This window comes from Novosphingobium sp. MBES04 (genome assembly GCF_000813185.1).
In the GTDB taxonomy this organism is placed as follows: Bacteria; Pseudomonadota; Alphaproteobacteria; order Sphingomonadales; family Sphingomonadaceae; genus Novosphingobium; species Novosphingobium decolorationis.
The window spans coordinates 1-110,122 of record NZ_DF850488.1 but is presented as its reverse complement, the minus strand read 5'-3'; the positions used below and the strand labels follow the sequence as shown (position 1 = coordinate 110,122).

Sequence of the window (110,122 nt, the reverse complement as noted above, 5' to 3'; positions counted from 1 at the left end):
TAGGTCTTGAAGTCTGCCCCGGTTCGACCGGGAAACTTGGTACGCGAGGGGACAAATGCCATGCGATGTGGGACGCGCCGAGGCTCGAATGCGGGTCAACCCCTATGGGCCGGGGCGGCTCGTCCTTCCATGATCGGACCCATGCTGACCTTGAGATATTGCCGCCACTCGGCCGGAGAGGTAAAATGAGCAGTCCTGTGCGCCGTATCGTACTGGCCGACGACCATGAGGCCATCCGCCTGGGAGTGCGCTCGGTCATCTCCTCGCATCCCGACTGGCGAGTGGTGGGCGAAGCGGGCGATGGCCGCGAGGCGCTCGAAGTGGTGCGCTCGGTGCGGCCCGATATTGCCATCATCGACTATTCGCTGCCGATGATGAATGGACTGGAGCTGACCCGTGCGATCAAGAAGGAACTGCCCCGGACCGAGGTGCTGGTCTTTACGATGCACGACCGCGAGGACGTGCTGGCCGAACTGCTGACGGCCGGGGCGAGGGGCTATCTCCTGAAATCGGAGGCCAGCAAGCACCTTCTTGCCGCGGTGGAAGCGCTCTCGCTGCGCCGGCCCTACTTCTCGGGGAATGTCTCGCAGACCCTGCTCGACCGCTTCGTGGAGATGGCCGCGCGCGAGGCTTCGGCCACCGCGCTCACCCCGCGTGAGCGCGAAATCGTTCAGCTGATTGCGGAAGGGCGCCTGAACAAGGAGATCGCGGCGATCCTGGAGCTTTCGATCAAGACGGTCGAAACGCACCGCGCCGCGGCCATGCGCAAACTCGACCTCAAAAGCACCGCGGACCTGGTACGGTACGCGGTGCGCAACAATATCATCGAGCCTTGAAGCGCCACCGGGCCGAAGGGCCCGGGCAGGACTTGGGGCAGGTCATCTCGTTGCAGATGCCCAGCGGACTGCGCACTACCGCCGTAACCGCGGTCCCACGCTCGAGGGGGGAACCCGGACTTCGCCGCCCACTTCGGACATGCGTGCGGCCATGCCGCGAAGGCCCACGCCCAGGCCCGAGACAATGGCCTTGCGGTTCTTGATGCCCACGCCGAAGTCGCGCACGCGCAGGCACAGCCAGTTGCAGGTGCAGTGAAGCCGGATCTCGGCACGATCCGAACGGCTGTGCTTGAACACGTTCATCAGGGCTTCCTGGGCGATGCGCAGGACGGCCAGTTCCATCTCCGGCGGGAAGCCGTCACGGTAGCCACGCACCTTGAAGCGGATGTCGATCCCGGTTCGGGCAGACATGCCCAGGGCCAGGGCCTCCAGCGCGCCGTCGAGGCCGTACTTTTCCAGTTCGGGCGGATGCAGCATGTAGGTCAGGCAGCGCATCTGGTCCTGCAGGCGTGCGACGATCTCGCGCGCACTTCCACCGGACCAGTTCCCGCCCTGTTGATCGGAACAGGCCAGTTCGAACTGGAGTTCGAGCAACAACTGGGCGGTGATGTCGTGCAATTCGCGCGCGATCTGGCGGCGCTCGTCGTTGCGGGCACGCAAGACGTCGAGATGGGCTCCTCTCTCCCCCTTCAGGTCTGAAGCACTCGCTTTCCGCTCGAAGCCGCCCAAGGCGGCTTTCCGGGAATGGACAGCTCTCGTCGCAACAGAATGCATAAGTCCCCTTTCATCCGAAGCGCGATCCAAAGGGTTTGCGGATGTGTGAATTCTTATTTTTGTAACATTTATATTGTTGTGTTTATTTTGTTTTCACATGGGGATCATTTATACAATCGAATTCTAGTGTTAATGGCAAATTAATCTCGGGTCTACCCCTATTCACCATCGCCTCCCGGCCCGCCGCGCACGATGCAGCGAAAGCCGACGTGGCTGGTGGAGGTGTCGATCGGCTGGGCGTGCCGGGCCGCAGGGCGGTAGCGCCGGCAGTAATTGGGGGCGCACAGGTGCGAGCCGCCCTTCAGGACCTTTCGCGCGATCCGGATGCCGGGCATGGCCGGATCGTAGCTCTCTTCCTGTGGTCCGCCGAGCGGGTTGCGCGGCGCGCAGCACCCTTCCTTGTCGGCGTGCCCCTGGTGGCTTTGCGAGTAGAAGTCGCTGGTCCACTCCCAGACATTTCCGATCAGGTCATGAATCCCGTAAGGGTTGGCGGGGTAGGTGCGTACGGGTGACGTGCGCAGATAGCCATCCAGCAGCGTATTCTCGTTGGGAAACGCGCCCTGCCAGGTATTGGCCTGCGGGACCCCGCCGGGGATGAGTTCGTCGCCCCAGGCGAATTCCGCGCGGTCGAGGCCGCCGCGGGCGGCGAACTCCCACTCGGCCTCGGTCGGCAGGTCCTTGCCAGCCCACCTGGCATAGGCACGGGCGTCCTTGTAGGCGATGTGTACGACCGGGTGATCCTCCAGACCTGCAAGATCGGAGCCTTCGCCTAGAGGCTGTCGCCAGTTTGCGTCGCGCCTGTAATCCCACCACTGCGAGATGTCGCGGAGCGAAACAGGCCGGCGTGGGGGCTCGAACACCAGCGAGGCGGGAGTGAGAAGTTCGGGCAGGGCTCCGGGATAGTCTGCGGGGTCGGGCGCAATTTCGGCGAACGTGACGTGTCCGGTTGCCTCGACGAAGCGGCGGAATTCACGGTTGGTGACCGGGGTCGCATCCATCCAGAACGCATCGACCTGAACCCGGTGGGCCGGCGCTTCCTCGGGATAGTGCTCGTCCGAGCCCATCCAGAACGTCCCACCTTCCAACCGAACCATGTCTCTCAGATCGGGGCTTGTGCTCTGATCCACCTGATCTCTCCTCGGACGCGTGCATTAGTCGGACAATGCACGGCCATCGATTCCGGGGATATCGGGAGGACTTGAAGGTCGGTATCGGTATAAACCCTGAGTGTGCATTTTTGCTCAGAACCGCACGCCGGTGGTCGCGAGCACGCGCGTCGAGGTGGCGCCTGCCTGGATTTCCGCCTGTAGCGAGAGGTGGCGATTGAGCTCGAAGTTGAAACCCGTCACCAGGGCGTACGGGTGGCTCGTCTCCATCCCGACCTCGTAGCGCAGGTAGAGCGCCTCGCCGTCCTCGAAGACCGGGCCGCTGGCCACGACGCCGCGGACAGTGGTGTCGAGGTCAAAGTAGTTTCCGCCCACATAAGGGGCGAAATAGGTGTCCTCGCCCAGGCGGAAGCGGGGACCCGCCCGCAGGCCGACATTGGTCGACTTTACGTCGGAGCGCTCCTTGGACGAGATGCTCACGGTCTTCGCGATCGAGCCGAGCGCGAACCAGTGTTCGTTGCCGTAGACGAGCAGCGTGCCCAGTGTGACGGTGGTGTTTTTGACCTTGGTCTCGACCGGGAGGTGGACCGTTCCGCACGGGCGCGCGGGGCGGCAGAAGGGAAAGGGGATGACCGCATCGGCGTCGATGTCGATGTCGATACGGTTGGTGCCGCGCACCTTGCCGATCGAGGCGAAGACGTTGACCCCGGGAAAGACCCATAGATCGGCCTTGAAGCCGAGCATGCGGTTGTCGCCCTCCAGCCGGCTCGTGGTGACCGAGGGCAGGGGGAGCATGTTTGCATCCGGCTCCGGGGCCGCTCCCTTCGCCACGGCGGCCGAGAGGTCGTGCGAATTGAAGTTGGTCGTGTTCCATACCATCAGCATGCCCAGGCCATAGGGCTCGGGGATGCGGTAGCCCCGGGCCCGCGCGGCGTTGCCTCCCAGGGGGAAGAGGCGGCGGCGTGGTTCCTGCGGTTGGTTCGCCTCCTCGACCTCGACCTCGACCTCGATCCCGGACACGGCCCGGGCTTCGGCTTCGAATTCGTTGGTGGGGGCGGCCGGGCCGACAGCGCCCTCGTCCAGGCCCTGCGCCAGGGCGGGAAGCGGTGCGCCGATCAGGCAGGCGGCGAGCGAGACGAGCGCTATGCGGTGCAACATGGCCCGAGCATGGCGGGCACGGACGTCTGCGGCCATCGGGGGAAATCCTGAGGCGGGGTGCATGCGCGCCCGAACCGGACCGGGATGTCATGTCCCGGCCATGGGGGAACACCCGATGGCCGCCCCGCTGGAGGCCGGGCTAGTCTGCTTGCGACCACTACGGTGCGGGGAGCGCGATGAGGACAGGGCGGCAGGTACGATTTCTGGGGGCGGGCATCGCGCTGGCCGGTGCGCTGGTTCTGTCGGCCCCGCTCCGGGCGCAATCCGCAGACCTCGCCAGGGAGATCGACGCGCAGGCGGATACGCTGCAGGCGATGGATGAGGAGGGGGAGCCACAAGAGCCCGAGGAGGGAGGAAAGGTTCGCTTTGTCAAGGACTTGCTGATCGCGCCGATCCCTGTTTCCAATCCGGCGCTCGGCACCGGCCTCGCCGTGACGGGCGTGCTCTATTACAACCCGAAGGACGAGCCGACGCCCTGGGTGACAGGTGTCGGGGCCGGGTATACCAGCACCGATACCTGGGGGGCGGGTTTCTACCACCAGATGTCCTTTGGCCAGGACCGGTTCCGGGTCGCGGCGATGGGCGGGTATGGCGATGCCCGGCTCAACTTCTACGGCATCGGCCCCAATGCCGGGGATGCGGGCGTTTCGGTCGACCTGCGCAACCGGGGAACTTCGGCCTATCTCGATGGCGAGGTCCGGCTCTTCGACAAGGGGCTGCTCTCCAACCTCCATGTCGGCGCGCGCGTGAGCTACCTGCGCATTCGCTCGAGCATCGGCATTCCGACACCGGAGCGCCCCGACCTGAACCTGCCCACCATCGAGCGGCGCAGTACGGTTTCGGCCATCGGGCCCTCCTTCACCTTCGATACCCGCAACCATCCCTTCAATCCCAGCAAGGGGGTCCTCGTCACGGGGACCTGGATGTTCGGGGCCGACTTTCTCGGCAGCGATTTTGAACATCGCAAGCTGGAGATCCTGTCGACGGGCTACTTCTCGCTTACCGACAGCACGGTGCTCGCCGTGCGCAAGACGGCCTGTGCGGTGAAGGGCAATGCGCCGTTCTACGACTTGTGCATGTTCGGCAAGAATGGGGACCTACGTGGCTACGAGGCGGGGCGTTACCGCGACGGGGCCACCTGGGCGTTCCAGCTGGAGGTGCGCCAGCGCCTCACCCCGAAGCTGGGCGTGGTCGGGTTCGCCGGTGTCGGCGGCATTGCCGCATCGAGCGGGGATATCTGGAAGCACAGCCATACGCTGGCCTCGGGCGGGGCAGGCCTGCGTTACCTCGCATCCAAGGCCAACAACGTGAACCTGCGCTTCGACGTGGCCTGGGGCAAGGACGGCGCGGCGTACTACTTCGGCATCGGTGAGGCGTTCTAGGCGCGCGCGTGGGGAACGATCCACGCCGTGCCTGCGGGTAAATCCGGATTCGCCGCCGGGCCTGGCATCCTAGGCTGTCCACGATCCCATAGGAGTGGAGAGATCGTATGATGAAGTGGGCATGTCACCGGCCTCTGGCCCTCGTCCTGGGGATGGCGGGCCTTGCGCTCGGGGCTCCGGGCGCCGAGGCGACCGAGAGCGGAGCCTCGCTCTACCTGCTGGGATCGGGTGGCCCCGGGACCGCGGTGATGCCCCCGCTCGAAGGGGTCTATTTCGACAAGATGGTCTGGGTCTATGACGGCTCGGCCGAGGCGAACCGGCGTATTCCGGTCAATGGCAATATCACGCTGGGCCTCGACACCACGATCGTTGCCGACTTTACCACTTTGCTTGCGGTGCCTTCGACCAATTTCCTGGGAGGGACGCTGGCGGTGGGCGTCACCATGCCGCTGGGCGCGCCGATCATCGATGCCGAGGGGATTTTGACAGGGCCAGCGGGCGGGACGACGCTGACAGGCTCGCTCCATGACAGCGCGCTCACCACCGGGGACCCGGTGGTCCTGACGCAACTGGGGTGGCAGGCGGACAAGCTGCACATCCAGGTCTCGACGATGACCAACGTGCCGATCGGCCACTACCGCGAGAGCGGCCTTGCCAACCTCTCGCTGCACCGCTGGGCCGTCGATGGCTCGCTCGCCCTGAGTTGGCACGACCCGGAGAGCGGCTGGGATATCAGCGCCAAGGCCGGGTACACGGCAAACGGCGACAACCGCGATTCCGGCTATGACAGCGGGGATGAGATCCACATCGAGGGCGCCATCGAGAAGGCGCTTTCGCCCAAGTTCTCGCTGGGCGTCCAGGGCTATTACCAGAAGCAGGTCAGCGATGACCGCGGAATGCTGGGGCCTTCCGGGGCGAGGTCGTCGCGGTGGGCGCGACAGCCGCGACAACCGTGATGATGGCTGGCGTTCCGGCCACCTTCCGGGGGCGCATCATGGAGGAACTCGACACGACCAACCGTCTCGAAGGGACCTCCTTCTGGCTCGACTTCACGGTGCCGATCCACATGAACATGCCTGCGGGCTGACCCAGCCCGGTATCGCGCCGTGCTGCGATGGCGCGTCCGCACGGCGCCCGGCGACTGCGGGTTAATCCCGATATCCGCACGCTCGCGCTTCCCGGAGGATGCGCGGAGCAAAGCCACTGCCAGAGGAAATTTCGACATGAAAAGAGCCCTATCCGTTGCGAGCGGTGCGCTTCTGATGCTGGCGGCGCCGCTCGCCCAGGCGCAGGAGGACGAGGCGGTCTCGGTGGCAGGCGATGCGCCGGCCGAACAAAGCTCGAGCGCGGGGCTCGCCGAACAGCTCGCCAATCCGGTCGCCAACCTCATCTCGGTGCCCATCCAGTTCAACTACGACTGCTGCTACGGTCCCGCCGACGGCGACCGGCTTACCGTGAACGTGCAGCCGGTCATCCCCTTCTCGGTCGGGGAGGACTGGAACCTCATCACCCGTACCATCGTACCCATCATCACCCAGGGCGAGACGGTGCAAGGCGCGGGCGGGATGAGCGGCCTTGGCGATGTGGTGCAGAGCTTCTTCCTCTCGCCCAAGGAGGCGAAGAACGGGCTGGTCTGAGGTGTCGGGCCGGCGATCCTCTATCCCACCGGGAAAACCGGGTTCTCGGCCGAGAAGTGGGGCGCGGGGCCGACCGCGGTCGTGCTCAAGCAGGGCGGGGGCATGACCTACGGCCTCCTTGCCAACCACATCTGGTCCTTTGCGGGCGATTCCATCGAGCCGGGCGTCAGTGCCACCTTCATCCAGCCCTTCGTGACCAAGACACTGCCCGATTCCACCGCCTTCACGATCAACACCGAGACCACGCGCGACTGGAAGCGCGACACCTGGACGGTGCCGATCAACTTCGTGGTGAGCCATGTCTACACGGTCGGCAAGCAGCCGATCAGTCTGGCGGTCGGCACGCGCTACTACGCCGAGCGGCCCGAAGGCGGCCCGAACTGGGGCGCTCGTTTCGTCGCCACCTTCCTGTTTCCGCAATGATCCCGATTGGCCGGGAGGTGACCGGCCGGGAAGGGATGGCGCGGCAAGGGTCAGACCTCCGGGCACTCAGGAGTTTCCCCGATGGGGAGAGGGCGCGGGCGCGGCGATAGTCGTTGGGCTGGAACACGATCCGGCAAAAGGGGCGGACCGCGCACGATCCCGGACCGGTCCGGGGCGTTCGCCCGGTATGAGGAAGGATGTACGTCTATGTTCAAAGCGAACTTGCGACACGCCGCGCTTGCGCTGGCCTGTCTGGCGGCCGGTGCCCCGCACATGGTCGGCGCGCAGGAGGACGCGGAGGCCGAAGTCCCCGAAGATCCCATCGATCCGGCCGCGATGGCCGCACTCGATGAAATGAGCGCCTCGCTCCAGCAGCTGGCCAGCTTCACCGTGACCTCCGAGGCGACGAGCGAAATCGTGCTCGAGGCCGGGCAGAAGATCCAGTTCGGCGCCGATGTCGAGGTCAAGGTGCACCGGCCCGATGCCTTCCGCGTCGTCAGCACGGCCGACACCCAGACCCGCGAGATGTTCTACGACGGCAAGAGCTTCAGTCTCTTCGCGCCCAAGCTGAACTACTACGCCACCTTCGATGCCCCGCCGACGATCGGCCAGACCATCGACAAGGCGCGTACCGAGTTCGGCCTGGAAGTGCCGCTTGCGGACCTGTTCATCTGGGGGACCGACCAGACCATGCGCAGCCGGATCCTGGGCGCGATGGTCATTCGCCCCGAGACCATCGGCTCGCGGACGTGCATGCACTATGCGTTTCGCCAGCAGCGCGTCGACTGGCAGGTCTGGATCGACTAGGGGCCCGTCCGCTTCCCTGCAAGCTGGTCATCACCAACCGCGACGATGCCGCGATGCCCCAGTACACGGCGGTCCTGACCTGGGATACGACCACCCCGGTCAGCGCGGCCGAACTGGCCTTCACGCCGCCCGCAGGCGCTACGCCCATCGCGATCAGCGAAGTTCCCGAAGTCGAGGAGACGGCGCAATGACCTCTCGTGATCCCATGCGCGTGCTGGCTTTCGGCACGCTGTCCATCGCCCTGGCCGCTTTGCCACTCCCCGCACTCGCGCTCGATGCCGCGACGCGCGCTGCGCACGTGGCCACCCCCCTTCCGGTGGCGGCCAGCGACGCGCCGGGCCAAGCCGCACTCATGGCGCCGCCGCGTGGACGGCCGAGCCACGGGGGCGGCAACCGGCCCAATCACAACCGGCCGAGCCACAATCGGCCAAGCCATGGGCACCGTCCCCCCGCGCGCGGCAGTTCGCACGTGACCATCAACCACTACGAGAACAACAGCCACCACGGCGGCTGTGGTGGGATCGATCGTGCGCAGCGTTCCGCCCAACTGCAGCACGGTGATCGTGAACGGCATCAGCTACTCGCAATGCGGGAACACCTGGTACCAGCCCCAATACGCGGGTTCTTCGGTGCAGTACGTCGTGGTCAATCCGCCGCGCTGATACGTTGAGGCGCGGGGCCGACAGGCGCAGTAGGGGAACGCGATGAGCTTCCTGTTCGTGCTCAAGCTGGCGCTGGCTTCCAGCATCATGCTGATGGTCTTCGCGCTGGCGCTGCGGGCCCGCGTCGCGGACCTGGGCTACATGGTGGCGCACTGGCGCGAGGGGCTGGGCGCGCTGGCCGCCATGTACCTTGTCGTCCCTGCCGTTGCCATCGTCCTGGCGGGGTGGCTCGACATTTCGCCGGACGTGAAGGTCGCGCTTGTCGCCATCGCCTTCTCGCCCCTCCCGCCGATCCTGCCCGCCAAGCAGCTCAAGATGGGGGCGAGTGCCGGCTATGCGACCGGGCTCCTCGTCATGGCGACCTTCGCCTCGATCCTGATTGCCCCCTGGGGCATGCCGGTCGCCGCCGCGCTGCTCAAGGCCCATGCGCATAGCCTGACCCCGATGAGCGTGGCTGCGCCCTTGCTCGTGACGGTCCTGATCCCGCTGGTGCTGGGCCTCATCGCGAGGCCCTTGCTGGGCCCCCATGTCGACAAGGTCGGGGGCAAGGCGAGCCGGGCAGGGACCATTCTGCTGCTGCTGGGCGTGGTGGGACTATCCGCGGGGCTGATCCCGGCGATTTCGCACGTTATCGGGCAGGGCACGCTGCTGGTTCTGGCGCTGGCGGTCGTGGCAGGCGTGCTCGCGGGCTACCTGCTGGGCGGCAAGGAGGTGGGCAACCGCAAGGCGCTGGCGTTGGCGGCCGCCTCGCGCCACCCGGGCGCGGCCATTGCCATCGCAACGCACAGCTTTCCGCACGCGGCCCAGGCACCTGCGGCGATTGCGCTGGCTGCGATCGTCTCGGGCGTGGTCTGCGTGCCGCTCCTCAAGCTCATGGAGCGGCCCTGAGCTTTCGTCCCGTTCGGTTCAGAACGAGGCCTGGAGGACGAGCGCGGGGCCGTTCATCTTGTAGCGCACGCGCCCGCTCCAGGCGTCCTTCTCGATACCCAGACGGTAGTCCACGTAGCGGTAGGCCACCCCCAGCGCGAGGTTGTCGAGAACGCGGTAGTTGAGCCCGGCCTGCACGTTGACGAGCTTGCCGTCGTAGTCCTTGATCTTGAGCGAGAGGTAATCCACCCGGCCGTTTGCCTCCAGGCGCGGGGCTACCTGCCAGGTGCCGAACAGGCCGACCGTGGGCAGAGGGGCGAAGACCTTCTTGACCCGGGTCGTCGCCTGCACGGCATCGTTTCCGATCGCCGCCTCGCCCGACAGCGAGATGCGAAAGTCCGTTGCGTGGAGGCCCAGGGCCGCGCCGATCTCCAGATCGGGCTTCTGGACGAAGGCATAGCCCACCGTGAAGCGGTAGACGTCGCTCTCGAAGCTGCTGCCGATGCTGGCCGACGCGGGGTAGGTGGTGCCGTCGAAGACGATGTCGCGCGCGATCCCGATCTCGCCGCTGCGTTCCAGGCGGAAGAAGTCGGCGCCCACGATCACCTTGCCCAGGCGCGAGCCGAGCGAGACGGCGGGAACGACCTCGTTACGGTCGAGCGCGAGGTCGCGCTCCATGTCGATGTCGGTGCCGATGGCGCTCTGCGTGTTGGCGGTGGCCCGCACCTTGGTGTCGACCTTGGGGTAATAGGCCTGGAGGTTGATCCAGTAATCGTCGGCCAGCGTCTGGGCCTGGGCTGGCACCTGCCACAGCGCCGAGGTCAGCACAGCGCCTGCGAGCGCTGTGGCACGTCGGGCGCGGCGGGCCCCTGGCTGCACGTTGTGATCCATCTCATCGTCCTCCCGGCGCCCGATTGCGCCCTTGCCGCACGCCCTGCGGTGAAGGGGCACTCTAGCGTCAGGGGACGGGATGGCTCATCGGGGTTTCTCCCAAGTCCAACTCGGGGTGATCCCGCAATTGGCAGGCTTTGGGCGCGATGCGCACGCACCAGACGGCGGCACCGCTTCATGGCAAGTCTTTGCAATACAGTCGCCTCTTGCCAAGACAAGGCGTCGCGCAGCGCGTTCCGTGCCGTGCGGGGAAGGCAGGAGGGGGGCGCGCGTCAGTCCGCCCTGCCTGCAAGAAAGGCGGCAAGCGCGGCGCCGGTGGCGTCGGGCTGGTCCTGCACGGGAAAGCCGCTGGCGTCGGGCAGGATGACCGAGCGCACGTCGCGAAGCTGGGCTTCGGCCTCTTCACGATAGATCAGGAAGAAGCTGTCGCGTTCGCCATAGAGAAGCAGCGTCGGGGCCTCGACCTGGCGCATGAGGGTGGGAAAATCCGTGAGGGCGACACCGCGCTCCTGGGGGCGGATCCAGCGTCCGGCGATGCGGCGGCTGGTGTTCTGTTCGGCGGCAATGCGCGGCGCATCGTCGAGGTGGAAAACCGCCCTCGACAGCGCGGCGGGGCAGGGGAGGGGATCGCCTTCGGGGGTGAACATTCCGGCCTGTCCGGCTTCCTTCTCCATGACCTCGTCCCAAGTGCGCGCGGCGCCCAGAACGCAGGAGGGAAGGGCAAGGCGCTCCACCATCTGCGGGCACAGCGCGGCGAGCGCAACAGCCACGCATCCGCCGAGCGAGGTTCCGGCAAGGTGGACCTTGGCAAACCCCATCGTGCGTCCCAGCTCCTCCAGTGCGCCGCGCACAAGCATCGCGGTTTCGTGTACGCTCTGGACCTCGGGCGGCGCTCCGTCCCAGGTCGAGGCGCCGTGTCCGGGCAGGTCGATGGCTATGACCATGCGGTCCCTGGCAAGCGCTGGCGCAACCCCGCGCCAGTCGGCGACCCAGCCCCCCAGCTTGTGGAGGAGTACGACCGGGGGCTGGTCATCGGGCGCGCCGAGCGTTGCATAGTGCAGCCGGCCACCGGCGCGGCGTACCCAGCCATGGCTGTCCCAGATGTCGGGCGGAGGCGGAGCGAAGGCGATGTCGGAAGCGGAATTGGCCATGGCGCGTGTGGTGAACCCTCCTGTCGAGGCCAGGGCACAGGCGCCGCCGATGAGACGGTTCAGTGTTCGACGCGTGACCATGGCGGGCATTTCCTCGTGCGGTGTGCGGGATGGACGGGCAGGCTCCCCACAGGTGGACGCCGGGTCGAGCCGCCGCATGGTGCCTATCCGCGTGCCGAGAAGTGGCAAGCGTCGGGCTTCGCTCCGGCGCATCTATCCTAGGCTGCGCGAACACGGCGCACGGCAGGCAGGGGAAGCAAAATGGCACGGACGGTGAGCAAAGCGATGCTGGGGGCTGGGTTCCTGGCCCTGGCTGGTGTCGCGATGGCGAATGCGGGCGCGCAGAAGGCCCCCTCGGGCGCGGCCGAGAAGCTCACCTATCACGTTTCGCCCGGACGCGAGGGCTGGACCGACCGCGAACCGGCTCTCGATCCCCAGAGCGTCACGGCAGCCGACTTTGGCCAGGTCTGGCAGTCGCCGCAGCTTGATGGTTTTGGCGAAAAGCCCGCGCGCCTCTTTGCCTCGCCACTCTACATCGGCGATCTGGATTTCACCGAGGGCGCGTTTGCCGGAAAGCGCCTCGCGCTCGCCTACGCAGTCACGAGCACGGGCTATGCCTATGCCATCCACGCCGGGAGCCAGGCGGACGTTGAGGCCGGAGCCATCCTGTGGAAGCGCCGTCTGACAGAGAGTCCATGCCAGGATGGCCAGATGGGCAACCTAGCCACCCCTGTCATCGATAGGGAGGCCGGGCGCCTCTACGTGACCAGCTGCCGTGGCGACTGGATATGGGACATCCACGCGCTCGATCTGCGTACCGGCGAGGAACTGCCCGGCTGGCCGCTGGAGGTCAGCGCGCAAACAGTGACCGATGATGTAAACCGCAATGGCACCTCGCATTTCGTGGCAGGGCAGATCTATTTTCAGCGCGGCGCGCTGGCGCTGAGCGCGGACGCAAGCAAGCTCTACGTCGCTTTCGGGCCGGATATGCAGGGATTCCTCGTCTCGGTAGATACGGCGCGCGAAAGCGGCGGCCGCGTGCAACCGGCGATTTCCAGTGCCTTCTCCTCGATGCCGAGTGAAACGATGGAGCAGGGCGGAATGTGGGGTGCCTCGGGACCGGCCATCGACCCGGAAGGGCGCATCTACATCGCCTCGGGGGCGAGCGTGCTCAACGCGCTCAACAAGGGCGGCATTGCCGGGGTCTACCCGGACGTCGAGCACGCCTGGGGCCAGTCGATCCTCCAGTTCCGTGATACGGCGGACAAGGGGCTGGTCCTTGCCGGAACCTTCTCGCCCTTCAACTACTGCCAGACGGCGGCCTCGGACATCGACATCGCCAGCAGTGGGGCGGTGGCCTTCGATCTGGAGCCCGGGCGTGCAACTTCGCACCGCCTGCTGGGGCTGGGCGCGGCCAAACAGGGGCTCGCCTTCCTTCTTGATCGCGACCATATGCCGGGGGGCACCACGCGCCGTCCGGCCTGCAGCGAGGACCCGGCCTCCGATCCTTCGCTGCTGGCGCCCGAAGACCAGCCCGCATTCGGATCGCGCGGGCCCACGCTGATCTTCGGCCCCTATTCGGACAGCATCGGCATGGGCAATTCGGCCAAGAGCCGCAGTGTTCTTGCCCACTTTCGCACTGCGCAAGGGGCGCATTATCTCTACTACGCCGGAAGCGCCAAGGAGGGGGCGGACTTTGGCACCAACGTACCGCCCAGCCTCGTGCGCGCCCGCGTTGTGGCCGAGGGGGGCAAGGCGCCGTTCCTGCGTGTCGATGCCAGCGAGATGACGGTGACCTTGCAGAACCCGGGCGCGCCCATCGTTTCGAGCTACGAGGGCAGGGGCGGCGTGGTCTGGGTGCTCGACACCAATGTCCCGCGCAGCGTCGACATCTACCAGCCCGATGCGCCCGGGGCCCGGCTTCACGCCTTCGATGCCTCGACACTGACGCCTCTGTGGAACAGTGGCAACGCGCTCTACACCTCGGGCAAGTACAACGAACCGGCCGTGGTCGATGGCATGGTGATCGTGGGGACCGACCGATTGCAGGCCTTCGGCCGGCGCACGGCCACGACACCCCGGTTCGCCGACGCCCCGGTGCGCGAGGTCAAGGCGGGATCGGATGCCAGCGTGGGCAAGGCCGTCTACGGCGCGCGCTGTGCAAGCTGCCACAGCGCGGCGAGTTCGGGCGCGCCTCAGTCAAGACGCTGGCGAGCTATCCGCTGGAGCGCATCGTCACGGCCATGACCACGGGCAAGATGCAGGAAATGGCCTCGGGCCTCAGTCGTGACCACATCCGCGCCGTCGCCGAGCATGTCCGCCGTCAGGGGGAAGAGCGCTAGGCCCGAACCGCTGCGTCAGGCTCGGCGCCGATAGAGCCAGTTTGCGGGCAGGCCGAGGCGCAGGCAGGCCTGTGCCGGGGGAGCCTTGCGCAAGGGGACCCTCTCGAACAGGGCGCCGAGCGCGCGGATCACCCGGCGCTCCCAACCGGCCAGTCGGAAGTGCCTGTCGGTGAGGCCCAATTGCCGCTGCGTCCATTCCGGCAGCGTCGCGATCGCGGCGCGGATCATCATGCGCTGGAACGGACGCAAGGGCGTGGGCACGGCGGGCGTGCGCTCCATGATCGAGAGGAATTCAAAGACGATCGAATGGGCGACGATCCGGGGACGCATGTCCTCGAAGCAGGCCTTCTGCGCGGTGAGGCTGAGCGGGGCGCCGGTCGCCCCGAACAGCCCTGCAATGGGCTTGCTCTCGGCGTAGAAGCGGTCACGCTGCGCGTCGCTGAGCGGGCGGCACCATTTCGCATAGGCCTCCATGAAGCCATAGCCGACGGTGGCCTGGACCCAGTCGAGCAGGACCGGGTCGTTGGCGTGGTAGGGCTCCCCGTCGGGCGTGGTGCCGCGCACCTTCTCGTGCATGCGCACGACCCCGCCGATCAGCTTGCTGGCGACCTCGCGCGGCGCATAGACGCTGACATGAGTGGCAAGCCCGGTGCGGCGAAGGCGCGTGATTGGGTCCTTGGGGAAGATCGAATGGCCCCAGACCCCTTCGCGCACCCTGGGCTCGCCCAGTTCCAGGAGGACCGCCGTGATCCCCCCGATGAACAGCGAGACCGGGTTCTTGTAGACCTGCCAGGCCACTGAGTCCGGTTCGTACCAGGCCGGTGCCCCCGCCGGCTTGGCAAAGTCGATGGCCGGACGGGACACGGGCTTCGCGCCGGGGGGCGCATCGGCAGTGGAAGCGGAAGCTGTCTGCGTGAGGGCCATCTGTGTCTCCTTCAGAAGCCGTAGGACAGGGTAAGGCCATACGTGCGCGGCATGCCTGCGAAGCGCACGTTGAGGTTCTGGTTGTCGACCACGCTGGTCCAGTAATAGGTGTTGGTAAGGTTGCGCGCCCAGAGCGAGAGCCCCCAGTTTCCGTCCGCGCTCTGCACGCCGATGCTGCCGTTCAGCAGGAAATAGTCCTTGATCGCGAAGAGCGGATCCTCGCCGAAGTCGGAATGGGTTTTCGACTGGTAGCTGGCGTTGAGGCTGGCGCGGAAATCGAAGTTGGTCGACACCGGCACGACCACGAGCGCGGTTCCGCTGGTCGAGAACTTGGGCGCAAAGGAAAAGTTCGCCCCGCTGAAGTCGGTCGGGATCCCGGCCGCGTTGGCGCCGGTGTAATTCTTGACCTTGGTGTCGAGGTAGGTCGCGTTCCAGGTCAGGGTCAGTTCGTTGATCGGCTGGAGCACGATCTCGCCGTCGATGCCCCAGGTGCGCGACTTGGGAATGTTCACCAGCCTCTGCAGCGCGCCGAAGGTGGGATCGGGCACGTAGGAGCTGAACTGCTTGTCGGTGTAGTCGTAGTAGAAGCCCGTCACATTGACCTGCGCGCGGTGGCCCCAGAAGCCCAGGCGTGCGCCGATCTCGTAAGCGGTGAGTTTCTCCTGCGTCGCCGGCGTGAACTGCACCGCACGGTTGGCCGGGACGATGGGGATGTTGCCCGACTTGATCCCGCGCGCGACCGAGGCGAAGAGCAGGGTGTCGGCATTGGGCTCGTACTGCAGCGCAAGGCGGCCGGAGAAATTGCTCTCGTTGAGACGTGAATAGACCTCGTGGTCGGTGTTGGTGGCCGGATCGTAGGTCGTGCAGCCGTTCTTGACGACCTCGGGGGCGATGACTCCATAGGTCTGGAAGATGATCGCGCGCGCGGCCGTGTTGACGATGGGCAGGTAGTTGCCGTTGACGTCGATGGAACACCCGTTGAGCTCGGTCTTGTCGATCCCCACGCGCATGCCCCCCGACATCGTGAGCTGCGAGGTCAGTTCGACTTCGCCGTTCATGAAGGCGCTCATCGTCTCTGCCTTCGAGCGCGCGCCGCCTCCGCCGGCCCGGAACGCATTGGCGACGTCCGCAGGCGTGTAGCCCGAGGTGTTGAAGATCGCATTGGCCACAGGGTCGGCCATGAGCCCAAGCGTGGCGAGGCGCAGGTAGCGCACCGAGGAGTTCTCCCCGATCAGGAAGACCGTGCTCTCGTGCATCTTGTCGTGCGCGTAGTACCCGCCGAGGGTGATGTCGAAGCCATCCCCGTCGATCTCGGCGCGAAACTCCTGCTGGAACGACTTGATCCCGGCGTCGTAGCGCGTGGCAATGATCTCGTAGGGGGCGCCCGAAAAATCGACCACGTCATTTCGCGAGAAGTCGTTGTAGCCCGAGATCGAGATGAAGCTGAGGCGGTCGTTGGGGCTCCAGGTCAGCCGCAGCTGGGCCGAGATGAAGTCGCTGTCGGCCCGGGGCGCACCGATGCCCGGCGCAAGGCCCAACGTCTGCGAAAGCTGCTGGTTGGTGTTGAACCCGGCCTGGCTGGCCTTCGTGGGCTGGTAGGTGTCGAGGTAGTCGAGCAGGCCCGGCACGTTGGCATCGCCCGGCCCGAACGAAGGGGCAGCCAGCGAAAGCCGGTTGGTGAGGTTGAGGCTGATCGCCTGACCGGCCTGCGTGTCCGAACGGTCGCGCCAGCCCGAGACGGAAAGAAAGGCCGAGAAGTCGTCCCCCGGCTCGATGAGCAGCGAGGCGCGGCCCGCCAGGCGGTCCTTCTCGCCAAGGCGATCTCTACGCAGCTGGTCCACCTGCCAGCCCTTGTCGCTGTTCTCCCAGCGACCTGAAACGCGCAGCGCCGCGATATCGCCGAGCGGCAGGTTGAGCATGCCCTCCAGATTGTAGGTCTGGTAGTTGCCGAACTCGGCCTGAACGCGGCCCGAGGTCGTGCCCAGGAGCGGCTTGGCGGTGATGAAGTCGATCAGGCCCGCGGTCGTGTTGCGTCCATACAGCGTGCCTTGGGGGCCCTTGAGCACCTCGACGCGTTCGAGGTCGAAGATCGGACCTCCGGCCATCGAGGGGTAGGGGTAGGCGAGTTCGTCCTGGTAGATGCCGACTGTCGAGGTCGCGGTGATATTGACCGTGTTGAAGCCGATGCCGCGCAGGGTGAAGATGGGGACGCCCGAATAGGCCGGTGCAACGCTCAGGCCCGGGACCGCCGTCGCCAGCGAAGTGACGTCGTCGATGCGCAGGTCTTCCAGCGTGTCCTGCCCTAGCGCCTGCACAGCCAGCGGGACCTCGTAGATGCTCTCGCTTTTGCGCTGGGCGGTGACGATGATTTCCGGCATGCTGGGCTCGGCCCTTGTCGGTCGTGCGGCTTCGTCCTGAGCCTGGGCGGCCTGAAGGGGCAGGAAGGCGGCTCCGATCGCCATCCACGCCGTGCTGCTGGCCAGTGCTGTTCTGCGCATCTCTCGTTCCCCTCTCCTGCCACCCCTTTTTTGGGCTTGGCCTTATTTTGTTTACTTGCATAATTACATTCTGTACTCCGAAGTGGAAGCTATCGGATCTGATAGGGGTATGGCGGGTAACAGCGAACTGGCACAACTGGCGCTTCAATTGCGCGAGGAAGGGCGCTCCCTCGGGCTGCCGCTCGTCGCAACTTGTGCCGATATCAGTTCGGCGCGGCCCACGCTGGACGAGCACGGCGAACCGGTTGCGCGCCTGTTCGATTTCACCCGCCCCGCGGCCGGATACTGGAAGAAGGGCGATCTGGCGCTGCGCAACGCCATGGTGGCGCTGATCCGCAACCTGGGGGAGCCCTTCTACTACATGGACGGTGCCGTGGGCAGCTGGCGCCCGGTCAAGGTGACGCCCCGTCTTGAAGAACTGGGGCGCAGTGTGAACTACGCCGTGCGCAGCGCGATCATCGCGCCGGTACGTCTGCCGCGCAGCACGCTGGGCGCGGTGGTCTGGGCGAGCGACGGGGAAGGGGTGGATGTGCGCCCCGTGTTCGAGGCGCATGCCCTTCATCTCCACGGGCTGGCCGCGCGCTTCATCTCGGCCTGCGACACCCTCGCGCATGGCGCGCCCGAGATCGACCTGTGCGCGCTCACCCGGCGCGAGGTGCAGTGCCTCAAGCTGGTGGCGGCGGGGAAGACCGACAGTGAAATTGCAACCATCCTCGGTCTCGCGACGCCCACCGTGCGGTTTCACATGAAGAAGGCCAGCGCGAAGCTGGAAGAGACCGGTCGGCTGCGTACGGCGCAGCGGGCCATTGAACTGGGCTACGTGTCCACGCGGCTATGACGCGAGGTAGCCCTGTCCGACATCGGCCTGCAGGGGCAGGCGCAAGGGAGGTATGAGTGGCAGTTGGTGAAGCAGGTGCGAGGAAGCGCTCGCCCGGACGGCGCAAGAAGGGCGCGAAGGCCTCGACGGCAGACATGTTGCTCGATGCCACGAGCAGCCTCATGGTCGAGCGCAATTCAGCCGACGTGACCTTTGCCGACATCGCCGAACATTCGGGGCTCAACGCGGCGCTGATCCGCTACCATTTCGGCAGCAAGGCGGGCCTATTCATGGCGCTGCTCGAACGCGATGCGGGCGGGACGTTCGGCAACCTGGAGGCGCTGGTGAGCGCGGACATGCCCGCCGACCAGAAGCTGCGCCACCATGTCTTTGGCGTCATCAAGACCTATTGGCGCTATCCTTACATGAACCGGCTCGTGGCCGCGCTCTCGCTCGAAAGCGATTCGGAGGCTGCGCGGTTCATTGCCGAGCGCTTTACCCTGACCCTGGCCGATGCGCAGCGCCGCATTCTCGAACAGGGCGAGCGCGAGGGGCTGTTCCGTCCGATCGACCCGATGATGTTCTATTTCTCGGTGATCGGCTCGTGCGACCACCTGTTCAATGCGCGCCATTCGCTCAAGTTCGCCTTTGGTGTCGAGGATATCGATGACGACCTGCGCTGCCGCTACAGCGAGCATGTCGCTGGTATCCTTCTGGAAAGCGTGATGGTCTGACATCGGCCTTGCATGACGTTTTTTTAATTGAGTAATTAATTTCATGGAGAGTCGATAGAAAAGAACGTCCAAAACGATAACGGGACAGGGGAACGACGATGGGAGACGTCCGAACTCACCGAGGCGGTGTACCTGCCGGAAAGGCGCAGGCCATCGACTTCGAGCGCATGCCGCGGCTGGGAGATATCCTATTTCGCGCAAGGCCGCCCCGACAAAGCGGCCATGCGCTTCGGCGCGCGGATGACGTCCTGGCGCGCGCTGGACCGACGCGCGAGCGAGGTTGCCCATGCGCTGTCCGCCGAGGGCGTGAACCCCGGGGACAGGGTGGCCTTCATCGGCAAGGGCAGCGACCGCTTCTTCGAGCTCCTGTTCGGAGCCGCGCGCCTTGGCGCTGTCCTGGTGCCGCTGCAGTGGCGTCTGGCCGTTCCCGAAGCCGAAGCGATCCTGGCGCATTGCGCGCCGCGGCTGCTGTTCCTCGAGGCGGACCAGTTTTCCCATCTCGACAGCTTCGCAGCCTATGGTGGGCCAGGCGGCTGCATCGCGATGGCACCAGGCAGTTCGTGCCGCCTGTTCGACGACTGGCGCAGGCAAGCACGACCCACAGGCGCCTTGCCCGAGGTGGATCCGGCGAGCGCGGCGCTCCAGCTCTACACCTCGGGCACGACCGGCGAGCCCAAGGGCGTGGTGCTCAGCCATGCCAATATCCTCTCCGGGCGGCGCGATGCGATGCGCGTGGGCATGCGCTGGAACGAATGGGATGAGGGGGACGTCAACCTTGTCGCGCTGCCGCTTGGCCACATCGGCGGGGTGGGCTGGGCAATCGTCGGCTTCTTCAATGGCGCGACGACCCTCATCCACGCCGAGTTCGTCCCCGATGCCTTCCTCGCGGCGCTGGCCGGGGAGGGAGTGAGCAAGACCTTCCTCGTGCCGACCGCGATCCAGATCCTGTTGACCCGTCCCGGCATCCGCGAGCGGACTTTCCCGCAGCTGCGTACGATGCTGTACGGCGCCAGTCCCATCGCACTCGATCTTCTGCGCGAGGCGACCGAGGTCTTTGCCTGCGAGTTCGTGCAGCAATATGGCATGACCGAGACCTGCGGGACCGTGGTCTACTTGCCGCCCGAGGACCATGACCGGCCGGGAACGAGCGTATGCGCGCGGCGGGCCTGCCGATGCCGGGCGTGGAACTGCGCATCGTCGATCCCTCCACGCGCAGCGCGCTCGGCGTGCGCGAGGTGGGCGAAGTGGAAACCCGCTCGGTCGCCAACATGCTGGGATACTGGCATGCGGCGGACAAGACGGCGCAGGTCCTCGACGGCGAGGGCTGGCTCAAGACCGGCGATGCGGGCTATCTCGACGAGGACGGCTATCTCTATATCTGCGACCGCTTCAAGGACATGATCTGTACCGGGGCCGAGAACGTCTATCCGGCCGAGGTCGAGAACGCGATCTACGGCCACCCGGCGATTGCCGAAGTCGCCGTCATCGGCGTTCCCGACGCGCGGTGGGGCGAGGCGGTCAAGGCGGTGGTGGTGCTGAAGCCGGGGGCAGAGGCGCAGGAAGCCGACGTTCTTGCCTTCGCGCGCACGCGGATCGGTGGGCACAAGGTTCCCAAATCGGTCGACTTCGTGGACAGCCTGCCGCGCACGCCTTCGGGCAAGGTCATGCGCCGCAAGCTGCGCGATCCTTACTGGGAAGGGCGCGAACGCGGCGTCAACTGACGCGGCGTTCGCGCCGTTTACCCACTTCAGCGCGGCGGCATGCGGATAGCGCCATCGAGCCGCACGGCCGCCGCGTTGAAGTAGGTCGTCTCCACCATGCACAGCGCGAGCGCGGCGAATTCAGCCGGATCGCCCAGGCGCCGGGGGAAGGGGACCGAGGCTGCGAGCGCGTCCAGAACCTGGGCGGGCGCAGCATTCATCAGTGGCGTATCGAACAGGCCGGGCAGGATCGTGTTGACGCGGATGCCTTCGCCCATGAGGTCGCGGGCAATCGGCAGGGTCATGCCCACGATCCCCGCCTTCGAGGCCGAATAGGCGGCCTGGCCGACCTGGCCATCCTCGGCGGCGACCGAGGCGGTGGTGATGATCACCCCGCGCTCACCTTCCTCCAGCGGATCGAGCGTGAGCATTCCCGAGGCGCTCATGGCGATGCAGGCAAAGGTGCCGACGAGGTTGATCGCGAGGGTCTTCTGGAAGACGTCGAGCGGGAAATGGCTGATCGACCCGTCCGTGCGCGAGCGGGAGGCGGTCTTGAAGGCGCTTCCCGTGCCCGCGCAGGTGATGAGGATCCGTTCCTGCCCGTGGGCGGTCCGCGCGGCGGCGAAGCCTGCGGCGATCTCGTCCTCGCGGGTCACGTCGACCCGGCAGAAGGTGCCGCCAAGTTCGCGGGCCAGCGCCTCGCCCTTGTCGTCCTGGAGGTCGAAGATGGCCACTTTCACGCCGCGAGCGGCGAGGGCCCGCGCGCTCGCTTCGCCAAGGCCCGAAGCGCCGCCGGTGATGACCGCGCTGGTTGACGTATCGATCTTCATGGGGATCTCCTCTTCAGAGGCGCTCGATGATGGTGACATTGGCAATGCCACCGCCCTCGCACATGGTCTGGAGGCCATAGCGCTTGCCATGGGTGCCCAGTGCGTGGACGAGCGTTGCCATGAGCTTCGTCCCGCTCGCCCCAAGGGGGTGGCCAAGCGCGATTGCCCCGCCATGGACATTGAGCTTTGCCGGATCGGCGCCGGTATGGCGCAGCCAGGCGAGCGGGACCGAGGCGAAGGCCTCGTTCACCTCAAAAAGGTCGATGTCCGCAAGTGTGAGCCCGGCCCTTTCGAGTGCGCGGTCGGTTGCAAACAGCGGCTCCTCGAGCATGATCACCGGGTCGCCGGCGGTGACCGTCAGGCTGTGGATGCGCGCAAGCGGGGTAAGGCCGAAGGTCTTGAGCGCGCGCTCCGAGACGATAAGCGCGGCCGAGGCGCCATCGCAGATCTGGCTGGCGTTGGCCGCGCTGATGACCCCGTCGGGGGCGAGCAGCTTGACCGATTGGATCGATTCCAGCGTGGCATCGAAGCGGATGCCTTCGTCATGCTGGTGGAGGTCGGGACCTTCGGGGGTGTCGATGGGAAGGGGCACGATCTCGGCCTCGAAGTGCCCGGCCTTGGTGGCGGCACTGGCCTTGCGGTGGCTTTCGAGCGCGAAGGCATCGAGGTCGTCCCTGGAGAACCCGTGCTTGCGGGCCATCGCTTCCGCGCCGCTGAACTGGCTGAAGACGATGCCGGGGTAGCGCTCCTCCTGGCGGAGCGACTTGGGAATGCCCAGGCCCGCTTGGGCAAAGAGCGACATCGTCGCGCCCATGGGGACGCGGGTCATCGATTCGACCCCAGCGGCGATGACCACGTCCTGCGTACCCGAAAGCACGGCCTGCGCGGCGAAGTGCAAGGCCTGCTGGCTGCTGCCGCACTGGCGGTCGATGGTGACGGCGGGCACTGTTTCGGGCAGCGCGGAGGCCAGCACCGCGTTGCGTCCGACATGCATGGACTGCTCTCCCCCTTGCGTCACGCAGCCCATGATGACGTCCTCGATCCCCTGAGGGTCCATGCCGGTTCGTGCGACCAGCGCATCGAGCGTGGCTCCGGCCATGTCGGCGGGATGCCAATCGGCGAGCTTTCCTTTGCGGCGTCCTCCGGCGGTGCGTACCGCGTCGACGATATAGGCGGTTTCGGCAGGCATTGTTCCCCTCTCCCGGATAGTCTTGGCCGGTCTCATTCCGACGCGGCGACATCGTACCATCGAATTTAATTAATTGAACAATGAATTTTGTGGAGGTAGCGTTGGCGGCAGACGCGATGGGAGGCGTTCCGGCCCTTTCCCTGGCCTGCCAGGGGGCACACGGAGTGGCCGCACTGACATGAGGAGAGGAGTGCCATGGCACGCACGGCAATGGCTTACGAGCAGATCGATCTTGCGGTTCACGCCCGGGTGGCGACGATCACCTTGAACCGCCCGGACAAACTCAACGCCTACACGATCCGAATGATGGAGGAGCTGATCCACGCCTTCGACCGGGTCGACCGCGATGACGAGATCGGCGCGGTGATCGTCACCGGCTCGGGCGAGCGCGCTTTCTGTGCGGGGGCGGACCTGGAAATGGGTACCAAGGCGTTCGAAGGGGCGGGCAGTGCCGATTCGCCGGTCCGCGCGGACCGTTCGATCGACTATGCCTGTGAGGCCGCGCGTGACTACGGCGGACGGCTGACGCTGCGCATGTTCGAATGCCTGAAGCCCGTGATCGGCGCGGTGAACGGCGCGGCCGTCGGGATCGGGGCGACAATGCTTCTGCCCATGGACGTGCGCCTCGCCTGCGAGGAGGCGCGTATCGGCTTCGTCTTTGCACGCCGGGGAATCGTGCCCGAGGCGGCCTCGTCCTGGTTTCTGCCGCGCATTGTCGGGATTTCGGCGGCGCTTGACTGGACGATGAGCGGGCGCCTGGTCCCGGCAGATGAAGCCCTGGCGGCCGGGCTGCTGAGCGAAGTCGTCCCGCGCGAAAACCTGCTGGAGCGCGCGCAGGCGCGCGCGCGATCCTATATCGAGGCGAGTGCGCCGGTCTCGGTGGCACTCACGCGGCAGATGATGTGGCGGGGACTGGGGATGGCGCACCCGATGGAGGCGCACCGCGTCGACAGCCGCGGGGTTCTTGCCCGGGGGCGCAGCGGCGATGCCCACGAGGGTGTCGGGGCCTTTCTGGAAAAGCGCCCCGCGCGGTTCCCGGATCGGGTGTCGCGGGACATGCCCGACTTCTTCCCTTGGTGGGAGGATCCGCGCTACACCTGAGCAGGTCATCGGCCGCTCAGAGTGCGCGGCCGATCACTTCCTTCATGATCTCGCTTGTACCCCCGTAGATGCGCGAGACCCGCGCGTCGCGCCAGAGGCGGGCGATCGCGTACTCGTTCATGTAGCCTGCCCCGCCATGGAGTTGCAGCGCACGGTCGCACACGCGGTTCTGGAGTTCGGAGTGGAAGAGCTTGGCCGCGGCGGCTTCCTCCACGGTCAGTTCGCCTGCCACGTGCCGGGCAATCGCCCAGTCGAGATGGGCCCAGCCCACCTGTAGCTCGCTCGCCATTTCGGCAAGGGCAAAGCGGGTGGCCTGAAAATCGAGGATGGCCTTGCCGAAGGCCTTGCGCTCACGGGTGAAGGAAAGTGCCTCGTCGAAGGCGCGCTGGGCGCTCGCTTGCGCGCCCACGGCAATGGTCAGGCGCTCCTGGGGAAGTTGCTGGACAAGGTAGGCAAAGCCGCGCCCTTCCTGGCCGATGACATTGCTGGCCGGAACCCGCACGCCCTCGAAGAACAGTTCGGATGTGTCGGCGGAATGCTGTCCGATCTTATCGAGATTGCGCCCGCGCGCAAACCCGGCCCGGTCCGCCTCGACCAGCAGCAGCGAGAGGCCCTTGGCGCCGAGCGTGGGGTCGGTCTTGGCGACCACGATCACAAGGTCGGCGTGCTGGCCGTTGGTGATGTAGGTCTTGGCGCCGTCGACAATGAATTCCTCGCCCTCGCGCCGGGCACTGGTGCGGATCGCCTGAAGGTCCGAGCCCGTGCTCGGCTCGGTCATGGCGATGGCGACCACCGCATCCCCCGAGATCATCCGGGGAAGCCATGTCGCCTTCTGCTCGGGCGAGCCATAGTGGGCGATGTAGTCCGCCGTGACGTCCGATTGCAGCACGATTCCGGCCGAGGAGCCTGCGTAGGCCAGCTCTTCCCCGATCACGGCATTGGCCCGGAAGTCGAGGCCAAGTCCGCCGTGCTCTTCGGGAATGCCCGGGCACAGCAGGCCCGCCTCGCCGCACTGCGTCCAGAAGGCGCGGTCGATGATGCCCTGTTCCTCCCACCGGTCGAGGTGGGGAAGAAGGTGGCTGGCGAAGAACTTGCGGACCTGATCGCGCAGGAGCTCGTGTTCGCTCTCGAAGATCGTGCGGCGGCTGGTGTCGAGCCGGGGTGCCTCTGCCATCTTGCCGATCTCCCTCAGGCCGCTTCGGGCCAGGTGTGGAGCGTGGCGTCTGCCTCGGCCAGACGGCGCAGAAGCGGGGCGGGTGTCTCGCCGATGGCCTCAAGCCCTGCGATGACGTTCCCGAGCCCCAAGGTGTCGGCCCAGAACACCGGTCCGCCGGTGGCAGGCGGCCAGCCGTAGCCCATGACCAGAGCCACATCGATGTCCGAGGCGCGCAGCGCGATGCCTTCCTCCAGGACGCGCGCGCCCTCGTTGACGACCGGCAGCAGCAGGCGCTCTATGAGCTCTTCGTCCGAGAACGGGCGCGGCGGCGTTTCGGCGCGGGACTGGAATTCGCGCACGAGCGCTTCGGTGACAGGCGAGGGGGTGGGGCGGCGCATCTCGTCATAGTCGTAGAACCCGGCCTGGCGTTTCTGGCCCCAGCGGCCGGTCTCGCACAGCACCTGCGTGACCGTGGAGGAGGTGCTGGTCGCCGGATCCCACCCGATCACGTCGAGCCCGACCAGGTCGAGCATGGCGAAAGGTCCCATCGCGAAGCCGTAATCGACAATGGCCTGATCGACCTCCCAGGGAAGCGGCCCTTCCAGGATCAGCGCCTGCGCGGCGTCCATGCGCGGCGTCATCATGCGATTTGCGATAAAGCCATCGCAAACACCCGAAAGTACGGGGATCTTGGCAATCGTGCGGGCGAGGCCCATCGCAGTTGCGACGACGTCGGGGCTCGTCGCCGAGGCGCGCACCACCTCCAGGAGGCGCATGACATTGGCGGGGGAGAAGAAGTGGAGGCCGATGACGTCACCGGGCCGCGAGGTCGCCGCGGCAATCGCGTTGATATCCAGAAAGCTGGTGTTGGTGGCAAGGATGGCGCCGGGCCGGGCAATGCCATCGAGCCGGGCGAAGATCTCCTGCTTGAGCGCGAGCTTCTCGAAAACCGCTTCGATGACGAGGTCGGCCTCGCCAAGATCGGCCATGTTGAGGGTGGACTGCAGCCGCTCCATGCAGGCGTCGAGCTTCGCTTGTGTGAGCTTGCCCTTCTTGAGCGATATCTCGTAGGTGCGCCGGATCGCGGCGACGCCCCGTTCGAGCGCGGCCTCATCCTGTTCGACCAGCGTGACAGGTATTCCAGCGCTGAGGAAGTTCATGGCGATGCCGCGTCCCATGGTGCCTGCGCCGATTACCCCGACCTGCGCAATCGGCCGTCTGGGCGTGTCGGCGGGGAGGTCGGGCACCCGCGCGGTCTGGCGCTCGGCGAAGAACAGGTAGCGCAGCGCGGCGGACTGGCGGCTGGTGAAAAGCTCCTGGAAGAGTTCGGCCTCGCGGCGCATGCCGGCCTCGAAGGGAAGTGTGACCGCCGCTTCTACAGCGCGCACGATGTTCTCCGGCGCCTGGTAGCCTTTGAAGGCGCGGGCGTTGTCGGCCCGGAAGCGGGCGAAGAGTTCGGCATCGTGCGGGAGCGACAGGCCTTCGCTGCGTTCGCGCACGGGGACTGGCGGTGGGCCGCTTTGCGCTGCGTTCTCGGCAAAGGCGATGGCGCCTTCGAGCAGGTCCCCCTCGATGATGGCGTCGATCAGGCCGATTTCGTGGGCCCGGGAGGCAATGACCGGCTTTCCAAAGACCATCATCTCCAGGGCCGTCTGCGCTCCCACGATGCGTGGAAGGCGCTGCGTGCCGCCTGCGCCCGGAAGCAGCCCGAGAGCGACCTCGGGCAGACCGACCTTCGCCGACGGCGTGGCAACGCGGGTGTGGCAGCACAGCGCCGTCTCGAGCCCACCGCCCAGCGCGGTGCCGTGGATCGCGGCCACGGTCGGCTTGGGACAGGCGTCGATCTGGGCGAGGACTTCGAGAAGGTCCGGTGCGTCGGGGTCGGGGGCATCGAACTCGCGGATGTCCGCGCCCGCAATGAAGGTGCGTCCGGCGCAGGCCAGCACAACGGCGTGCGCCTCTGGATCGGCCGCCGCTCTGGCAAAGGCCGCCATCAGTCCTTGCCGCACAGCACTGCCCAGGGCGTTCACCGGTGGCGAGTCGAGCGTGATGAGGGCAACGGTGCCGACACACGCGTACGTGGTGACATCGTTGATGGTTTGTGCGCTCTCGCGCACGGCGTCCAAGGTCTCACCGCTTGCCATCCTGCAACTCCCTCTTGAATTAATTGGTTGAATAAATAACAGTGGCGCGAGATTTGACAAGAGCCGATGGGAGGGCACTGGGCATGTTGCAGACACGCTTCACACGGGAATTCGGCATCGCGCATCCGATCGTGCAGGGTGGCATGATGTGGGTGGGAGTGGCCGAACTCGTTGCCGCCGTTGCCAATTCCGGGGCTCTGGGGTTCCTGACGGCGCTCACCCAGCCTACGCCCGAGGCTCTCGCGAAAGAGATTGCGCGGACGCGTTCGATGACCGACAGGCCCTTCGGCGTGAACCTCACGATCCTGCCCTCGATCACGCCGCCGCCTTATGCCGAGTACCGCGCGGCAATCATCGAGTCGGGCGTGCGCATCGTCGAGACCGCGGGCTACCGGCCCGAGGAGCACGTCGCGCATTTCAAGGCCAACGGGGTCAAGGTGATCCACAAGTGCACCGCGGTGCGACATGCGTTGTCCGCCGAACGCATGGGTGTGGATGCTGTCTCCATTGATGGCTTCGAATGCGCCGGGCATCCGGGGGAGGACGATATTCCGGGCCTGATCCTGATCCCGGCGGCCGCCGACCGGCTTTCGGTGCCGATCCTGGCCAGCGGGGGCTTTGGCGATGGGCGTGGGCTTGTCGCGGCCCTGGCGCTCGGTGCGGACGGGATCAACATGGGCACGCGCTTTTGCGCGACGCGCGAGGCGCCGATCCATGACAATTTCAAGCGGGCGCTTGTCGCCAACGACGAGCGTGCGACCAAGCTCATCTTCCGCAGCTACCGCAATACGGCCCGGGTCGCGCGCAATGCGATTTCGCAGGAGGTCGTGGAGGCAGAAGGCCAGGGCCGTCCCTTCGAGGACATCGCGCACCTGGTGAAGGGCGCGCGCGGACGCGAGGGGTTGGAGAGCGGGGACCTTGACCGGGGCATCTGGACCGCGGGGCTCGTTCAGGGGCTCATTAACGACGTGCCGAGCGTGGCCGAACTGGTGCAGCGTATCGTGGCCGACGCCGAGGATCTGATCGGGCAGCGCCTCGCCGCGATGGTCCAGAGCGAGCCTACACCCGTTGCGGGAGTGTCCTGAGCATGAACCTGGAATGGAGCGCAGACGAAGAGGCTTTCCGCGAGGAGGTGCGCAGCTTTCTGGCTGAAAATCTGGACGAGGACCTGATCGCCGCGGGGCGCCTGGCAACGAGCGTCTACCCCGATCACGACGCCAGTATGCGCTGGCAGAAGATCCTGAATGCAAAGGGTTGGGCAGCGCCGCACTGGCCGGTCGAGCACGGCGGGCAGGACTGGAGCGCGGCGCAGCGCTACATCTTCGAGAGCGAGCGCATCGCGGCCGGAGCCCCGTCGCTCTCGCCCATGGGCATCCACATGGTCGCCCACGTTCTGGTTCGGTTCGGGACGCAGGCGCAGAAAGCCTGGTTCCTGCCCCGCATCCTCTCGGGCGAGGTCTTCTTCTGCCAGGGGTACAGCGAGCCGGGAGCAGGCTCGGACCTCGCCTCGCTGCAGATGGCCGCACGGGCCGACGGGGATGTCTTTGTGCTCAATGGATCGAAGACTGGACGACTCATGCGCTCGAGGCCAACTGGATGTTCGCGCTCGTGCGCACCGCGCGCGAGGATCGTCCGCAGAAGGGGATCACCTTCCTCCTGCTGGAGATGGACAGTCCCGGCATCGAGGTGCACCCCATGCTCATGGCTTCGGGCGAGGAAGTGCAGTCGCAGGTCTTCTTCTCCGATGTGCGCGTTCCGGCCGACCAGGTGCTGGGCACGGTCGGGGAGGGGTGGTCGGTGGCCAAGTACCTTCTCGAATTCGAGCGTGGGGGAAGCGCCTATGCGCCCGATCTGGAGGCTCGTGCCGCCCAGCTTGCGCGGTTTGCAGCCAGGGAGGCGGGAGACGACGGGCGCGCCTTGATCGAAGATCCTCACTTCGCCGGGCGTCTTGCGGCCTTGCGCGCGCGCATACGGGTACTGGGCACGATGGAACTGCGCCTGCTGTCAGGCGCGCAAGAGGGGGCAAGCGTGGGGGCGTTATCCTCGATGATGAAGGTGCTGGGAACCGAGACCGCGCAGGCGCTCACGCAGTTGACGCTCGAGGCCGCGGGGCCCCGGGCGCTGGCCTATCAGCCCCATGCCGTGCGCCCGGGCGGGCCGACGCCGATCCATGAGGTGCCGGAGGACGGCTACGTGGGAGGCGAAACATGGCAGGCGCTGGCGCCGCTGCGCTATTTCAACGAGCGCGCGGCCTCGATCTACGCCGGGTCCAACGAGATCCAGCGCAACATCCTCGCGCGGGCCGTGGTCGGCTTGTAAGCGAGGAGGGGCGTTGGCCTAGGCGGCGGCCTAAGCGGCGGCCTTCAAGGTCCGGGCGTAGGCCGACACCGCGTGGTCGTGCGAGCCCAGCTGCTGGACGAGAGCCGTGGCGCGGCGAAAGTAGTGGCTGACAGCCAGTTCGTCGGTCAGGCCCATCGCACCGTGAAGCTGCACCGCGTTCTCACCGACGAAGCGCAGTGCCTCGTGGGTCACGATCGTCGCGGCCTCGATCGCGGCGCGGCGCTCTACGGGAGGCGCGGTCAGGCTCAGCGTGGCAAGATGGCTTGCCGATTGCGCCATTTCCACCTGCATCAGCATGTCGACTAGGCGGTGTTGCAGCGCCTGGAAGCGGGCGAGGGGCTGGCCGAACTGGTGGCGCTGGCGGGTATACGCCACGGTGTCCTCGTACATGCGGCGCACGATCCCGGCTCCCTGTGCGAGAAGACCGGCGCGCAGGTCCCCGTCCGCGAGATACAGGGCCGGAGCCGCCGCGTCGGGGGCGCCGAGAAGGGCTGTGTTCGGCACCAGGACTCCTGCAAGGGAGACATCGCACGCGGCGCGGTCGTCGATCATCCGCAGAGGCCGCAAGCCCAAGCCAGGCGTGTCGATGGAAATGCAGAAGAGTGATATCCCGGCTGCATCGCGCACGGCGCCCGACGTGCGCGCGGTGACGAGAAGGTGGGACGCATCCTGCGCGCCAATGGCGAGCGCCTTGCCTCCGTCGAGGCGCCAGCCCTGGTTATCGGGCCTGGCGGTCGTGGCAACATGGTGCAGGCCGTTGCGGGCCTGCGGTTCCCAGTGCGCGAGCGCCGGGCGCGCCTGTCCGGAAACGAGGTCTGCAAGAAGCTGGAGGCTGGCAGGTGTGGCGATGGCTTCGAGCAGGCGGCCGCACAGGATCACGGTTTCGCTCCAGGGGGCGCAGACGAGCGCTTCGCCCAGGGCCTCCTGCACGATCATCGCCTCGACGGGGCCTCCGCCAAAGCCCCCGACCTCTTCGGCAAAGGGGGCGCCCATGAGGCCCATTTGGGCAAGTCCGTCCCACAGCGGGCGGGCGCGCAGGGGATCGCGCAGGGCGTGGCCGCGCGCTTCGAAATCGTGCTGGTCCTGGAGGTAGCGCCGCAGCGTGTCCTTCAGGATGGACTGTTCCTCTGTCAGCTCGAAATCCATGTCGCTTCCTTCCTGTCGTATTGACAGTGCGCACCCTGCAGATGATTATTTAATCAAGCAAGTAATATTGTCGGGGCGGCAGGAGGGGAGAGTTGTGATGGCATCCGAACGCGGCATGGAAGGACGTACGTTTCTGGTCACGGGCGCCTCCTCCGGGCTCGGCGCGCATGTCGCGCGCATGGCCGCGCGGCGCGGGGCGAAGGTCGCGCTGCTGGCCCGGCGTAAGGAAGCGCTTGCGCGCGTGGTGGCCGAAATTGGTGAGAAGGGAGGCGTCGCCCTGGCGGTGGCCGGAGACGTCGCGCGCGAAGAGGATCTCATCGCGGCCTTCGATCGGATCGAGGCGCACTTCGGCTCTGTCAACTCGGTGCTCGTCAACGCGGGGATGAACCGGAGCGGAAAGGTGCTGGACCTGGGCGTCGAGGACTTCGATGCCGTCTTCGCGGTCAATGTGCGCGGGGCTTTCCTGACGGCGCGTGAGGCCGCCCGGCGCATGGTCGCGGCGGGCTGCGCGCAGGATGGCCGGATCGTCCTGGTCTCCTCCATCACCGCGCAGACGCAGGGGAGCGGTCTTGTCGCCTACAGCGCCTCGAAGGCGGCGGTGAGCCACCTCGGGCGGTTGCTGGCCAACGAATGGGTGCGCACCGGCCCCAACGTGAACGTGATCTCGCCGGGCTACTTCGCCTCGGAACTGGCCGGAGACTGGTTCGAGACCGAGGCGGGCCAGCGGCAGGTGACAGCGATGCCGCGCCGACGCCTGATGGACGAGGACGCTCTCGATACGACATTGCTCCACCTGCTCTCGGCCGAGAGCCGCTGCATCACCGGCGCCGACATCCGCATCGACGACGGCCAGACGCTGTGAGAAGTCAGGTCTGGATCACCTTGTTGGTGGGGGCGGTAAGGCCCTTGTAGGTGAAGTTGCGGAGGCGCACCGAGCCTTCGCCCGCCGCGTAGATGCCGATGCGTAGCGCGAGGAAGCCACCAAAGACATTGTGGTGCATGCCCGAGACTTCCATGCGCGTACCGTGGCGCTGCCAGTTCGCCCCGTCGTCGGTGGAATAGTGCCAGGTGATCACGTTCTCGACGTTGGTCAGGCGAAGCCGCAGCGTGCGCGTGGACAGGGGAATGGCCGCCCATTCCAACTCCTGCGAATACTCGAAGAGCTTGAGGGCTTCAGCGGTGAAGCCCAGGCCTGCGAAGGCCTTGTCGTTGTAGAACAGGATGAGGCCCGCCTCGGCGGCCGGATCGAGGAGGTCGAGCGAGATTTCGGCCTCGTAGCTGCGGTCCGGGACGGTGCAGGTGAGCGGGCTGGAATCGGCAGGCGACGACCCGCGCGCCGCGATCTCGAGGCTGGAGCCGCGATAGGCGGCGCGCTTCCCGTCCTCGGTCTTGGGGGCGTGGAAGGACCACTGCGTGCCCATGCGGTCCAAGGCGAAGTCATCCGAAAGTGCCGGGGCCGAAGCCGAACGCGTGCCACCGGCAGGGATCGGGAGTGGGAGCGAGAGATCGCCGCCAATCGCCTCGAACCAGCCATCCTGCGTCCAGCGGATAGGCTCAAGCAGGGTCTGGCGGCCCAGCGTGTACATCGCGTTCTCGTAGCCGTGGTAGACCATCCACCAGTCGCCCGAGGGGCCTTCGACGAGCGTGGCGTGGCCGCGCGACCACCACGGTTCGTTGACGCTGGTAGTGCGCACGATGGGGTTGTGCGGGCAGTGCTCCCAGGGGCCATGGACCGAGCGCGAGCGCGCGGTGATGACCATGTGGCCGGTTACGGGGCCCGCCGTACCGCCCACGGCGGTGACGATGTAGAACCACTCGCCCCGGCGCAGCAGCTTGGGGCCTTCGGGGGCGAAGTTCTCGGTGATCCAATCCTCGGGGAAGCGCCAGGGATCGTAGGCGGGCTCGACCTCGCCGTCGGTGGCGAGACCATCGTCAGTGAGGCGCACCTTGCGGATGCCGTTGACGAACAGATAGCGCTTGCCGTCCTCGCCCACGATGTGGCCAGGATCAATGCAGCCGGGGATCTGGAGGTCGACCGGCTCGCTCCACGGCCCTTCGATCTTGTCCGCCCAGATCGCGTAGATGCCCCAGGGCTTTCCTGCGGGCGCGGCGGGAATGTAGATGTAGTAGCGCCCGTCGTGCTTGCAGATGTCGACCGCCCAGACGGTGCCGATGTTGGTGTGGAGCGCCGGGCCGACAGGCGCCCAGTTGACGAGGTCGGTCGAGCGCCAGATGACGAGCCCGGGATAGGAATCGAAGGAGGAGAACGTCATGTAGTAGACGTCCCCGTCCTTCAGGATCGAGGGATCGGGGTGATCGCCCGCTACGATGGGGTTGCGGAAGTAGCCGTTGCCAAGATCGGCCTTGCGCTGGCCGTTCACGCCCGTGCTCCAGCCTTCGGGCATCTGCGCGAGGCTCTTTGCCGCGAGCGGCACGGCGGAGGCGGCCACGGCGCTGGCGGCGGTGCCCTTGAACAGACTGCGGCGGGAAAGGGTCACGAGAGGGTCTCCGAAAGAGGCAGGCGCACGCGGCGCATCAATTGGTGGCGGGCGCGAGCGTGACGAGGGTCACGTCGTTGCGGCGCATGGGAAGCAAAAGGTCAAGCGTGCCATCCTGCGCCACGCTGACGACGCGGTCGCTCTCGGGCCGGTCGGCGGTTTCGGCCTGCATCTGCGCCATCTGGTCGGCATCGAGGGCCTCGGGCATGCCCATGTCGATGTAGAGCGAGAGCGGGTCGTTGCGGCGATAGCCGGTGCGGTGGACCTGGAGGTGGTAGGTGCCGGGGCGCAGGTGTTCGAAATGCAGCTCGACCGGGCGGCTCTTCGCTGTCGGTACCAGGCGGGTGAAGAAGGGCTTGTTGCTGACCTTCTGTTCGGGCTGCTGCCAGTCCCAGATCACGGCGGACACATTCTGTCCATCGCGCGCAACGAAGCTCTGCGTGTCCGTGACCTCGATGGCGTCGCCGCGAAGGGCGTTCAGGTACTTGTAGGTGAACCAGGCAGGCTTGCGGATGCCGTCCTTGTTCATCAGGCCAAAGCCGCCGTGGAAGGGGGTGGGCGGCGGGCCCGGTTCCTCGAAGAGGTCGGTATAGGCCCAGTAGCTCATGCCCTGAACCGCGCCTTGCGTGCCCTTGAGGCGCGAGAGGATGTAGGGGGCCGAGATGTAGCTGTCGTGCACGAAGTCGCGCGGCGTGTAGCTCGTGCTCCATTCGGTGAAGAAGAGCGGGATTCCCGGAAAGGCGGAGGCCTCGATCTGTTCGCGCACGTTGAGGACATCGGAAATGACCGCGTCGGGCTTGTCCGAAAGCTTGGTGTCCTGCTTGCCCTCTTCGTCGAGGAAGCCGCCTTCCACGCCGTAGCTGTGGGTCGCGACGAAATCGACCGGGAGGCCGTTGGCCTGGGCATAGGACAGGAATTCGGGCACCCAGGCCGCGCCTGCCGTCGCCGGACCACCGACGCGCAGGGCCGGGTCGATCGCCTTGATGGTGCGCGCGGTGTCGGCGTAGAGGCCGAAGTAGGCGTCGCGGTCGGCGTTCTCCCAGAACCCGTCGAGGTTGGGCTCGTTCCACAGTTCGAAATACCAGCGGCGCACTTCGGCCGCGCCGTAGCGGTCACGCAGGTGTGTGACGAAGGCGTGGACCAGATCGTGCCACTTGTCGGGCTGGGGATGCGAGGTGTTGCCCTTCCAGTAGAACAGCTGGAGATCGGAGGTGCGCATCACCGCAGGGGTCCAGCCCAGTTCGACGAAGGGGCGGATGTTCTTGGCCAGCAGCGCATCGTAGAGCCGGTCGATCCCGGTCCAGTCGTAGACGATCTTCCCGTCGACCTCCTTCACCGTGCCCAGCGTATCGTGGAAGATGTCGTGGAAGCGAATGTAGCGAAAGCCCAGTTCGTCCGAGACGGTCTGGAGCTGGGCCTGGCTGTCGGGGCGGATGAGCGTTCCGGGAAAGTCCGAGCCGACCGATTGCGTGGCGAACCGGTTCATTGGTCCTGTCGTCCTGGCTGCGTCTATGCTGATGTGGCGCACGGCGCTGTCGGTCGCGGCGCTGGCCGCCAGCGATGTTCCGCCCAGAACAAGGGCCATGCCCGCTGATATCGCGCTTTTCACTACCCGCTCCCATGTCTTCTTGTCGGGCTACTGTTAGCGCAATCATTTTATGGCGCAAGCCTCTTCCCGCACAGAGTAGGCGCGCAGCGTTGATAGCGTTCTCGTCCGAAGGCCTGGTGCCGCGGGGGCGGGATGTCAGCCTGGCTCGGGCTCCTGGCGGCGCTGGCGCAGGGTGACAAGGCACAGGGCCGCGCCCAGGACCGAAAGTCCGGCCGAAACGATGGCGGCCTGGCGCCACCCGACAAGGATGTCACCGCCCGGCGCATTCGCAATCATCAGCGCGACAAGGGTAAGGCCGGTCGCCGAGCCGAGATAGCGCGCGGTGTTGTTCGCACCGCTGCCGATGGCCGCATCGCGCGGCGGGACGCTGGCGATGGCCTGCTGGCCAAGCGCGGCGTTGAGGTAGCCGTTGGCCGCACCCGCAAGCAGCATCCCGGGGATGAAGCCGATGACCCCGCCCATCTCGTCGGCAAAGCCGGTGGCGAACTGGCCGATCCCGCAAGCCAGAAGCCCGGCGACGATGACGCGGGGCGGGGAGGCGCTTTCGGGCAGGTAGCGCGCGCCCATGGCGGTCACCGAACTGGTTGCGGACCAGGCCATGAGGACCAGCGCGCCGATCACGGGCGAGAGGCCGTAGGCGCGCTCGAGCACGGTGGCGCTCACCGACATCAGGCCCAGCACGCCCGCGCCCGAGAAATAGGCTCCGAGGGTCGCTCCGGTGAAGTCGGGGCGGCGGAACAGGTCGAGATCGAGCATGGGCACGGACCGGCGCTTCTCGATCAGGACGAAGGCGGTGAGAAGGATCAGGCCCAAAGCAATCAGGCCCACGACGAGCGTGCCGGAATTGGCTCCGCGGGCCTGTGTCATCGCCGCGAGCAGGGAGGCGATGCCTCCGCCCAGCGTGACGGTGCCGCCAAGGTCGAGCGGGCGCGGCGTTCCGGCGTGGGATTCGCGCAGGATACGGTGCGCGGCAGCCGCGAGGGTGAGCGAGATAATGCCTTCGACGAGATAGACCACGGCCCAGCCACCCAGGACTTCGAGCGCGGCGGCGAGCAGGGGCCCTGCTGCGACGCCCGCGCCCAGCGCCATCGCCCAGATGCCGGTGGCGTGGCGGCGGCGGGTGGGGTCGGGAAAGCTCTGGGCCAGGAGGCCGAGCCCGGCGGCCATGATCCCTGAACCTCCCATGCCCTGGGCCACGCGCAGGAGGATGAGCGGGATGGGGCCAGTTGCCAGGCCTCCTGCGGCGAGCGTAGCCCCCATGATGGCCAGGCCCGCCACGAACACGCGCTTGCGCCCGTAATCGTCGGCGAGTGCGCCGCCGGGAAGGAGGCCGATGGCGCAGCCCAGCGGCATGGCGCTCAGGATCCAGGCCTGCGCGCCCGCGCCTGCGCCGAGCGCCTCGGAAGTTGCGGCGAGGGTTGTGAGGGGGAGTGTGAAAACGACCAGCACCAGAGCCGTTGCGAGCGAGACGATGGTGAGCGCCTGCGTGGCTTCACGCTGCGCGCCCGCGTCCCGGTGCGCTTCGGGGGAACTGGTGCTGGTCATTCAGGCGATCAGTTGCCGTTGCCAAGCTTGCCGAGCGCGGTCGCGCCCGAGAAGGCCTTGGGCCAACCCGCGTAGAAGGCCAGATGGCCCATGGCCGCACCAAGTTCCGCCTTGGTGAGACCGTTCTCGATCCCGCGCTGGAGGTGGAAGCCAAGCTGGTCGGCATCGCCGCTGGCGGTCAGTGCGACGATGGTCACGAGGCTGCGGTCACGCGGGGCCAGGTCCTGGCGCAGCCAGAGTTCGTCGAAGAGCACCTCGTTGGTCATCTCGCCGAGCGTCGGGGCGATCTGGCCCACGCCGTTGTTGACCGCGTTCTCGCGCTGGCCATCGTTGGCGGGCTTGTCGTTGAGCGGGGTTGTCGCGGGCTGGATGGCCGAGGCCTCGATACCGCGCTCCTGGAACACCTCGTCGGCGATCTGGACGGCCGAGACCGCATTGGGCCAGCCCGAGTAGAAGGCAAGCTGGGTAATGAGGCCGCCGATCTCGGCGGGCGTGACGCCATTGTCGAGCGCGCGTTCGAGGTGCGGGCGGATCTGCGCGCTCTTGCCGGTCGAGACGAGGACCGAGAGGGTCACCACGCTGCGGTCGCGCGGCGAGAGCTCTTCGCGCTTCCAGACATCGCCGAACAGGACGTTGTCGGTGTAGCGGGCAAGCGCGGGGGCGGCGCGCTGCATGTAGTCGGGCGCGACCGATTCGGCGGCCGAAGCGGCTCCGGGCATGGCGACGGCTGCGGCCGCGGCGAGGATGTGCTTGTTCATTGTCTTCTCCAATATCGTAATGGAATGACGACTGACACCCCTCAAGGCTCCCGCGTGCCAGCGTGAGGATAATGCGACGGGACGATGAGATGCGTTCATCGTCCCGTCGGCGCTCGTCCGGCTCAGGCCAGGGGGCCGTAACCGGGGCGCTTGAACAGCGTCTTTTCCTTCGCCTGGATTTCCGGCGCGTAGACACTGTTCATCCATTTCGAAGGGGACACGTCCTCGATCCCGACCGAGACCGAGTGCGCGCCATGACCGAGGGTTTCGGCGATGAGGGCGGTGATGCGGTCGGCCAGGTCCTGCTTTTCGGCATCGTTATGGCCCGGGTACATCTTGATCGCGACGTGGGGCATGGGACGTGTCCTCTTCTCGTCAGGTTGTCGTTGGCGCCAATCAGCGGGCGACGTAGCCGCCGTCGACGGCGATCACGTGGCCGACCACGAAGCTGGCGCCGGGGCTCGAGAGCCACATGACGGCGTTCGCAACTTCCTCGGCGGTGCCCAGACGGTCGATCGGGACGTCGCGCATCATGCCATCGACAGCGTTCTCGCGCTCCATCATCTCGGCGACCATCGGGGTGTTGATGATGCCCGGCGCAACCGCGTTCACGCGGATGCCCTGCGCGGCATATTCAAGCCCGGCCGTCTTGGTCAGGCCATGCACGCCATGCTTGGCCGCGTGGTAGGTCGAACGGCCCGGAACGCCGACGAAGCCGCCGAGCGAGGAGTTGTTCACGATGGCGCCCGAACCCTGCTTCTTCATCTGCGCCAGCTCGTACTTCATGGCGAGGAACACGCCGCGAAGGTTGATGCCGGTCATGTGGTCGAAGGCCTCGACCGAGGTTTCGGCCAGGTCGGCGACATCGCTCTGGATCCCGGCGTTGTTGAAGGCCATGTCGAGACGGCCGTAGGTTTCCACGGTCTTGGCTACAGCCGCCTCGACCTCTGTGGCCTCGAGAACATTGCAGGTGATGGGAAGGACGGTGAAGCCCTTGTCCGAAAGGCCCTTGGCCGCTTCGGCAAGGACGTCGGCGCGGTTGTCGAGCATGGCGACCGAGGCGCCCGCCTTGGCGTAGGCCTCGGCGGCGGCAAGGCCCATGCCGGAGGCCGCGCCGGTGACGAGGGCAACCTGGCCGGAGAAATCATAAGTGGGGTTCATGGCAGGTACTCCTGAAATGGAATGGGGAAGAGGACGGGCCGGTTGGGCTCAGGCGTCCATCGTCGCGATGTCGATCACGAAGCGGTACTTCACGTCCGAACGCTTCATGCGCTCGTAGGCCTCGTCGATGCCGTCGGCGCGGATCATCTCGATGTCCGCGGTGATCCCGTGCTCGGCACAGAAGTCGAGCATTTCCTGGGTCTCGGGAATGCCGCCGATGAGCGAGCCGGCAATCGAGCGGCGGCCCATGATGAGGTAGCCGATGTTGGGCGAGGGGTGCGGGCTGTCGGGCAGGCCGACGAGGGTCAGCGTGCCGTCGAGGGTCAGGAGGCCGGTGTAGTCGTCCAGCTTGTGCGGCGCGGCGACGGTGTCGAGGATGAAGTCGAAGCTGCCCCGGTGCGCGGCCATCTCACCGGCATTGCGCGAGACGACGACCTCGTCTGCGCCCAGCTTCAGCGCGTCCTCGCGCTTGCTTTCCGAGGTCGTGAAGGCGACGACGTGCGCGCCCATCGCCTTGGCGAGCTTGACCGCGACATGGCCAAGACCGCCGATACCGACGATGCCGACCTTCTTGCCCGGGCCCGCCTTCCAGTGGCGCAGCGGCGAATAGGTGGTGATACCGGCGCACAGCAGCGGCGCGACGGCGGCGAGCTGTTCGGTGGGATGGGTGATCTTGAGCACGAACTTGTCGTTGACGACGATGTCCTGCGAATAGCCGCCCAGCGTGTGCCCCGGAGCTTCCTCGCAGTCGCCGTTGTAGGTGGGCGTCATGCCGTTCTCGCAGAACTGCTCGAGGCCCTGTTCGCACGGATGGCAATGCTGGCAGCTGTCGACCATGCAGCCCACGCCCACCACGTCCCTTCCTTGAAGGCCGTGACGTCGGTACCCACGGCGGTGACGCGGCCGACGATCTCGTGGCCGGGCACGCAGGGGAACAGCGTGCCGCCCCATTCGCCGCGCACGGTGTGCAGGTCCGAGTGGCACACGCCGCAATAATCGATGGCGATGGCAACGTCGTTCGCGCCGGGCGTGCGGCGCGTGATGGTCATTTCCTCGAGCGGACGATCGGCAGCGGTAGCGCCGTAAGCCTTGGTCATATCGGTGTCCTATGCTGGATAGCGGTGGTTCGCTTCTCCAGATAGGACAGGGGAGGCTTTGCGATTAGCCGCCGCGTGTTCGATGGAGCGTTGAGCCATTTTCATCCATGGCCCGGGAACGCACTTGCAGCTCTCAGAGGCCGAGCGGGGCCATCTCGCGGACAAGTTCGATCAGCAGGCGCAGCCCTGTCGGCACCTGGCGGCGGCTGGGATAGTAGATCTGGAAGCCCGGACCGTTGGTCGCCCAGTCGTCGAGCACGGTCTGCAACTGGCCATTGGCGATGAAGGGGGCGACAACGGGTTCGGGCCCGTACATCAGGCCGCCTCCGCCAATGGCAATGGAGACCATCGAGCGGCTTTCATCGACGGTGATCTGGCCGGGGACGGCGATGTCGAATTCCTCGCCATCACGGCCCATGAACTCCCAGCGGTAGATACGGTCATCGCCCAGCCGTACGCCGAGGCAGCGGTGTTCCTTCAGTTCCTCCGGGTCCTGCGGGGTGCCGAAGCGCTCCAGATAGGCGGGCGCTGCGGCGACGATCCAGCGGATGTCGGGCGAGAGGCGCTGGGCGATCATGTCCTCGGGCACGGTCCCGCCGTAGCGGATCCCGGCATCGAAACCCGAAGCAACGACATCGACCATGCGGTTGGAGGCGACGATGTCGACCTCGACATCGGGGTAGCGCTCCATGAACACCGGGATCACCGGAGACAGGAGCAGGGCCGCGGCATCGGCCGCGACGTTGAGGCGGATGCGCCCGGTGGGCGTATCGCGAAAGCGGTTGAGCGCATCGCGCGCCTGGTCGATCCGGGCGAAGGGGTCGCTGATCGCCTCGCGCAGTTCCTCGCCGGCCGAGGTCAGGGTGACCGAACGGTTGGTGCGGTTGAGGAGCCGAACGCCGAGGCGTTCTTCAAGCCCGCGCAACGAATGGCTGAGCGCCGAAGGGCTGACGCCGATCTCGAGGGCGGCTTTCCGGAAACTGCCGTGGCGGGCAATCGCGAGGAAGTAGGAGAAATCGGCGATGTCGGTGCGACTTATGGACATGGGCCCCTAATGAGCCCTTGCGTGCGATACCGCAACCGGCGCGAGGGAGGAGAGAGCTTCCTTCCCCGCGCAACGGCTGCGGTGTGCTCTTGGCGAGGGGGTCAGTTGGCGGGGCCGGTGAACTGGGCGTCGGTGACCGGCTCCTGCCACTCCACGTTCTTGCCGTTGAGCGACTCGGTGATGGCGATATGCGACATGGCCTCGTTCGCGGTCGCGCCGTGCCAGTGGCGCACGCCCGGCTTCACGTAGGCCATGTCGCCCGCGCATACGCGCTGCGGCGCCTGGCCTTCGGCCTGGGTCCAGCCGCAGCCCTGGGTGACGTAGAAGGTCTGACCGGCCGGGTGCGAGTGCCAGTTGGTGCGCGCGCCGGGGGTGAAGGTGACGAGCGCCGTGCCCGCCTGGCCGGGCGCGGTCGGCTTGGTCAGCATGTAGAGGTACACCTTGCCAGTGAAGTAGTCGGCGGGCGGGGTGGTCCCTTCCACTTCGGACTGGCTGACCACGACCTGGTCGGCGTCCTGACCCTTGTCCTGTGCGCTGATCGCAGAGGCGCTGCAGGCAAGGCCCGCTCCGGCGAGGGCGGCGGCGAGGGCGAATTTCGACATGGGGCAGTCTCCTGAAGTGTGGTGCGTCAAGGGTGCGCGGTGGCCGGGTCTCCACCCGCGAAACGGGCGCGTCGGACCTTGCGCGATGCCCCTCTAACGCAGCAGTTCCCTCTCAGGTCCATGAGTTCAACTCAACACTGTGTGTAGGGACGAGGCCATTGTCGAGCGGCGGTGGAGGGCGCACATGGGAGCCATTCCGGGATGGCGGGCGTTTCGCCTGCTATTGAATGCAGGAGCATATATCATGAGCGACACGAACGACCTCACCAAGCAGGACGCCGTTATCCTTCGCAACGGCACGGCCGAAGCGATCAAGGGCCCCGAGCAGACCTTCACCGGCACCGTGCGCATCGACCGCATCTTCAATCCGCCCGCGCCCGCCCGCGCCGGTTTTGCAATCGTCAACTTCGAGCCGGGCGCACGCACCAACTGGCACACCCACCCGGCTGGCCAGACGCTGGTCGTCACGCAGGGCGTGGGCTGGCACAAGTGCGAAGGCGGTGAAAAGACCGAGATCCGCGCGGGCGACACCGTGTGGTGCAACTGCGGCAAGCGCCACTGGCACGGCGCCACCGACACCACCTACATGCAGCACATCGCCATCACCGAAGCCATCGACGGCACCCCGGTGACCTGGATGGAAGCGGTTTCGGACGAGGAATACCTGTCGGGTCCGGTCAAGAAGGACTGATCCGGCACGATCCCGTTTCTCGACAGCCCCTCGGGTCGCACCGGGGCTGAATGGCAGGGCGCGCACGAAGACCGCACAGGCCGGTGTGCGCCCGCCCCGACCAGCATAAGGAATTTCCCATGGCACTCGCCGACAACTATATTTTTGAACTCAGCGACAACGTCGTGCGCACGCCCGTCAGCTACCTGACGCGCTATGGCATCACGATCTCGGCCGATCTCTACACTGCCGTCGATTTCGACGAGACCGTGCCTGCCCCGGCGCTGGTCATCGGCGCGCCCTATGGCGGCGTGAAGGAGCAGGGCCCGGGCGTCTACGCGAACGAACTCGCCCAGCGCGGCTTCGTGGTGCTAACCTTCGATCCTTCGTACAACGGCTATAGCGGCGGTGAGACCCGCCACCTGTCCTCGCCCGACGTGTTCGTGGAAGATTTCCACGCGGCGGTCGACTTCCTGGGCACGCGTGAATTCGTGGACCGCGAGAAGATCGGCGCGCTCGGCATCTGTGGCAGCGGCGGTTTTGCACTGAGCGCCGCCTCGGTCGACCCGCGCATCAAGGCCATCGCGACGGCCAGCATGTATGACATCTCGCGCATGCACGCCGAGGGCTTCGGCGGTTCGCTGAGCGAAGAGGACCGCAAGGCCCAGCTCGCCCAGATCGCCGAGCACCGCTACGCCGAGTTCGAGGGCGAACCCGCCACGCTGACCCCGCGCGGCGCGCTGCTTGAACTCGATCCGGAGAACAACCCGGTCGGCACCGAGTTCGGGGAATTCTACTCGCGTCCGCGCGGTTATCACCCCAACTCGATCGCGCAGTTCACGATGACCAGCGGTCCCTCGTTCATGAACTTCCCGCTGCTCGACAAGATCGACTGGATCGCGCCGCGCAAGGCGCTCCTGGTCATCGGTGAAGTCGCGCACTCGGCTTACTTCAGCGAGGACGTGGCGAACGACGACAATATCAAACTTCATGTCGTCCCGGGCGCCAACCACGTCGACCTCTACGACAAGACCGACGTGATCCCCTTCGATGCGATCGAGAGCTTCTTCAACGACAACCTGAAGTAAGTCTCCCGCGCGCAGCGCATGGAAGAAAGGGCCGCTTCCCGATGAGGGAGCGGCCCTTTTCGTGTGTGAGACGGTAGGCGGATCAGGAGGCGGGCGGCGTCTGCCAGCCCCCGCCCAGCGCCTTGAACAGATCGACCCGGTCCGAGGCGAGCTGCGCGCGGGCCTCCACCACGGCGCGGCGCGCGGCGAGAAGATCGGCTTGCGCGGCCAGCACGTCCAGCGCCGAGGAGGATCCCGCCCGCTGACGTTGCTGCGTCAACTGCCAGGCACGTTCGGCACGGGTCTCGGCCTCGTCCAGATCCGCCATCTGGGCTTCGCCGCCAGCTACGCGCGAGAGGCCCTGCTCGACTTCCTTGAGCGCGGTCAGGACCTGCCCGTCAAACTGCGCGAGCGCGGCATCGGTCTGCGCTTCGGCCTGCCGGATCCGGGCATGGGCTGCGCCGAAGTCGGGGAAGGTCCAACTGATCAGAGGGCCAAGACCGAAGGAGAACGAGTCGCTTCCCTTGATCATGTCGTTGCGCAGGAAATTGCCCGAGCCGCCCAGCGAGATGCGCGGATAGAGATCGGCGGTGGCGACACCGATCCGCGCGGTCTCGGCCGCCAGGTTGCGTTCGGCTTCGCGCAAGTCGGGACGGCGCCGCAGAAGCGCGGCGCCGTCGCCGACCGGTAGCGCGGCCCCGGGGGATGGGGGGGCGGAACAGGACCGCGCTGCCTGAGGGACGGTATCCGGGGTCTGGCCCAGTAGGGCCGCCAGCTCGAACAGTGCGACGCGCCGCCCGGCCTCGATAGTGGGAAGCGCGGCGCGTGCAGACGCGTGGGCGCTCCCGGCGCGCTCCACGTCCGCCTTGCCCACCGAGCCCGCGCGCTCCAGCGCCTGCGTCAGTTCAAGCGTGCGCCGCGTGGTCTCGACCGACTGGCGAGCGACCTCCAGTCCCTGCCCTTGCGTGCAGGCCTGGAGATAGGCGCGGGTGGTTTCGGCCGCGACCAGCACGCGTACGCCGTCGCGCGCGGCCTCAATGGCGGCGGCATCCGCGCGCGCGGCCTCGATGGAGCGGGACACGCGGCCGAACAGGTCCGCCTCCCAGGCAAGGCTGGCGTTGGCGTTGGTGGTGACTTGCGTTTCGCCCAGGTTCGCAAAGCCGCCGCCGCCCTGGCCGCCTCCGCCCCCCTGGCCTCCACCACCGAACTGCACGGCATCGCCCCAGGAGAGGCCGCCATTGAGGTTGGTGGTGGGGAGCCGTGCGGCTCGGCTCTCGGAAAGGACGGCCTGCGCGCGGGCCAGGTTGGCGTTGGCCACGCGCAAGTCCGTATTGGCGGCCAGCGCCTGTTCGACCAGGGCGTCGAGGACAGGGTCCTTGTAAAGGTACCACCAGTCGTCGGGCAGCGGGGCTGCGGCATCGAAGCGGGCATCGGTGGTGACGAAATCCCCTTCAGCGCGGGGCGGCGTCACGGGAGCGGTATAGTCCGGTCCAACGGCGCAGGCACCAACCAGAAGGGGCGCGAGGAGAGCCGCGAGGCGTCTCCCGCTACGCCGGGGCGGGGTGGGGGTGTCAGGCATGGGAAAGGCTCCCTTCACGCGTGGCGGCGTCGGTTTCGGAGGCGTCCTCGTCCTCCGGCGCGTGGGCGCGGTGATCGCCCGCCAGCAGCGTGTAGATGGTGGGAAGAACGAAGAGCGTGAAGAGCGTGCCGATGAGCATGCCCATGACCACCACGATGCCGATGGCAAAGCGGCTGGCCGCACCTGCGCCCGAGGCGAAGAGCAGGGGCACGAGGCCCGCCACCATCGCCGCGGTCGTCATCAGCACCGGGCGCATACGCACTGCGGCGGCATGGGCGATAGCCTCGTGGCGGCTCCAGCCTTCATCGCGCTGCATCTGGTTGGCGAAGGACACCATCAGGATGCCGTGCTTGGTGATGAGCCCGATCAGGGTGACAAGGCCGATCTGCGTGTAGATGTTGAGCGTGGCAAAGCCCAGGAACAGCGGCAGAAGCGCCCCCGAGATCGCGAGCGGCACGGTGACGAGGATCACCAGCGGATCGCGGAAGCTCTCGAACTGGGCGGCGAGCACCAGGAAGATGACGACCAGTGCAAAGGCGAAGGAGACCGTCAGCTGGTTGCCCTCCTGGACGTACTGGCGGCTGTTCGAGAGCCAGTCGACGCTGGTGCCCTCGGGCAGGTCCTGCGCCTGGAGGAAGGCGACCGCCTGGCCCATCGTTACACCGGGCATGAGCACGGCCGACATCGTGGCCGAGTTCATCTGGTTGAACTGGGGCAGGAGGTTGGGCTGGGGCTCGATCTCGACCTTGGCGACGGTGGAGAGGGGGACAAGATCGCCTGACCCTGCGCGCACGTAGTAGCCGCCGAGATCGCCGGGGGTGGCGCGCTCGCCGCGCGGAACTTGCGTGATCACGTCGTAGGAGCGGTCGTGCCAGTTGAAGCGGTTGACGTAGTTCTCGCCCACCATCAGCGCCAGTGTGTCGGCGATTTCCGACATGGGGATGCCCATGTCGCCCGCCTTGTCGCGGTCCACGGTGATGTGCGCCTGCTGGCTGTCGAAGGCGAGGTCGGCATCGACGAAGGCGAACAGGCCGCTCTGCCAGGCCGCGCCCTTGAGCTGGTCAAGCGTGCGGTTGATCGCCGCGAAGTCATCGGGCGAGCGGATCACCATCTGCACCGGCAGGCCGCCGCTGCCCGCGGGCAAGGGGCTGTCCTGGAAGACGGTGGAGGTGACGCCGGTGACACCGGCGGTCTTGCCCGCCAGTTCCTGCTGCACGTCCTCGGCGGTGCGCGTGCGCTCGGCCCAGGGCGAGAGGATGATGCCGCCAAAGCCGATGTTGGCGCCTTGCGCGCCGCCCATGGCGTAGAAGCTCCCGTCGAACTCGGGCAGGTCGTGGAACAGGGCTTCGACCTCTTTGGAGAAGCGCACGGTGTAATCGACGCTGGCGTACTGCGGCGCCTTGGTCTGGACGAAGACGTAGCCCATGTCCTCGGGCGGCGCGAGTTCGCGCTTGGTGCCGAGGAAGAAGACGACGCTTGCGGCCAGGATCGCCCCGCCCGCGACAAGGACCGCCGCGCGGTTGACCAGCGTCTTGCCGAGCAGCCGCTCGTAGCGGTGGGTGAGGCCGTGCATCGAACGCTCGATGGTCTTTTCGAGGCGGCTCTCGCCCATCCTGTTGTGCAGGAGGCGGCTGCTCATAATCGGCGAGAGCGTCAGGGCCACGACGCCCGATACGATCACCGATCCGGCGAGGGTAAAGGCGAACTCGCGAAAGAGCGCGCCGGTAAGGCCGCCCATGAGCCCGATGGGCGCATAGACGGCGGCAAGGGTGATGGTCATGGCGATGACCGGGCCCACGATCTCGCGCGCGCCTTGCAGCGCCGCGTTGATGGGGGAGAGACCTTCCTCGATGTGGCGGTGGATGTTCTCGACCACGACGATGGCGTCATCGACCACAAGGCCGATGGCAAGGACCATCGCAAGAAGGGTGAGGAGGTTGAGCGAAAACCCGAAGAGCAGCATCAGCGCGGCTGTTCCCAGCAGCGAGAGCGGAATGGTGACGATGGGGATGATGACGGCCCGGAAGGTGCCGAGGAACAGGAAGATGACGACGATGACGATGATGACGGCTTCGACCAGAGTGTGCTCGACTTCCTCGATCGAGGCATCGACGAAGCGGGCGCGGTCGAACATCGATTTGATCTCCAGACCCGGAGGCGCCATGCGCTCGAGCTGGGGCAGGAGTTCGTTGACGGCATCGACGATCTCGAGCGGGTTGCCGTCGGGCGTGGGTGAGATCGGCAGCAGGATCGCATCCTTGCCCGCCCCCATCGCGGCATCGTCGTAGTTCTGGCCGCCCAGTTCGACCGTGGCGACGTCGCCCAGGCGCACGATGCCATCCGGCCCTGTCTTGACCACCATGTCGCGGAACGAGGCCGCGCTGCGCAGATCGGTCTCGGCGGTGATGTTGATGGCCGTTGCGCTGCCCTTGAGCTGGCCGGGGGCGGCCTGGACGTTGTTGGCGCGCAGGGCCGTCGCAATGTCGCCCGCCGTCATGCCGCGCCCGGCGAGCTTGTCGGGATCGACCCAGATGCGCATGGCCAGCGGCGCGCCGCCGTTGATCTCGACCGAGGCGACGCCCGGGACCGATGTCAGCAGCGGGCGTGCAACGCGGGTCACGAAGTCGTTGATCTGCGAAGGCGCCATCGTCGGGCTGGTGAAGCTGATGTACTGCACCGCGGAGGCGCCGTCGGTGATCTTGGAAATGACCGGGTCGAAGGCCCCTTCGGGCAGGCGGTACTTCACCTGCTGCACCTTGGAGAGGATCTCGGTCATCGAGCGGTCGGCGTCCGCGTTCAGCACCAGCTTGGCCGCGATATGACTCTTGCCCGAGGTCGAGGTGGAGGAGAGGTACTCGATCCCGCTGGCGGTTGCGATCTCCTGGGCGATGGGGGTGGTGACGAAGCCCTGCATGACGTCCTGCGTGGCGCCGGGAAGCTGGGTGTCGATGGTGATCGTGGCGCTTTCCATGCGCGGGTACTGACGGATCTGCAGCCCGAAAACGGCGGAGATGCCCACCAGCAGGATCAGCAGGCTGACCACGATGGCCGCGATGGGGCGGCGGATGAACAGGTCGGTAAAGCGCATCTTACCGCGCTCCTGCATCGGCGCTGTCGGCCTTGGCCGGGACCGCGGCCTTGGGGGCCTTGGCGGCCTCGCTGCCGATCAGCTGCGCGACGGTCACCTCGCTGCCCGGCTGCACGCGCAGCTGGCCTTGCGCAACAACGACGTCGCCGGGGGCAAGCTTGCCGGTCACGACCACCTCGTCGCCCATGCGGCGGCCGGTGGTGACAGGCACGATCTCGGCCTTGCCGCCCTTGCGTGCGTTCTTTCCGCGCACGACGATCACGCTGTCGCCCTGCGCCGAAGTCTGGATCGCGGTGACGGGAAGGACGAGCGCGTCGTCCTGTTCCCCCAGTTTCAACGCGACCGAGACGTACATGCCCGGGCGCAGCGCGCCATCGGGATTGGCGAGCACGGCCTGCGCGGTCACGTTGCGCGTGTCCTTGCTCACCTGCGGCTCGATGGTGGAGATGCGCGCGGTAAAGGTGCGGCCGGGCCAGGCATCGCTGGTCAGCGTCAGGCTGGCCCCGTCGCCAAGGCGCCCCATGTCCTGCTGGGGCAGGGTGAAGTCGACGTAGAGCCGGTCGAGCGCGGTCAGCGTGGCGACCGGATCGCCCGGGTTCATGTACTGGCCCGGGTTCACGCGGCGAATGCCGAGCTTGCCGGGAAAGGGCGCGCGCACCTGCTTCTGGCGCAGGCGCGCTTCGATCTGGCTGACCTCGGCGCGGGCCTGCGCCAGTTCGGCGCGGCGCTGCTGGAGCACTTCGCGCGGCTCTGCGCCTGTCGGTGCCAGTTCTTCCGAGCGTTTGAGCTGAAGCGCGGCAAAGTCCGCGCGGGCGCGGGCGGCGGCAAGATCGGCCTTTTCCGGGCCGTCATAGAGCTGGACGATCAGGGCATTGGTGCCCACGTGCTGCCCGGCACGGAAGTGAAGACCCGAGACGCGCCCGCTCGTTTCCGGCGCCAGCGTGACCTCGCGCACCGCGCTGAGCGAGCCGACGACGTCCATCGTATCGGGAACGGTGCGTGCGGCAAGGATGGTCGCGGTGACGGGCGTTGCCTGTTGCGGCCAGCCCGCGCCGCCGCCCATGCGCCAGGTCCGCCAGCCATAAAGTGCGGCCATGAGCACCACCAGCACGAGCACGGTGACGAGGATGGTCCGCGTGCGGCGCGGCGAGGTGCTCGCGGTGTGCGGGCCTTGCGCTTGCGTCTGCGTCTCGGGGCCGTTTTGCGATTCGCTCATGCCGGCCTCCCCATGTGGGCGGTCGGGACAGGGGCCGACCTTTCCCAGGTTTTCGGCAGGTTTGCAGGCGAAGAATTCATGTCGGCTCCGGACGCTTGAGTTGCGCTGACTGGTGCCCCTTGTGGGGCGATCCGACACTTCACGTACAACCTCAACAATGGTTGAGGTCAAGCACTATCTGTGGCACTTCGTGGATCGCACGGACCGCTGCCTCTTGCAGCGAATGCAAGTGGAGAGGTTGGGACGATGCCGGTCAATCGGGAAAAATCGCTAAGCGTCGGGGAGTTGGCCCGCCGCAGCGGTGTCGCGGTGTCCACGATCCATTTCTACGAAAAGAAGAACTTGATCGAGGGCTGGCGCACAGGCGGCAACCAGCGGCGCTATGCCCGAGCCACCTTGCGCCGGATCGCGATAATCCGGGTCGCACAGAAGGCCGGGGTCTCGCTCTCGATCATCAAGCAGCACCTCGACCGTTTTCCCGCAACGCCGATCACGGTGGACGAATGGGCGCGGATCAGTCAGGACTGGCACGCGATGTTGGACGAGCGGATCACGGCGCTGACCCAATTGCGTGACCAGCTTGGCTCCTGCATCGGATGTGGCTGTCTTTCCTTGAAAGATTGTCCGTTACGCAACCCCGACGACGTTCTGGGAGATGAAGGCGCAGGGCCACAATTGCTCACGACACCGCAATAGACGCGAGAGTGCCTTTGGGCACGACAGAAGGAAACGCGCGAGGCGGCCAGAGCGCCGCTGTGCGAAAGAAGGAACGGGACAGGATTGCATATGATGGGAGAGGGCGTTCGCGCGAAGACAACGGCGCGCCGCGGTGGGACGGGCGTAGGCCTGGCTGCTCTGGCCACGCTTCTGGCGGGCGCGCCTGCGGGCGGGGCGGATCTTCAGGTGCAGGCCGTGCAGGTCGATCCTTCGCGCCCCGACTGGGAGAATCCGGCGGTCTTCGCGCAAGGGACGCTTCCGGCCAGTTCTACGGGTTTTCCCTATGAAAGCCGCGCCAGAGCGCTCGAAGGCGATCCGCAAGGTTCGAACCGCTATCTCAGCCTGGATGGAACCTGGAAGTTCGCCTTCTCGCCCAGCGCCGATGCGCTCCCCGAAGGCTTCGAGCGCCCCGGCTTCGATGTGTCGAGCTGGAGCGACATTGCCGTGCCCGCGGACTGGCAGGCCGAAGGGTTTGGGCAGGCGCGCTACAACAACTGGATCTATCCCTTCCCGGCCAACCGTCCGCTGATCCCGCACGAGACCAACCCGGTGGGCTCCTACCGGCGTGACTTCACCCTCCCGCAAAGCTGGAGTGGGGACGAGCAGGTTATCCTGCACATCGGGGCGGCCGGCTCGGCCTACTACGTGTGGGTGAACGGGCAGAAGATGGGCTATGCGCAGGACAGCAAGCTGCCTTCCGAGTTTGACGTCACCTCCGCGCTGAAGCCGGGAGCCAACACCATCGCGATCCAGGTCTTCCGCTGGTCGGATGGCTCCTACCTGGAAGATCAGGACTTCTGGCGCGTCTCGGGGATCGAGCGGTCGGTCTACCTGAAGGCGGTGCCCACGCGCCGGGTGCGCGACGTCTTCGCGCATGCCGGGCTCGACGCTGCCTACCGCACCGGCGAACTGGCCGTGGACCTCGCCTTGACGCCGGGCGCCGCGGCGCGCGCGCGGATCACGCTGCTCGACGGCGAACAGACGGTGCTGACGCGCGAGGTGAAGCTCGCAAAAACGGATGCCGAGCAGCGGGTTACGCTGACGGGCGAGGTCCCGGACGTGCGCCGCTGGAGCGCGGAGACGCCTAACCTCTACACGCTGCTCGTTGAACTCTACGATGGTCGCGGCGCGATTCTCCAGGCCACGCCGACCCGCATCGGCTTCCGCACGGTCGAGGTGCGCAACGGCCAGGTTGCGGTCAACGGCAAGCCGATCACGATCAAGGGCGTGAACCGCCACGAGCACGATCCCGAAACGTTCCACGTCATCTCGCGCGCCTCGATGGAACGCGACGTCGAGCTGATGAAGGCGAACAACGTCAACGCCATCCGCGCCGCGCACTACCCCAACGATCCCTACATCTACGAGCTGGCGGACCGCTACGGCCTCTACGTCATGGACGAGGCCAACATCGAGAGCCACCAGTACATGGACTATGGCAACCGCCATCCCGAGGAGCGCGCCAAGTACCAGATCGGCTTCGACCCGGCCTGGAAGGCGGCGCACCTCGCGCGCGTCTCGAACATGGTCGAGCGTGACAAGAACCACCCCTCGATCCTGTTCTGGTCCTTGGGCAACGAGGCGGGTATCGGCCCGACCTTCGAGGAGGCGGCCAAGGCCACGCGAGAACGCGATCCGAGCCGTCTCATCAGCTATCTGGGCTGGGGGCCGCTGCCCTTCGGCGATCACCGCCCCAACTGGTATGCGGATATCTATGCGCCGATGTACGATCCGGCCGCGAAGATGGCCGACTACGCGACCAACTGGTCCTACGGCCAGCCCATGATCCAGTGCGAATACGCGCACATGATGGGCAATTCGGGGGGCAACCTGACCGAGTATTGGGACACGATCCACGCCCACCCCGAAACCTTGCAGGGGGGCTTTATCTGGGACTGGGTGGACCAGTCGATGTTCGGCACGACCAAGGATGGCACGCGCTATTGGGCCGATGGCAGCGAGTACGGCCCCAACCCGGGCGGCGACATCGAGTTCGGCGACGGGATCATCCAGTCCGACCGCACGCCCAACCCGGCCTTGTACGAACTGCGCAAGGTCTACGCGCCGGTGGCCTTCTCCGACATCGACCTGTCGGAGGGCACGCTGAGGGTCCACAACCGGCAGGACTTCGCCGGTCTCTCCGGCTACCGCTTCACCTGGACCTTGCAGGAGAACGGCGTGGCCGTCGCGACCGGCGATCTGACTGCGCCCGACGTTGCCGCGCGGGCGAGTGGGACAATGGCGCTCGATCTCGGCACGTACCCGCGCAAGGCGGACGCGGAATATTTCGTGACCGTGGAGGCGAAGGCGGGCGAGGGGCAGATCCCGCTGGTCGAGGCGGGGCAGGTCATGGCCTTCGAACAGTTTGCGCTGGACAGTGCGGTCCCGTCCTTGCCGCAGGAGGCTTCGGGCGCGGTGTCCCTGTCGGACGAAGGCGGAGAGGTTATCCTCTCGGCTGCGGGCAGTTCGCTCGCGATCAGCCGCAAGACCGGCCTTATCCGCAGCTTCGATGCGAAGGGCAAGGCGCTCGCCACAGGGGGCGAGCCCTATTTCTGGCGCGCGCTGACCGACAGCAATGTCGGTACGCGCACCGCAGATCAGCTCGCCGTCTGGAAGACCCTGAGCGAGTCGCGGACCGTCTCGGACCTGCGCATCGAACCGGCGAAGGACGGCGCACGAGAGGTGGCCGTCACGTTCACGCTGGGTGAGGGGCAGGCAACCTTTACCAACCGCTACCGTATGTCCGGGGACGGAAGCGTACGCCTGGCGGCCCATTTCGAGCCGGTCGCAAAGGACCTGCCGCCGCCCTTCCGCATCGGCGTGAAGTTCGCGCTGCCCGAGGAACTCGATACGGTGGAGTGGTACGGGCGCGGGCCGCACGAAAGCTATGTCGATCGCAAGAATTCGGCCCCGATCGGCCTGTGGCGCGGCGCGCTTGCCGACCAGGACCACGACTACATTCGCCCGCAGGAGACCGGCAACAAGACCGACGTGCGCTGGATGACGCTGAGCGGAGCCGGGCGGGCCCTGCGCGTCGCGGGCGACCGGCCGCTGATGATGAACGCGCTCGCATTCCCCTATTCCGATCTCTACCGCCGCGCGCCCGGCACCTGGAAGTCGAGCGATATCCGGCCCCACGATCACGGCACGTTACTGGTCGATGCGGCGCAGTGGGGGCTGGGCGGCGACACGCAGTGGAGTGAGGAGGGCAAGCCGCTCCCCCGCTACCGCCCGAAGGTGGAACCGACGACGTTCACCATCCGCCTTTCTCCCACCAAGGACGAGCCCTCTGTGGGGGCTCGTCCGGGCGGCGACAGGTGACCCCGAATGGAGCGGGCAGGGCCTTGGTGCTTTCCCTTGTCAGGGTTAGCGTCTAGCACATCAGGCGATGTGAACGAATGAACCGGGATGTCTGAGACCACGCCGCCATCGGGCCTAGAGGCCGCTTTCCTTGCGCACCGCGAGACCTTGCTGCGCTTCCTGCGCGCGCGTGGCGCGGGCGAGGCGGCCGAGGACCTCCTGCACGAGGTCTGGCTACGCGTGAGCGCGCGCGACAGCGGGCCGGTGGCGGCACCCTTGGCTTACCTGCATTCGGTCGCCAACTCGTTGATGATCGACCGCTATCGCTCGCAGCAGAAGGCCCAGGCGCGCGAGCGCGAATGGAGCGCGGCGCAGACGCTGACCGGGCAGGCCTCGCCGCAGCCCTCGGCCGAGCGCGAGGTCTTTGCCGCACGCGAAGCCGCGCGCGTGCTGGCGATGCTTGATGGCCTTGGCGCGCGGGTCGCCCGGGTGTTCCGCCTCCACCGGGTGGAGGGCATGGCGCAAAAGGACGTGGCCCGCGAAGTCGGTATCGGTCTCAGCACGGTCGAGGGCGATCTGCGCAAGGCCTACCGTGCGCTCGAGGAATGGAAACGGCACGGCGAAGGGGAGGAGCCATGAGGCTGCAGGCCGATGTCTCCGTCTGCGTCATGAAAGGAACGTGTGGTGCCCATTGACGAGACGATCCGCGCGCAGGCCCTCGACTGGGCCGTGCGGACACAGGACCCCGGTTTTGAAGACTGGGAGAGCTTCACCACTTGGCTGGAGCAGGATCCGGCGCATGGCGAGGCCTATGATGCGGCCTGCGCGGCGGCGCTGGACGGCGCCGACCTCCTGGCGCGGACCGCTCCTGCCAACGATACCGAGCCCGCGATTCCCTCGCCGGATGAGGCCGAGGGCAACGCGGCCTTTGTCGATGACACGCTGGAGAGCTACGCCCGCGTGCCGCGTCGGCGCTGGTTGGCAGGCGCGCTCGCGGCCAGCGTGGCGCTCGTGGCCGGGATCGGCATCTGGCACCAAAGCGGCCCGACTACCTACGAGGTGGCCACCGCAGTGGGAGAGACGCGCACCGTGCGTCTGGGCGGTGAGACGACCGTGACGTTGGGCGGGGATACCCGGCTTGCGATGGAGCAGGGTAATGCGCGCTTCGTCCGGCTGGAGCAGGGACAGGCCCTGTTCTCGGTGCGCCACGATCCCGATGCGCCCTTTGAAGTCGCTGTGGGCGAGGAGCGGCTGCGCGACATCGGCACTGTCTTCGACGTGCGGCACGTGGATGGGGCGTTGCGGGTTGCGGTGTCCGAGGGCGAAGTCGAGGTCAATCCCGAGCGCGAGAAGGTACGCGTGAAGCCCGCGCAGGTCCTGACCCGGGCGGCCGGGGAGGATCGTTTCGAACTGGCTGCGATTGCGCCCGAACAGGTCGGGGAATGGCGCGCGGGACGCCTGACCTTCGTCGATGCCCCGCTGGGCGATGTGGCTTCCGATCTCACGCGCGCGACGGGAATCGCGTTTTCGGTGCGCCCTGAGGCGCGCGGGCGCACGGTTTCAGGCTCCTTGCAGATCGAGCCGATCCGAAAGGATCCGCAATCGCTCGGTGCGCTGCTTGGCCTTGGTGTTGTGCGCGAAGGCGCTGGATGGAGCCTGGGTCCCCGCTAAGCCATGCGCCAGGTCCTGAGCCTTTCTCTGGGCGCTGCTCTGGTGCTGGGCAGCGCGTGGCCCGTGTCCGTAGCTGCGCGGGGGCAGGAAAGCCGTGTCCACACCCAAGCTGGTAGCGCCTCGCAGGCGGCCATCGCGATTGCGCGCCAGACGGGGGCGAGTGTCGTCATCGTGGACCCCGCACTCGCGCGCCGCGCGGTGCCCGCGCTCGACGCGCGCATTCCTGCGGCCGAGGCCGTGCGGCGGCTGGCGCGTGCGGCGGGGGGACGGGTCGTGGCGACCGGCCCGGCGGCCTGGCGTATCGAGCCGGTTTCCCGTCCGGCCCGCACGTCCCGCGCCGCGCCGCAGGTGCCCGAAGCCCCCCGCGAAATCACCGGCGCGCCGATCATCGTGCTTTCCAGCAAGCGCGAGCTGGCGCTTGGCGACCTTCCGGCCCAGGTCGCGATCCTGGAGCCCGAGGAACTGGAGGCGGGCGGCATCGGCGGGACCGAGAAGATCACCCGCCAGCTTCCGACGGTGGCCTCCACGCACCTGGGCAGCGGGCGCAACAAGCTGTTCATTCGCGGCATCGCGGATTCCAGCTTCACCGGCCCCACGCAGGCGACTGTTGGGCAGTATCTGGGCGACATGCGCCTCACCTACAACGCGCCCGATCCGGACCTGCGCCTCACCGACATGGCCCGCGTCGAGGTTCTGGAGGGGCCGCAGGGTACGCTCTATGGTGCTGGCTCGCTGGGCGGCATCATCCGGCTTGTCCCCCATGCGCCGGACCTGGACGACATCGCGGGTTCTGCCGTTCTGGGCGGCTCGCTCACGCGCCATGGCGAACCGGGCGTCGATGGCAGCGCCATGCTCAACCTGCCGCTGGTCGAGGGACGCGTGGGCCTGCGGGCCTCGTTCGATGCCCAGCGCACGGGTGGCTACATCGACAAGCCGCGTATCGATGGCCGCAACGTCAACGGCAGCGATATCCTGGGTGGGCGCGTGGCCTTGCGGCTTGAACCTGCACCTGACTGGTCGGTGACGCTGATGGCCCTTGGCCAGCGGACCGACAACGCCGACAGCCAGTACGCCGACCGGGAGGGATCCAGGCTGGAGAACGGCGCGCGCGTGGCCGAGCGGGCTGATGCGGACTACGCGATGGGGCAACTCGTCGTCGCGGGAAGGTTCGGGGCCGTCCGCCTGCGCTCGACGACGGGCCTCGTGCGCCAGACCTTGAGGGAGAATTTCGATGCGACCCCGCAAGGCGGGCCGCCGCGCCTCTTCACGCAGGCCAACCGCACGCGCATGGTGGCGCACGAAACCCGGCTCTGGCAGCCCGAGCGCGGGGGCGTGGGCTGGGTCGCAGGGGTGAGTTTTACCCACAACGAAACGCGCCTCAACCGCTCGCTGACGTCATTTGCACTGCGCGCGATCCCGGCTGGCGTGCGCAATGTCGTGGACGAAGGCACGCTCTATGGTGAGGCCAGCCTTCGCCTTGCCGCGCCGCTCGTCGCGACCGCGGGCGCGCGCATCACCCATTCGCGGCTGGGCGGCGGGGGTGAGGACATCCGGCCCGAGATCCAACTCGCCCATGCCGCGATGGACATCGCCGCGCGCCGCTCCTTCACGACTGTCCTGCCCTCGGCGGCGCTCAACCTGACACTCGCGCCCGAGGCCTCGCTTTTCCTGCGCTACCAGGAAGGTTTCCGCCCCGGCGGCCTGGCCATCGAGAGCGAGTACGTCCGGCGCTTTCGCGATGACCACACGCAGACCTTCGAGGTGGGCGCACGTCACGGCCAGCGGGGGCGCGGCGCGTTCGATTTCGCGCTCTCGCTCTCCTACACGCGCTGGCAGGACATCCAGGCCGACTTCATCGACGCGAGCGGCCTGCCCAGTACGGCCAATATCGGGGACGGACGGATCTGGACGGCGAGCGCGTCTGGAGGCCTGCGGCTGGCCCGGGGACTTCGGGCCGAGGCAGGCATTTCATGGAACCGCAGCAAGGTGGACGAGCCTGCACTGCCGCTCATGCTCCTCTCCACGCGCTCGATGCATGTGCCCAACATTGCCCATCTGGCCGCGCGTGTGGCGATGAGCTGGGATCGCGAGCTTGGCGGCGATATCCGGCTGAAGGCGCAGGGCTGGGCCAGCTACGTCGGGCGTTCGCGTCTGGGCGTCGGGCCCGAACTCGGCGCGCCGCAGGGCGATTACCTCGATACCGGCGCGCTGGTGCGCGTGGGCACCGAGCGTCTTGGCGTGAGCCTTGGCATCACCAATATCGCCGATGTGCGCGGCAACCGTTTCGCCCTGGGTACGCCCTTTGGCACCGGGCGCGAGCAGGTCACGCCGCTGCGTCCGCGCACGCTGCGCATCGGTCTCGACACCGCGTTCTGAACTTTTTTCAAGGCTGTCCGCCCGTGGCTCCGTCCTATCGGTCAAAACGACCTGAAGGGACTGAAATGCCGCGATACCTGCTAGCCTCTACTGCCGTTCTTGCCCTCGCCGCCGCTGCGCAGCCGGCACTAGCCGAGGACGTCACCGACGCCCGCACATCCCCTTTGCGCACTTCGACCATTGCCGATGGCGCGCCCGGGTCCATCGCGATCACCGAGGATGGCTCGGTCACTCTCACGGGCGGCACGGCGGTGACGATGGACAGCAATCACGCCGTCTCCAACGCGGGCGAGATCGCGGTGAGCAACGGCCAGGCCGGGATCCTCGCCCAGGCCGGAACGCAGGGCGACATCACCAACACCGGCACGATCACGGTGGATGAGCCTTATACGCCTGAAGACGAGGATAACGACGGCGATCTCGACGGCCCTTTCGCGCTGGGTTCCAATCGGTACGGCATCCGCACGATGGGCGCGCACGAGGGCACGATCACGAACAGCGGTGAAATTGCCGTGCAGGGCAACGATTCGGCCGGTATCGCCCTTGGCGGTCCGCTGACCGGGGACCTCCTCCATGATGGCGAAACGGTGGTGACGGGCGATCGCTCGGTTAGCATCGAGGCCGGGGACATCTCCGGCGACGTGCGCCTTGCCGGGACGATCCGTGCGCAGGGCGAGGATGCCATTGGCGCGCGCGTCTCTGGCGATGTAGGCGGTGCAATGGTGGTGCAGGGCACGCTTGCTGCCACCGGCTACCGCTATACCAGTGTTCCGGCCGATCCTTCGGACCTCGATGCCGACGACCTGCTCCAGGGCGGCTCGGCGCTCGTGATTGGCGGCGATGTCGCGGGCGGCATCGTCCTCGCCGTCGCACCAGCTGACACCGATCCTGATGTCGATGATGAGGATGGCGACGGCCTGCCCGATGCCGACGAAGGCAGCGCCCGGGTCATCTCCTATGGCGAGGCTCCGGCCATGGTCATCGGCGCAGCGGACAGGGATATCGCCATTGGCGCGGTCGAGGGCACGGCGCGTGGTTACGGGCTCCAGGTCGATGGCGTGATTGAGGGGCGAGGTCTCTACGAAGGTGTCGATGCGAACGCGCTTGTCATCGGCGGGCAGGGCGGCGAGGTCGCGATTGCCAATGGTATCGGCGTCAACGGCACCATTGCTGCGCTGTCCGATGGCGGCAATGCAACGGCGGTGCGTATCGGTGCGGGTGCGGATGTCCCCGAACTGCGCAATGCCGGGACCATCCGCGCCTCGGGCGGGGAGCAGGTCGCGGCCATTCACGTGGAGCAGGGCGCAACTCTTGGGGCGCTGCGAAACAGCGGTACGATCCAGGCGACGAGCGGCGAGGACGGCACGACCTACGCCGTGCGCGATGAGAGTGGCACGCTGGCCGCGCTCGACAACAGTGGCGCGATCATCGCCAGCGGTGCGGACGGCACGAACGTGGCGATCGACCTGTCCGCGGCCAGCGGGGATGTGACGGTACGCCAGACGGCGGTCGCGGCGGGCTACGATGCACCAGAGATTACGGGCGATGTACGCCTTGGCAGTGGCAACGACACGCTCTCGATTGCCGATGGCACGCTGACCGGCAATGTCGCGTTCGGGGCAGGCGACAACACGCTGACGCTCTCGGGCGATGCCGTGCAGACAGGCGATGTGACGTTCGGCTCGGGCGCGGATCGGGTGAGCCTCGAAGGCTCGGCCAGCTATGAAGGCACGCTCGATTTCGGCGGCGGCGCGGACCGGCTTGATCTTGCCGGGAATGCCTATTTCATGGGCGCGCTCGTCAACGCTGGCCAGGCTGCGGTCACGCTCTCGGGCGGTGCGCTGGATCTGCGCAGCCCGGCCAACATCGGCTCGCTCGAGGTGGGGGAGGGCAGTGTCCTGGTGGCCACGCTCGATTCCGCGCCGGGACAGGGCAGCGCCTACAATGTGGCGGGTACCGCGCGGTTCGCGGAGGGCTCGCGCCTTGCCTTGCGGCTGGCCGATGTCACGACCGCCGAAGGCAGCTACGAGGTCCTGACGGCGGGCACGCTGGAAGGGCGCGACAATATCGAGACCGTCACCGACCTGGTGCCCTTCATGTTCAAGGCACAGCTTGATGAGGAGGCCGGCGCCAATTCCATCGTCGTCGACATCGCGCGCCGCACGCGCGAGGAACTGGGTCTCAACCGTTCGCAGGCGAGCGCCTATGACGCGGCCTTTGCCGCCCTTGCCGCCGATGAGGAGATCGAGGATGTGTTCCTTGCCATCACCGATGGCGACACCTTCCGCGACACCGTGGGGCAGATGCTCCCCGACCATGCGGGCGGCGGCTTCGAGGGTATCAGCCTGGGCGTACGCACGCTGGCCCGCCAGCTCCAGGATCCGCCGCATCCCGCAGGCGATGAAAGCCGCTTCTCGACCAACGTGAACCTGGCCTTCTGGGGGAGCGAGAAGGATACCGGGGCGACTGCGGCCTATGACCTCAATGGCTATGCCTGGTCGCTCACTGGAGAATACCGCACCGGCATCGGCTATTTCGGTGCGACGGCTTCCTACATCTGGAACCAGCACACGAGTGGCGCGGCGAGCGAGGTCAAGTCCCAGTCGGTCGAGGGCGCGGTGCACTGGCGCGGGCATTTCGGCCCGATCGGGGGTTTTGCGCGCGCCTCCATCGGCCATGCCGACTTCGACAGCGAGCGCACCTTCTCGGGCGTGACGGCGCAGGAGACCGTCACGCGCACGATCGATGGCAGCTGGAACGGCCGCTTCGTCAGCGCCATCGGCGGCATCTCGGCCGAGGGAGGCAGCCAGCACTTCTTCTTCCGCCCGCAGGTCTCGCTCGACTACGTGCGCTTGAAGGAAGACGGCTACGGCGAAACCGGCGACGATGCGCTGGGCCTCTTGGTCGAGGATCGCACCAGCGACGAGCTTGGCCTCAATGCGGGGATGACCGTGGGCGTCGATGTGCTGGGCATGTCGGCGGGCGATGAAGGCTGGATGCGGATCGAGACCGAAGGCGGCTGGCGCGAGGTGCTGAGCGGCGGTCTTGGCGCGACGACGGCGCGCTTCGGCACCGGTGAGGTCGAGCCGGGCGAGGCGTTCCGGCTCGATCCCGATGGTACGACCGGCGGCTGGTACGGGCGCCTGCGGGCCTATGGTGGCCCCAGCGGCTTCATCATGGGCGGCGAGCTCTCGGCTGACCGCCGTCACGGCGAGGTCGCCCTGGCGCTTCGGGGCAGCGTCACCGTGAAGTGGTAAAGTGCGGCGACAGGCCGGTGGGGAGGGGACGGCGCCCAGGTGTCGCTCCCTCCTGGCCACCTGTCGGGCATCGCGCAGGAAGTGCCTCGGCCCCCGGTGCAGACCGGGGGCCTTTTGCATGCCGCAGGACGGACCGTCTCTGTCGCGGCTCCCCCTCAACGCAGATTCGCAAAGTCCCTCAAAGCCGCACGAATCGGGGCTTTCAGGGTGTTTCGAGGCCGGTCCACTGTGCGCATTTTGCAACGCATTCCCGGGAAAGCCGCCGCACAATCAGCGACTTGCCAATTTGGCTTGACGAAATCCGGGCAAATGATTTAGCGCTAAAAACAACAGGCAGATGCGGAGCGCATTGAAGCCTGACGTGTTTAGTGGAGAGGATCCGATGAATTTCCGAAAGACTGAGCTGGCCTGCGGTATCGCGGCCGGTGTGATGGCACTGGCGCTGGGCGCTCCGGCCTTCGCGCAGGACATGGCAGCCGAAGCGGGCGCCGACGACACCGTCACCGGCAATGCCATCATCGTCACCGCGAACATGCGTGAGGAAACGCTTCAGGAAGTCCCCATCGCGGTTTCGGTCGTCAGCGGCGAGCAGCTGCAGGCAGCGGGCGTCAGCGCGGTCGAAGGGCTGGTCCAGGTCTCTCCCTCGCTCACCTTCACCCAGGGCGACAATCCGGGTGACAGCTCGCTCAACATTCGCGGTATCGGCACCACCGTCTTCTCGGTCGCGACCGAGCCTGCCGTCTCGATCGTCGTCGACGACGTCGTGATGGCGCGCGCAGGGCAGGGCTTCCAGGACCTCATCGACGTGCAGCGCGTCGAAGTCCTGCGCGGTCCCCAGTCGACCCTGTTCGGCAAGAACGCCTCGGCTGGCCTGGTCTCGGTCACGACGTCGGATCCGACCTCCTACCTCTCGGGCAAGGTCGACGGCAGCTTCGCCCAGGGCGGCGAATGGCAGGCACGCGGCATCATCTCGGGTCCGGTGGCCAAGGATGCGGGCCTCAGCGTCAGCGGCTACTACAAGGATTACGATGGCTTCATCGACAATGTCTCGGGCATCGGCGATGACAAGCTGGGCGGCTATCGCAACTACGGCGGCCGTGCCAAGTTCGTCTACGAGCCCCACAACGACCTCAAGATCACGCTGATCGGCGACTACCGCAACGGCACCAACGATGCGAGCCCGACCCTGCGCGCGGTCGATGGCCAGGCCTATGCCGACGCAATCGCGCCGGTCGTGGCCTCGCCCGACAACCGCGACGTCAACCTCAACGCGGACACCACCAACGACAGCGAACAGTGGGGCGTCTCGGGCCGCATCCAGGCGCGCCTGAACGACGACCTCCAGCTGGTCTCGATCACCGCCGTGCGCGGCTGGGACTTCACCGCCCGTTCGGACGTCGACTACACCTCGCTTTCCGAGCCGGTGCCCGGCGTGAACCTGTGGGACGTCAACACCGGCACCACCAACCTCAAGCAGTACTCGCAGGAACTGCGCGTGGTCTCGGGTGACCTCGGCGGCTTCGACGTGCTGTTCGGCGGCTATGCCTTCCTGCTCGACCTCGACACCGGCTTCCAGCGTCGCCAGATCTTCCCGGCTGGCCCGCGCAGCGGCCAGTTCACGGGGTCGACCAAGAACACCAACCTTGCCGTCTTTGCCAGCACCAACATCTATCTTACCGACACGCTCGAGATGTTCGGTGGCCTGCGCCTCCTCCATGAGACGCTGGACTGGGACGTGTACCGTGACCCGGCCGATGTGCTCGTCGCCGGAGACAGCGCGCTTGGCGGGGCTGCGGGCGTCGCGGCCGACTTCGATGGCAAGACCAGCGACACCGCGCTCGTCGGCAAGATCGGCCTGCGCTACCAGCTGGGCAGCCTCGGCAACGCCTACGCCAGCTATTCGCGTGGCTACAAGGGCAAGGGCTTCAACCTGATCTTCGCCGCGCAGCCCAACTACGAGCCGGTCGACGCCGAACAGTCCGACGCCTTCGAAGTCGGCGCCAAGTTGCAGAGCCTGGACGGCGTGTGGTCGCTCAACGCGGCGGTGTTCTACACCAAGTACAAGAACTTCCAGTCGCAGGCACAGCTGCCCGGTGACGTCGCGTTCTACCTGCTCAACGCCGGTTCGACCTCGACCAAGGGTATCGAGCTGGAAGGTACCATTCGCCCGACTTCGCTTACCACGGTGAACCTGGGCATGACGCTGCTCGATGCGCGCATCGACTCCTTCCCGCTCGGCCCCTGCTATCGTGGCCAGACCGCGGCCGAGGGCTGCGTCGATGGGGTGCAGGATCTGGCGGGCGGCGATCTGCCCAACGCGCCCGACTTCCGTCTCACCGGCTCGCTGCGTCAGACCGTGCCCTTCGGTGACAGCGCGCCCGTCGATGGCTTCGTGATGGTCGATGGCAGCTACCAGACCAAGGTGTCCTACCAGATCGACCAGAACCCGCGTGCCGCGCAGGGGGGCTTTGGCCTGGTGAACCTCTCGGCCGGTGTGGAATCGAAGGATGACAGCTACTCGGTGACTGTCTTCGTGCGCAATCTGTTCGACCAGAACAACGTGTCCAACATCTTCGACTCCGGATTCAATGGCGGTCGTACCTACCAGCAGGTCCTGCGCGATGGCGCACGCTACTGGGGTGTGCGCGCGTCCTACAGTTTCTGAGGGCCCACCCTCCCTCAGGAAAACCGTCTGGCGGCGGCCCGCTCTCTCCTCCTCCTCCCAGGGCCGCCGCCAGCACATCCGCCACCAAGATGGACCTGGCCTAGATGACCGAATGCGAACTGAATGACCCTGTGACCATCGATCCCCTGGCGCTTGCGCCCGAGGATCGGGCCTGGGTCGAGGCCACGCTCGACACGCTCAGCGTCGAGGGCAAGGTCGGTCAGCTCTTCGCACTCAGTTCGATCGGCGATGACCTCGCCGAAATTTCCCGCCACTGCGCACTGGGCGTGGGCGGGATCCACCGCTTCCCCGGGCACGACCTCAAGGCGGCCTGGGAAGCGACCCGCGCGGCCATCCAGGAATCGCGCATTCCCCCGCTCATCAGCGGTGATATCGAAGGGGGCACGGTCAGCCAGGCCTTCGCCACCGCCGTTCCCAACCAGATGGGCCTTGCCGCCTGCGCAGACGAGGACCTCTCGCGCCGTATCTCGGCGATCGTTCTTCGCGAAGCGCGCCGTCAGGGCTTCAACTGGACCTTCAGTCCGGTCGTCGACATCAACCGCAATTTCCGCAACCCGGTCGTGGGCACGCGATCCTACGGTTCGGACATGGCGACGATCCTGCGCGAAGCGGGGATCATGACCGAGGTGCTCCAGGCGGGCGGCATCGCCACTTGCGCCAAGCACTGGCCGGGCGATGGCATCGATGACCGCGACCAGCACCTCGTGACCAGCGTCAACGGCCTCTCCATGAATGAGTGGCACGCGAGCTTCGGCGAGATCTACCGCACAATGTTTGCCAAGGGCGTCATGTCGGTGATGTCCGCGCATATCGCGCTGCCCGCCGCCTTTCCCGCCGATGCCGGGGCCGGGCGGTTCGTACCTGCCTCGGTCTCGAAGCGTCTCAACCTTGAACTTCTGCGCGGCGAACTGGGCTTCAAGGGGCTGATCGTTTCCGACGCGACTCCCATGGGCGGTCTCACCGGCTGGCAGGAGCGCGCCGAGGCCGTGCCTGCCGTGATCGAGAACGGCTGCGACATGTTCCTGTTCTCGCCCGATCCGGGCGGGGACTATCGCCACATGATGGACGGCCTGCGCCGCGGCGCGCTGAGCGAGCAGCGTCTGGAAGATGCCGTGCGCATGATCCTGACGCTGAAGGCCCGGCTTGGCCTTCACCGCATGACCCTGGATGAATGGGTGCCCCCGATTGAGGAGGGCACGACACGCCTCTCCACGCCCGAGAGCGAGGCTGTGGCGGCCGAGGCCAACGCGCGCGCCATCACGCTGGTCAAGGACACGCAGGACCTGCTGCCGCTTGACCCCGCACGGCACAGGCGCGTGGTGCTGCTGGCCGAGGAAGGCTGGAACTTCATCTCCGGCGCGCTGCCGCGCAGTCTCGACGTCTTCCGCGAGGACATGCGCAAGGCCGGTTTCGACTTGCGCATGTACGATGCCGAGACCCCTCCGGCGCCTGAAGACACCGACCTTGTCGTCTACCTCATCGGCCAGGAGGCAACCGCCAGCCTCTCGCACATCTACCTTGACTGGACCGCGCTTCACGGCGGCGCGCGCAAGGCGATGAAGCGCTTCTCGCGCGAGATCCCGACGCTGATGATCTCGCTGGGCCAGCCCTACTATCTTTACGATGCGCCCGACGTGCGCACCTACATCAATGGCTACAGCGCGCTGCCTTCGGTGCAGTCCGCGCTGGTCGAACGGCTGCTCGGCAAGGCGCCGTTCACGGGCGTGAGCCCGGTCGATCCTTTCTGTGGCGAAGAGCAGCTTCGCTACTGAAACCAGAGCGCTTCGGGTCGCAACGCGCCTCAGGACGATGGGGGCGCAACCGAATTCCGCTCGATGATCTGGTAGTCGACGAAGGTGGTTCCCCCTGGAGCCGCCTTCGTCTCCTTGTCGCGCGCCTGCAATTCGGCCACGAGATGTCGCGTGGCGACTTCGGCGATCTCGCCAAGCGGCTGGCGCACAGTGGTGAGCGCGGGCCAAATCTTTACGGCGATGGGCGTGTCGTCAAAGCCCACCACCGAGATATCTTCGGGAATGCGCAGGTTCGTGCGCAGCGCCACGTTCACGAAGGCAGCGGCCATATCGTCGTTGCCTGCGAACATGGCGGTGATCGTGCGCTTGCCGGGCAGGATCTCCTCGGCGAGGCGCAGGCCCGCATCGAAGGTTGGGCGGGCGTTCCAGACCAGCGCTTCATCCAGTGCCAGGCCCTGGTCGGAGAGCGCGCGGGCATATCCGGCAAAGCGGCTTTCCCCGGCAAGGCTGGGAATGCGCACGAAGCCGATGCGACGGTGGCCTGCGCGCAGCAGGATGCCGGTCGTCTCGTAGGCCGCCTGTTCGTCGTCGATGCGCACGCAGTGCATGTTGGCCAGTGCCCGGCCCGAGGCGAGGGCGACCATGGGGACGTCGTATTCCTCAGGCAGGCCGGCCGCGCTCACCCGTTCGCACAGCGGTGGAGGCAGGAGCAGGCCGTCGGGTGACGTGTTCAGGAACTCGCGCACCGAATCCAGCGGGTTCTTCTGGTCGTAGACCTTGATGTTGAGCTGGACGCCGAGCCGGGCCGAGGCATTGAGCGTGCCGACCAGCATCGCGCTCAAGAGCGCGCTGTCGCTGTCGCGGTGGAGCAGGCCGATGCGGTAATTGCTGGCGCTGGCCAGCGCACGCGCGGCGGTGTTGGGCCGGTAGTCGAGTTCGGCGATGGCCTTCAGCACGGCGTCGCGCGTGGCGGGAAGAACACTCGGCTTGTTGTTGAGAACATTGGAAACCGTCATCGAGGAGACACCGGCATGGCGCGCGACGGCGGCCATCGTGACCCCGCCGCCCGAACGCCTGCGCGATCGTGTGCCCACTTTCTTGTCCATCATCCACGTCCCCGGTCATCCCCGGGCTGGTTGACAAGGGCCCGAGCTTTCACTAGCAATTTAGCGCTACATTGCGTCATGCCGTCCTGTCTTGCAAGACAGTTCGTACAGGTGCAATCGCTTCGTGTCGCCAGACTGCACGCTAAAGAACACGGCGCAAACGATAATGCGCACTGCGAGAGGATCCCGATGACCGCCACCCCCGCATCCGAGGCCGCCACCGAGGCGCCCTGGCCACCTGCGCGCGAAGCCTGGACCGCCGCGTTCCTGCTCATGCTGGCCTATACGCTGGCCTTTGTCGACCGCCAGGCGCTGGCGCTTCTGGTGCAGCCGATCAAGGAGGACTTCGGGGTCAGCGATACCGCGATGAGCCTGCTCTACGGCCTCTCGTTCACGCTGTTCTACGTCCTCGTCGGGATCCCGGTCGCCTGGGTGGCGGACCGTTCGAACCGTCGCAACATCATCGCGGCCTCGATCTTCATCTGGAGCCTGGCGACGGCGGCCTGCGGCATGGTGCGCAGCTTCACTGGCCTGTTTACCGCGCGCATCGCGGTGGGCGTGGGCGAGGGCGGCCTTTCGCCCTCGGCCTACTCGATCCTCGCCGACTACTTCCCCAAGGAGAAGCTGGGCCTGGCGATGGGCGTCTACAACATGGGCGTCTACTTCGGCGGCGCGGGTGCGCTGATCCTGGGTGGTCTCATTGCAGGCGCCATTCCGCCCAATTCCGATGTTCTCATCCCGCTGCTCGGCACGATGAAGGGCTGGCACATCATCTTCCTGCTGCTGGGTATTCCGGGCGCGCTGCTCTCGCTTGCGATGTTCCTCGTGCGCGAGCCCAAGCGCCGGGGCAGCGTCAGCGACGCACAGCCTGCAGCGGCGCCCATGGGCCACTTCTTCAGCCAGCTGCGCACGCACGGACGTGCCTACTTCGGGATCATCGTCGGCTTCTCGCTGATGATCTTCGTGGGCAACGGCACGGGCGCCTGGATCCCGGCCTTCCTGGAACGTTCCTACGGCATGAACATCAGCGAGATCGGCGCGTCCTATGGCTGGATCGTGTTCTTCTGCGGCACCGGCGGCGCGCTTTCGGGCGGCTTCGTGGCGAGCGCGCTGGAAAAGCGCACGCCCTATGGCAACCTCAAGGCCGCCGTCATCGGCTTTACCGCGCTGATCCCGCTTACCATCGGCTTCCCGCTGATGCCGACCGCCTCGCTGGCGCTCGCCGGGATCGGGGCGATGAACTTCTTTGCCGGGTTCAACTTTGGCGGCGGTCTTGCCGCCCTCCAGGGGCTCACGCCCAACCGCATGCGGGCGATGGTCTCGGTCGTCTACATGCTCTCGATCAACCTGATCGGTTCCACCCTCGGCCCGACGGCCGTGGCGCTGGTGACCGACCTCGTCTTTGGCGACCCGGCGCGGGTGGGCGAATCCATTTCGCTCGTGTGCGCGGTGGCCTCGCCGCTGGCTCTCGTCCTGCTGCTGGTGGGCATGGCCGGCCTCAAGGCATCTGCCCGGAAGGAAAATGTGGCATGAAGAACCTCCCCTCGCGCAAGAGCCCGCTTGGCGGGCGCATGAAGAAGCTCGCCCTTGCCCTTGCAGGCACGGCGGCGATTGCCAGCCTGCCGCTGTCCACGGCGCCGGTGCAGGCCCAGACGGCGGCCCCCACGGCCGAAACCGGCGCGCAGCCGGTGCGCACCGTCGATGGCAAGCCGATGAACATGATCTTCGTGCTTGTCGATGACCTGCGTTTCGATGCCATGGGCTTCCTGACGCCGGGCCTCAACACGCCCAACATCGACTATCTCGCCAGCCACGGGACCTATTTCCCCAACGCGGTGGTAACCTCCTCGCTGTGCAGCCCGAGCCGGGCGACGATCCTGACCGGCCAGACCGCGCGCAACCACGGCGTGATCGACAACACCAATTCGAGCGAGAAGGGCCTCACTTTCTTCCCCAGCTACCTCCAGCAGGCGGGCTACCAGACCGGTTTCTTCGGCAAGTGGCACATGGGCGATGCCAATGCGGACCCGCGCCCCGGATTCGACCGCTGGGTCAGCTTCCAGGGGCAGGGCACCTATTTCCCGACCGAGCGTCTTTCGCCGGAGGAGATCGCGGCGGGCAAGCGCCAGCAGCTCAACGTCGATGGTGTGGAGGTGAACCGCCAGAAGTATATCACGACCGAGCTTACCGACTACGCGCTCGACTGGCTGAAGGAGCGCGACACGAAGCAGCCCTTCTTCCTCTACCTCAGCCATAAGGCGGTCCATTCCGACCCGACGCCCGAGGAAAGCCACAAGGGCGAATACGCGGATCTTGATGTCGATCTGCCCGAGAGCTGGGCGGACACCCCGCGCAACAACGAAGGCAAGCCCATGTGGGTGCGCAACCAGCGCAACAGCTGGCACGGCGCGGACTTCCCCTACCACACCGACGAGCCGCTGCCCGAATACATTCGCCGCTATTACGAGACGCTGGGCTCGGTCGACGACAGCCTTGGCCGCATCCTGACGTACCTGCGCAAGAACAAGCTCGATCGCAGCACGATGATCGTGTTCTATTCCGACAACGGCTTCCTGTTCGGCGACCACGGCTTGATCGACAAGCGCAACGCCTACGAGCCTTCGGTGCGCGTGCCGATGGTGGTCTGGGCACCCGCGATCGTGCCGGAGGGCAAGACCGTGCCCAACCTGGTGCGCAATCTCGACCTCGCCCCGACGTTCCTCGATCTGGCGGGCGTGGCTGAGCCTGAACAGATGGAAGGCAAGAGCTTCCTCTCGCTTGCCGAGGGACGCACCGCGCCGGAAAACTGGAAGGCGGGCGACTTCGTCTACGAGTATTACTGGGACTGGCAGTTCCCGCAGACACCGACCACCTTCGCCATCGAGCGCGACGGGTGGAAGTACATCCAGTACCACGGCATCTGGGATACCGAGGAACTCTACAACGTGGCGCAGGACCCCGAGGAACTGCACAACCGCATCGAGGATCCCGCCCAGCTTGACCGTAAGAACGAGCTGCGCGCCGCCCTCTATGCCGACCTCGCCAACCAGCGGGGCAAGCACGACATCCCCTACACGCAGCGCGCCAGCAAGGGCCTGGTCCTGCGCCACAAGGATGGTCACCGCGCGGCCGACTTCCCGAGCGAGTGGTACGCAGAGCCCAACCTTCCGGGCAAGATGAACGACCTCTATCCCGACACCGAGGCCAAGATCGAGGCCGACCGCAAGGGGGAGCGCTACGTCCCGGACCGCCGCGGCCACTAAGCCACGCATCCGACGGAATGAGAAAGGCCCGGTCGCTCGTGGGAGCAGCCGGGCCTTTTCCTTGGTGGCATGTCCGTGCGGTACGTTCACGTTGCCAGCGTGTCCTTCGTGCCGCTCAATCCACGACCGGCCACAAGGATGCCAAGTCCCCGGGGACTGAGAAAGTTCGCCGTTTTCAAGTGCGCCGCGCTGGTCTAGCTCTGCCCCGAATGAAACGCACTGCGGGAACGTCCCGCGCACGAGAGGATGAGTAGACCCATGCGCCATGCCGCCGCCACGATTGCCGGAGCCCTTGCCCTGAGCACAGCACTCGGGATGCCTGCCGGTGCACAGACGCGCGTGGACGGCGATCCCCATGCGCAGGACCCGGTGGGCATCGTCGAAGAGCCGTGCCCGCACCATGCGATGCCGAGCGACGGGGACGGGTGGCACATCTGGAATCTCGACATGCTGACGCGGGACTTCGGCCAGCTGTGCCGCTACGCCGAGGCGAACACGGCGCTCAAGGCGAAGAACGCTCCGGTGGAGGTTGTCTTCATGGGCGATTCGATCACCGACAACTGGCAGAACATCGACCCGGATTTCTGGACGAACGGCCGCGTGGACAGGGGCATCTCGGGCCAGACAACGCAGCAGATGCTGGTGCGCTATCGCGAGGACGTGCTCAAGCTGAAGCCCCGCGCGGTCCATATCCTGGCCGCCACCAACGACATCGCCGGGAACACCGGGGCGGCGACGATGGCGCAGGTCACCGGCAATATCGAGACCATGGCCGAACTCGCCCGTGCGCACGGGATCAAGGTCATCCTGGGCTCGGTGCCTCCGGCAAAGGCCTTTCCCTGGGCGCGCGACAAGCGCCCCGATCCCCAGGTGCGCGCGCTCAACGCCTGGCTAAAGGCCTATGCGGCGCGCGAAGGGCTCACCTATGTCGACTACTGGAGCGCACTTGCGGCCCCCGACGGGGCGATGCGGGAGGGGCTTTCTTCGGACGGCGTGCACCCCACCGCGAAGGGCTATGCGATCATGGCCCCGCTGGCGAAGGCCGCCATTGCCCATACGCTTGGGAACGCCGATTAAGGACAGTCTTCGGGCGGCTCGGCGTGGAAAGCGGGCGTGAGAAGTTCGTGGTCGAAGGCCTCGACCCGTTCGACCAGCTTGCCGCACCGGCGGATTGTTTCCAGGCGATAGAGACCTGGCGTTAGTGAATAGCCCATTTCGGCAAGGCGGCGGGGGTCGTCGGTTCCGCTCTGGATGACGGTGCGTGTCTCGCAGCCGTTGTACTCTGTGGTTTCCAGCCCGCGGCCGTGCCCGGGAATGTCGAGGGGATGGCTCTCGCGCCGCATCGAGCCGTCCAGGTTGTAGGCCGCGCCGCGCAGGAAGCGCCCCGCCTCGTCGTATTCGGCCAAGGCGAGGAGAGTGCCGTCCTTGCTCCACAGCGGTTGCGGACCGACAGGGCGCCCCATGGCGTAGTGCTTGTGGCCGACCGCGCCTGAGCTCCGGTATTCTACCTGGTCGCCATCGGCGCGGCCCTTGCGGTAGTTGCCGAATTCCTTGAGCCGCCCGTCGCGCGCGTAGTTGATGTAGGGGCCGTCGCGCTTGCCCTCGCGCCAGTGTGCCTTGGAGGCGAGCTGGCCGTTTTCGTGAAAGACGTAGTAGTCGCCCTCAAGGCCGCTGGGGCCATAGGTCCAGCGCTCCAGGAGAGTGCCGTCGTCCGACCAGTGGCGGTAGAGGCCATCGAGCGCGCCCTCGCTCCAGTTGCGTTCCAGCGCCAGGGCGCCTGTGGGATAGAACTGGCGGTCGAGCCCGTCCTTGCGCCCGTCGCGGCACTCGACGCGGCGGCGCAAGGTGCCGTCAGCTGCGCGAAGATCGAGAATGCCGGTGAAGGCGTCGCGCTGGGATACGGCGCAGAGCTCGGCTTCGGAATAGTCGCGCTGGTAGGGTTTCTCGACGGCCTCGGAGGGCGCGCCATAGGCTGGGGCGGCGGCGAGCGCGGCGGCGATGAGCGCCAAACTTCCGTGAACAGGCAAGGACATGGGGCGCGTTCTACGGATCACGCCCCCGACCTTGCAAGGGAAGTCCGGTTCAGGCGGTCACTGCGCGGGTCTTCTGGAAGCGGGCCAGTGCGATGGCGGCGGCGGCGGCGAGGGTAAGGACGAGCGCGCTCACCATGAACTCGTGCACCGCGCCCAGCGTGTCGAAGCCGATCCCGCCCAGCGTTGCCCCCAGGGTTATGGAGACCTGGATGATCGCGACCATCAGGCCGCCCCCCGCTTCGGCGTCTTCGGGCACGGTGCGGGCCAGCCAGGTCCACCAGGCGACGGGCGCGGACGTGGCGGCGAAGCCCCAGATGGCGAGCAGCGGAATGGCGACAGGCAGCATGTCGCCGAATTGGGCAAGGGCCAGCGCGACCGCGGCCATGACCGCAGGAAGGGCGGCCAGCAGGGCAAACAGGCGCCCCTCGACAATGCGCCCGACGACGAGTGTGCCGACGAAGCCCGAACCGCCTACGACGAGCAGCAGCGTGGAGAGCAACGAGACGCCCACGCCGGTCACCTGTTCCAGGAAGGGGCGCAGGTAGGTGAAGAGCGAAAACTGGCCAATGAAAAGGAGCGCGACCGTCACGAGGCCCGCGGTCAGGGGAGCATGGCGCAGCAGGTCGAGCAGGCGTCCGCCCTGGGCCTTGCGGTCAGGGTGCAGGCGAGGGAGCGCAAAGGCCTGCCAGGCTACGGCCAGGACCGCCAGTGGAACAACGCACCAGAACGCGCCGCGCCACCCGATCCATCCGCCCAGCAGGCTTCCCAGCGGCGCGGCCAGCGTCATCGCCAGCGCATTGCCGCCGTTGATGATCGCCAGCGCCTTGGGCACGTCGGCATCGGGCACGAGGCGGATCGAAACGGCCGCGGACATCGACCAGAAGCCCCCCAGGGCAAGGCCCAGGAACGCACGGCCGGTCATCAGTACGGCGTAGCTGGGCGCAAGCGAGACAAGCACGCTCGCGATGACGAGGAGCGTGGTCAGGGCAAGCAGGACGTGCTGGCGCTGCAGGCTGCGGGTCAGACGGCCGAGCGAGAGGCTGGCGATGACGGCAAAGAGACCGGAGGCGGCGATGGTCTGCCCAGCCTGGCCCTCGGTCAGGTCAAGCGAGGCGGCCATCGGGCTCAGCAGGCTGACCGGCAGGAATTCGGAGGCGACCAGCACGAAGCTGCACAGGGCCATCGCATAGACCGCGCCCCAATGGGCTGGGCTTTCAGACGGCGATGGCGAGGTGGGGGAGGTGTGCGGGGAATTCATGGTTATCAGGTCCGGTTCGGGCAGGTCTGTGCCGTGCGTGGTCGGGGAGTGTGCCCTCTAGGGGATCTCTCGCAATTGAATTAGAGGGTGTTTTCTTGAATGCTTTATGAGTACGGCTCAGGAATGGAACGCCATGACCTGTCCGACTTCGTTGCCTTCGTGACGATCGCGCGCCTGCGCAGCTTTACCCGTGCGGCGGCACAGCTGGGGGTGACACCGTCAGCGCTCAGCCACCGCATGAAGGCGCTGGAGGCGCGTCTGGGCATCCGCCTCCTCAACCGCACGACGCGCAGCGTCTCGCCGACCGAAGCCGGGGAACGGCTGCTCGGTTCGGTCGGGGCGAAACTCGATGGAATCGAGGCCGATATCGCCCAGCTGGCCGAGCTGCGTGACCGGCCGGCGGGAAACATCCGGGTGAACTCGGACGAACTGGCCGCGCACAAGATCCTCTGGCCGATGCTGCGCGATTTCCTACCGCGCTTTCCCGACATCAACGTCGAAGTCACCATCGACAACGGCTTCACGGACATCGTGGCGAGTGGCGCCGATGCGGGCGTGCGGCTTGGCGGAGTGGTGGAGAAGGACATGATCGGGGTCGCAATTTCGCCGCCGCTGCGGATGCTCGCCGTCGCCGCACCTGCTTACTTCGCGAAACATGGACGGCCCAGGACACCGCGTGACCTGGTCGATCACGCCTGCCTCAACTACCGCTTCACATCGAACGGGGGGATCTACGCCTGGGAGTTCGAGGAGCAGGGGCAGGCGCTCGATGTTCGCGTGGGCGGCCAGCTCATCTTCAACAGCATCTTCCCGATCATGCAGGCCGCGCTCGATGGGGCCGGGATCGGGTGCGTGCTCGACATCCATGCGGCCGAGCATCTGGAAAGTGGGGCCCTGGAGGCCGTGCTGGAGGACTATTCGCTGCCCTTCGAGGGCTACCAGCTCTATTACCCGAGCCGCCGCCAGCCCACGCCCGCCTTCTCCGAATTCGTGAAGGCGCTGCACTACCGGGGCGGATGAACCGGCCCGGTCGCGCAGCGCTGCGGGATCACGAGATGCGGCGCAAGTGGCGGAAGCGGCCGTAGCGGGTCAGGAGGTCGTCGATGACCTGGGCACGGGAGAAGCCGGTGACATCGTGCGGGGCGCTGGCGTCGGAGGCCTGTGCCATGGCGCGGAAGTGGCGGCGTTCGGAATCGTGGGACTTGCGGGTCTCGGCCCAGACGAAGCTGGGCTTGAGATAGGGGCGGCTACGCACCTGATAGACGAAGTCGCCGCGATCGCCGTGGGCCACGACAAGGCGCACGTGGCCCTTGTCCGCGTCGAGTTCGGGCACGAGCCCGTTGTCGCGCATCTCGTCCGCCACGGCGTCGAGCGCGGGGCTGACGGTGTCGGTGAGAAAAGCGTCGATCTCGGCCTCGTGGAAGACACCGGCAATTGCGCCGAGACGGCGTTGCCAGTTCATTTCGGCGCGCGGAGCGGAGGGCGTGAGCGAGGCCGACAGGTCGCTTGTCTCGCCTTCTCGTTCGCCGTTCAGAGCCTTGAGCAGGCCATAGCACATGAAGACCATGATGATCGCGAAGGGCAGGGCGCTTGCGATCGCGGCGGTCTGCAGGGCATCGAGGCCTCCCGCGACGAGCAGGGCTGCAGCAATGCCGCCCGCGCAGACCGCCCAGAAGATGCGCTGCCACACCGGCGGGTTCTCGGCCGCGCCCGAGGTGATCATGTCGATCACGAGTGCACCGGAGTCCGCCGAGGTCACGAAGAAGGTGACGATGAGGATGGTCGCGATGAACGAGGTGATCGTGCCGAAGGGCAGGGCCTGCAGCGTCTCGAACAGGGCGACGGGCATGTTGTTCTTCACGGTTTCGGCAATCGGGGCCACGCCCGACATGTCGAGCGCGATCGCGGTGTTGCCGAAGACGGTCATCCACAGGAAGGTGAAGAGCGCGGGGACGAGCAGCACGCCGCCCACGAATTCGCGGATGGTGCGTCCGCGCGAAATGCGCGCGATGAACATGCCCACGAACGGCGACCAGGCGATCCACCAGCCCCAGTAGAACAGCGTCCAGTCCGCCAGCCAGGGGTTGGGCTCGTACGCGTACATGCGGAAGGTGCGCGAGACGAGGGCGCCAAGGTAGGCGCCGATGTTCTGGACGTAGGCCTGGAGCAGGAACACGGTCGAGCCGGCAAAGAGCACGAAGCCCAGCAGCAGCACGGCCATGATGATGTTGAGCTCGGACAGGCGCTTCACGCCCTTGTCGAGGCCGAGGACGACCGAGAGCGTGGCGAGCGCGGTAATGACCGCGATCAGGACCAGCTGTACGGCGGTGTCGATGGGAAGGCCGAAAAGGTAGCTGAAGCCCGCGTTGACCTGAAGTACGCCGAGGCCGAGCGAGGTCGCCACACCGAACATCGTGCCCAGTACCGCGAAGATGTCGATGGCATCGCCGATGGGCCCGTTGATCTTGCGCCCGATCAGCGGGAACAGCGCCGAACGGATGGTGAGGGGGAGGCCGCGACGGAACGAGAAGTAGGCAAGGGCCAGGCCTACGACGATGTAGACTGCCCAGGCGTGCACGCCCCAGTGGAAGAAGGTCAGCACCAGCGCGCGCCGGGCCGCATCGATGCTGCCGGGCTCGCCGCTTGGCGGCGAGGCGAAGTGCTGGATCGGTTCCGCGACCCCGAAGAAGACGAGGCCAATGCCCATGCCTGCGCTGAACAGCATCGCGAACCAGGACAGGTAGCTGTATTCCGGCTCGCTGTCGTCAGGCCCCAGCTTGATGTTGCCGTGCCGGCTGAGCATCAGGAAGATCACGAAGACGAGGAAGCCCGCCACCGCCAGGATGTAGAACCATCCGAAATTCTGGACCAGGAACTCCTGGACATGGGTGAAGATCCGTTCCGCGCGCTTGGGGGCAAGGACAGCCGCCAGTGCGAAGGCGAGGATCAGGACTGCGGAGGTGAAGAACACCGGTGGATTGACCGCCATGCGGAACCCGGATGGGCGTTCTGTCAGTTCGCTGACGTTCGGATTGGGGGGGGTATCTTCGCTCATCAGGGCCATCGTCTACGTACTGGGATCGCATGAGGCAACTTTTGAACGGGAAACTTGTTGCAGGCCGCCGTGAAACAAATCGGCAATGGGGCGTGCCAGACCTGCGCTGAACGGTGCCTGCGGTGGGAACAAAGCTGTCCCATGTTCACACCTTTGTCGGTTGACAAATACAACCCAATCTTTCAGTTGACTTATATCAACTGAAAGATTGGGTTCAATTCATGGTACAAGGCACGAAGGCCGCGGTCCTGCGGGTGGGACGTGGCGGCCGCTGTCCCGGAGCAGACGGGCGCGGCTGAACGGGTATGGACAAGAAACCCCTGCTGGGCCTTGCCGGCGCGATCGTTGCGGCCATGGCGGCCGAATTCAACGACCAGGTCAGCGCCATTGCCCTTGTCGACGTGCGCGGCGCGATGGGCATCGGCCATGACGCGGGCACCTGGATCGAGAGCCTCTACGTCACCGCGATGGTGATCGGCATGGCGCTTTCGCCGTTCTGGTCCACGGTCGTGACGTTGCGGCGCATGGTGCTCTTCGCGATTGGCCTCAATCTCGTGTCCAGCGTGCTCATCCCGTTCGCGCCCAATATCGAGATTCTCTATCTCCTGCGCATCTTCCAGGGCCTTGCTCAGGGTTTCACGATTCCCCTGCTGATGGCTGCGGCGCTGCGCTTCCTGCCGCCGCCGATCCGGCTTTGGGGGCTGTGCTGCTACGCCCTGACCGCGACCTTCTTTCCCAATCTCAGCGCGGGCGTTGCGGCGCTGTGGACCGAGTTTGTCGACTGGCGCTTTGTCTTCTGGGAAGCGATTCCTCTCTGCACGCTGGCGGGGTTGCTGGTGTGGCACGGTATGCCGCAGGACCCGATGAACCTGGCGCGCATCCGCCAGTGCGACTGGAGCGGAACGGCCCTTGTCATCCTGGGGATGGGCGCGCTGACGACGATGCTGGAGCACGGCAACCGACTCGACTGGTTCAACTCGCCCCTCATCTGCGTGCTGGCGCTGGTGAGCGCGGTGGCAGTGCCGCTTTTCGTCCTCAACGAATGGCGCAGTCCGGCCCCGCTCATCGGGGTCCGTCTGCTCGGACGGCCCAACGTGGCCTATGCGGTCATCACGCTGTTCTGCTTCATCATGATCGGCATGTCGTCTTCGGCCGTGCCGATGGCCTACCTCGCCGAAGTGCAGGGCTACCGCCCGCTGCAATCCGCCACGATCATGCTGGAGATCGCCGCGCTCCAGTTTCTCTACCTGCCGCTCGCGGTCTACGTGCTGAAGCAGGACTGGGTGGATTCGCGCTGGGTCAACGGCTTTGGCCTCCTGTGCATCATGGTCGCCTGCATCGGGTGCAGCCAGCTGACCTCGGCCTGGAACCGTGAGCAGTTCTACATGTGGCAGGCGATCTCGGGCCTGGGCCAGGCGTTCGTTGTCGTCTCGCTCCTGATGATGGGTACGAACGCGGTGGTGCCGCAGGAAGGGCCGCAGGTCTCCCCGCTCATCAACATGCCGCGCGCGGTGGCGCAGGCGCTGGGCACGTGCCTTCTCGAACTGGTCGCCCATTTTCGCGGCGAGCTGCATGGCACGCGCCTGATCGAGCGGGCCGGGAGCCACGCCTTCGCCCTGATCCGGGGCCCTGCGCTCGACCCGCGCCACGCGCCCCCGCTGACCGCAGATGGCAGCCCGCGCAGCACAGAGGCCCTGGGTGCCTTCCACGAGGCCGTCGTGCGCCAGCAGGCGGTGATGGTGGCGAGCGACCAGTACCTGTTCCTCGCGGGGCTTGCCGGGTTCGTCCTCCTCGTCCTGATCGTGCTGCCGGTGCGCACCTATCCCCCGCATATCGCCCTCGTAAAAGCGACGCCGGGCCAGGCGCCTCCCGCCAAGACCGAGGTGCCACCGGCCCCAGCTCCGGCTCTCGTTCCCGTGCCGGCCTGAGCCGGGCGTCATACTCCTTTTCTCTCTTCCATCGCCGAACTTCCTGGAACCCCACATGTCCGACATACTACCTTCCGCCGAGCGCGGGGCACGCCGCCCCTGGATCGTCGGGACGATCATCATCCCGGGCGACAACGACCGCTATGTCCTCCATCCGCACTGGCCCTGGTACGGGGGCGGGTTCGTGATCCTGGCCTTTATCGCCTACGTCCTGTTCAGCCTCTTCGTGCCGCGCTCGGAGGTGACCACCGACGATGCGCGTGTCACTGCGCACTACGCCGTGATCGCCCCGCGCGTCGCTGGCCAGGTCGTCTCGGTCGATGTCGAGGACAACCAGATGGTGAAGAAGGGGCAGCTCCTTGCCCGCCTCGATGATCGTGATTTCCGTGTGGCGGTGGACGAGGCGCAGGCGCAGCTCGACCGTGATCTCGCGCAGGTCGCCAACGCCGAAGCCGCGCTCGCGCGTCAGCCCGCGCTGGTCGCCCAGGAGCAGGCGCAGGTACGCCAGGCCAGCGCGCGTCTTGACCTCGCCGAGGCCAACGCCACACGTTACGACAACCTCGCCAATTCGGGGTCCGGATCGCGCCAGGCCCAGCAGCAGGCGCGTGCGACCCAGCGCGAGCAGGCTTCGCGCGTGGAGGAGGCCCGGGCCGCCGTCCAGGCCGCGACCCGCGAATTGGCGGTCCTGCGCGCCGCGCGCGAGGCCGCGCTGTCGGCGGTAAAGGCCGACCGGGCGCGGCTCGCGCAGGCCAGGCTTGACCTCGGCTATACCCGCATCACCACCCGGTCGACGGCATGGTCGGCCAGCGCGAGGCGGAGCCCGGCAACTACGTGGCGCCCGGCTCGGCACTGATGGCGGTGGTGCCGCTGGAGGAGACCTTCGTCGAGGCGAACTACCGCGAAGTCGCGCTCAAGCACGTGGCGCCGGGCCAGCGCGTGCGCATCCACGTCGATGCCTACGACATTGATCTCGACGGTGTGGTCGACAGCGTGCCTCCGGCGACCGGCGCGGCGTTCTCGCCCGTGGGGCCGGAGAACGCGACCGGCAACTTCACCAAGATCGTCCAGCGCCTGCCGGTCAAGATCCGCTTTGCCGCAGGGCAGCCCGAGGTGCGCCACCTGCGCATGGGCATGTCGGTCGAGACCCGCATCGAGACCCACTTTGCCGATGTCATCGGGGGCAAGAGGCAGACCGCCTACCTCGGTGCCAAGGAGGCAGTGGAGTGATGCAGCCTCGTTTTGCCGCGCTCGCGCTGGCCGCAAGTTCCCTGGCCGCGCTCTCGGCCTGCACGGTCGGCCCGGACTACACCCGTCCCGTGGCCAAGGCACCGCCGCAATGGGCCGAGCGTCCCGAGGCACCTAGTACGACCATCGGGGGCGAAGTTGACGGGCGCTGGTGGGAGACTTTCCAGGATCCGCAGCTCTCGGCGCTGGTCGAGCGTCTCTTGGCGCAGAACCTCGACCTGGCCGTCGCGGCCGAACGCATCCAGCAGGCGCAGGCCCAGAGCCGGGTGACAGGGGCACAAGGGCGCCCCCAGCTGGGCGCGCAGGCAAGCTACGCGCGCACCCGCCGCAGCCCGCAGGGCCTCTTCTCGCAGCTTATGCCGGCACCGGGCTCGAGCCCGGAAGTGAACGAGTTTGCCGATGCGCTGGGTGCTTCGTGGGAGCTCGATCTCTTCGGCAAGGTGCGGAGGGCCGTGGAGGCGGCTGACGCGCGCACCGGCGCGGTGATTGAGGTGCGCCACGCGGTCGCGCTCGATGCCGTGGGCGAGCTTGCCGGACACTACATGGAGCTGCGCGGCGTGCAGGCGCGCGAGGCGATTGCGCAGGACAACCTCGAAACGGCACAGCGGACCTTGACGGTGGTCGAGGACCGTTTTGCCAATGGCCTGGGTACGCGCCTCGATGTTGCGCGGGCGCGCGGGCAGGTCGAGGCGATCTCGGCGCGCCTCCCTGAACTGCACAGCCGCCGCGTCCAGCTCATCAATGCGCTGGGTACGCTCCTTGCCAAGCCGCCGCGCGAACTCGAGGCCGAGCTGGCACCGGTACGCGCGCTGCCGGGCGTGCCGCCCAGTGTGCCGGTCGGCCTGCCCGGAGACCTCATGCGCCGCCGCCCGGATATCCGCGAGGCCGAGCAGCGCCTCCATGCCGCCACGGCCGAGACCGGCGTTGCGGTGGCGGACTTCTATCCCTCGATCAGCCTCGGCGGCCACTTCGGTACCGAAGGTTTCCACGCGAAGAATATTGGCGAGTGGGCAAGCCGGGCGTCAGTGTCGGGCCGGTGATCAGTCTGCCGATCTTCCAGGGCGGGCGCCTCAAGGGTACGCTGGCGCTGCGCAAGAGCGAGCAGCGCGAGGCCGCGCTGGTATATCAGAAGGCGGTGGTCGAGGCGCTCAACGATGTCGACAACGCGCTGGTTTCCTACGCCGATATCCAGGCGCAGCGCGACCGCCTGGCCCGCGAAGTCGGGCAGGACCGCACCGCCCTTGCCGCCGCGCGCGACATGTACCGCGAAGGCGCGGTGGGGCTTCTCGATGTGACCCTGGCGCAGGCAACCCTGCTGGAGGGGGAGGACCGTCTGGCCCTGTCCGAAACGGCCGTGAGGGGAGGGCTGGTACGGCTCTACAAGGCGCTCGGCGGTGGCTGGGAGGCCGCGGACGCGGCGCCGCACAATACCCTCACGAAGGAGGCTGAGTAGTTAGGTAGCTATACAAATATATACGCGCTGGAAATCTTCGGAAGAATCGGTAACTTCGGCATGAAACGCACGAACAATACGGCGTGACCATGACGGAGAGTGCTGAAATGATCGAAGGAAAGGGTGCGCCTGCAGGCGGAGCCTGTGTCGATACGGACTTTGCGGAAGTCGACAGCGGCGACAAGGCCTTGATCCTCTTGCAGACGATGATCTGTTACCTGCGCGAAAAAAACATCCTTTCACGCGCCGACATCGAGGTCCTGCGCGAACGCGTCGAGGCGCGGATGGAGGATGCGCGGGCGGAAAAGGCGGTCCGGGCCGAAGCGTCGGGATCGGCGGACCTTCCCTGTGATGCGGCTATTGCCCGTGCGGCGGCGCGCGAGATGCGCGAACTCGATGAATATTGCGGCAAGCGCTACGGTGGCAAACACCGTCGCCGCGTGAACTGATCCCTTTGCCTCTCGGTGGGGCAGGTCCTTGCGCTCCGCCGGGCTGGCCAGGCAGTGACCGATCAGATGGATCCATCTGATCGGTCGCGCTTGCGAACCCGGGCGGCTGGAGCGGTTGGCCCGGAAGGTCGGGCCTTGACCGCTCTGGACCCACTTTCGCGCAGGGTTAGTCGATACCGATTTCGCGCCGCACCAGCGTCGTCACGTAGGTGCGCAAGGCCGCGCGATCCATTGCCGGGTCGAGCTGTTCGCCCGCGGCAATACCCCAACTCAGGACCTGGACCAGGTTGATGATGAGCGTGCGGGCGCTCTCGTCCAGATGCGGCGCAATCGAGGTGAGGGCGCGATTGAGCTGCGGGCGGAATCGTCCCAGGATGCAGGCGTTGATCTGGGCGATGCTCTCGCTGCGCCCCGACTCGGCCATGATCTCCATCAGCATGCGCCTTTCCTCGAACTCGTATTCCTCCTGGAGGAGATGCGTGATCCAGTCTGCGATGGTGCCCTTGTCATCTTCGGCGATGGCCTGGTTCAGCGTCTCTTCCTCGAGCCAGACCTGCAGGCTTTCCTCGCAGATGGCGGCAATCACCGCTTCCTTGCTCGCGAAGTCGCGATAGATCTGCCCCACGGCAATGCCCGATTCGCGTGCGATCTGGGACACGCCGGTGAGATGAAACCCCTGATTCGCGAACAGTCGGCGCGCCGTTGCAATCAGCTTGCGGCGGCGCTCGTCGCAGCGCGCTGTCCTGTGGCTGGCGGTGTCTTCCATCACTTTTATCCCGTGCGTCGCTTGTGCTTTTTGCTGCATTGCAGTAGTGGGCCGTGCAATCGTGAGTGAACGATCACTCACAAACTGCATATCATCGTTATCGGGTGCGAACCATGAAGAAGTTGATCCCTATCCTCGGGCTGCTCGTCTCGGCGTGCGGCGGCGGGTCGCAACAAGCCGAACCGCAGCCGCCGGAAGTTGGCGTGATGGCCGTGCGCACCGAGACGGTCGACCTCCAGGCTGAGCTCCCCGGGCGCACCAGCGCCTACGAGACCTCGGACGTGCGTCCGCAGGTCAATGGGCTCATTCTGCGCCGCCTCTTCGAGGAAGGGACAACGTGCGCGCCGGGCAGGCGCTCTACAAGATCGACCCCGCGCCCTACGAGGCGCAGGTCGCAAGCGCGCGGGCCGCGCTGGCCCAGGCCAGGTCGCAGATCGCCGCGAGCGAGGCGCAGGCCCGCCGTTATGGCGAACTCGTCAAGATCAATGCGATCTCCAAGCAGGAGGCCGAGAACGCCGAGGCCGCCGCCGCCCAGGCACGCGCCACCGTCCAGGCCCAGGAAGCCGCGCTGCGCAGCGCGCAGATCGATCTCGCCCGCACCACCGTGCGCGCACCGATCTCCGGGCGCATCGGACGTTCGACCTACACCACCGGCGCGCTCGTCTCAGCCTCGCAGGCCGAGCCCCTGACGACGATCCAGCACCTCGATCCGATCTATGTCGACATCCAGCAGTCGAGCGCGGACGTGCTGCGCCTGCGCCAGGAGATCCTGGCCGGCAAGCTTGCCGGCAATGGCGCGGCCGCCACGGTCAACCTGAAGCTTGAGGACGGCAGCACCTATCCGGCCGAAGGGCGCCTCAAGTTCACCGACGTGACCGTCGATCCCAGCACGGGCAGCCAGGTCATCCGCGCGGTCTTCCCCAACAAGCAGGGCCTTCTGCTTCCGGGCATGTACGTGCGTGCGAGCTTCGTCGAAGGCACCAAGGCCGATGGCCTGCTGGTCCCCCAGCGCGCGGTGCAGCGCGATGAGAAGGGCCAGCCCGTCGTCCTGGTCGTCGGCAAGGACGGCAAGGTGTCGCAGCGCGTGATCGAGACCGACCGTACCGCGGGTACCAACTGGCTGGTCACGGGCGGCCTCAAGGAAGGCGAGAAAATCGTCGTCGAAGGCTCGCAGAACGCGCGTCCGGGCAGCACCGTCAAGCCGGTGGTAAAGAAGCCGGGTGAAGTCGGCGCGCGCTCGGGCAAGGAGGTCGAGGCACCCTCGGCCGAGACTGAAAATCCGTCCGAGGGGCGTTGATCCCACATGGCACGCTATTTCATCGACAGACCCATCTTCGCATGGGTCATCGCCATTGTCGCGATGATGTTCGGCATCCTCGCGATCCGCAGCCTTCCGGTCTCGCAGTTCCCCGAGATCGCGCCGCCTACGGTGACCATCAACGCGACCTATCCGGGCGCGGATGCGGACACGTTGGAGCAGACGACCACGCAGATCATCGAGCAGCAGCTCAAGGGCATCGATAACCTGCGCTACTTCTCCTCGCAGTCGTCTTCGGCAGGTGCAGTGACGATCACCCTGACCTTCGAGCAGGGCACCGATCCCGATATCGCGCAGGTTCAGGTGCAGAACAAGCTGCAGGCCGCGCAGTCGCTGCTGCCCCAACCGGTGCAGCGCCAGGGCGTGACCGTAGCCAAGTCGGCGGCGAGCTTCTTGGTCGTTGTCGGCCTCTATTCCGAAGACGGGAGCCACAGCGCCAACGACCTTTCGGACTACGTCGTCAGCCAGGTCCAGGACCCGGTCAGCCGCATCAACGGTGTGGGCGAGCTCATGGTCTTCGGCACCCAGTACGCAATGCGCGTCTGGGTCGATCCGCTCAAGCTGCGCAGCTACAACCTTACTATGGGCGACGTGCGCGCGGCTATCGAGGCCCAGAACGCGCAGGTTTCCGCCGGCCAGATCGGCCAGCTGCCGTCCTCGAAGGAGCAGCAGCTCAACGCCACCGTCTCGGTCCAGTCGCGCCTGACTTCGCCGGACGAGTTCGACAACATCCGCCTTGCCACCAACGCGGGCGGCGGTGTCGTGCGTCTGCGCGATGTCGCGCGCACGGAGCTGGGCGCGGATACCTATGGCTTTGACGTCCAGTACAACGGCAAGCCTGCCTCGGGCTTCGGTGTGCGCCTGGCTTCAGGTGCCAACGCGCTCGACACGGTGGAGGCCGTCAAGGAAGAGGTGTCCCGCATCTCCGAAGGCTTCCCGCCGGACGTGAAGGTCGTCTACCCTTACGACACCACGCCGTTCGTGCGTCTCTCGGTCGAGCAGGTGATCCACACGCTCGTTGAGGCGGTCGTGCTCGTCTTCCTCGTCATGTTCCTGTTCCTGCAGAACTGGCGTGCAACGCTGATCCCGACCATCGCGGTTCCGGTCGTCCTTCTGGGCACCTTCGGGATCATGGCGGGGCTGGGCTACACCATCAACCAGCTCACCTTGTTCGGCATGGTGCTCGCGATCGGTCTTCTGGTCGACGACGCCATCGTGGTGGTCGAGAACGTCGAGCGTCTGATCCAGACCGAGCACCTCTCTCCCAAGGACGCGGCGCGAAAGTCCATGGACGAGATCAGCGGCGCGCTTATCGGTATTGCCATGGTGCTGTCGGCGGTGTTCCTGCCGATGGCCTTCCAGAGCGGTTCCACCGGCGTCATCTTCCGCCAGTTCTCGCTCACCATCGTCTCCTCGATGGTGCTCTCGGTGCTGGTCGCGCTGATCCTCACTCCGGCGCTCTGCGCCACGATCCTGAAACCCCACGATCCGTCCAAGCTGGAAGGCAATGGCCTGCTGGCGCGCTTCTTCCGCTGGTTCAACGACACGTTCGATCGCGGTACGGACCGCTATGAGAAGGGCGTCAAGCGCACCGCGCGCAGCTGGAAGCGTTCGGGCCTCCTCTACCTCCTGCTGGTTGCGGGTGTGGGCTTCATTTTCTTCCGCCTTCCCGGCGGTTTCCTTCCGGACGAGGACCAGGGCGTCGTCCTGACCCAGGTCATGGCGCCTCCGGGCTCGACCCTGCCGCGCACCGAGGAAGCGCTCAAGGAAGTGCGTCGCCACTTCCTTGAGGATGAGAAGGACAACGTCCAGGCGGTGTTCACGATTTCGGGCTTCTCGTTCATGGGCCGTGGCCAGAACGCGGCGATTGCCTTCGTCCGCCTGAAGGACTGGGAAGAGCGTTCGGGCAGCGAAAATGCGGCGCAGGCCATCGTTGGCCGCGCGATGGGGGCACTGGGCCAGTACCGCGACGCCACCATCTTCGCGCTGATCCCGCCGGCCGTCTCGGAACTGGGCAACGCGGCAGGCTTCGACGTATGGCTGACCGACACCGATGGCATCGGCCACGACAAGCTCCTGGCCGCGCGCAACCAGCTGATGGGCGCGGCGATGGCCGATCCGGCGATCATGCAGATCATGCCGGTCAGTCTCGACGATGCGCCGCAGCTCAAGGTTGATGTCGACCAGGACAAGGCCAGCGCGCTGGGCCTCGACCTGGGCACCATCAACACCGAGATCTCGACTGCCTGGGGCGGCGCCTACGTCAACGACTTCCTCGATCGCGGCCGTACCAAGCGCGTCTACCTGCAGGCGCAGGAGGAATACCGCGATTCGCCCGATGACCTGGATTCCTTCTACGTGCGCGGCGCCGATGGCCAGATGAGCCCCTATTCGGCGTTCTCGGATGTGTCCTGGCGCAATGCACCGACCATGCTCACCCGCTACAACGGGCGTCCTGCGATGGAACTCCAGGGCGCTCCGGCGGCCGGACTGAGCACGGGCGATGCCATGGCCAAGATGACGGAACTCCACGCCCAGCTTCCGCCGGGCACGAGCCTCGACTGGACGGGCCTGTCCTATGAGGAACGCATGGGGTCGGGCCAGGCGCCCGCGCTCTACGCGCTCTCGCTCGCGGTCGTGTTCCTGTGTCTTGCCGCGCTCTACGAAAGCTGGTCGGTGCCGATCGCGGTGATCCTGGTGGTTCCGCTCGGCGTGCTCGGCGCGCTGGGAGCTGCCTGGCTGACCGGGCTCAACAACGACATCTACCTGCAGGTGGGCATCATCACCACGATCGGTGTCTCGGCCAAGAACGCGATCCTCATCATCGAGTTCGCCGAAGAGCGCGTGCAGTCGGGCATGGATGCCTTCAGCGCGGCCATCGAGGCGGCCAGGCTGCGCCTGCGTCCGATCCTGATGACCTCGCTGGCCTTCGGCATCGGTGTGATCCCGCTCGCGATCTCCTCGGGCGCGGGTGCGGGCGGACAGAACGCCATCGGCCGCGCGGTCGTGGGCGGCATGTTCACCGCGACCGTCCTCGCGATCTTCTTCGTGCCGATGTTCTTCGTGGTCGTCAGCCATCTCTTCGGACATGGCCGCGACAACGAGACCTCGCAGGAGGAAGGCAACGAAGCGAACCAGGGCGCTGCCTCGGGCAGCCAGGCCCCGGAGGGCAACTGAGATGAAGACACGCATTCTACCGATCGCGGCGGGCGCGCTGCTCCTGGCCGGGTGCAACATGGCACCCGACTATGAGCGGCCGACCGGCGCCATTCCCCAGGCCATGCCGCAGGGCGGGGTCTATCCGAGTGCAGCAAGCGATGCCCCGGACATGTCGCGCACGGGCTGGCAGGACTTCTTCCTCGAGGAACGTCTGCGCCAGGTCATCGCGATGGGGCTGGAGGAGAACCGGGATCTGCGCATTGCGGCGGCCAATGTCCTTCAGGCCCGCGCCCAGTTCACCACCCAGCGCGCGGCGTTGTTCCCGACGCTGAGCGCGGGGGGCACCGCGACCTACACCAACAACTTCGCGGCGATGACCGGGCAGACCCAGAACTCGAGCGATATCGAGATCTACCAGGGTACGCTGGGTATCTCGGCCTTCGAACTTGATCTGTTCGGGCGCGTACGCAACCAGTCGCGCGCGGCGCAGGAGCAGTTCTTCGCAAGCGAGGAAGCGCAGCGCTCCACCCGCATCAGCCTGATCGCGGAGATCGCCAACGCCTGGCTGACGATGGCGAGCGATGCGGACCAGCTGGCGCTTGCCCGCCGGACCAAGGATGCTTTCGAGAAGACGCTGGATCTCACGCGGGCGCAGTTCGAGATCGGCACCGGCAGCGAGCTGCAGGTACGCCAGGCCGAAACCAGCTACGAGGGCGCGGTCAACGACATCGCCGTGCTCGAGACTGCGCTGGCGCAGGATCAGAACGCGCTCAACCTGCTGGCCGGGACGACCGTTCCGCGCGAACTGCTGCCCTCGACGCTGGGCACTGAGGATATGGTGCGCCAGGATCTTCCAGTGGGGCTGTCCTCCGATGTTCTCCTCTCGCGTCCCGACGTGCTCCAGGCCGAGCACCAGCTGATCGCCGAGAACGCGAACATCGGCGCGGCGCGCGCGGCCTTCTTCCCGACGATCTCGCTGACGGGCACGCTGGGCACGATCAGCACCGCGCTGTCGGGGCTCTTCAAGGACGGCAGCTACACCTACAACGCCGCGCCTTCGGCCAGCTTGCCGCTGTTCGACGGCGGCGCGCGTTCGGGCAACCTGGCCTATGCCAAGGCGTCCAAGCAGGCTGCGGTGGCCACGTACGAGAAGGCGATCCAGACCGCGTTTCGCGAAGTCAGCGATGCCCTGGCCCAGCGTGGCCGCATCAACGAACAGGTCACGGCGCAGATGCGCCGGACCAAGGCGGCGCAGGTCTCGGCAAACCTGGCCGAGGCACGGTTCCGCAGCGGCGTGGATTCGTTCCTGACGACGCTCGACAGCCAGCGCACGGCCTATGCCGCTGAACAGCAGCTCGTGAATACGCGGCTGCTGGAAGCGACCAACCTGATCGAGCTCTACCGCTCGCTCGGGGGCGGGGCCGATGTCGTGGTCGAGGACCAGACAGGCGCAACCGACTAAGGCGCTTGTGACGGACTAATCTGCAGAAACGCCTCTTCGTCGGGAATGGACGGAGAGGCGTTTTCGCTTGCGGGCAGGGGGCATCAAGTCGCCAGGCGCTCGTCTTTGCGGGGCTGGGCCACCTCGACGCGGTTTCGGCCCAGGTCCTTGGCGCGGTAGAGCGCCGCATCGGCGGTGCGCAGAAGCTTGGCGGCCGGGCAATGGTCGGGCGTGGTCGCCAGTCCGATCGAAACGGTGACCGGGCCAAGCGGCTCCCCATGATGCAGGATTTCGAGGCTCGCGATCCGTGCGCGCAGATCCTCGGCGCGCTCCATAGCCTGCGCGCTGTCGGTGCCGGGTAGCATGACGAGGAACTCCTCGCCGCCGTATCGGAAGATCCGGGTGTCCTCGCGCAAGGCCTGGCGCAGCGCGGTGCCAATGGCGCGCAGGACCGCATCGCCAGCTTCGTGACCAAAGCCGTCGTTGATGCGCTTGAAGTGATCGATGTCCAGCATCAGGAAGGAGAGGACGCCTGCCTCCCGTTCGGCCTTGGCCAGCGAGAGAGGCAGTTCCTCTTCGAAATTGCGGCGGTTGGACAGTCCGGTCAGCGAATCGGTGAGCGCCATGGCCTGGAGGCGCTCGCGCAGCCGCAGGTTGGAAAGCGCGAGGCCGATATTCTCGCTCAGCATCTGGAGATAGTTTTCCGGGAAGCGCTGCTCACCGCGCGCCTTGCGCGACTCGAAGTAGATCAGCCCCAGCGTCTGGCGCTGCGCAATCAGGGGCAGGCAGAGTGTATCGGGAAGCTCGTCCGTGCCATCCAGATCGAGGTGCGCGCAGGGCACGTCGATGGTCTCGCCCGCCGGGCGGTGCGGCAGGCCGCGACGAAGCGCCCAGCAGTCCAACGTCGAAAACGCGCGCCCCGAGTGCTGGGGATCCAGCCAGTTTCCGGTCTCCTCCAGGCGATTGCTGTCCGGGTCGAGCACATAGAGCCGTCCTGCAAAGCCGGGCACGATCTCGGGTACGAAGCGCCGGACCACGTCAGTGAGTGCATCCAGGGTATCGCAGCCCTGCATGCGCTGGGTCATGCGGGCGAGGAGCGCGCGCGAGGCACGTTCGGCCTCCTGGACCGCTTCGAGACGTTGGCGCTCGATGCCGTTCTCGCGGAACACGCGGATCGCCTGGGCCATGTCGCCGATCTCGTCGACATCCTCGTACGTAGGGGCTCCACGCCGTAGTCCTGTGCGGCAAGACGGTTGACGACGTCGGAGAGGCGCACGACCGGGCGCAGGACCCGTCGCTTGAACACGAAGTAGAGGACGCACAGGAACAGGAACGCGGTGATCGCCAGCATGACTTCGGAAGTCGTGCGCCAGATACGCGAAATTCGGGTCGCCTCAGTGATCTCGATTTCGGTACGTTGGTCGAGCTGTTCCTGGAAGCGTTCGACCATGGTGATGGCGCGATCGAGTTCGCGTTCGTATTCGGCGCCGAACAGGATCTGGCGTGCGCGCGGCGTGTTGCCATCGGCCTGCGCGGCGAGCGCCTCTGTCTGTTCATCGCGCAGCGAATCGGCCCAGCGCAGGCCTTCGCGCAGGACCGCGACCTCTCCGGGCGTGGCCCCGGCCTCGGCGATCCGGCGCAGCCGTTCTTCCAGCTTGTCGGTATCGGCCGCCTCGCGGGTGTAGAGCACCTGGTAGGTGGCATCGTCGGTGTTGAGATACTGGCGCGCGCGATCGGTCAGCCGATACACGTCCTCGGCTAGCCGCTCGGTCGCGCGGTCGAGGGCAAAGCGCCGCTCCACGGCGACACGCTCCTGCTCTTGCGCGCTGGAGGAAAGGAGCATCGTCGTGCCGGACACGAGCGTGAGGAGAACCGTGGCCCCGTAGGCCCAATTGGTGATGGTTGCGAGCCGCATGGTCCTCGGCGGTTAGGCGCAGGATGCTAAATTTCGTGTTAAGCCACACGTACTCTCATAGGCCTAATACGCAAAGAGCCCGCTGCAACAGCCCAAGAAAAAGGTGCGTTCGCCCGTACCCGACCAAACTGGCCGGTGAACGATGATCTCGACAATTAGGGGAGGGCGAGGGCGATGGCCCTCGGAACCCTTTTCCCTGAACTTGAAGTCAGGAGATCATCCGGCAAAAACCTCCGCTGTATCGGCATTCCAAGTGCCGCCAAGAAGGCCCTCTGGTGCAAACAGCTGGCGGGCCAATTCGGTGTCCTCGTGGGTCCGGGCCAGCGTCGCCAACTCATCAGCCATGGGGTCTTCGAGTGGGCCGTTCGCGCCGCGCAGATGGCGGAACCAGGCCTTGAGCGCGGCGAGGATGGCCGGGCAGGAGCGCCCGGCCTCACGGTTGGCTTCGAGCGTTTCGAGCCAGCGCTGCGGGATCTTCTGGCTGCCGTCCATCGCGATCTGGGCGAGGCGATGCTCTAGTGCGGGGTTCTCGAAGCGCGCAAGCAGGGCCTGGGCGTAGGCATCCAGGTCCTGGCCGGGCGCGGGTGTCAGCGTGGGGGCGGCCTCCTCGCGCATGAGGTCCTCGATCACCGGGCGGATGGCCGGATCGGCCACGGCCTCGTGCACGAAAGTGTGCCCGGCGGCGAGGCCGATATAGGCGAGCGCGGAGTGCGCGCCGTTCAGCATGCGCAGCTTGGCGGCCTCGTACGGCGTGACCTCGGCTACGATCTGCACGCCGACATCCTCCCAGGCGGGGCGGGGGCCCGCGAAGCGATCCTCGATCACCCACTGGCTGAAGGCCTCGGTGACGACGCAGGCTTCGTCGGCCAGGCCAAGCTGGCGGGCGACAGCCGCGCGGTCGGCGTCGGTCGTCGCGGGCACGATGCGGTCGACCATCGTGCCGGGGAAGGTGCAGGTCTGCGCGATCCAGGCCCCCAGTTCGGGATCGTGATGCGCACACCATTGGCCCAGGAGCCGCTCCAGCGTGCGCCCATTGTCCGCGAGGTTGTCGCACGACAGGAGCGTGAGGCCCGGCAGCCCCAGCGCGCGGCGGCGCGCGAGCCCCTCGCCAAGGAAGCCGTAGATCGAACCTTCATCGGCGCGTGCGAGGTCGAGGCTCCCATCGCCCTTGCGGCAATAGCCCTTCTCGGTGACGGTGAAGCTGGCGATGTGCGTGTCCGGGGCCGCGAGGCGCTCCAGGATCGCGGCACGGTCGTCCGGGCCGACGAGGACTTCGTGGACGGAGCCGACCACGCGCAGGCGCGGCGTGCCCGCACCGCGCTCTGCGACGGTGTAGAGCCCTCCTTGCGGCATGAGCTGCTCGGCCACGCTGGCCGAGCGCAGCGAGACCCCGCAGATGCCCCAGCGCGTATCGCCCGCGTCCATCGCGCGGTCGGTGTACCAGGCCTGGTGCGCGCGGTGGAAGGCGCCGATGCCGAAGTGGACAATGCCCATGCTCGTCTGCGCGCGGTCATGCGCGAAGCGTGTGTCCGCAGGGACGCAGGCCAGGGTCTCAGGCGACAGGCGGGGCAGGGTATCGGTCACAGCTTGTAGGCCTTCTTGGCAAGATCGTAGGCGAGATCGCGGGCGAGTTCGGCCGCTTCCCAGTCTTCCAGGCGGTGCTCCATGACCAGTTCGGCCAGGAAGCCGCAGTCGATCCGGCGCGCCAGGTCGTGGCGCGCGGGGATCGACAGGAAAGCGCGGGTGTCGTCGTTGAAGCCCACGGTGTTATAGAAACCGGCGGTCTCGGTGACCGAGCGGCGGAAGCGGCGCATGCCTTCGGGACTGTCGTGGAACCACCAGGCCGGGCCCAGGCGCAGGCAGGGATAGTGCCCGGCCAGCGGCGCCAGTTCGCGCGCGTAGACGCTCTCGTCCAGCGTGAAGAGGATGAGCGTGAAGTCCGCCTCGTTGCCGAACCGGTCGAGCAGGGGCTTGAGGGCCCGGACGTACTCGGTTGAAACCGGAATGTCGGCGCCCTTGTCGCGCCCGAAACGCTCGAACACGCGGGCGTGTGGTTGCGGAAGGAGCCGGGGTGGAGCTGCATGACGAGCCCGTCCTCCAGGCTCATCGCCGCCATTTCGGTCAGCATCTGGGCGCGGAAGAGTTCGGCATCTCCCGAGGTGCCCTTGCCCGTGACGACCCTGTCGAAGAGCGCTTCGGCCTCGGCGTGGGGGAGGTCGGCCGTGCGTGCGGTGGGGTGGCCGTGGTCGGTGCTCGTCGCGCCATCCGGGCGAAGAAGGCGCGGTGCTGGCGGTGCGCGGCAAGGTAGCCCTGCCATGTGCGGCAATCCTCGCCGGTGATCGCGCTGAAATGGTCAATATTGGCCTGGAAGCCTTCGAACTCGGGGTCGATCACCGGATCGGGGCGGTAGGCGGTGATGACCCGCCCCTGCCAACCCGAGGCGCGGATGGCATCATGGTGCTCCAGCGTGTCGAGCGGGCTCTCTGTGGTCGCGATGACCTCGATGTTGAAGCGCTCGAACAGCGCGCGCGGCGCATAGTCCGGGCTCGCTAGCTTTTCGGTGATGGTGTCGAAGTAGAGATCGCTTGTCTGCGCTTCCAGCGCGACGTCGATCCCGAAGGCTTCGGCAAAGACCCAGTCGAGCCAGATGCGCGAAGGCGTGCCCTGGAACAGGTGGTAGCGTTCGGCAAAGAGGCGCCAGGCTGCGCGCGGATCCGCGCCCGAGCCGCCAAGGCCGAGGTCCTCGAGACGCACGCCTTGCGAATAGAGCATGCGGAAGATGTAGTGATCGGGCGCGAGCAGCAGCTCGGTGGCGTTGCCGAAGGGCGCGTTGGTCGCAAACCAGCGCGGATCGGTGTGCCCGTGGGGGCTGATGATCGGCAGGCCGGCCACGCTCTCATAAAGGTCGCGGGCGAGAGCGCGCGTGGCGGGATCGGCCGGCAGCAGCCGGTCGGGATGCAGGCGTAGCGGTCGGGTCATTGGTGTGTCAGGCGGTCAGCCGGGCGTAGATCGCGCGCTTCGAGCGCGAGGCCTCACGCGCCTTTTCAACCGCCATTTCCTCCGTTGCAAAGAGCAGGCTTTCAAGAACCGCGCTCAGGTGGGCGCGCATGGCGTTGCGTGCGGCGGCGGGATCGCCAGCCCGCAGCGCGTCGAGAATGGCCGAGTGCTCCTCGACCACGGGTTTGATATTGGCGGTGCGCGCCTTGGCATGGACAAGCGCGCATTCCGGTGAGCTCTCGCGCTGGTTCCACAGGTGCTCCACCGCCTCGTAGATGGCGCGGTTGCGCGTTGCGCGGGCGATGCCGAGGTGAAAGTCGCGGTCAGCCAGCTCGCTTTCGGTGACGTCGTTGGTTTCGCGCGCGATGGCCTCGAGCGAGGCGGCGATGGCGGCGATATCCTTTTCGCTCGCCTGCGTGGCGGCAAGAGCCGCGCTCTCGCCCTCGATCAGGAGGCGGGCCTCGGTCAACTCGAAGGCGGTGACGTTGATCCCGGGCTGGGCGGCCGCGCCGGGCATCTGCAGCACGTAGGCGCCCGAGCCCACGCGCACTTCGACCACGCCCTGCACCTCGAGCGCGATCATGGTCTCGCGCACGGTGGTGCGGCTCACGTCATAGCGTGTGGCCAGTTCGCGCTCGGCGGGCAGGCGCGAGCCCACCGGGAACACGCCCTCGGAGATCTCGCGCAGCAGTGTCTGGGAAAGTTCCTGGTAGAGGCGGTCCTGCGGCTTGGCGGGGGCGCTTTCCGAGGTAGAGGCTGGTGCATGTGTCTGTCTGGACATCGAGATCTCGTTGGTCTGACCAATTATTGAAGGATTGACAGACCAATTTAAGGTCGTCAAGACGGGACCTAACGTACCAGTCAGAACTCTGGGGGGAATAGCCAAGATGAAGATTGAAGCGGCCCGCGTGATCGTCACGTGCCCCGGGCGCAATTTCGTGACCTTGAAGATCGTGACCGATCAAGGTGTCTACGGCATCGGCGATGCCACGCTCAACGGCCGGGAAAAGGCAGTGGTTTCCTATCTGGAGGACCATGTCGTGCCGTGCCTTATCGGCATGGACCCGCGCCGGATCGAGGATATCTGGCAGTATCTCTACCGCGGGGCCTATTGGCGGCGCGGTCCGGTGACCATGCGCGCCATCGCGGCGGTCGACATGGCGCTGTGGGATATCAAGGGCAAGATGGCGGGCATGCCGGTCTATGACCTGCTGGGTGGCAAGAGCCGCGAGCGGGTCATGGTCTATGGCCATGCCAACGGCAGCGATATCGACGAGACCGTCGAGGCGGTCGGCCAGTACATCGACATGGGCTACAAGGCGATTCGCGCGCAGACCGGCGTGCCCGGCATCAAGGACGCCTATGGGGTGGGCCGCGGCAAGCTCTACTACGAGCCGGCCGATGCCCAGCTGCCCTCTCTGACCGGGTGGGACACGCGCAAGGCCCTGAATTACGTGCCCAAGATGTTCGAGAAGCTGCGCGCGACCTACGGCTTTGATCACCACCTGCTGCACGATGGGCACCATCGTTATACGCCGCAGGAAGCCGCGAACCTGGGCAAGATGCTCGAGCCCTATCAGCTGTTCTGGCTGGAGGACTGCACCCCGGCCGAGAACCAGGAGGCCTTCCGCCTCGTGCGTGAGCACACGGTAACGCCGCTGGCCGTGGGTGAGATCTTCAATACGATCTGGGACGCCAAGGACCTGATCCAGAACCAGCTCATCGACTATATCCGCGCGACCGTGGTGGGGGCAGGTGGCCTGACGCACTTGCGCCGCATTGCGGATCTGGCATCGCTCTACCAGGTGCGCACCGGTTGCCACGGCGCGACCGACCTGTCGCCTGTCACGATGGGCTGCGCACTCCATTTCGATACCTGGGTGCCCAACTTCGGGATCCAGGAATATATGCGCCACACCGAGGAGACCGACGCGGTCTTCCCGCACGACTACAGCTTCGCCGACGGCCATCTGACGGTGGGGGACACACCCGGTCACGGGGTGGACATCGACGAGGAACTGGCCGCGAAGTACCCCTACAAGCCCGCCTACTTGCCGGTCGCCCGGCTCGAGGACGGGACGATGTGGAACTGGTAGGAGGAACCGGCGACGTGACGCGGATCGTGTGCCTTGGTGAAGCCATGCTCGAACTCTCGCAAATGGGGGAACCGGGCGGCGTACCTGCGGATACGGCCTGGCGCATGGGCTATGGCGGGGACACGCTCAATACCGCCATCCACCTTGCGCGCTTCGGCCATGACGTCGCCTACATGACCGCGCTGGGCACAGATGGCCTGAGCGGCGATCTGGTGGAGAAGTGGCAGGCGCAGGGGCTCGATTGCAGCCTTGTGCTGCGCCATCCCACGCGCCAGCCCGGACTTTACGCGATCGCGACTGATGATGCGGGCGAGCGTACCTTTTCCTACTGGCGCGACACGAGCGCAGCCCGCGCCCTGTTCGAAGGTGGCCCGGTCATGGGCGAGGCTCTGGCCCGGTCCTGCGCCGAAGTGGGTGGGGCAGATCTCTTGTCCTTCTCGCTGATTTCGCTGGCAATCCTTCCCGATACGGGGCGCGAAGCCCTGCTGGACCTGGCCCGCGATGTGCGCGCCAAAGGCGGGAAGGTCGCGCTCGATGGCAATTACCGGACGCGCCTCTGGGACGATGCTGCAACGGCCCGGCACTGGCGCGATGCGGCGATTGCGGTTGCCGATTTCGGCCTGCCTACACTGGAGGACGAGACCCAGATTTCCGGTGAGGACACAGCCGAGGCCGTGGCCGTGCACTGGCAGGAATTGGGCTGCGGCGAGACGGTGGTGAAGCTGGGGGCGCAGGGCTGTCGCCTTCCTGATGGAACCCTCCTTGCGCCGCCACAGCGCCTCGATCCCGTCGATACGAGCGGGGCCGGGGATGCCTTCAATGCGGGTTATCTGGCCGGGCGTCTGCGCGGGATTGGTCCGGCCAGTTCCGCGGCGGCCGGTCACGCCATCGCGGGGTGGGTCATCATGCGTCGGGGGGCCATCCCCGACAGGGATCACGGAGCTCCCTACGGGGCTCCGGCAGCGGCGGCGCCCAGCGGATAGCGCCAGCCGGTCCGCGCGCAACAACGCACCCGGAACAAGGGAGCGCGCGGCAGCACACGGGATACAAGGGAGATGCTTGACGTGAAGACCAACACCCTGGCCGGCCTGGCGCCGATCGTTCTGGGAGTGCCGCTCGTGCTGGGTGTGGGCCCCGTTCAGGCCCGTGCGCCGGGGCCGGGCATGCAGCTTGGTGCCGATGCCGGGCTTCACGCGAGCGGGCGCGCGGTGACGCAGCTCGCCACGGGCTGGCGCTTTCGCAAGGCCAGCGAACTGGACACCTCCGCCGATCCCTCCTCTCCCGATTTCGATGCATCGGGCTGGGCAGCCGTGGCGGTGCCACATACCTGGAACCGCATCGGCACCTACGAGGCTGCGGCGGGTGTCCCCGGAGCCGTGAACCGGGAGCTTGACGACTACCGCGGCGTGGGCTGGTACCGGCTGGAACTGCCTGCGCGAGCTTTGGCACCCGGGCGCAGAGCCTGGCTGGAATTCGATGCGGCAAGCCGGACCGCCGATGTCTGGCTCAACGGCGTCCATCTCGGGCGCCACGAGGGTGGTTTCAGCCGCTTCCGGTTCGAGGCCACGGCCGCACTGCGCGCCGAGGGGCCCAACGTGCTGACCGTCAAGGTCGACAACACCGATCCCGCGCCGGGCAACGCCACGGCCAACACCTTGCCGCTCGCGGGGGACTTCTTCGTGCAGGGCGGGCTCTATCGTCCCGTGCGCCTGATCGAGACCGCCGATGCGCACTTTGCGATGCGCGATTTTGGCGGGCCGGGCGTCTATGCGCAGACCACCGCGATCGCCGATGACCGGGCCCGGATCGAGGTGCTGGCCCGCCTTTCCAACGCACGCGCGGATCGCGCGAAGGCTGCTCTGGAGCTGGAACTGCGCGACCGTGCTGGCAAGCTCGACGCCCGCGTGCGCCGTCCCCTGGAACTGGCTGTGGGTGAAGGGCAGGAGGTGCGCGCGGCGCTGGATGTTGCGGATCCGCACCTGTGGCAGGGCGTTGAGGATCCCTATCTCTACACTCTCGTCGCGCGGTTGCGGGATGGCGCGGGCAATGTCCTTGATACCGTCGAACAGGACTTTGGCATCCGCCAGTTCGCTATCGATCCGGACAAGGGCTTCCTCATCAACGGCAGGCCGGTGCGCCTCCAGGGTGTAGGTCTGCATCAGGACACGATGGCGCACGGCTGGGCGCTCACGCGTGCGGACGTCGCGCGCCAGATCGACACGATCCGCGACATGGGCGCAAACACGGTGCGCCTCACCCATTACCAGCACGGCCAGCCGGTCCATGAACTGGCGGACAAGTATGGCCTTGTGGTCTGGGACGAGATCGCGCTGGTGACCGCCTGGAGCCTCGATCCGGAGGCCGGGCCGGCCCCGGCCGGCATCGTCGCCAACGCGCGCCAGCAGCTTACCGAGTTGATCCGCCAGAACTACAACCATGCCTCGGTCGCGGTCTGGGGCGTGGCGAACGAGGTCGATTTCGGCCCCAACCGGCCCGAGTTCCTGGGCCGGGGGAACAGCGCCGATCCTGCCGATCCCACTCCGCTGGTGGAGGAACTTGTCAGCCTGGCGCAGGCGGAAGACCCCTTGCGCGCTCCGACGCTCGCGACCTGCTGCGAAGGGACGGGTATGCCCAAGGTGCCCGAGGTCGCGGACGCCGTGCCGGTATCGGCGGGCAATCGCTACTTCGGGTGGTACTATGGCAAGCCCGCCTTCGTGGGGGGGCACTTCGATGCCTTGCACGCTGCGCGTCCCGACCAGCCCCAGGCCATTTCCGAGTACGGCGCAGGCGCGGCTTTCTCGATCCATACCGATAATCCGCAGGGCGGCCCCCACGACATGGGTGGGCGCGACCAGCCCGAGGAATACGCCAGCTGGGTGCATGAACAGACCTGGCCGGAGCTAGCCAAACGGCCCTATCTGTGGGGCCGCTGGCTCTGGAATTCGTTCGATTTTGCGACCGTGACGCGCAAGGAAGGCGATTCCACCGACATCAACACCAAGGGTCTGGTCAGCTACGACGGGGCGATCCGCAAGGACGCCTTCTACTACTACCGCGCGCAGTGGTCGGATGCGCCCACGGTCCATGTGACGGGTCGCCGCTATCGCCAGCGTGCCTATCCGGTGACCGACGTTCGGGTCTATTCCAACGCCCCGTCCGTCACGCTGCGCGTTAACGGAGAAGACCTGGGAGCGAAGGGCGATTGTCCGAACCGCGTCTGTGTCTGGCCGGGCGTGCGCCTCGCCTCGGGCGCGAATCGGATCGAGGCCACGGGCCACTTCGCGGACGCCGCAGGCGGAACCCAGGACGTCACGGACGCGATCGACTGGCAGTTGGATACGTCGCGCGCGCACGCCTTCTTCATCGACGCTGGCGCGCTCGTAGCCTCCTCCGGGTATGGCTCGGATGCCTTCTTCAAAGGCGGCGAAGCGGGCACGGCCGATACGCCGCGACGCGGGCGCCCCCCGCTGCGCGCCGAGATCGCGCCTGCTGAGCAGCGCGACGCGCTGGCGCGCTTCCGCAAGGGTGATTTCACCTATCACCTGCCGCTCACACGGGGGCACTACCGCGTGACGTTGCGCTTCATCGAGCCTGAGGCCGCCCCGGGTGAGCGCCGGTTCGACGTGTCGGCCAATGCGGCCAGGGTCCTGAGTAGCCTTGATATTGCCGCTGAGGCGGGGGCCACCAACCGGCTTCTGGCCCGCAGCTTCGAGGTCGATGTGGCGGGGGAAGGGCTCGACCTTGCCTTCACGCCCTCTGCGGGCGCCACGAAACCCGAGGCACTGGTCTCCACCATCGAGGTCGAACGGGCACGATAAGCCCGCCACCGCACAGGGAAGAGGATGAATACGCGAATGGGCCTTTCCAGGATCAAGCTGCGCTGGTGGATGATCAGCCTCGTGACGCTGGGCACGATCATGAATTACCTCGCGCGCTCAACGCTCTCGGTCGCCGCGCCCACGCTCAAGGCCGAGTTCGGGATGTCGACCGAGGATTACAGTTGGGTCATCCTGGCGTTCCAGGCCAGCTACACGGTGATGCAGACGGTTGCGGGAACGCTGCTCGATATCCTGGGTACGCGCCTTGGCTTCTTCATCTTCGCGATGGGCTGGGCGCTCTCCAACATGGGCCACGCTTTTGCCAGCGGCTGGCCGAGCCTCGCGGCCTTTCGCGCCGCGCTTGGTGCGACCGAGGCCGCGGCCATTCCTGCCGGGGCCAAGGTGACGTCCGAGTGGTTTCCGGCGCGCGAGCGCTCGCTGGCGACAAGCTGCTTCCAGATGGGCACCAGTGTGGGCTCGATGCTGGCGCCGCCGCTGGTGGCCTTCTGCATCCTGTGGTGGGGCTGGCAGTCGGCCTTCCTGGTGACGGGCGGCATGAGCGTGCTGTGGGCCCTGATCTGGTGGTTCGGCTACCGCGCGCCCGAACAGCACCCCCGCCTGCCGGCCGAGGATCTTGCCGCGCTGGAGGAGGACCGCAGGGCCAACGCCAGCGAAGTGCGCCCGGCCCGGCGTAGGGAAGTGCTGCGCAGCCGGGGCTTCTGGGGCATTGCCATTCCCCGTTTCCTGGCCGAACCGGCCTGGCAGACTTTCAGCTTCTTCATCCCGCTTTACCTCGTGACGGTGTGGAAGCTGGACCTGCGCGATGTTGCGCTGTGGGCTTGGATGCCGTTCCTGGCGGCCGATTTCGGCTCGCTTGCCGCTGGCATCCTGCCCAATGTCCTCATGCGCCGGGGCGCGGCCATGGTCACCTCGCGCAAGGTGACGATGACGGTGGGCGCGCTGTGCATGCTGGGCCCGGCGTGCATCGGCCTTGCCACCTCGCCTGGCCTTGCCATCGCGCTGTTCTGCGTGGGCGGCTTTGCCCACCAGATGCTGAACGGGGCGCTCATCACGCTGTGCGCCGATGTCTTCGACACCCGTGCGGTTGGCACTGCGAGCGGCATGGCCGGTTCGATCGCCTGGATCGGGGGTATGGTCTTCACCTTCATCATCGGCCAGAGCGCGGATGAATTCGGCTACAACCCGCTTTTCGTGATGCTCGGCGCGCTCGACGTGCTGGCCGCAATCGTCCTGTGGAGCCTCCTGCGTACGCCGAGAGGCAAGGCGCCCCGCGTTGCGGCGACCGGGGGCTGAGCCCAAGCCGAAGCAATCATTGCCGCTTGGCCCCTTCACCAGCCCTGGCTGAGCCGGCAGGCAAAAGGTGAGGCGGCCAGTTTTGGGAGCCCGAGGGCGATGGCCCTCGGACCGTCCTTTTCTCCTCTTCCAGACCTTCAGGGCACCGGGGCGTTCCGCCTCCTGCTAGCTCGCCGCATCGATGACGTTCGGGCCCGCCTGTTCCCGGATCCGCGCGATCAGCCAAGCGACGCCATCGTCGTGGGCGCGGGTCTCGTGGAAATGGACGATCTGGCGCAGCGGCGGCAGGTCTACGGGGAGAGGGGCGCAGGCAAGGCCGAACTGCGCGCGCACGATGCGCGCGAAGCGGCTGTGCATCAGGGTCAGTCGGCGCGTGCCCGCAAGCAGCCAGGGAACGGCGGTGAAGGACGGCGCGGTGACTTCGATGCGGCGGGTATGTCCGATCGTGTCGAGCTGGTGGTCTCCGACGGTCGCGCTGCGCTCATTGCCGACCGAGACCGCGACAAAGCCGTAGTGGAGCATTTCCTCGAGCGTGAAGGCGCCTGCAAAGATGGGGTGGTCGGGCGCGCCGACGAGAACGTAATGCTCCTCGTAGAGCAGTTGCGAGGGGACGCCGGGGATGGCGTATTCGCTGGGGGCGATGACGATGTCGGCCTCGCCCCGGCGCAGGCTTTCGGCTGCCGCCTGGCTTGGCAGGAGCAGCTGGAGGGCAATCCCCGGAGCCTCGTGCGCCAGGTCGCGCAGCAGGGGGGCGAGCACGGCGGCCATCACGTAGTCGGACGTCACCACGCGAAAGGTGCGCCGCGCGCGGGCCGGGTCGAAGCTGCTCGAGGTCGCGAGCGCGCCCTCGGCGCTGCGCAGGCATTCGCGCACGCGAGGCAGGAGGGTTTCGGCCAGCGGAGTCGGGTACATCCGGCGCCCCCGCACCACCAGCAGCTCATCTCCGAAGAAATCGCGCAGCCGGGCAAGCGCCGCGCTGGTCGCCGGCTGGCTGAGACCGATCTTCTCGCCGGCGCGCGCGGTGCTGCGCGTTTCCATCAGGGCCTCGAACGCGACGAAGAGATTGAGGTCCATCCCTTTGAAACGCATGTAAAGTATCTCCTCTCCACAGCGCCTGGGATGCCCAAGGGCGGCGCCGTTGAAATTGTTCATACCAATTTGGTTTCCAAATTGAAATCAACTCAAACAATCAGTTTTTCTTTTGAATGCGATCGCCGTACCAATCCCTCACGGGCCCCGCATGAAGGGCACACAGGGAGATGATGATGCGAAGGAACCTTTCTGCCGTCCTGCTTTCCGCGACGATTCTCGGCGGTCTTGCCGGACAGGCGCACGCCCAGACCGGCGGGCAGGACAATGCCGCGCCGGCTGCCGAGCCGGCCTTCAACGAGATCATCGTCTCGGCCCAGCGTCGCAGCGAAAGCCTGCAGGACGTTCCGCTCAGCCTTTCGGCCGTGACGAGCGATGCGCTGGAAACGCGCCAGATCAACAACCTCGCCAGTCTCTCGGCCGCGGCTCCCAGCCTCCAGGTTGATGCCGACAACAACTTCTCGGTGCGCGGCGTGGGGACGCTCTCGTTCTCGAACACGATCGACACCAGCGTGGCGTTGGCGATGGACGAGGTGAACCTGGGCCGCCCGGATCTGGGCGCGCCGATGCTCATGGATGTGGAGCGCGTCGAAGTGCTCAACGGCCCGCAGGGGCTGCTCTTCGGCAAGAACGCGTCGGCCGGTCTCATCAACATCGTGACCGCACGCCCCGTCATCGGCGAATTCAGCGGCAGCACCGAGATCCAGGCGAGCAACCGCGCGACCCCGCAGGCCGATCGCAACGCGCCCGCGATCATCGCCAAGCAGGTGCTGAACATTCCGGTGTCCGAAAACTCGGCGCTGCGTCTCAACGCGCTCTATGGTTATCAGGAATCGCCGTTGACCCGCATCGTGGGTGTCGACACGGGCGATATCCCCTACATCAATGTGCCGCGCCGCAACCATGATGCGGACCGCAACATGCAGTTCAAGGCCAAGTACCTCTATGAGGGCATGTCGGGACTGAGTGTCTACCTTATCGGCGACTACAACCGGATCAAGTCGGGTCTCAGCCGCTTCAACCAGACCTACCGCCAGGTCGAAGCCGACAGTCCCGTCAACGACATCGTGGCCGATGCCGGCAGCGAGATCGGTCCGGACATGTTCCTGGAGCTCACCAATGGTGGCTTCTACCAGGACCTGAAGACGGGCGGCGCGCAGGCGGCGGTCAGCTACGAGTTCGATTCCGGCTTCCAGATCTCGAACATCTTTGCCTGGCGCTATTCCAACACGGATCAGAACCTGGACGTGGACGCGCTGCCGGTCTCGGACGTCGATACCAACTACAGCACCACCAACTACGACCAGTTCACCAACGAACTGCGCCTGATCCTGCCGGACACGAGCCGGCTCACCGGGCAGGCGGGCCTGTTCTTCCTGTCCTCCAGGCTCAATGCGACCAACCTCCTGGCGGGCAACCAGTCGATGCCCGACTTCGTGCTCTCGGGCTTCCCGTTCTGCGTGGGGGCGACGGTGACGCCGGGCGGTCCGCCCAACTGCAGCGTGTCCAACGACTTCTTCCTGGGCCGTTCCTACGATGCGACGCTCGACACCACGAGCTATGCCGCGTTCGGCCAGCTGACTTATGAACTGGCCGACGGCCTCACCGTCTTTGGCGGTGGCCGCGTCACGCGTGACCAGGTCGACCTCGATGTCGAGCAGGGCCAGGTGCGCACCTTCGTCAACCTGGGCGTCGATCCCGGCACGTTCGAGGACAGCTACAAGAACACCAACTTCAGCTGGAAGCTGGGCGGCCAGTACGAGCCGACCGAGGACATCATGTTCTATGGCTTCTACGGCCGTGGCTACAAGGGGCCGGGCTTCAACACGACCGCGATCACCGGTGATGATGGCATTGCCCGCGTCGTGCCGATTGATCCGGAGACCTCGGATGCCTTCGAGATCGGCATCAAGACGAGCTGGTTCGATCACCGCCTGACGCTCAACGTCTCGGCCTTCCAGACCAAGTTCGACAACTTCCAGGTCCAGTCCTTCGACACGGCCCTGCGTACCTTCGTTGTCCAGAACGCGGCCAAGGTGAAGTCGCGCGGCGTGGAAGTGACGCTGGGGGCCCGTCCGGTGCCGGGTCTCTCGATCGATGCGAGCGCGACCTTCCTCGATGCGACCTACGACGATTTCCCGGGCGCGGAATGCTACATCGGGCAGAGCGATTGCGGTCCCGACGGGACGTTCAACGCGGGCGGCCAGACCCTGCCGCTCTCGCCCAAATTCACCAGCACCGTCCAGGCCATGTATGAGCTTCCGGTTTCGGGTCCGGTCGTACCCTTCATTCAGGGCAACTGGTACCATCGCTCAAGCGTGAACTACCTCATCAACGGGGCTCCGGGCGCGGACTATGGCGCGGCGGACACCTTCGGGTTCAGCGCGGGTGTCAACTTCAACGACCGGCTGCGCGCCAGCCTGTTCTGCAACAACTGCACCAACGAACACATCCCCTCCAGCATCATCACCGATGCCGGGGAGGCCAACGCGGGACGCCTCGCCTTCACTCAGCGCTATGGCCTGAATGCGGTGCGCCAGATCGGGTTCCAGCTCCAGTTCGACTATTGATCGAGGGACCAACGCAAAGAACGCCATACGAAAATCGGCGCCTGGTCCGCTCTTGGCAAGGAGCGGACCAGGCGCCAAGCGGAGAGTGAAACCATGAAACAGTGCGATATCCTGGTCGTTGGCGGCGGGATCGGCGGCTTGTCTGCCGCGATTTCGCTGACCCGCGCGGGCCATAGCGTTACCGTGATCGAGAAGGACCCGAGCTGGTCGGTCTATGGCGTGGGGATCATCCAGCAGTCGAACGTGGTGCGCGCGATGGACCAGCTGGGCGTGCTCGACGCCTTCCTTGACGCGGCCAGCGGGTTCGATGCGGTCGAGATCTTCATTCCCGATGGCACCAAGGTTGCCCGCGTGCCGACGCCTGCCCTGGTCGAGGGCAAGCCCGCCAATGTCGGCATCGGCCGCCAGGCGCTGCAGAAGGTGCTGGGCGACACCGCGCAGGAGCTGGGCGCGACGATCCGCCTGGGGGTGACGGCGCAGGCCATCGCCGAGACGCCCGAGGGCGTGGCCGTCACGTTCGCGGACGGCAGCGAGGCCCGCTACGACTTTATCGTGGGCTGTGACGGGGTCTATTCGCAGACCCGCGAGATGATCCTGCCCGAGGCTGAGAAGCCGGTCTTCACCGGGCAGTCGGTCTGGCGCTACAACCTGCCGCGCCCGGCGGACATGGACGCTCTTCAGGTCTACAACGGGCGCACCGGGATCGGTCTCGTGCCGATGAGCGCGGATCTCATGTACATGTTCGTGACTACGCATGAGCCGGATAATCCCCGCTACCCCCGCGAGGGGCTGGCCGCCGCGATGCGCGCCAAGCTGGAAGGTACCGCGCCCCAGATCCGCGCGCTCGCCGAGCAGATCACCGAGGACGAGGGCGTCGTCTACCGCCCGCTCGAGGGCCATTTCCTCTACGGCCCCTGGTCGAAGGGCAAGGTGGTGCTGCTGGGCGATGCCGTTCACGCGACCACGCCGCATCTGGGGCAGGGCGCAGGGATGGCCATCGAGGATGCGCTCGTGCTGGCCGAGGAAGTGGGCCGCGCGGACACGCCCGAGGAGGCGTTCGAGGCGTACCGTACCCGACGTTTCGAACGCTGCCGCTACATCGTCGAGAGTTCGCTTGCGATCTGCAACGGGCAGATCGGCAAGGGCCCACCGGTCGATAACCAGCAGGCGACAGCCGAGATGTTTGCCGTCGTCGCCGAACCGATCTGAGCCACTTTTCCCTTTCGAATGAGGACCCTTCAATGAGCCGAGTGACCGAAATCCGCTATGTCGGCTATGGCGTCGAGAACTTTGATGCCGAGCGTGCCTTCTACAAGGACGACTGGGGCCTGGTCGAAGTGGACGCGACCGCTGACATGGCCTGGTTCAAGACCCATGGCCACGACGAACACCACGTGGTGCGTCTCCACAAGGCCGAGGTGAACCACATCGAGGTGATCGCCCTGGCCGCCGATACGCGGGCCGATGTCGACGAACTCTTTGCCCGGATCGAGGCGGCAGGGTGCAAGGTGATCTTCGCGCCGCGTGAACTCGACGCACCGGGCGGGGGCTATGGCTTCCGCTTCTTCTCGCCCGACGGCCTGCCCTTCGAGGTGTCCGCCGAAGTCGCGCGGCTCGAAAAGCGCGCGATGGAGCGTTGGGATGGGATGCCGGTCAAGATCAGCCACATTGTCATGCATTCGCCCGATCATCAGGCCATGGTGAAGTTCTTCTGCGATGTCCTGGGCTTCAAGGTCAGCGACTGGCTGGGCGACTTCATGTGCTTCCTGCGCTGCAACGACGCGCACCACCGGGTCGCGATCCTGCCCGGACCGCCGTGCCTCAACCATGTCGCCTACGATATGCTGACCATCGATGACATGTTCCGTGGGGCCGGCCGTCTCAAGAAGCGCGGCACCGACATCAAGTGGGGGCCGGGCCGACACACGGCAGGCAACAACACGTTCAGCTACTTCGTGACCCCGGGCGGCTTTGTCACCGAATACACTTCCGAACTCGACGAGGTGGATTTCGAGACGCATGAATACGTGGTCCACAAGCCCGAACCGGGCGTCATGGACCAGTGGGGCACGGGTGTCGGCGGTCCGCAGACCATGCCGCACCCCGCGCCGGACGCCAAACTCTTCCAGCCAGCAGAGGTGTGATCTACCGTGGCTCTCTTTGAATATTTCCCCAATTATATCTGGAACCTCTCGGTCTCGATCGCGATGGAATCGGGCGCTCAGATCGGTGAGATCATCGATATGTGCAAGCCGATCCGCGACGCGGCAAACAGCGGTGCGGATGCCGGTACCCCGCAGTTCATGAAGGCGTGGGCCGAGATGGGCGACAAGCTCCTCGACCTTGCCGCCGAGGACGAGGCCAAGGGGCGGGCTTTTTCCGCCTCGGACAAGCTGGAGCGCGCCTCGCTCTATCTCTTCATCGCCGAGCGCATGCAGGGCCATGGTGCGCCCGGTCGTAAGGAAACCTTCGCCAAGGCGCGCGAAGCCTTCGAACGTTCGGCCAAGCTGGGCCGGATCAACCGCGAGCGAGTGGAAATCCCGCTGGCAGCCGGCACGATGCCCGCGCTGTTCACCCGCGCGCCCGGCAGCGAGACGACGCCGGCACCGTGCGTGGTCTATTGCAACGGTCTCGATAGCAACAAGGAGCTGCTCTACTGGAGCCGCCTGCCCGAAGCCCTGGCGCGCCGCGGAATCTCGACCCTGTGCGTCGACCAGCCCGGTTCGGGCGAGGCGCTGCGCCTCCAGGGTCTTCCGGTCGATCCGCACTCGGAAAGCTGGGCCAGCAAGGCGATCGACTGGCTGGAACAGCAAAGCGAAGTTGATCCCAAGGCGATCGGCATGACGGGCATTTCGCTGGGCGGCCACTTTGCGCCGCGCGCGGTGGCCTATGAGCCGCGCTTTGCCAGCGGTGCGGTCTGGGGTGCGAACCACAACTGGCGCGAAGTGCAGGACAAGCGCATGGCGCGCGAGGGCGAGAACCCCGTACCGCACTACTGGGCGCATGTGCACTGGGCCTTCGGGGCCGAGGGCCAGGAGGACTTCCTCGAGAAATCGAAGGACATGAACCTCAATGGCCACATGGACCGCATCGCGGTGCCCTTTCTTGTCACCCACGGCGCCAACGACCGCCAGATCAGCCCGGCGTATGCCGATGACCTTTACGACCAGCTCGTCAATTCGCCGCGCCGCGAGAAGGTGATCTTCACCGCGCGCGAGGGCGGGGTCGAGCACGTGGGCGCGGACAACATGGCCTATGGCCGCGATGTCATCGCCGACTGGTTCGCCGAGACGCTGGGCGGGCACACCGCCTGATCCGTTCGCGCGCACCAGGCCGCAGGCAAGAGCGGCCCGGTGCGACGGCGGTGCGCCCGGGCCCGCTCTCTCCTCCGCCCGGGCGTGCTCGCCAGCTATTTTTATCGGGAGCCTGTGCCATGTCGCCTGCCACGCGCTATATCCGCACCGAGACCGCGATCAGCGTCGCGATCAATGCGGTCCTGTCCGCTCTGGCCTTCGTGCTGGTGTTCGGGCTGCGCGGGCCGGTACCGGTCTGGGGGCCAGGCGGGTTGGTCCTTGACGGGCTGCCCCAGGGCTTCATGATCGCGCTGATGAGCACGCTCGTACCCGGTGTCCTGACCGTGCGGCGGCTGCGACGTGGTGCGTTGGCACCCGACGCCCTGCGCGATGGCGCCCTTGCTGCGCGGCTGCCTGCAAACCTTCTCCTGCGCGCGCTGGTGCTGGCGCTGCTGACGGCGCTGGGCGCGATGGCGATCCTTGCGCTTGCCGGCTTTCTCGCGGGCGCGCCGGGCGTTGTGAACTGGAGCCTGGCGCTGTGCGGGAAAGTCCTGCTTGGCGCGCTGCTGGCCGTTCTCGTAACTCCTTTCGCGCTGCGCGCGGCCCTGGCCACGCCGCTGCGCTAGTCGTCGATTCCTCTCATTCCTTTCCGAACAGGACTGCCGCCATGACCCGACGCTTCATCGACCTCTCGATCACCTTGTGCAACGACGTGGTCTCCGATCCGCCCTTCATGCGCCCCGAGATCACCTACCAGGACCACATGGACACCGCGTCGGAGCTGGATGTCTTCTTCCCCGGCGTCACGGCCGAAGATACGCCCGATGGTGCCGGTTTTGCTGCGTCGGAGTGGATCAAGCTTACCACCCACAACGGCACGCACCTCGATGCGCCCTATCATTTCCACCCGACGATGGATGCCCGCGAAGGCGAACCGCGCCGCTCGATGACGATTGACGAAGTGCCGCTCGAGTGGTGCTTCCAGTCCGGGGTAAAGCTCGATTTCCGCCACTTTCCCGACGGCTACGTGGTCACGGCAAGGGACGTCGAGGACGAGCTGGCCCGGATCGGGCACGAGCTGAAGCCGCTCGACATCGTTCTGGTCAACACGGCTGCGGGCGCGGCGCTGGGGCAGCCCGACTTCCTCAGCAAGGGCTGCGGCATGGGTTACGAGGCGACCATGTACCTCACCGAGCGCGGGGTGCGCGTCACCGGCACCGACGCCTGGTCCTGGGACGCGCCCTTCAACCACACCGCCGAGAAGGTGAAGGAAACGGGCGACACTTCGCTGATCTGGGAAGGCCACAAGGCCGGGCGTGACATCGGTTACTGCCACCTGGAAAAGATGCACAACCTCGAGGCGCTGCCGCCCCATGGCTTCACCGTCTCGTGCTTCCCCCACAAGATCAAGGGCGCATCGGCGGGCTGGACTCGTGCGGTCGCCATCATCGAGGACGAGGACTGACACCATGCGACTTGCCACTCTTGCCGACGGCACGCCGGACGGATCTCTGGTCCTGGCCTCGCGCGATGGGACGCGGTGCCTCACGGCGCCGGTGCCCAACCTCCTCACCGCGATCGAGAACTGGGACGTACTGGAGCCGCAGCTTGCCGCGCTCGCCGAGCGTGTCGAGGCAGGGGAGGGTGAGGCCCTCGACCCCGCACGGCTCCTCGCGCCCTTGCCGCGCACCTGGCAGTGGCTCGACGGCTCGGCCTTCGGGACCCACGGCCACCTCATGCAGATCGCGTTCGGACTGCCGCCGGTCGAGAGCGATCGCCCGCTCATGTACCAAGGCATGTCCGACCGTTTCTACGCGGGCAGCGCCGACATTCCCTTCCTCGATGAGGCGGACGGCATCGATTTTGAAGGCGAGTTCGGCGTGATCCTCGATGCCGTGCCGATGGGCGTCACGCCCGAAGAGGCCGCAGGGCACATCAAGCTGGTGGTGCAGATCAACGACTGGTCGCTGCGCGCGATTGCCCCGGCTGAGATGAAGACCGGCTTCGGCTGGGTTCAGGCCAAGCCCGCCTGCTCGATGGCGCCCTTCGCGGTCAGCCCGGATGCGCTGGGGGCGCAATGGACCGACACTGGCCGGGTTGCGCTCGATCTCGTCGTCGAACGCAGCGGGCAGCCGTTCGGCCATGCCAATGGCGGGGCGATGGACGTGGGCTTTCCCGAGCTCGTGGCGCATGCGGCGCGCACGCGCGATCTGGTTGCGGGCACGATTATCGGTTCGGGAACGGTCTCCAGCCCCGACTACGCAGAGGTCGGATCGAGCTGCATCTCCGAGGTCCGCGCGATCGAGATGATCGCAAGTGGCGCGGCCTCAAGCCCGTTCCTCCAGTTCGGGGAAGAGGTCTTCATGGAAGCGCGCACGGACGACGGCTGGGCGCCCTTCGGCACCATTCGCCAGAAAGTCGTGCCGGCCTGAGTATACGGGCCCATTGAAGGAGTATGAGGAGGGGTGGGCGCTCGGAAGGCGTCCAGCCCCTCTTCGCGTTGCCGCGCAGGGAGGCGCTTCCTCGCGGCCCGTTCGTGTGCGCACGCGCGGTTACATGCACCGACTTCGTCGGAGCTGCGCTCTCGGGAAAGAACGATGGCTGGGGGGGCGATGGCGGCATTCTTATTGTATTGAATTGTTCATACAATTTTGGATCTTTGGTGTCGATTGCCAGCCCATTCGCGATAGGGTTGGAGGGCTGCAGTGGGATATTCTGAGCCTTCTTCCAAAAGTGCGGCAACGCATCTTTGGAGCGGGATCGACACGGTGCTGCATCCTTGCCGAAGCCAACCTCGTCCACTCGGTCGGGAGCGTGGGCGGCTCCCATGACAACGCCTTGGCAGAGACGATCAACGGTCTCTGCAAGGTCGAGGTCCTCTGGCGCCAGCGTTCCTGGCCAAGCGTATCCGCGGTGGAAATGGCGACGTTGCGCTGGGTGGAATGGTTCACCAACAACCGCTTCTTCGGCCCCATCGGCGACATCCCGTCGGCGAGGCCGAAGCGAACTACTATGCGGCCCTCGAGACCCTCGATATCGTTGCCTGACTCAAACCAAACGGCCTCCGGAAAGCCCGGGACGCTCCACTGCGTGTTTCTTGGCGGTTCTGCCGACATAGATGACAGCGGCGGCGCTCATCAAGGTCAGGCCTGCCAAAGGCATCAGGGCAAGCACATAACTTCCTGTTGCCTCGTGGATGAAGCCGTAGGCATTGACCATCAGGCCTCCGCCGATGAGGTTGGACGTCGCGTTGATGGCCGCAATGCCCGCGGCGGCGGTGCTGCCCGACAGCCATGTCGATGCCATGCTCCAGAACGGTCCCTTGAAGCAGTAGGCCCCAACCAGCACGAATGTGAGCAGCATCACTGTCGGGACGAGTCCCGTCACGACGAACGTGCCAACCGCCCCGAGTGTAATAAGCATGAGCGGCAGGGCGGTGTGCCAGCGCCGTTCGTTGGTGCGGTCCGAATGGCGCCCCCACAAGATCATCGCGACCGAGGCGATGCCGTAGGGAATCGAATTGACAAGGCCCGTCTGCAGATCCGTCAGGCCGAAGGATTTCAGGAGCTGGGGCTGCCAAACGCTCAGCATGCTGCCGGCTGCAGAGGCGCCCGAACAGGCTATGACCATGGCCCAGAATGCCGGCGTCACGGCCAGGCGCCAGGCCGAACCATGGACCAGCGGCTTGCTCGAACCCGTCGCTGCAAGAGCCGAATTGAGCCAGGCTTTCTCCTCGTCGTCCAGCCAGGCGGCGTCGTCCGGCCGGTCGGTCAGCATCTTGAGGCAGGCGACGCCCAGCATGACGGTGGGCAAGCCTTCCAGAATGAACAGCCATTGCCAGCCACGCAGACCTGCAATGCCATCCATCGCCAGAAGCAGGCCGGAGAGTGGTGAACCGATGAAGCTGGAAACCGGAATGGCGAACGCGAAGAGGGCTAGCGTACGGCCGCGATAGCCCGGCGGCATCCAGTATGTCAGATAAAGGATGATGCCAGGGAAGAAGCCCGCTTCGGCGATCCCCAGCGCGAAGCGCATGACGTAGAAGGATTCCGCGTTCCAGACCAGCGACATCGCGGTGGACACCAGGCCCCAGGAAATCATGATCCGGGCGATCCAGAACCGCGCCCCGACCTTCTGCAACATCAGGTTGCTAGGCACTTCCATTAGGAAGTAGGCCACGAAGAACAGACTTGCACCGAAGCCGAAGACCGTACTGCTAAGTCCTATGTCCGCATTCATCTGCAAGGA

General features: G+C 66.5%; 86 protein-coding genes and 5 pseudogenes. 55 read left to right on the top strand and 36 right to left on the bottom strand.

Going from position 1 to position 110,122, the window contains the following annotated elements:
• Positions 1 to 185: 185 nt before the first annotated feature.
• Positions 186 to 836, top strand: coding sequence for a response regulator (locus tag MBENS4_RS00405; RefSeq protein ID WP_039387993.1), 651 nt, complete (start codon positions 186 to 188; stop codon positions 834 to 836).
• Positions 837 to 911: 75 nt separating this feature from the next.
• On the opposite strand, the gene MBENS4_RS00400 is transcribed toward MBENS4_RS00405, so the two are convergent.
• The 3 genes from MBENS4_RS00400 to MBENS4_RS00390 form a co-directional block, all read right to left on the bottom strand.
• Positions 912 to 1,496, bottom strand: a complete 585-nt coding sequence (locus MBENS4_RS00400; RefSeq protein ID WP_039387991.1) for a sensor histidine kinase — start codon at positions 1,494 to 1,496, stop codon at positions 912 to 914.
• Between the two features lie 272 nt (positions 1,497 to 1,768).
• Positions 1,769 to 2,704 carry a formylglycine-generating enzyme family protein gene (locus MBENS4_RS00395; RefSeq protein WP_052321904.1) on the bottom strand — a complete coding sequence of 312 codons (936 nt, stop codon included), beginning with the start codon at positions 2,702 to 2,704 and terminating at the stop codon, positions 1,769 to 1,771.
• 147 nt (positions 2,705 to 2,851) lie between these two features.
• On the bottom strand, positions 2,852 to 3,910 hold the full coding sequence (locus tag MBENS4_RS00390; protein WP_052321903.1) for a hypothetical protein: 1,059 nt from the start codon (positions 3,908 to 3,910) through the stop codon (positions 2,852 to 2,854).
• A gap of 140 nt (positions 3,911 to 4,050) precedes the next feature.
• Between MBENS4_RS00390 and MBENS4_RS00385 the strand changes: the two genes are divergently transcribed.
• The 9 genes from MBENS4_RS00385 to MBENS4_RS00365 all read left to right on the top strand — a co-directional run bounded on the left by MBENS4_RS00385 (position 4,051) and on the right by MBENS4_RS00365 (position 9,673).
• Positions 4,051 to 5,256 carry a BamA/TamA family outer membrane protein gene (locus MBENS4_RS00385; protein ID WP_052321902.1) on the top strand — a complete coding sequence of 402 codons (1,206 nt, stop codon included), beginning with the start codon at positions 4,051 to 4,053 and terminating at the stop codon, positions 5,254 to 5,256.
• 107 nt (positions 5,257 to 5,363) lie between these two features.
• Positions 5,364 to 6,212 (top strand): SphA family protein, encoded by an 849-nt coding sequence (locus tag MBENS4_RS00380; protein ID WP_242404720.1) that lies wholly within the window; start codon positions 5,364 to 5,366, stop codon positions 6,210 to 6,212.
• On the top strand, positions 6,212 to 6,343 hold the full coding sequence (locus tag MBENS4_RS27115) for a hypothetical protein (protein ID WP_255352630.1): 132 nt from the start codon (positions 6,212 to 6,214) through the stop codon (positions 6,341 to 6,343). Before MBENS4_RS00380 ends, MBENS4_RS27115 begins: the two co-directional genes overlap by 1 nt.
• Positions 6,344 to 6,479: 136 nt before the next feature.
• Entirely contained in the window at positions 6,480 to 6,893 is a 414-nt protein-coding gene (locus MBENS4_RS26025; protein ID WP_199904320.1) for a hypothetical protein, read from the top strand.
• A 102-nt stretch (positions 6,894 to 6,995) separates the two neighbouring features.
• Positions 6,996 to 7,316: a hypothetical protein gene (locus tag MBENS4_RS26020; RefSeq protein ID WP_199904319.1), complete on the top strand. Its 321-nt coding sequence runs from the start codon at positions 6,996 to 6,998 to the stop codon at positions 7,314 to 7,316.
• Positions 7,317 to 7,523: 207 nt separating this feature from the next.
• A complete protein-coding gene (locus MBENS4_RS27110; RefSeq protein ID WP_052321901.1) occupies positions 7,524 to 8,123 on the top strand; it encodes a DUF2092 domain-containing protein in 600 nt (199 codons plus the stop codon).
• 53 nt (positions 8,124 to 8,176) lie between these two features.
• On the top strand, positions 8,177 to 8,314 hold the full coding sequence (locus MBENS4_RS27105; protein ID WP_255352629.1) for a DUF2092 domain-containing protein: 138 nt from the start codon (positions 8,177 to 8,179) through the stop codon (positions 8,312 to 8,314).
• 336 nt (positions 8,315 to 8,650) lie between these two features.
• Positions 8,651 to 8,785, top strand: coding sequence for a hypothetical protein (locus MBENS4_RS27100; RefSeq protein WP_255352628.1), 135 nt, complete (start codon positions 8,651 to 8,653; stop codon positions 8,783 to 8,785).
• 42 nt (positions 8,786 to 8,827) lie between these two features.
• On the top strand, positions 8,828 to 9,673 hold the full coding sequence (locus MBENS4_RS00365; RefSeq protein ID WP_039387988.1) for a hypothetical protein: 846 nt from the start codon (positions 8,828 to 8,830) through the stop codon (positions 9,671 to 9,673).
• An 18-nt stretch (positions 9,674 to 9,691) separates the two neighbouring features.
• Here MBENS4_RS00365 and MBENS4_RS00360 read toward each other — a convergent pair whose 3' ends face one another.
• Positions 9,692 to 10,543 carry a hypothetical protein gene (locus tag MBENS4_RS00360; RefSeq protein ID WP_052321900.1) on the bottom strand — a complete coding sequence of 284 codons (852 nt, stop codon included), beginning with the start codon at positions 10,541 to 10,543 and terminating at the stop codon, positions 9,692 to 9,694.
• Between the two features lie 272 nt (positions 10,544 to 10,815).
• Positions 10,816 to 11,775, bottom strand: coding sequence for an alpha/beta fold hydrolase (locus MBENS4_RS23790; RefSeq protein ID WP_052321899.1), 960 nt, complete (start codon positions 11,773 to 11,775; stop codon positions 10,816 to 10,818).
• Between the two features lie 180 nt (positions 11,776 to 11,955).
• Here MBENS4_RS23790 and MBENS4_RS00350 point away from each other — a divergent pair, with 180 nt between their 5' ends.
• Positions 11,956 to 13,941: a hypothetical protein gene (locus tag MBENS4_RS00350; protein WP_039387986.1), complete on the top strand. Its 1,986-nt coding sequence runs from the start codon at positions 11,956 to 11,958 to the stop codon at positions 13,939 to 13,941.
• Between the two features lie 110 nt (positions 13,942 to 14,051).
• On the opposite strand, the gene MBENS4_RS00345 is transcribed toward MBENS4_RS00350, so the two are convergent.
• Both MBENS4_RS00345 and MBENS4_RS00340 read right to left on the bottom strand, forming a co-directional pair.
• Positions 14,052 to 14,960, bottom strand: coding sequence for an oxygenase MpaB family protein (locus MBENS4_RS00345; RefSeq protein ID WP_084591897.1), 909 nt, complete (start codon positions 14,958 to 14,960; stop codon positions 14,052 to 14,054).
• Positions 14,961 to 14,971: 11 nt separating this feature from the next.
• The gene (locus MBENS4_RS00340) at positions 14,972 to 17,458 is read right to left on the bottom strand and encodes a TonB-dependent receptor (RefSeq protein ID WP_039387984.1); all 2,487 of its coding nucleotides are present in this window, start codon (positions 17,456 to 17,458) and stop codon (positions 14,972 to 14,974) included.
• Positions 17,459 to 17,567: 109 nt separating this feature from the next.
• Here MBENS4_RS00340 and MBENS4_RS00335 point away from each other — a divergent pair, with 109 nt between their 5' ends.
• The 4 genes from MBENS4_RS00335 to MBENS4_RS27325 all read left to right on the top strand — a co-directional run bounded on the left by MBENS4_RS00335 (position 17,568) and on the right by MBENS4_RS27325 (position 20,730).
• Positions 17,568 to 18,296 carry a helix-turn-helix transcriptional regulator gene (locus MBENS4_RS00335; RefSeq protein WP_039387982.1) on the top strand — a complete coding sequence of 243 codons (729 nt, stop codon included), beginning with the start codon at positions 17,568 to 17,570 and terminating at the stop codon, positions 18,294 to 18,296.
• A gap of 56 nt (positions 18,297 to 18,352) precedes the next feature.
• Positions 18,353 to 19,009, top strand: coding sequence for a TetR family transcriptional regulator (locus MBENS4_RS00330; protein WP_039387981.1), 657 nt, complete (start codon positions 18,353 to 18,355; stop codon positions 19,007 to 19,009).
• 240 nt (positions 19,010 to 19,249) lie between these two features.
• Positions 19,250 to 20,410 carry an AMP-binding protein gene (locus MBENS4_RS26260; RefSeq protein ID WP_340140781.1) on the top strand — a complete coding sequence of 387 codons (1,161 nt, stop codon included), beginning with the start codon at positions 19,250 to 19,252 and terminating at the stop codon, positions 20,408 to 20,410.
• Positions 20,407 to 20,730: an AMP-binding enzyme gene (locus MBENS4_RS27325; RefSeq protein WP_340140825.1), complete on the top strand. Its 324-nt coding sequence runs from the start codon at positions 20,407 to 20,409 to the stop codon at positions 20,728 to 20,730. Before MBENS4_RS26260 ends, MBENS4_RS27325 begins: the two co-directional genes overlap by 4 nt.
• Positions 20,731 to 20,756: 26 nt before the next feature.
• Here MBENS4_RS27325 and MBENS4_RS00320 read toward each other — a convergent pair whose 3' ends face one another.
• Both MBENS4_RS00320 and MBENS4_RS00315 read right to left on the bottom strand, forming a co-directional pair.
• Positions 20,757 to 21,539, bottom strand: coding sequence for an SDR family NAD(P)-dependent oxidoreductase (locus MBENS4_RS00320; RefSeq protein ID WP_039387978.1), 783 nt, complete (start codon positions 21,537 to 21,539; stop codon positions 20,757 to 20,759).
• Between the two features lie 13 nt (positions 21,540 to 21,552).
• Complete coding sequence (locus MBENS4_RS00315; RefSeq protein ID WP_039387977.1) at positions 21,553 to 22,728, bottom strand: acetyl-CoA C-acetyltransferase; 1,176 nt, start codon at positions 22,726 to 22,728, stop codon at positions 21,553 to 21,555.
• Between the two features lie 210 nt (positions 22,729 to 22,938).
• Here MBENS4_RS00315 and MBENS4_RS00310 point away from each other — a divergent pair, with 210 nt between their 5' ends.
• On the top strand, positions 22,939 to 23,829 hold the full coding sequence (locus tag MBENS4_RS00310; RefSeq protein WP_039391457.1) for a crotonase/enoyl-CoA hydratase family protein: 891 nt from the start codon (positions 22,939 to 22,941) through the stop codon (positions 23,827 to 23,829).
• 16 nt (positions 23,830 to 23,845) lie between these two features.
• On the opposite strand, the gene MBENS4_RS00305 is transcribed toward MBENS4_RS00310, so the two are convergent.
• Together MBENS4_RS00305 and MBENS4_RS00300 are read right to left on the bottom strand one after the other, a co-directional pair.
• Positions 23,846 to 25,003, bottom strand: a complete 1,158-nt coding sequence (locus MBENS4_RS00305) for an acyl-CoA dehydrogenase family protein (RefSeq protein ID WP_039387975.1) — start codon at positions 25,001 to 25,003, stop codon at positions 23,846 to 23,848.
• A 14-nt stretch (positions 25,004 to 25,017) separates the two neighbouring features.
• Positions 25,018 to 27,129, bottom strand: a complete 2,112-nt coding sequence (locus tag MBENS4_RS00300) for a 3-hydroxyacyl-CoA dehydrogenase NAD-binding domain-containing protein (RefSeq protein ID WP_052321898.1) — start codon at positions 27,127 to 27,129, stop codon at positions 25,018 to 25,020.
• 83 nt (positions 27,130 to 27,212) lie between these two features.
• On the opposite strand from MBENS4_RS00300, the gene MBENS4_RS00295 reads away from it, so the two are divergent.
• The 3 genes and pseudogenes from MBENS4_RS00295 (at position 27,213) to MBENS4_RS26245 (ending at position 29,448) form a co-directional block, all read left to right on the top strand.
• Positions 27,213 to 28,214, top strand: coding sequence for an NAD(P)H-dependent flavin oxidoreductase (locus tag MBENS4_RS00295; protein ID WP_039387973.1), 1,002 nt, complete (start codon positions 27,213 to 27,215; stop codon positions 28,212 to 28,214).
• Positions 28,215 to 28,216: 2 nt separating this feature from the next.
• Positions 28,217 to 28,525: pseudogene (locus tag MBENS4_RS26250) on the top strand (acyl-CoA dehydrogenase family protein); the annotation flags it as partial.
• Between the two features lie 200 nt (positions 28,526 to 28,725).
• Positions 28,726 to 29,448, top strand: a complete 723-nt coding sequence (locus MBENS4_RS26245) for an acyl-CoA dehydrogenase family protein (protein ID WP_242404717.1) — start codon at positions 28,726 to 28,728, stop codon at positions 29,446 to 29,448.
• 30 nt (positions 29,449 to 29,478) lie between these two features.
• Here MBENS4_RS26245 and MBENS4_RS00285 read toward each other — a convergent pair whose 3' ends face one another.
• Positions 29,479 to 30,615, bottom strand: coding sequence for an acyl-CoA dehydrogenase family protein (locus tag MBENS4_RS00285; protein ID WP_039387972.1), 1,137 nt, complete (start codon positions 30,613 to 30,615; stop codon positions 29,479 to 29,481).
• 97 nt (positions 30,616 to 30,712) lie between these two features.
• Between MBENS4_RS00285 and MBENS4_RS00280 the strand changes: the two genes are divergently transcribed.
• Positions 30,713 to 31,477, top strand: a complete 765-nt coding sequence (locus tag MBENS4_RS00280; RefSeq protein ID WP_039387970.1) for an SDR family NAD(P)-dependent oxidoreductase — start codon at positions 30,713 to 30,715, stop codon at positions 31,475 to 31,477.
• A 4-nt stretch (positions 31,478 to 31,481) separates the two neighbouring features.
• Here the strand turns inward: MBENS4_RS00280 and MBENS4_RS00275 are convergent, their stop codons facing one another.
• From MBENS4_RS00275 to MBENS4_RS00235, 9 genes and pseudogenes are all read right to left on the bottom strand, one after another.
• Positions 31,482 to 33,113, bottom strand: coding sequence for a family 43 glycosylhydrolase (locus MBENS4_RS00275; RefSeq protein ID WP_039387968.1), 1,632 nt, complete (start codon positions 33,111 to 33,113; stop codon positions 31,482 to 31,484).
• A gap of 37 nt (positions 33,114 to 33,150) precedes the next feature.
• The gene (locus tag MBENS4_RS00270; protein ID WP_340140780.1) at positions 33,151 to 34,722 is read right to left on the bottom strand and encodes a GH39 family glycosyl hydrolase; all 1,572 of its coding nucleotides are present in this window, start codon (positions 34,720 to 34,722) and stop codon (positions 33,151 to 33,153) included.
• A gap of 135 nt (positions 34,723 to 34,857) precedes the next feature.
• The gene (locus MBENS4_RS00265) at positions 34,858 to 36,267 is read right to left on the bottom strand and encodes an MFS transporter (protein ID WP_039387963.1); all 1,410 of its coding nucleotides are present in this window, start codon (positions 36,265 to 36,267) and stop codon (positions 34,858 to 34,860) included.
• Positions 36,268 to 36,275: 8 nt separating this feature from the next.
• Entirely contained in the window at positions 36,276 to 37,025 is a 750-nt protein-coding gene (locus MBENS4_RS26240) for a carboxymuconolactone decarboxylase family protein (RefSeq protein ID WP_052321897.1), read from the bottom strand.
• A gap of 122 nt (positions 37,026 to 37,147) precedes the next feature.
• Positions 37,148 to 37,381 carry a tautomerase family protein gene (locus MBENS4_RS00255; protein WP_039387962.1) on the bottom strand — a complete coding sequence of 78 codons (234 nt, stop codon included), beginning with the start codon at positions 37,379 to 37,381 and terminating at the stop codon, positions 37,148 to 37,150.
• Between the two features lie 40 nt (positions 37,382 to 37,421).
• Complete coding sequence (locus MBENS4_RS00250; protein WP_039387960.1) at positions 37,422 to 38,186, bottom strand: SDR family NAD(P)-dependent oxidoreductase; 765 nt, start codon at positions 38,184 to 38,186, stop codon at positions 37,422 to 37,424.
• Positions 38,187 to 38,234: 48 nt separating this feature from the next.
• Positions 38,235 to 39,283: pseudogene (locus MBENS4_RS00245) on the bottom strand (NAD(P)-dependent alcohol dehydrogenase).
• 133 nt (positions 39,284 to 39,416) lie between these two features.
• Positions 39,417 to 40,328 (bottom strand): LysR family transcriptional regulator, encoded by a 912-nt coding sequence (locus MBENS4_RS00240; RefSeq protein ID WP_039387958.1) that lies wholly within the window; start codon positions 40,326 to 40,328, stop codon positions 39,417 to 39,419.
• Positions 40,329 to 40,429: 101 nt separating this feature from the next.
• Positions 40,430 to 40,930 carry a (R)-mandelonitrile lyase gene (locus MBENS4_RS00235; RefSeq protein ID WP_084591895.1) on the bottom strand — a complete coding sequence of 167 codons (501 nt, stop codon included), beginning with the start codon at positions 40,928 to 40,930 and terminating at the stop codon, positions 40,430 to 40,432.
• Between the two features lie 244 nt (positions 40,931 to 41,174).
• On the opposite strand from MBENS4_RS00235, the gene MBENS4_RS00230 reads away from it, so the two are divergent.
• Positions 41,175 to 41,621, top strand: a complete 447-nt coding sequence (locus MBENS4_RS00230; RefSeq protein WP_039387956.1) for a (R)-mandelonitrile lyase — start codon at positions 41,175 to 41,177, stop codon at positions 41,619 to 41,621.
• A gap of 119 nt (positions 41,622 to 41,740) precedes the next feature.
• Positions 41,741 to 42,688, top strand: coding sequence for an alpha/beta hydrolase (locus MBENS4_RS00225; protein WP_039387954.1), 948 nt, complete (start codon positions 41,741 to 41,743; stop codon positions 42,686 to 42,688).
• 82 nt (positions 42,689 to 42,770) lie between these two features.
• Here the strand turns inward: MBENS4_RS00225 and MBENS4_RS00220 are convergent, their stop codons facing one another.
• Genes MBENS4_RS00220 through MBENS4_RS00210 form a run of 3 tightly spaced genes read right to left on the bottom strand, consistent with a single transcriptional unit; the run spans position 42,771 to position 48,550 of the window.
• A complete protein-coding gene (locus MBENS4_RS00220; protein ID WP_052321896.1) occupies positions 42,771 to 44,246 on the bottom strand; it encodes an efflux transporter outer membrane subunit in 1,476 nt (491 codons plus the stop codon).
• On the bottom strand, positions 44,239 to 47,334 hold the full coding sequence (locus MBENS4_RS00215; RefSeq protein WP_039387952.1) for an efflux RND transporter permease subunit: 3,096 nt from the start codon (positions 47,332 to 47,334) through the stop codon (positions 44,239 to 44,241). The genes MBENS4_RS00220 and MBENS4_RS00215 overlap by 8 nt, the downstream gene beginning before the upstream one ends.
• A gap of 1 nt (position 47,335) precedes the next feature.
• A complete protein-coding gene (locus tag MBENS4_RS00210) occupies positions 47,336 to 48,550 on the bottom strand; it encodes an efflux RND transporter periplasmic adaptor subunit (RefSeq protein ID WP_084591894.1) in 1,215 nt (404 codons plus the stop codon).
• Between the two features lie 246 nt (positions 48,551 to 48,796).
• Here MBENS4_RS00210 and soxR point away from each other — a divergent pair, with 246 nt between their 5' ends.
• The 8 genes from soxR to MBENS4_RS00170 all read left to right on the top strand — a co-directional run bounded on the left by soxR (position 48,797) and on the right by MBENS4_RS00170 (position 64,329).
• Positions 48,797 to 49,246 carry a redox-sensitive transcriptional activator SoxR gene (soxR, locus tag MBENS4_RS00205; RefSeq protein WP_039387950.1) on the top strand — a complete coding sequence of 150 codons (450 nt, stop codon included), beginning with the start codon at positions 48,797 to 48,799 and terminating at the stop codon, positions 49,244 to 49,246.
• Between the two features lie 90 nt (positions 49,247 to 49,336).
• Positions 49,337 to 52,588, top strand: coding sequence for a glycoside hydrolase family 2 TIM barrel-domain containing protein (locus tag MBENS4_RS00200; protein ID WP_052321895.1), 3,252 nt, complete (start codon positions 49,337 to 49,339; stop codon positions 52,586 to 52,588).
• Between the two features lie 87 nt (positions 52,589 to 52,675).
• A complete protein-coding gene (locus tag MBENS4_RS00195; protein WP_039387949.1) occupies positions 52,676 to 53,206 on the top strand; it encodes an RNA polymerase sigma factor in 531 nt (176 codons plus the stop codon).
• A 45-nt stretch (positions 53,207 to 53,251) separates the two neighbouring features.
• Entirely contained in the window at positions 53,252 to 54,238 is a 987-nt protein-coding gene (locus MBENS4_RS00190) for a FecR family protein (protein WP_039387948.1), read from the top strand.
• A 3-nt stretch (positions 54,239 to 54,241) separates the two neighbouring features.
• Entirely contained in the window at positions 54,242 to 56,614 is a 2,373-nt protein-coding gene (locus MBENS4_RS00185) for a TonB-dependent receptor (RefSeq protein ID WP_039387947.1), read from the top strand.
• 65 nt (positions 56,615 to 56,679) lie between these two features.
• Positions 56,680 to 59,871 carry an autotransporter outer membrane beta-barrel domain-containing protein gene (locus MBENS4_RS00180; RefSeq protein ID WP_039387945.1) on the top strand — a complete coding sequence of 1,064 codons (3,192 nt, stop codon included), beginning with the start codon at positions 56,680 to 56,682 and terminating at the stop codon, positions 59,869 to 59,871.
• A 382-nt stretch (positions 59,872 to 60,253) separates the two neighbouring features.
• Positions 60,254 to 62,536, top strand: a complete 2,283-nt coding sequence (locus tag MBENS4_RS00175; protein ID WP_039387943.1) for a TonB-dependent receptor — start codon at positions 60,254 to 60,256, stop codon at positions 62,534 to 62,536.
• 104 nt (positions 62,537 to 62,640) lie between these two features.
• Positions 62,641 to 64,329, top strand: a complete 1,689-nt coding sequence (locus MBENS4_RS00170) for a glycoside hydrolase family 3 protein (protein ID WP_052321894.1) — start codon at positions 62,641 to 62,643, stop codon at positions 64,327 to 64,329.
• 29 nt (positions 64,330 to 64,358) lie between these two features.
• On the opposite strand, the gene MBENS4_RS00165 is transcribed toward MBENS4_RS00170, so the two are convergent.
• Positions 64,359 to 65,417, bottom strand: coding sequence for a LacI family DNA-binding transcriptional regulator (locus MBENS4_RS00165; RefSeq protein ID WP_242404716.1), 1,059 nt, complete (start codon positions 65,415 to 65,417; stop codon positions 64,359 to 64,361).
• Positions 65,418 to 65,603: 186 nt separating this feature from the next.
• Between MBENS4_RS00165 and MBENS4_RS00160 the strand changes: the two genes are divergently transcribed.
• The 3 genes from MBENS4_RS00160 (at position 65,604) to MBENS4_RS00150 (ending at position 69,754) form a co-directional block, all read left to right on the top strand.
• Complete coding sequence (locus MBENS4_RS00160) at positions 65,604 to 66,947, top strand: MFS transporter (RefSeq protein ID WP_052321893.1); 1,344 nt, start codon at positions 65,604 to 65,606, stop codon at positions 66,945 to 66,947.
• Positions 66,944 to 68,677 carry a sulfatase family protein gene (locus MBENS4_RS00155; RefSeq protein ID WP_242404715.1) on the top strand — a complete coding sequence of 578 codons (1,734 nt, stop codon included), beginning with the start codon at positions 66,944 to 66,946 and terminating at the stop codon, positions 68,675 to 68,677. The genes MBENS4_RS00160 and MBENS4_RS00155 overlap by 4 nt, the downstream gene beginning before the upstream one ends.
• Positions 68,678 to 68,923: 246 nt before the next feature.
• Positions 68,924 to 69,754, top strand: coding sequence for an SGNH/GDSL hydrolase family protein (locus MBENS4_RS00150; protein WP_242404714.1), 831 nt, complete (start codon positions 68,924 to 68,926; stop codon positions 69,752 to 69,754).
• Here the strand turns inward: MBENS4_RS00150 and MBENS4_RS00145 are convergent.
• Together MBENS4_RS00145 and MBENS4_RS00140 are read right to left on the bottom strand one after the other, a co-directional pair.
• Positions 69,751 to 70,710 (bottom strand): toxin-antitoxin system YwqK family antitoxin, encoded by a 960-nt coding sequence (locus MBENS4_RS00145; protein ID WP_144400811.1) that lies wholly within the window; start codon positions 70,708 to 70,710, stop codon positions 69,751 to 69,753. The two genes, MBENS4_RS00150 and MBENS4_RS00145, sit on opposite strands and share 4 nt — an antisense overlap.
• Positions 70,711 to 70,759: 49 nt before the next feature.
• The gene (locus tag MBENS4_RS00140; protein WP_052321892.1) at positions 70,760 to 71,968 is read right to left on the bottom strand and encodes an MFS transporter; all 1,209 of its coding nucleotides are present in this window, start codon (positions 71,966 to 71,968) and stop codon (positions 70,760 to 70,762) included.
• A gap of 123 nt (positions 71,969 to 72,091) precedes the next feature.
• On the opposite strand from MBENS4_RS00140, the gene MBENS4_RS00135 reads away from it, so the two are divergent.
• Positions 72,092 to 72,988, top strand: coding sequence for a LysR family transcriptional regulator (locus MBENS4_RS00135; protein ID WP_039387936.1), 897 nt, complete (start codon positions 72,092 to 72,094; stop codon positions 72,986 to 72,988).
• 28 nt (positions 72,989 to 73,016) lie between these two features.
• On the opposite strand, the gene MBENS4_RS00130 is transcribed toward MBENS4_RS00135, so the two are convergent.
• Positions 73,017 to 74,957 (bottom strand): BCCT family transporter, encoded by a 1,941-nt coding sequence (locus MBENS4_RS00130; RefSeq protein WP_039391444.1) that lies wholly within the window; start codon positions 74,955 to 74,957, stop codon positions 73,017 to 73,019.
• A 371-nt stretch (positions 74,958 to 75,328) separates the two neighbouring features.
• On the opposite strand from MBENS4_RS00130, the gene MBENS4_RS00125 reads away from it, so the two are divergent.
• The 6 genes from MBENS4_RS00125 to MBENS4_RS00110 all read left to right on the top strand — a co-directional run bounded on the left by MBENS4_RS00125 (position 75,329) and on the right by MBENS4_RS00110 (position 80,098).
• Complete coding sequence (locus MBENS4_RS00125; protein WP_084591892.1) at positions 75,329 to 76,951, top strand: MFS transporter; 1,623 nt, start codon at positions 75,329 to 75,331, stop codon at positions 76,949 to 76,951.
• Between the two features lie 55 nt (positions 76,952 to 77,006).
• Positions 77,007 to 77,804 carry an HlyD family secretion protein gene (locus tag MBENS4_RS23785; RefSeq protein ID WP_052321891.1) on the top strand — a complete coding sequence of 266 codons (798 nt, stop codon included), beginning with the start codon at positions 77,007 to 77,009 and terminating at the stop codon, positions 77,802 to 77,804.
• Positions 77,747 to 78,178, top strand: coding sequence for an HlyD family secretion protein (locus MBENS4_RS23780; protein WP_052321890.1), 432 nt, complete (start codon positions 77,747 to 77,749; stop codon positions 78,176 to 78,178). The genes MBENS4_RS23785 and MBENS4_RS23780 overlap by 58 nt, the downstream gene beginning before the upstream one ends.
• Positions 78,178 to 79,236 (top strand): efflux transporter outer membrane subunit, encoded by a 1,059-nt coding sequence (locus MBENS4_RS00115; RefSeq protein WP_052321889.1) that lies wholly within the window; start codon positions 78,178 to 78,180, stop codon positions 79,234 to 79,236. Before MBENS4_RS23780 ends, MBENS4_RS00115 begins: the two co-directional genes overlap by 1 nt.
• Positions 79,203 to 79,649 (top strand): TolC family protein, encoded by a 447-nt coding sequence (locus MBENS4_RS23775; protein WP_052321888.1) that lies wholly within the window; start codon positions 79,203 to 79,205, stop codon positions 79,647 to 79,649. The genes MBENS4_RS00115 and MBENS4_RS23775 overlap by 34 nt, the downstream gene beginning before the upstream one ends.
• Positions 79,650 to 79,756: 107 nt before the next feature.
• Entirely contained in the window at positions 79,757 to 80,098 is a 342-nt protein-coding gene (locus MBENS4_RS00110; protein WP_052322295.1) for a hypothetical protein, read from the top strand.
• A gap of 166 nt (positions 80,099 to 80,264) precedes the next feature.
• On the opposite strand, the gene MBENS4_RS00105 is transcribed toward MBENS4_RS00110, so the two are convergent.
• Positions 80,265 to 80,864: a TetR/AcrR family transcriptional regulator gene (locus tag MBENS4_RS00105; protein WP_039387934.1), complete on the bottom strand. Its 600-nt coding sequence runs from the start codon at positions 80,862 to 80,864 to the stop codon at positions 80,265 to 80,267.
• Positions 80,865 to 80,977: 113 nt separating this feature from the next.
• Here MBENS4_RS00105 and MBENS4_RS00100 point away from each other — a divergent pair.
• The 3 genes and pseudogenes from MBENS4_RS00100 (at position 80,978) to MBENS4_RS00090 (ending at position 86,803) form a co-directional block, all read left to right on the top strand.
• Positions 80,978 to 82,161: pseudogene (locus tag MBENS4_RS00100) on the top strand (efflux RND transporter periplasmic adaptor subunit).
• A gap of 6 nt (positions 82,162 to 82,167) precedes the next feature.
• Positions 82,168 to 85,359, top strand: a complete 3,192-nt coding sequence (locus tag MBENS4_RS00095) for an efflux RND transporter permease subunit (RefSeq protein ID WP_039387933.1) — start codon at positions 82,168 to 82,170, stop codon at positions 85,357 to 85,359.
• A 1-nt stretch (position 85,360) separates the two neighbouring features.
• Complete coding sequence (locus MBENS4_RS00090; protein WP_039387931.1) at positions 85,361 to 86,803, top strand: efflux transporter outer membrane subunit; 1,443 nt, start codon at positions 85,361 to 85,363, stop codon at positions 86,801 to 86,803.
• A gap of 83 nt (positions 86,804 to 86,886) precedes the next feature.
• On the opposite strand, the gene MBENS4_RS27320 is transcribed toward MBENS4_RS00090, so the two are convergent.
• The 5 genes and pseudogenes from MBENS4_RS27320 to MBENS4_RS00070 all read right to left on the bottom strand — a co-directional run bounded on the left by MBENS4_RS27320 (position 86,887) and on the right by MBENS4_RS00070 (position 92,475).
• Positions 86,887 to 87,969, bottom strand: a complete 1,083-nt coding sequence (locus tag MBENS4_RS27320; protein ID WP_340140779.1) for a sensor domain-containing diguanylate cyclase — start codon at positions 87,967 to 87,969, stop codon at positions 86,887 to 86,889.
• Positions 87,864 to 88,697 carry a hypothetical protein gene (locus MBENS4_RS27315; RefSeq protein ID WP_340140778.1) on the bottom strand — a complete coding sequence of 278 codons (834 nt, stop codon included), beginning with the start codon at positions 88,695 to 88,697 and terminating at the stop codon, positions 87,864 to 87,866. The genes MBENS4_RS27320 and MBENS4_RS27315 overlap by 106 nt, the downstream gene beginning before the upstream one ends.
• 216 nt (positions 88,698 to 88,913) lie before the next feature.
• A complete protein-coding gene (locus MBENS4_RS00080) occupies positions 88,914 to 90,281 on the bottom strand; it encodes a mannitol dehydrogenase family protein (protein WP_242404713.1) in 1,368 nt (455 codons plus the stop codon).
• Positions 90,278 to 91,676 (bottom strand): annotated as a pseudogene (gene uxaC, locus MBENS4_RS00075) (glucuronate isomerase). The gene MBENS4_RS00080 and the pseudogene uxaC overlap by 4 nt, the downstream one beginning before the upstream one ends.
• Before the next feature lie 7 nt (positions 91,677 to 91,683).
• Complete coding sequence (locus tag MBENS4_RS00070) at positions 91,684 to 92,475, bottom strand: FadR/GntR family transcriptional regulator (protein WP_039387929.1); 792 nt, start codon at positions 92,473 to 92,475, stop codon at positions 91,684 to 91,686.
• A 106-nt stretch (positions 92,476 to 92,581) separates the two neighbouring features.
• On the opposite strand from MBENS4_RS00070, the gene manD reads away from it, so the two are divergent.
• The 4 genes from manD (at position 92,582) to MBENS4_RS00050 (ending at position 98,922) form a co-directional block, all read left to right on the top strand.
• On the top strand, positions 92,582 to 93,790 hold the full coding sequence (gene manD / locus MBENS4_RS00065) for a D-mannonate dehydratase ManD (protein ID WP_039387927.1): 1,209 nt from the start codon (positions 92,582 to 92,584) through the stop codon (positions 93,788 to 93,790).
• Positions 93,778 to 94,773, top strand: a complete 996-nt coding sequence (locus MBENS4_RS00060; protein WP_084591890.1) for a sugar kinase — start codon at positions 93,778 to 93,780, stop codon at positions 94,771 to 94,773. The genes manD and MBENS4_RS00060 overlap by 13 nt, the downstream gene beginning before the upstream one ends.
• 81 nt (positions 94,774 to 94,854) lie before the next feature.
• Positions 94,855 to 97,608 (top strand): glycoside hydrolase family 2 TIM barrel-domain containing protein, encoded by a 2,754-nt coding sequence (locus MBENS4_RS00055; protein ID WP_242404712.1) that lies wholly within the window; start codon positions 94,855 to 94,857, stop codon positions 97,606 to 97,608.
• A 24-nt stretch (positions 97,609 to 97,632) separates the two neighbouring features.
• The gene (locus tag MBENS4_RS00050; RefSeq protein ID WP_052321887.1) at positions 97,633 to 98,922 is read left to right on the top strand and encodes an MFS transporter; all 1,290 of its coding nucleotides are present in this window, start codon (positions 97,633 to 97,635) and stop codon (positions 98,920 to 98,922) included.
• Positions 98,923 to 99,087: 165 nt separating this feature from the next.
• On the opposite strand, the gene MBENS4_RS00045 is transcribed toward MBENS4_RS00050, so the two are convergent.
• Positions 99,088 to 100,011, bottom strand: a complete 924-nt coding sequence (locus MBENS4_RS00045; RefSeq protein WP_039387922.1) for a LysR family transcriptional regulator — start codon at positions 100,009 to 100,011, stop codon at positions 99,088 to 99,090.
• Positions 100,012 to 100,181: 170 nt separating this feature from the next.
• Here MBENS4_RS00045 and MBENS4_RS00040 point away from each other — a divergent pair, with 170 nt between their 5' ends.
• From MBENS4_RS00040 to MBENS4_RS24495, 8 genes and pseudogenes are all read left to right on the top strand, one after another.
• Positions 100,182 to 102,581: a TonB-dependent receptor gene (locus tag MBENS4_RS00040; RefSeq protein WP_242404711.1), complete on the top strand. Its 2,400-nt coding sequence runs from the start codon at positions 100,182 to 100,184 to the stop codon at positions 102,579 to 102,581.
• Positions 102,582 to 102,674: 93 nt separating this feature from the next.
• Complete coding sequence (locus MBENS4_RS00035) at positions 102,675 to 103,790, top strand: FAD-dependent oxidoreductase (protein ID WP_039387921.1); 1,116 nt, start codon at positions 102,675 to 102,677, stop codon at positions 103,788 to 103,790.
• Positions 103,791 to 103,822: 32 nt separating this feature from the next.
• Positions 103,823 to 104,725 carry a VOC family protein gene (locus tag MBENS4_RS00030; RefSeq protein ID WP_039387920.1) on the top strand — a complete coding sequence of 301 codons (903 nt, stop codon included), beginning with the start codon at positions 103,823 to 103,825 and terminating at the stop codon, positions 104,723 to 104,725.
• A 6-nt stretch (positions 104,726 to 104,731) separates the two neighbouring features.
• Complete coding sequence (locus MBENS4_RS00025) at positions 104,732 to 105,895, top strand: alpha/beta hydrolase family protein (RefSeq protein ID WP_039387919.1); 1,164 nt, start codon at positions 104,732 to 104,734, stop codon at positions 105,893 to 105,895.
• A 119-nt stretch (positions 105,896 to 106,014) separates the two neighbouring features.
• Complete coding sequence (locus MBENS4_RS00020) at positions 106,015 to 106,500, top strand: hypothetical protein (RefSeq protein ID WP_039387918.1); 486 nt, start codon at positions 106,015 to 106,017, stop codon at positions 106,498 to 106,500.
• Positions 106,501 to 106,541: 41 nt separating this feature from the next.
• Positions 106,542 to 107,339 carry a cyclase family protein gene (locus MBENS4_RS00015; protein ID WP_039387917.1) on the top strand — a complete coding sequence of 266 codons (798 nt, stop codon included), beginning with the start codon at positions 106,542 to 106,544 and terminating at the stop codon, positions 107,337 to 107,339.
• Between the two features lie 4 nt (positions 107,340 to 107,343).
• A complete protein-coding gene (locus MBENS4_RS00010; protein WP_039387916.1) occupies positions 107,344 to 108,306 on the top strand; it encodes a fumarylacetoacetate hydrolase family protein in 963 nt (320 codons plus the stop codon).
• 346 nt (positions 108,307 to 108,652) lie between these two features.
• Positions 108,653 to 108,921 (top strand): annotated as a pseudogene (locus MBENS4_RS24495) (IS3 family transposase); the annotation flags it as partial.
• Position 108,922: 1 nt separating this feature from the next.
• On the opposite strand, the gene MBENS4_RS00005 reads toward MBENS4_RS24495, so the two are convergent.
• The coding region (locus MBENS4_RS00005; protein ID WP_039387915.1) for an MFS transporter at positions 108,923 to 110,122 on the bottom strand (1,200 nt) is incomplete at its 5' end.

Coding starts and splice junctions, on each gene's coding strand:
- MBENS4_RS00095 (WP_039387933.1), top strand. CDS start 82,168: ATGGCACGCTATTTCATCGACAGACCCATCTTCGCATGGGTCATCGCC.
- MBENS4_RS00145 (WP_144400811.1), bottom strand. CDS start 70,710: ATGTCCTTGCCTGTTCACGGAAGTTTGGCGCTCATCGCCGCCGCGCTC.
- MBENS4_RS00390 (WP_052321903.1), bottom strand. CDS start 3,910: ATGGCCGCAGACGTCCGTGCCCGCCATGCTCGGGCCATGTTGCACCGC.
- MBENS4_RS27315 (WP_340140778.1), bottom strand. CDS start 88,697: ATGCGGCTCGCAACCATCACCAATTGGGCCTACGGGGCCACGGTTCTC.
- MBENS4_RS00320 (WP_039387978.1), bottom strand. CDS start 21,539: ATGAAGATCGATACGTCAACCAGCGCGGTCATCACCGGCGGCGCTTCG.
- MBENS4_RS00070 (WP_039387929.1), bottom strand. CDS start 92,475: ATGTCCAGACAGACACATGCACCAGCCTCTACCTCGGAAAGCGCCCCC.
- MBENS4_RS00310 (WP_039391457.1), top strand. CDS start 22,939: ATGGCTTACGAGCAGATCGATCTTGCGGTTCACGCCCGGGTGGCGACG.
- MBENS4_RS00405 (WP_039387993.1), top strand. CDS start 186: ATGAGCAGTCCTGTGCGCCGTATCGTACTGGCCGACGACCATGAGGCC.
- MBENS4_RS00345 (WP_084591897.1), bottom strand. CDS start 14,960: ATGGCCCTCACGCAGACAGCTTCCGCTTCCACTGCCGATGCGCCCCCC.
- MBENS4_RS00135 (WP_039387936.1), top strand. CDS start 72,092: ATGGAACGCCATGACCTGTCCGACTTCGTTGCCTTCGTGACGATCGCG.
- MBENS4_RS00140 (WP_052321892.1), bottom strand. CDS start 71,968: ATGAATTCCCCGCACACCTCCCCCACCTCGCCATCGCCGTCTGAAAGC.
- MBENS4_RS00105 (WP_039387934.1), bottom strand. CDS start 80,864: ATGGAAGACACCGCCAGCCACAGGACAGCGCGCTGCGACGAGCGCCGC.
- MBENS4_RS00115 (WP_052321889.1), top strand. CDS start 78,178: ATGCAGCCTCGTTTTGCCGCGCTCGCGCTGGCCGCAAGTTCCCTGGCC.
- MBENS4_RS26260 (WP_340140781.1), top strand. CDS start 19,250: ATGACGTCCTGGCGCGCGCTGGACCGACGCGCGAGCGAGGTTGCCCAT.
- MBENS4_RS00385 (WP_052321902.1), top strand. CDS start 4,051: ATGAGGACAGGGCGGCAGGTACGATTTCTGGGGGCGGGCATCGCGCTG.
- MBENS4_RS00125 (WP_084591892.1), top strand. CDS start 75,329: ATGGACAAGAAACCCCTGCTGGGCCTTGCCGGCGCGATCGTTGCGGCC.
- MBENS4_RS00380 (WP_242404720.1), top strand. CDS start 5,364: ATGATGAAGTGGGCATGTCACCGGCCTCTGGCCCTCGTCCTGGGGATG.
- MBENS4_RS23790 (WP_052321899.1), bottom strand. CDS start 11,775: ATGGTCACGCGTCGAACACTGAACCGTCTCATCGGCGGCGCCTGTGCC.
- MBENS4_RS00280 (WP_039387970.1), top strand. CDS start 30,713: ATGGCATCCGAACGCGGCATGGAAGGACGTACGTTTCTGGTCACGGGC.
- MBENS4_RS26025 (WP_199904320.1), top strand. CDS start 6,480: ATGAAAAGAGCCCTATCCGTTGCGAGCGGTGCGCTTCTGATGCTGGCG.
- MBENS4_RS23785 (WP_052321891.1), top strand. CDS start 77,007: ATGTCCGACATACTACCTTCCGCCGAGCGCGGGGCACGCCGCCCCTGG.
- MBENS4_RS00015 (WP_039387917.1), top strand. CDS start 106,542: ATGACCCGACGCTTCATCGACCTCTCGATCACCTTGTGCAACGACGTG.
- MBENS4_RS00315 (WP_039387977.1), bottom strand. CDS start 22,728: ATGCCTGCCGAAACCGCCTATATCGTCGACGCGGTACGCACCGCCGGA.
- MBENS4_RS00300 (WP_052321898.1), bottom strand. CDS start 27,129: ATGGCAAGCGGTGAGACCTTGGACGCCGTGCGCGAGAGCGCACAAACC.
- MBENS4_RS26240 (WP_052321897.1), bottom strand. CDS start 37,025: ATGAACAAGCACATCCTCGCCGCGGCCGCAGCCGTCGCCATGCCCGGA.
- MBENS4_RS27110 (WP_052321901.1), top strand. CDS start 7,524: ATGTTCAAAGCGAACTTGCGACACGCCGCGCTTGCGCTGGCCTGTCTG.
- MBENS4_RS00165 (WP_242404716.1), bottom strand. CDS start 65,417: ATGATGGACAAGAAAGTGGGCACACGATCGCGCAGGCGTTCGGGCGGC.
- MBENS4_RS00150 (WP_242404714.1), top strand. CDS start 68,924: ATGAGTAGACCCATGCGCCATGCCGCCGCCACGATTGCCGGAGCCCTT.
- MBENS4_RS00235 (WP_084591895.1), bottom strand. CDS start 40,930: ATGTCGAAATTCGCCCTCGCCGCCGCCCTCGCCGGAGCGGGCCTTGCC.
- soxR (WP_039387950.1), top strand. CDS start 48,797: ATGCCGGTCAATCGGGAAAAATCGCTAAGCGTCGGGGAGTTGGCCCGC.
- MBENS4_RS23780 (WP_052321890.1), top strand. CDS start 77,747: ATGGTCGGCCAGCGCGAGGCGGAGCCCGGCAACTACGTGGCGCCCGGC.
- MBENS4_RS27115 (WP_255352630.1), top strand. CDS start 6,212: ATGATGGCTGGCGTTCCGGCCACCTTCCGGGGGCGCATCATGGAGGAA.
- MBENS4_RS00010 (WP_039387916.1), top strand. CDS start 107,344: ATGCGACTTGCCACTCTTGCCGACGGCACGCCGGACGGATCTCTGGTC.
- MBENS4_RS00020 (WP_039387918.1), top strand. CDS start 106,015: ATGTCGCCTGCCACGCGCTATATCCGCACCGAGACCGCGATCAGCGTC.
- MBENS4_RS00050 (WP_052321887.1), top strand. CDS start 97,633: ATGAATACGCGAATGGGCCTTTCCAGGATCAAGCTGCGCTGGTGGATG.
- MBENS4_RS00340 (WP_039387984.1), bottom strand. CDS start 17,458: ATGCGCAGAACAGCACTGGCCAGCAGCACGGCGTGGATGGCGATCGGA.
- MBENS4_RS00305 (WP_039387975.1), bottom strand. CDS start 25,003: ATGGCAGAGGCACCCCGGCTCGACACCAGCCGCCGCACGATCTTCGAG.
- MBENS4_RS00295 (WP_039387973.1), top strand. CDS start 27,213: ATGTTGCAGACACGCTTCACACGGGAATTCGGCATCGCGCATCCGATC.
- MBENS4_RS00285 (WP_039387972.1), bottom strand. CDS start 30,615: ATGGATTTCGAGCTGACAGAGGAACAGTCCATCCTGAAGGACACGCTG.
- MBENS4_RS00030 (WP_039387920.1), top strand. CDS start 103,823: ATGAGCCGAGTGACCGAAATCCGCTATGTCGGCTATGGCGTCGAGAAC.
- MBENS4_RS00220 (WP_052321896.1), bottom strand. CDS start 44,246: ATGCCTGACACCCCCACCCCGCCCCGGCGTAGCGGGAGACGCCTCGCG.
- MBENS4_RS00045 (WP_039387922.1), bottom strand. CDS start 100,011: ATGCGTTTCAAAGGGATGGACCTCAATCTCTTCGTCGCGTTCGAGGCC.
- MBENS4_RS27320 (WP_340140779.1), bottom strand. CDS start 87,969: ATGGCCCAGGCGATCCGCGTGTTCCGCGAGAACGGCATCGAGCGCCAA.
- MBENS4_RS00265 (WP_039387963.1), bottom strand. CDS start 36,267: ATGACCAGCACCAGTTCCCCCGAAGCGCACCGGGACGCGGGCGCGCAG.
- MBENS4_RS00335 (WP_039387982.1), top strand. CDS start 17,568: ATGGCGGGTAACAGCGAACTGGCACAACTGGCGCTTCAATTGCGCGAG.
- MBENS4_RS00350 (WP_039387986.1), top strand. CDS start 11,956: ATGGCACGGACGGTGAGCAAAGCGATGCTGGGGGCTGGGTTCCTGGCC.
- MBENS4_RS00250 (WP_039387960.1), bottom strand. CDS start 38,186: ATGAACCCCACTTATGATTTCTCCGGCCAGGTTGCCCTCGTCACCGGC.
- MBENS4_RS26245 (WP_242404717.1), top strand. CDS start 28,726: ATGTTCGCGCTCGTGCGCACCGCGCGCGAGGATCGTCCGCAGAAGGGG.
- MBENS4_RS00155 (WP_242404715.1), top strand. CDS start 66,944: ATGAAGAACCTCCCCTCGCGCAAGAGCCCGCTTGGCGGGCGCATGAAG.
- MBENS4_RS00225 (WP_039387954.1), top strand. CDS start 41,741: ATGGCACTCGCCGACAACTATATTTTTGAACTCAGCGACAACGTCGTG.
- MBENS4_RS00200 (WP_052321895.1), top strand. CDS start 49,337: ATGATGGGAGAGGGCGTTCGCGCGAAGACAACGGCGCGCCGCGGTGGG.
- MBENS4_RS00255 (WP_039387962.1), bottom strand. CDS start 37,381: ATGCCCCACGTCGCGATCAAGATGTACCCGGGCCATAACGATGCCGAA.
- MBENS4_RS00240 (WP_039387958.1), bottom strand. CDS start 40,328: ATGTCCATAAGTCGCACCGACATCGCCGATTTCTCCTACTTCCTCGCG.
- MBENS4_RS00040 (WP_242404711.1), top strand. CDS start 100,182: ATGATGATGCGAAGGAACCTTTCTGCCGTCCTGCTTTCCGCGACGATT.
- MBENS4_RS00090 (WP_039387931.1), top strand. CDS start 85,361: ATGAAGACACGCATTCTACCGATCGCGGCGGGCGCGCTGCTCCTGGCC.
- MBENS4_RS00110 (WP_052322295.1), top strand. CDS start 79,757: ATGATCGAAGGAAAGGGTGCGCCTGCAGGCGGAGCCTGTGTCGATACG.
- MBENS4_RS00160 (WP_052321893.1), top strand. CDS start 65,604: ATGACCGCCACCCCCGCATCCGAGGCCGCCACCGAGGCGCCCTGGCCA.
- MBENS4_RS00035 (WP_039387921.1), top strand. CDS start 102,675: ATGAAACAGTGCGATATCCTGGTCGTTGGCGGCGGGATCGGCGGCTTG.
- MBENS4_RS00130 (WP_039391444.1), bottom strand. CDS start 74,957: ATGGCGGTCAATCCACCGGTGTTCTTCACCTCCGCAGTCCTGATCCTC.
- MBENS4_RS26020 (WP_199904319.1), top strand. CDS start 6,996: ATGACCTACGGCCTCCTTGCCAACCACATCTGGTCCTTTGCGGGCGAT.
- MBENS4_RS00195 (WP_039387949.1), top strand. CDS start 52,676: ATGTCTGAGACCACGCCGCCATCGGGCCTAGAGGCCGCTTTCCTTGCG.
- MBENS4_RS00395 (WP_052321904.1), bottom strand. CDS start 2,704: ATGGTTCGGTTGGAAGGTGGGACGTTCTGGATGGGCTCGGACGAGCAC.
- MBENS4_RS00230 (WP_039387956.1), top strand. CDS start 41,175: ATGAGCGACACGAACGACCTCACCAAGCAGGACGCCGTTATCCTTCGC.
- MBENS4_RS00180 (WP_039387945.1), top strand. CDS start 56,680: ATGCCGCGATACCTGCTAGCCTCTACTGCCGTTCTTGCCCTCGCCGCC.
- MBENS4_RS00185 (WP_039387947.1), top strand. CDS start 54,242: ATGCGCCAGGTCCTGAGCCTTTCTCTGGGCGCTGCTCTGGTGCTGGGC.
- MBENS4_RS00360 (WP_052321900.1), bottom strand. CDS start 10,543: ATGGATCACAACGTGCAGCCAGGGGCCCGCCGCGCCCGACGTGCCACA.
- MBENS4_RS00365 (WP_039387988.1), top strand. CDS start 8,828: ATGAGCTTCCTGTTCGTGCTCAAGCTGGCGCTGGCTTCCAGCATCATG.
- manD (WP_039387927.1), top strand. CDS start 92,582: ATGAAGATTGAAGCGGCCCGCGTGATCGTCACGTGCCCCGGGCGCAAT.
- MBENS4_RS00215 (WP_039387952.1), bottom strand. CDS start 47,334: ATGCGCTTTACCGACCTGTTCATCCGCCGCCCCATCGCGGCCATCGTG.
- MBENS4_RS27325 (WP_340140825.1), top strand. CDS start 20,407: ATGATCTGTACCGGGGCCGAGAACGTCTATCCGGCCGAGGTCGAGAAC.
- MBENS4_RS00210 (WP_084591894.1), bottom strand. CDS start 48,550: ATGAGCGAATCGCAAAACGGCCCCGAGACGCAGACGCAAGCGCAAGGC.
- MBENS4_RS00175 (WP_039387943.1), top strand. CDS start 60,254: ATGAATTTCCGAAAGACTGAGCTGGCCTGCGGTATCGCGGCCGGTGTG.
- MBENS4_RS00170 (WP_052321894.1), top strand. CDS start 62,641: ATGACCGAATGCGAACTGAATGACCCTGTGACCATCGATCCCCTGGCG.
- MBENS4_RS27105 (WP_255352629.1), top strand. CDS start 8,177: ATGCCCCAGTACACGGCGGTCCTGACCTGGGATACGACCACCCCGGTC.